103 protein-coding genes, 1 tRNA gene, 8 pseudogenes and 2 riboswitches (1 of these 114 running past the window's edge) are annotated in these 113,053 nt (G+C 71.3%); of the genes and pseudogenes, 73 read left to right on the top strand and 39 right to left on the bottom strand.

What is annotated here, in order from left to right:
- Together aceB and ACF1DX_RS09425 are read right to left on the bottom strand one after the other, a co-directional pair.
- Positions 1-954 carry the 5' portion of a malate synthase A gene (aceB, locus tag ACF1DX_RS09430; protein ID WP_391790598.1) on the bottom strand. Its footprint begins 672 nt before the window's first position, so 954 of the gene's 1,626 nt are visible here — the first part of the coding sequence; the start codon lies at positions 952-954; the stop codon falls past the left edge of the window.
- Positions 955-1,166: 212 nt separating this feature from the next.
- Complete coding sequence (locus tag ACF1DX_RS09425; protein WP_391790597.1) at positions 1,167-1,784, bottom strand: NTP transferase domain-containing protein; 618 nt, start codon at positions 1,782-1,784, stop codon at positions 1,167-1,169.
- 200 nt (positions 1,785-1,984) lie between these two features.
- Here ACF1DX_RS09425 and ACF1DX_RS09420 point away from each other — a divergent pair, with 200 nt between their 5' ends.
- The gene (locus tag ACF1DX_RS09420) at positions 1,985-2,299 is read left to right on the top strand and encodes a DUF5955 family protein (protein WP_391790596.1); all 315 of its coding nucleotides are present in this window, start codon (positions 1,985-1,987) and stop codon (positions 2,297-2,299) included.
- A 117-nt stretch (positions 2,300-2,416) separates the two neighbouring features.
- On the opposite strand, the gene ACF1DX_RS09415 is transcribed toward ACF1DX_RS09420, so the two are convergent.
- A complete protein-coding gene (locus ACF1DX_RS09415) occupies positions 2,417-3,223 on the bottom strand; it encodes an IclR family transcriptional regulator (RefSeq protein WP_391790595.1) in 807 nt (268 codons plus the stop codon).
- Between the two features lie 241 nt (positions 3,224-3,464).
- Here ACF1DX_RS09415 and allB point away from each other — a divergent pair, with 241 nt between their 5' ends.
- Positions 3,465-4,805, top strand: a complete 1,341-nt coding sequence (gene allB, locus ACF1DX_RS09410) for an allantoinase AllB (RefSeq protein WP_391790594.1) — start codon at positions 3,465-3,467, stop codon at positions 4,803-4,805.
- Positions 4,806-4,831: 26 nt separating this feature from the next.
- Positions 4,832-5,911, top strand: a complete 1,080-nt coding sequence (gene alc, locus ACF1DX_RS09405) for an allantoicase (protein ID WP_391790593.1) — start codon at positions 4,832-4,834, stop codon at positions 5,909-5,911.
- A gap of 135 nt (positions 5,912-6,046) precedes the next feature.
- On the opposite strand, the gene ACF1DX_RS09400 is transcribed toward alc, so the two are convergent.
- Positions 6,047-6,799 carry an SDR family oxidoreductase gene (locus tag ACF1DX_RS09400; protein ID WP_391790592.1) on the bottom strand — a complete coding sequence of 251 codons (753 nt, stop codon included), beginning with the start codon at positions 6,797-6,799 and terminating at the stop codon, positions 6,047-6,049.
- Positions 6,800-6,933: 134 nt separating this feature from the next.
- On the opposite strand from ACF1DX_RS09400, the gene ACF1DX_RS09395 reads away from it, so the two are divergent.
- On the top strand, positions 6,934-7,560 hold the full coding sequence (locus tag ACF1DX_RS09395; RefSeq protein WP_391790591.1) for a dihydrofolate reductase family protein: 627 nt from the start codon (positions 6,934-6,936) through the stop codon (positions 7,558-7,560).
- A 41-nt stretch (positions 7,561-7,601) separates the two neighbouring features.
- Here ACF1DX_RS09395 and ACF1DX_RS09390 read toward each other — a convergent pair whose 3' ends face one another.
- Positions 7,602-7,802, bottom strand: a complete 201-nt coding sequence (locus ACF1DX_RS09390; RefSeq protein WP_391790590.1) for a hypothetical protein — start codon at positions 7,800-7,802, stop codon at positions 7,602-7,604.
- A gap of 179 nt (positions 7,803-7,981) precedes the next feature.
- On the opposite strand from ACF1DX_RS09390, the gene ACF1DX_RS09385 reads away from it, so the two are divergent.
- Entirely contained in the window at positions 7,982-9,232 is a 1,251-nt protein-coding gene (locus tag ACF1DX_RS09385) for a sensor histidine kinase (protein ID WP_391790589.1), read from the top strand.
- A 58-nt stretch (positions 9,233-9,290) separates the two neighbouring features.
- Positions 9,291-9,965, top strand: a complete 675-nt coding sequence (locus tag ACF1DX_RS09380) for a response regulator (RefSeq protein WP_391790588.1) — start codon at positions 9,291-9,293, stop codon at positions 9,963-9,965.
- A 2-nt stretch (positions 9,966-9,967) separates the two neighbouring features.
- Here ACF1DX_RS09380 and ACF1DX_RS09375 read toward each other — a convergent pair whose 3' ends face one another.
- A complete protein-coding gene (locus ACF1DX_RS09375) occupies positions 9,968-10,990 on the bottom strand; it encodes a Gfo/Idh/MocA family oxidoreductase (protein WP_391790587.1) in 1,023 nt (340 codons plus the stop codon).
- 116 nt (positions 10,991-11,106) lie between these two features.
- On the opposite strand from ACF1DX_RS09375, the gene ACF1DX_RS09370 reads away from it, so the two are divergent.
- The 8 genes from ACF1DX_RS09370 to ACF1DX_RS09335 all read left to right on the top strand — a co-directional run bounded on the left by ACF1DX_RS09370 (position 11,107) and on the right by ACF1DX_RS09335 (position 21,766).
- On the top strand, positions 11,107-11,856 hold the full coding sequence (locus ACF1DX_RS09370) for a GntR family transcriptional regulator (RefSeq protein WP_030869682.1): 750 nt from the start codon (positions 11,107-11,109) through the stop codon (positions 11,854-11,856).
- A gap of 171 nt (positions 11,857-12,027) precedes the next feature.
- Positions 12,028-13,032, top strand: coding sequence for a sugar ABC transporter substrate-binding protein (locus ACF1DX_RS09365; RefSeq protein ID WP_391790586.1), 1,005 nt, complete (start codon positions 12,028-12,030; stop codon positions 13,030-13,032).
- Positions 13,029-14,096 (top strand): ABC transporter permease, encoded by a 1,068-nt coding sequence (locus tag ACF1DX_RS09360; RefSeq protein ID WP_391790585.1) that lies wholly within the window; start codon positions 13,029-13,031, stop codon positions 14,094-14,096. Before ACF1DX_RS09365 ends, ACF1DX_RS09360 begins: the two co-directional genes overlap by 4 nt.
- The gene (locus ACF1DX_RS09355; RefSeq protein WP_391790584.1) at positions 14,093-14,908 is read left to right on the top strand and encodes an ATP-binding cassette domain-containing protein; all 816 of its coding nucleotides are present in this window, start codon (positions 14,093-14,095) and stop codon (positions 14,906-14,908) included. Before ACF1DX_RS09360 ends, ACF1DX_RS09355 begins: the two co-directional genes overlap by 4 nt.
- Before the next feature lie 90 nt (positions 14,909-14,998).
- On the top strand, positions 14,999-16,147 hold the full coding sequence (locus ACF1DX_RS09350; protein ID WP_030869668.1) for an ROK family glucokinase: 1,149 nt from the start codon (positions 14,999-15,001) through the stop codon (positions 16,145-16,147).
- Positions 16,144-16,722 (top strand): sugar kinase, encoded by a 579-nt coding sequence (locus ACF1DX_RS09345; RefSeq protein ID WP_391790583.1) that lies wholly within the window; start codon positions 16,144-16,146, stop codon positions 16,720-16,722. Before ACF1DX_RS09350 ends, ACF1DX_RS09345 begins: the two co-directional genes overlap by 4 nt.
- A gap of 98 nt (positions 16,723-16,820) precedes the next feature.
- Positions 16,821-19,709, top strand: coding sequence for a DEAD/DEAH box helicase (locus ACF1DX_RS09340; RefSeq protein ID WP_391790582.1), 2,889 nt, complete (start codon positions 16,821-16,823; stop codon positions 19,707-19,709).
- Positions 19,706-21,766, top strand: a complete 2,061-nt coding sequence (locus ACF1DX_RS09335; protein WP_391790581.1) for an SWIM zinc finger family protein — start codon at positions 19,706-19,708, stop codon at positions 21,764-21,766. Before ACF1DX_RS09340 ends, ACF1DX_RS09335 begins: the two co-directional genes overlap by 4 nt.
- A gap of 14 nt (positions 21,767-21,780) precedes the next feature.
- Here ACF1DX_RS09335 and ACF1DX_RS09330 read toward each other — a convergent pair whose 3' ends face one another.
- Positions 21,781-22,146 (bottom strand): ArsR/SmtB family transcription factor, encoded by a 366-nt coding sequence (locus tag ACF1DX_RS09330; RefSeq protein ID WP_391790580.1) that lies wholly within the window; start codon positions 22,144-22,146, stop codon positions 21,781-21,783.
- A gap of 204 nt (positions 22,147-22,350) precedes the next feature.
- Positions 22,351-22,725 carry a hypothetical protein gene (locus ACF1DX_RS09325; RefSeq protein WP_391790579.1) on the bottom strand — a complete coding sequence of 125 codons (375 nt, stop codon included), beginning with the start codon at positions 22,723-22,725 and terminating at the stop codon, positions 22,351-22,353.
- A gap of 580 nt (positions 22,726-23,305) precedes the next feature.
- Here ACF1DX_RS09325 and ACF1DX_RS09320 point away from each other — a divergent pair.
- Positions 23,306-23,911, top strand: a complete 606-nt coding sequence (locus ACF1DX_RS09320; protein ID WP_391790578.1) for a hypothetical protein — start codon at positions 23,306-23,308, stop codon at positions 23,909-23,911.
- 198 nt (positions 23,912-24,109) lie between these two features.
- On the opposite strand, the gene ACF1DX_RS09315 is transcribed toward ACF1DX_RS09320, so the two are convergent.
- Positions 24,110-25,936 (bottom strand): glycoside hydrolase family 3 protein, encoded by a 1,827-nt coding sequence (locus ACF1DX_RS09315; RefSeq protein ID WP_391790577.1) that lies wholly within the window; start codon positions 25,934-25,936, stop codon positions 24,110-24,112.
- A 327-nt stretch (positions 25,937-26,263) separates the two neighbouring features.
- Here ACF1DX_RS09315 and ACF1DX_RS09310 point away from each other — a divergent pair, with 327 nt between their 5' ends.
- The 3 genes from ACF1DX_RS09310 (at position 26,264) to ACF1DX_RS09300 (ending at position 28,475) form a co-directional block, all read left to right on the top strand.
- Complete coding sequence (locus tag ACF1DX_RS09310) at positions 26,264-26,623, top strand: hypothetical protein (RefSeq protein ID WP_391790576.1); 360 nt, start codon at positions 26,264-26,266, stop codon at positions 26,621-26,623.
- Positions 26,624-26,732: 109 nt separating this feature from the next.
- Positions 26,733-27,833 carry a glutamate--cysteine ligase gene (locus ACF1DX_RS09305; RefSeq protein WP_391790575.1) on the top strand — a complete coding sequence of 367 codons (1,101 nt, stop codon included), beginning with the start codon at positions 26,733-26,735 and terminating at the stop codon, positions 27,831-27,833.
- Between the two features lie 153 nt (positions 27,834-27,986).
- Complete coding sequence (locus tag ACF1DX_RS09300) at positions 27,987-28,475, top strand: GNAT family N-acetyltransferase (RefSeq protein WP_391790574.1); 489 nt, start codon at positions 27,987-27,989, stop codon at positions 28,473-28,475.
- A gap of 605 nt (positions 28,476-29,080) precedes the next feature.
- On the opposite strand, the gene ACF1DX_RS09295 is transcribed toward ACF1DX_RS09300, so the two are convergent.
- Complete coding sequence (locus ACF1DX_RS09295; protein ID WP_391790573.1) at positions 29,081-30,046, bottom strand: glycoside hydrolase family 6 protein; 966 nt, start codon at positions 30,044-30,046, stop codon at positions 29,081-29,083.
- A 207-nt stretch (positions 30,047-30,253) separates the two neighbouring features.
- On the opposite strand from ACF1DX_RS09295, the gene ACF1DX_RS09290 reads away from it, so the two are divergent.
- Positions 30,254-31,267: a LacI family DNA-binding transcriptional regulator gene (locus ACF1DX_RS09290; RefSeq protein ID WP_391790572.1), complete on the top strand. Its 1,014-nt coding sequence runs from the start codon at positions 30,254-30,256 to the stop codon at positions 31,265-31,267.
- A gap of 253 nt (positions 31,268-31,520) precedes the next feature.
- Here ACF1DX_RS09290 and ACF1DX_RS09285 read toward each other — a convergent pair.
- Positions 31,521-31,786: pseudogene (locus tag ACF1DX_RS09285) on the bottom strand (xylosidase); the annotation flags it as partial.
- Positions 31,787-32,129: 343 nt separating this feature from the next.
- Here ACF1DX_RS09285 and ACF1DX_RS09280 point away from each other — a divergent pair.
- The 3 genes from ACF1DX_RS09280 to ACF1DX_RS09270 all read left to right on the top strand — a co-directional run bounded on the left by ACF1DX_RS09280 (position 32,130) and on the right by ACF1DX_RS09270 (position 35,877).
- A complete protein-coding gene (locus ACF1DX_RS09280) occupies positions 32,130-33,776 on the top strand; it encodes a glycoside hydrolase family 27 protein (protein WP_391790571.1) in 1,647 nt (548 codons plus the stop codon).
- Positions 33,777-33,939: 163 nt separating this feature from the next.
- A riboswitch (cobalamin riboswitch) is annotated at positions 33,940-34,061 on the bottom strand.
- A gap of 186 nt (positions 34,062-34,247) precedes the next feature.
- On the top strand, positions 34,248-35,228 hold the full coding sequence (locus ACF1DX_RS09275; protein ID WP_391790570.1) for a ferric reductase-like transmembrane domain-containing protein: 981 nt from the start codon (positions 34,248-34,250) through the stop codon (positions 35,226-35,228).
- A gap of 54 nt (positions 35,229-35,282) precedes the next feature.
- Positions 35,283-35,410, top strand: a riboswitch (cobalamin riboswitch).
- Positions 35,411-35,472: 62 nt separating this feature from the next.
- Complete coding sequence (locus ACF1DX_RS09270; protein ID WP_391790569.1) at positions 35,473-35,877, top strand: (2Fe-2S) ferredoxin domain-containing protein; 405 nt, start codon at positions 35,473-35,475, stop codon at positions 35,875-35,877.
- A 418-nt stretch (positions 35,878-36,295) separates the two neighbouring features.
- Here the strand turns inward: ACF1DX_RS09270 and ACF1DX_RS09265 are convergent, their stop codons facing one another.
- The gene (locus ACF1DX_RS09265; RefSeq protein WP_391791200.1) at positions 36,296-36,769 is read right to left on the bottom strand and encodes a hypothetical protein; all 474 of its coding nucleotides are present in this window, start codon (positions 36,767-36,769) and stop codon (positions 36,296-36,298) included.
- Between ACF1DX_RS09265 and ACF1DX_RS09260 the strand changes: the two genes are divergently transcribed.
- Positions 36,704-37,111, top strand: coding sequence for a DUF4158 domain-containing protein (locus ACF1DX_RS09260; protein WP_391791174.1), 408 nt, complete (start codon positions 36,704-36,706; stop codon positions 37,109-37,111). The genes ACF1DX_RS09265 and ACF1DX_RS09260 overlap by 66 nt on opposite strands.
- On the opposite strand, the gene ACF1DX_RS09255 is transcribed toward ACF1DX_RS09260, so the two are convergent.
- Positions 37,012-37,455, bottom strand: coding sequence for an Rrf2 family transcriptional regulator (locus ACF1DX_RS09255; protein WP_391790568.1), 444 nt, complete (start codon positions 37,453-37,455; stop codon positions 37,012-37,014). The genes ACF1DX_RS09260 and ACF1DX_RS09255 overlap by 100 nt on opposite strands.
- A 161-nt stretch (positions 37,456-37,616) precedes the next feature.
- Between ACF1DX_RS09255 and ACF1DX_RS09250 the strand changes: the two genes are divergently transcribed.
- The 6 genes from ACF1DX_RS09250 (at position 37,617) to ACF1DX_RS09225 (ending at position 42,846) form a co-directional block, all read left to right on the top strand.
- Positions 37,617-38,087 (top strand): nuclear transport factor 2 family protein, encoded by a 471-nt coding sequence (locus ACF1DX_RS09250; protein WP_391790567.1) that lies wholly within the window; start codon positions 37,617-37,619, stop codon positions 38,085-38,087.
- A gap of 359 nt (positions 38,088-38,446) precedes the next feature.
- On the top strand, positions 38,447-39,103 hold the full coding sequence (locus ACF1DX_RS09245) for a recombinase family protein (RefSeq protein WP_391790566.1): 657 nt from the start codon (positions 38,447-38,449) through the stop codon (positions 39,101-39,103).
- A gap of 160 nt (positions 39,104-39,263) precedes the next feature.
- Positions 39,264-40,721: an aldehyde dehydrogenase family protein gene (locus ACF1DX_RS09240; RefSeq protein ID WP_391790565.1), complete on the top strand. Its 1,458-nt coding sequence runs from the start codon at positions 39,264-39,266 to the stop codon at positions 40,719-40,721.
- Positions 40,722-40,789: 68 nt separating this feature from the next.
- On the top strand, positions 40,790-41,104 hold the full coding sequence (locus ACF1DX_RS09235; protein WP_391790564.1) for an SDR family NAD(P)-dependent oxidoreductase: 315 nt from the start codon (positions 40,790-40,792) through the stop codon (positions 41,102-41,104).
- 210 nt (positions 41,105-41,314) lie between these two features.
- The gene (locus ACF1DX_RS09230; protein ID WP_391790563.1) at positions 41,315-41,608 is read left to right on the top strand and encodes a hypothetical protein; all 294 of its coding nucleotides are present in this window, start codon (positions 41,315-41,317) and stop codon (positions 41,606-41,608) included.
- The gene (locus ACF1DX_RS09225) at positions 41,605-42,846 is read left to right on the top strand and encodes a low temperature requirement protein A (protein ID WP_391790562.1); all 1,242 of its coding nucleotides are present in this window, start codon (positions 41,605-41,607) and stop codon (positions 42,844-42,846) included. Before ACF1DX_RS09230 ends, ACF1DX_RS09225 begins: the two co-directional genes overlap by 4 nt.
- 397 nt (positions 42,847-43,243) lie before the next feature.
- On the opposite strand, the pseudogene ACF1DX_RS09220 reads toward ACF1DX_RS09225, so the two are convergent.
- Positions 43,244-43,637, bottom strand: a pseudogene (locus ACF1DX_RS09220) (helicase); the annotation flags it as partial.
- A 104-nt stretch (positions 43,638-43,741) separates the two neighbouring features.
- On the opposite strand from ACF1DX_RS09220, the gene ACF1DX_RS09215 reads away from it, so the two are divergent.
- The 4 genes and pseudogenes from ACF1DX_RS09215 (at position 43,742) to ACF1DX_RS09200 (ending at position 48,700) form a co-directional block, all read left to right on the top strand.
- Complete coding sequence (locus ACF1DX_RS09215; RefSeq protein WP_391790561.1) at positions 43,742-46,501, top strand: AAA family ATPase; 2,760 nt, start codon at positions 43,742-43,744, stop codon at positions 46,499-46,501.
- 160 nt (positions 46,502-46,661) lie between these two features.
- Positions 46,662-47,486 (top strand): alpha/beta fold hydrolase, encoded by an 825-nt coding sequence (locus ACF1DX_RS09210; RefSeq protein ID WP_391790560.1) that lies wholly within the window; start codon positions 46,662-46,664, stop codon positions 47,484-47,486.
- A gap of 67 nt (positions 47,487-47,553) precedes the next feature.
- Positions 47,554-47,877 carry a putative quinol monooxygenase gene (locus ACF1DX_RS09205; RefSeq protein WP_266404983.1) on the top strand — a complete coding sequence of 108 codons (324 nt, stop codon included), beginning with the start codon at positions 47,554-47,556 and terminating at the stop codon, positions 47,875-47,877.
- A 130-nt stretch (positions 47,878-48,007) separates the two neighbouring features.
- A pseudogene (locus tag ACF1DX_RS09200) lies at positions 48,008-48,700 on the top strand (SDR family NAD(P)-dependent oxidoreductase).
- A 288-nt stretch (positions 48,701-48,988) separates the two neighbouring features.
- On the opposite strand, the gene ACF1DX_RS09195 reads toward ACF1DX_RS09200, so the two are convergent.
- Positions 48,989-49,171 carry a hypothetical protein gene (locus tag ACF1DX_RS09195; protein WP_391791199.1) on the bottom strand — a complete coding sequence of 61 codons (183 nt, stop codon included), beginning with the start codon at positions 49,169-49,171 and terminating at the stop codon, positions 48,989-48,991.
- On the opposite strand from ACF1DX_RS09195, the gene ACF1DX_RS09190 reads away from it, so the two are divergent.
- Both ACF1DX_RS09190 and ACF1DX_RS09185 read left to right on the top strand, forming a co-directional pair.
- Complete coding sequence (locus ACF1DX_RS09190; protein ID WP_391790559.1) at positions 49,170-49,493, top strand: transposase; 324 nt, start codon at positions 49,170-49,172, stop codon at positions 49,491-49,493. The two genes, ACF1DX_RS09195 and ACF1DX_RS09190, sit on opposite strands and share 2 nt — an antisense overlap.
- 710 nt (positions 49,494-50,203) lie before the next feature.
- Positions 50,204-50,512: a hypothetical protein gene (locus ACF1DX_RS09185; protein WP_391790558.1), complete on the top strand. Its 309-nt coding sequence runs from the start codon at positions 50,204-50,206 to the stop codon at positions 50,510-50,512.
- A gap of 172 nt (positions 50,513-50,684) precedes the next feature.
- Here the strand turns inward: ACF1DX_RS09185 and ACF1DX_RS09180 are convergent, their stop codons facing one another.
- Entirely contained in the window at positions 50,685-51,131 is a 447-nt protein-coding gene (locus ACF1DX_RS09180; RefSeq protein ID WP_391790557.1) for an ATP-binding protein, read from the bottom strand.
- Between the two features lie 208 nt (positions 51,132-51,339).
- Between ACF1DX_RS09180 and ACF1DX_RS09175 the strand changes: the two genes are divergently transcribed.
- The gene (locus ACF1DX_RS09175) at positions 51,340-51,705 is read left to right on the top strand and encodes an STAS domain-containing protein (protein ID WP_391790556.1); all 366 of its coding nucleotides are present in this window, start codon (positions 51,340-51,342) and stop codon (positions 51,703-51,705) included.
- Here the strand turns inward: ACF1DX_RS09175 and ACF1DX_RS09170 are convergent.
- Positions 51,628-51,963, bottom strand: coding sequence for an ANTAR domain-containing protein (locus tag ACF1DX_RS09170; RefSeq protein WP_391790555.1), 336 nt, complete (start codon positions 51,961-51,963; stop codon positions 51,628-51,630). The genes ACF1DX_RS09175 and ACF1DX_RS09170 overlap by 78 nt on opposite strands.
- 708 nt (positions 51,964-52,671) lie before the next feature.
- Between ACF1DX_RS09170 and ACF1DX_RS09165 the strand changes: the two genes are divergently transcribed.
- The 4 genes from ACF1DX_RS09165 (at position 52,672) to ACF1DX_RS09150 (ending at position 55,524) form a co-directional block, all read left to right on the top strand.
- The gene (locus tag ACF1DX_RS09165) at positions 52,672-52,875 is read left to right on the top strand and encodes a cold-shock protein (protein WP_023586116.1); all 204 of its coding nucleotides are present in this window, start codon (positions 52,672-52,674) and stop codon (positions 52,873-52,875) included.
- 343 nt (positions 52,876-53,218) lie between these two features.
- Positions 53,219-54,712, top strand: a complete 1,494-nt coding sequence (locus ACF1DX_RS09160; RefSeq protein WP_391790554.1) for a DEAD/DEAH box helicase — start codon at positions 53,219-53,221, stop codon at positions 54,710-54,712.
- A gap of 46 nt (positions 54,713-54,758) precedes the next feature.
- Positions 54,759-55,163, top strand: coding sequence for a CBS domain-containing protein (locus ACF1DX_RS09155; protein ID WP_391790553.1), 405 nt, complete (start codon positions 54,759-54,761; stop codon positions 55,161-55,163).
- Between the two features lie 52 nt (positions 55,164-55,215).
- On the top strand, positions 55,216-55,524 hold the full coding sequence (locus ACF1DX_RS09150) for an SCO5918 family protein (RefSeq protein ID WP_234545261.1): 309 nt from the start codon (positions 55,216-55,218) through the stop codon (positions 55,522-55,524).
- Positions 55,525-55,625: 101 nt separating this feature from the next.
- Here ACF1DX_RS09150 and ACF1DX_RS09145 read toward each other — a convergent pair.
- A pseudogene (locus tag ACF1DX_RS09145) lies at positions 55,626-55,983 on the bottom strand (hypothetical protein).
- 46 nt (positions 55,984-56,029) lie between these two features.
- Positions 56,030-56,420: pseudogene (locus tag ACF1DX_RS09140) on the bottom strand (ATP-binding protein).
- A gap of 776 nt (positions 56,421-57,196) precedes the next feature.
- Here ACF1DX_RS09140 and ACF1DX_RS09135 point away from each other — a divergent pair.
- A complete protein-coding gene (locus ACF1DX_RS09135) occupies positions 57,197-57,535 on the top strand; it encodes a MerR family transcriptional regulator (RefSeq protein ID WP_391790552.1) in 339 nt (112 codons plus the stop codon).
- Positions 57,536-57,775: 240 nt separating this feature from the next.
- The gene (locus tag ACF1DX_RS09130; protein WP_006143223.1) at positions 57,776-57,979 is read left to right on the top strand and encodes a cold-shock protein; all 204 of its coding nucleotides are present in this window, start codon (positions 57,776-57,778) and stop codon (positions 57,977-57,979) included.
- Between the two features lie 258 nt (positions 57,980-58,237).
- On the opposite strand, the gene ACF1DX_RS09125 is transcribed toward ACF1DX_RS09130, so the two are convergent.
- Positions 58,238-58,798 (bottom strand): hypothetical protein, encoded by a 561-nt coding sequence (locus tag ACF1DX_RS09125; RefSeq protein ID WP_391790551.1) that lies wholly within the window; start codon positions 58,796-58,798, stop codon positions 58,238-58,240.
- A gap of 395 nt (positions 58,799-59,193) precedes the next feature.
- Here ACF1DX_RS09125 and ACF1DX_RS09120 point away from each other — a divergent pair, with 395 nt between their 5' ends.
- The 5 genes from ACF1DX_RS09120 (at position 59,194) to ACF1DX_RS09100 (ending at position 63,846) form a co-directional block, all read left to right on the top strand.
- A complete protein-coding gene (locus tag ACF1DX_RS09120) occupies positions 59,194-59,847 on the top strand; it encodes a hemolysin III family protein (RefSeq protein WP_391790550.1) in 654 nt (217 codons plus the stop codon).
- Positions 59,848-60,741: 894 nt separating this feature from the next.
- Positions 60,742-60,815 (top strand) — tRNA-Met (locus ACF1DX_RS09115).
- 70 nt (positions 60,816-60,885) lie between these two features.
- Positions 60,886-62,163 carry an IS30 family transposase gene (locus ACF1DX_RS09110; RefSeq protein ID WP_391790549.1) on the top strand — a complete coding sequence of 426 codons (1,278 nt, stop codon included), beginning with the start codon at positions 60,886-60,888 and terminating at the stop codon, positions 62,161-62,163.
- A gap of 838 nt (positions 62,164-63,001) precedes the next feature.
- Positions 63,002-63,406, top strand: a complete 405-nt coding sequence (locus tag ACF1DX_RS09105; protein WP_391790548.1) for an ATP-binding protein — start codon at positions 63,002-63,004, stop codon at positions 63,404-63,406.
- Between the two features lie 5 nt (positions 63,407-63,411).
- Positions 63,412-63,846: an ATP-binding protein gene (locus tag ACF1DX_RS09100; protein ID WP_391790547.1), complete on the top strand. Its 435-nt coding sequence runs from the start codon at positions 63,412-63,414 to the stop codon at positions 63,844-63,846.
- Here ACF1DX_RS09100 and ACF1DX_RS09095 read toward each other — a convergent pair.
- Positions 63,833-65,518 carry a ribonuclease J gene (locus ACF1DX_RS09095; RefSeq protein WP_391790546.1) on the bottom strand — a complete coding sequence of 562 codons (1,686 nt, stop codon included), beginning with the start codon at positions 65,516-65,518 and terminating at the stop codon, positions 63,833-63,835. The two genes, ACF1DX_RS09100 and ACF1DX_RS09095, sit on opposite strands and share 14 nt — an antisense overlap.
- Positions 65,519-65,936: 418 nt before the next feature.
- Between ACF1DX_RS09095 and ACF1DX_RS09090 the strand changes: the two genes are divergently transcribed.
- The 6 genes from ACF1DX_RS09090 to ACF1DX_RS09065 all read left to right on the top strand — a co-directional run bounded on the left by ACF1DX_RS09090 (position 65,937) and on the right by ACF1DX_RS09065 (position 70,417).
- A complete protein-coding gene (locus ACF1DX_RS09090; RefSeq protein WP_391790545.1) occupies positions 65,937-66,632 on the top strand; it encodes a transposase in 696 nt (231 codons plus the stop codon).
- A gap of 20 nt (positions 66,633-66,652) precedes the next feature.
- Complete coding sequence (gene pcaC / locus ACF1DX_RS09085) at positions 66,653-67,951, top strand: 4-carboxymuconolactone decarboxylase (protein ID WP_391790544.1); 1,299 nt, start codon at positions 66,653-66,655, stop codon at positions 67,949-67,951.
- 52 nt (positions 67,952-68,003) lie between these two features.
- Positions 68,004-68,639: an MBL fold metallo-hydrolase gene (locus ACF1DX_RS09080; protein ID WP_391790543.1), complete on the top strand. Its 636-nt coding sequence runs from the start codon at positions 68,004-68,006 to the stop codon at positions 68,637-68,639.
- A 51-nt stretch (positions 68,640-68,690) separates the two neighbouring features.
- Positions 68,691-69,470, top strand: coding sequence for an exodeoxyribonuclease III (locus ACF1DX_RS09075; RefSeq protein ID WP_391790542.1), 780 nt, complete (start codon positions 68,691-68,693; stop codon positions 69,468-69,470).
- 71 nt (positions 69,471-69,541) lie between these two features.
- Positions 69,542-69,949 (top strand): DUF6278 family protein, encoded by a 408-nt coding sequence (locus ACF1DX_RS09070; RefSeq protein WP_391790541.1) that lies wholly within the window; start codon positions 69,542-69,544, stop codon positions 69,947-69,949.
- Between the two features lie 147 nt (positions 69,950-70,096).
- A complete protein-coding gene (locus ACF1DX_RS09065) occupies positions 70,097-70,417 on the top strand; it encodes a hypothetical protein (RefSeq protein ID WP_391790540.1) in 321 nt (106 codons plus the stop codon).
- Between the two features lie 270 nt (positions 70,418-70,687).
- On the opposite strand, the gene ACF1DX_RS09060 is transcribed toward ACF1DX_RS09065, so the two are convergent.
- On the bottom strand, positions 70,688-71,443 hold the full coding sequence (locus ACF1DX_RS09060; protein ID WP_391790539.1) for a hypothetical protein: 756 nt from the start codon (positions 71,441-71,443) through the stop codon (positions 70,688-70,690).
- Between the two features lie 152 nt (positions 71,444-71,595).
- Between ACF1DX_RS09060 and ggt the strand changes: the two genes are divergently transcribed.
- Positions 71,596-73,407, top strand: a complete 1,812-nt coding sequence (ggt, locus tag ACF1DX_RS09055) for a gamma-glutamyltransferase (RefSeq protein ID WP_391790538.1) — start codon at positions 71,596-71,598, stop codon at positions 73,405-73,407.
- A gap of 25 nt (positions 73,408-73,432) precedes the next feature.
- Here ggt and ACF1DX_RS09050 read toward each other — a convergent pair whose 3' ends face one another.
- From ACF1DX_RS09050 to map, 7 genes are all read right to left on the bottom strand, one after another.
- A complete protein-coding gene (locus ACF1DX_RS09050; RefSeq protein ID WP_391791173.1) occupies positions 73,433-75,961 on the bottom strand; it encodes an ATP-dependent Clp protease ATP-binding subunit in 2,529 nt (842 codons plus the stop codon).
- Positions 75,962-76,060: 99 nt separating this feature from the next.
- Positions 76,061-78,055, bottom strand: coding sequence for an ABC transporter transmembrane domain-containing protein (locus ACF1DX_RS09045; protein ID WP_391790537.1), 1,995 nt, complete (start codon positions 78,053-78,055; stop codon positions 76,061-76,063).
- A complete protein-coding gene (locus tag ACF1DX_RS09040; RefSeq protein ID WP_391790536.1) occupies positions 78,052-78,489 on the bottom strand; it encodes a lasso peptide biosynthesis B2 protein in 438 nt (145 codons plus the stop codon). The genes ACF1DX_RS09045 and ACF1DX_RS09040 overlap by 4 nt, the downstream gene beginning before the upstream one ends.
- Entirely contained in the window at positions 78,486-78,740 is a 255-nt protein-coding gene (locus ACF1DX_RS09035; RefSeq protein ID WP_391790535.1) for a lasso peptide biosynthesis PqqD family chaperone, read from the bottom strand. Before ACF1DX_RS09035 ends, ACF1DX_RS09040 begins: the two co-directional genes overlap by 4 nt.
- Before the next feature lie 46 nt (positions 78,741-78,786).
- Positions 78,787-80,640, bottom strand: a complete 1,854-nt coding sequence (locus ACF1DX_RS09030) for a lasso peptide isopeptide bond-forming cyclase (protein ID WP_391790534.1) — start codon at positions 80,638-80,640, stop codon at positions 78,787-78,789.
- A gap of 25 nt (positions 80,641-80,665) precedes the next feature.
- Positions 80,666-80,776, bottom strand: coding sequence for a keywimysin-related RiPP (locus ACF1DX_RS09025; RefSeq protein ID WP_106409850.1), 111 nt, complete (start codon positions 80,774-80,776; stop codon positions 80,666-80,668).
- A 394-nt stretch (positions 80,777-81,170) separates the two neighbouring features.
- Positions 81,171-81,947 (bottom strand): type I methionyl aminopeptidase, encoded by a 777-nt coding sequence (gene map, locus ACF1DX_RS09020; RefSeq protein WP_391790533.1) that lies wholly within the window; start codon positions 81,945-81,947, stop codon positions 81,171-81,173.
- A 33-nt stretch (positions 81,948-81,980) separates the two neighbouring features.
- Here map and ACF1DX_RS09015 point away from each other — a divergent pair, with 33 nt between their 5' ends.
- The 5 genes from ACF1DX_RS09015 to ACF1DX_RS08995 all read left to right on the top strand — a co-directional run bounded on the left by ACF1DX_RS09015 (position 81,981) and on the right by ACF1DX_RS08995 (position 87,010).
- Positions 81,981-82,250 carry a helix-turn-helix domain-containing protein gene (locus ACF1DX_RS09015; RefSeq protein WP_391790532.1) on the top strand — a complete coding sequence of 90 codons (270 nt, stop codon included), beginning with the start codon at positions 81,981-81,983 and terminating at the stop codon, positions 82,248-82,250.
- A 156-nt stretch (positions 82,251-82,406) separates the two neighbouring features.
- Positions 82,407-83,249, top strand: a complete 843-nt coding sequence (locus tag ACF1DX_RS09010; protein ID WP_391790531.1) for a nitrilase-related carbon-nitrogen hydrolase — start codon at positions 82,407-82,409, stop codon at positions 83,247-83,249.
- Positions 83,246-84,532, top strand: a complete 1,287-nt coding sequence (locus tag ACF1DX_RS09005) for an aspartate aminotransferase family protein (RefSeq protein WP_391790530.1) — start codon at positions 83,246-83,248, stop codon at positions 84,530-84,532. Before ACF1DX_RS09010 ends, ACF1DX_RS09005 begins: the two co-directional genes overlap by 4 nt.
- Before the next feature lie 61 nt (positions 84,533-84,593).
- Positions 84,594-85,997 (top strand): dihydropyrimidinase, encoded by a 1,404-nt coding sequence (hydA, locus tag ACF1DX_RS09000; RefSeq protein ID WP_391790529.1) that lies wholly within the window; start codon positions 84,594-84,596, stop codon positions 85,995-85,997.
- A gap of 11 nt (positions 85,998-86,008) precedes the next feature.
- A complete protein-coding gene (locus ACF1DX_RS08995; protein ID WP_391790528.1) occupies positions 86,009-87,010 on the top strand; it encodes a TIGR03842 family LLM class F420-dependent oxidoreductase in 1,002 nt (333 codons plus the stop codon).
- 34 nt (positions 87,011-87,044) lie between these two features.
- Here the strand turns inward: ACF1DX_RS08995 and ACF1DX_RS08990 are convergent.
- The 3 genes and pseudogenes from ACF1DX_RS08990 to ACF1DX_RS08980 all read right to left on the bottom strand — a co-directional run.
- Positions 87,045-87,167: pseudogene (locus tag ACF1DX_RS08990) on the bottom strand (VOC family protein); the annotation flags it as partial.
- A 174-nt stretch (positions 87,168-87,341) separates the two neighbouring features.
- Positions 87,342-87,860 (bottom strand): hypothetical protein, encoded by a 519-nt coding sequence (locus ACF1DX_RS08985; RefSeq protein WP_391790527.1) that lies wholly within the window; start codon positions 87,858-87,860, stop codon positions 87,342-87,344.
- Positions 87,857-89,743: pseudogene (locus ACF1DX_RS08980) on the bottom strand (putative bifunctional diguanylate cyclase/phosphodiesterase); the annotation flags it as partial. The pseudogene ACF1DX_RS08980 and the gene ACF1DX_RS08985, both read right to left, overlap by 4 nt.
- 498 nt (positions 89,744-90,241) lie before the next feature.
- Between ACF1DX_RS08980 and ACF1DX_RS08975 the strand changes: the two are divergent.
- Positions 90,242-91,009 carry a hypothetical protein gene (locus ACF1DX_RS08975; RefSeq protein WP_391790526.1) on the top strand — a complete coding sequence of 256 codons (768 nt, stop codon included), beginning with the start codon at positions 90,242-90,244 and terminating at the stop codon, positions 91,007-91,009.
- A gap of 43 nt (positions 91,010-91,052) precedes the next feature.
- Positions 91,053-92,142 (top strand): annotated as a pseudogene (locus tag ACF1DX_RS08970) (IS630 family transposase).
- Here ACF1DX_RS08970 and ACF1DX_RS08965 read toward each other — a convergent pair.
- From ACF1DX_RS08965 to ACF1DX_RS08935, 7 genes are all read right to left on the bottom strand, one after another.
- Complete coding sequence (locus ACF1DX_RS08965; protein ID WP_391790525.1) at positions 92,139-93,038, bottom strand: CAP domain-containing protein; 900 nt, start codon at positions 93,036-93,038, stop codon at positions 92,139-92,141. The pseudogene ACF1DX_RS08970 and the gene ACF1DX_RS08965 overlap by 4 nt on opposite strands.
- 346 nt (positions 93,039-93,384) lie before the next feature.
- Positions 93,385-94,047, bottom strand: a complete 663-nt coding sequence (locus tag ACF1DX_RS08960; protein ID WP_391790524.1) for a hypothetical protein — start codon at positions 94,045-94,047, stop codon at positions 93,385-93,387.
- Positions 94,048-94,230: 183 nt separating this feature from the next.
- Positions 94,231-95,295, bottom strand: coding sequence for a biotin/lipoate A/B protein ligase family protein (locus tag ACF1DX_RS08955; RefSeq protein WP_391790523.1), 1,065 nt, complete (start codon positions 95,293-95,295; stop codon positions 94,231-94,233).
- 77 nt (positions 95,296-95,372) lie between these two features.
- On the bottom strand, positions 95,373-96,440 hold the full coding sequence (locus tag ACF1DX_RS08950) for an oligopeptide/dipeptide ABC transporter ATP-binding protein (protein WP_391791172.1): 1,068 nt from the start codon (positions 96,438-96,440) through the stop codon (positions 95,373-95,375).
- A 20-nt stretch (positions 96,441-96,460) separates the two neighbouring features.
- Positions 96,461-98,440 (bottom strand): dipeptide/oligopeptide/nickel ABC transporter permease/ATP-binding protein, encoded by a 1,980-nt coding sequence (locus ACF1DX_RS08945; RefSeq protein WP_391790522.1) that lies wholly within the window; start codon positions 98,438-98,440, stop codon positions 96,461-96,463.
- Positions 98,440-99,390 carry an ABC transporter permease gene (locus tag ACF1DX_RS08940; protein ID WP_391790521.1) on the bottom strand — a complete coding sequence of 317 codons (951 nt, stop codon included), beginning with the start codon at positions 99,388-99,390 and terminating at the stop codon, positions 98,440-98,442. The genes ACF1DX_RS08945 and ACF1DX_RS08940 overlap by 1 nt, the downstream gene beginning before the upstream one ends.
- A gap of 78 nt (positions 99,391-99,468) precedes the next feature.
- Complete coding sequence (locus ACF1DX_RS08935; RefSeq protein ID WP_391791171.1) at positions 99,469-101,022, bottom strand: ABC transporter substrate-binding protein; 1,554 nt, start codon at positions 101,020-101,022, stop codon at positions 99,469-99,471.
- 203 nt (positions 101,023-101,225) lie between these two features.
- Between ACF1DX_RS08935 and ACF1DX_RS08930 the strand changes: the two genes are divergently transcribed.
- From ACF1DX_RS08930 to ACF1DX_RS08875, 12 genes are all read left to right on the top strand, one after another.
- The gene (locus ACF1DX_RS08930; protein WP_391790520.1) at positions 101,226-101,978 is read left to right on the top strand and encodes a FadR/GntR family transcriptional regulator; all 753 of its coding nucleotides are present in this window, start codon (positions 101,226-101,228) and stop codon (positions 101,976-101,978) included.
- A gap of 214 nt (positions 101,979-102,192) precedes the next feature.
- Complete coding sequence (locus ACF1DX_RS08925) at positions 102,193-103,260, top strand: acetylxylan esterase (RefSeq protein WP_391790519.1); 1,068 nt, start codon at positions 102,193-102,195, stop codon at positions 103,258-103,260.
- Positions 103,250-104,734, top strand: a complete 1,485-nt coding sequence (locus ACF1DX_RS08920; RefSeq protein ID WP_391790518.1) for an exo-alpha-sialidase — start codon at positions 103,250-103,252, stop codon at positions 104,732-104,734. The genes ACF1DX_RS08925 and ACF1DX_RS08920 overlap by 11 nt, the downstream gene beginning before the upstream one ends.
- Positions 104,735-104,823: 89 nt before the next feature.
- On the top strand, positions 104,824-105,783 hold the full coding sequence (locus ACF1DX_RS08915; RefSeq protein WP_391790517.1) for a dihydrodipicolinate synthase family protein: 960 nt from the start codon (positions 104,824-104,826) through the stop codon (positions 105,781-105,783).
- Positions 105,780-106,736, top strand: a complete 957-nt coding sequence (locus ACF1DX_RS08910; RefSeq protein WP_391790516.1) for an ROK family protein — start codon at positions 105,780-105,782, stop codon at positions 106,734-106,736. Before ACF1DX_RS08915 ends, ACF1DX_RS08910 begins: the two co-directional genes overlap by 4 nt.
- Positions 106,733-107,407 carry an N-acetylmannosamine-6-phosphate 2-epimerase gene (locus tag ACF1DX_RS08905; protein ID WP_391790515.1) on the top strand — a complete coding sequence of 225 codons (675 nt, stop codon included), beginning with the start codon at positions 106,733-106,735 and terminating at the stop codon, positions 107,405-107,407. Before ACF1DX_RS08910 ends, ACF1DX_RS08905 begins: the two co-directional genes overlap by 4 nt.
- Positions 107,408-107,449: 42 nt before the next feature.
- The gene (locus ACF1DX_RS08900) at positions 107,450-108,220 is read left to right on the top strand and encodes an AraC family transcriptional regulator (RefSeq protein ID WP_391790514.1); all 771 of its coding nucleotides are present in this window, start codon (positions 107,450-107,452) and stop codon (positions 108,218-108,220) included.
- A 218-nt stretch (positions 108,221-108,438) separates the two neighbouring features.
- On the top strand, positions 108,439-109,500 hold the full coding sequence (locus tag ACF1DX_RS08895; protein ID WP_391790513.1) for an iron-siderophore ABC transporter substrate-binding protein: 1,062 nt from the start codon (positions 108,439-108,441) through the stop codon (positions 109,498-109,500).
- On the top strand, positions 109,497-110,540 hold the full coding sequence (locus ACF1DX_RS08890) for a FecCD family ABC transporter permease (protein ID WP_391790512.1): 1,044 nt from the start codon (positions 109,497-109,499) through the stop codon (positions 110,538-110,540). Before ACF1DX_RS08895 ends, ACF1DX_RS08890 begins: the two co-directional genes overlap by 4 nt.
- Positions 110,537-111,589 carry a FecCD family ABC transporter permease gene (locus ACF1DX_RS08885; RefSeq protein ID WP_391790511.1) on the top strand — a complete coding sequence of 351 codons (1,053 nt, stop codon included), beginning with the start codon at positions 110,537-110,539 and terminating at the stop codon, positions 111,587-111,589. The genes ACF1DX_RS08890 and ACF1DX_RS08885 overlap by 4 nt, the downstream gene beginning before the upstream one ends.
- Complete coding sequence (locus tag ACF1DX_RS08880; RefSeq protein WP_391790510.1) at positions 111,586-112,440, top strand: ABC transporter ATP-binding protein; 855 nt, start codon at positions 111,586-111,588, stop codon at positions 112,438-112,440. Before ACF1DX_RS08885 ends, ACF1DX_RS08880 begins: the two co-directional genes overlap by 4 nt.
- 3 nt (positions 112,441-112,443) lie before the next feature.
- The coding region (locus tag ACF1DX_RS08875; protein ID WP_391790509.1) for an MFS transporter at positions 112,444-113,053 on the top strand (610 nt) is incomplete at its 3' end.

Below are 113,053 nucleotides of genomic sequence, written 5' to 3'. Positions count from 1 at the left end.
TTCGGTGTACGCGCGCATGAACGGGGCGGTCATCGTCACCGCGTTGCGGTCCGGGAGGACGAACCTCGCCCCGCCGTCACGGAAGTTCTTGACGATGGAGAACAGGTAGTCCCAGCGCCCGGCGTTCAGCCCGGAGGCGTGGTCGCGCAGTTCGTAGAGGATCTCCTCCATCTCGTACGCGGCCGTGATCGTCTCGATCAGGACGGTGGCACGGATCGTCCCCTGCGCCACGCCCAGGTACTCCTGCGCGAAGACGAACACCTCGTTCCATAGCCGGGCCTCCAGGTGGGACTCCGTCTTGGGGAGGTAGAAGTAGGGGCCCTTGCCGAGCTCGGTCAGCCGCTCGGCGTTGTGGAAGAAGTACAGGCCGAAGTCGACCAGCGCGCCGGGCACCGGGGTGCCGTCCGGGCCGGTGAGGTGACGCTCGTCCAGGTGCCACCCGCGCGGGCGCATGACGACCGTCGCCAGCTCCGCGTCCGGGCGCAGGGCGTACGACTTGCCGGACACCGGGTCGGTGAAGTCGATGTTCCGGGTATAGGCGTCGATCAGGCTGAGCTGGCCGAGGACCACGTTCTCCCAGGTGGGCGCGGAGGCGTCCTCGAAGTCCGCGAGCCAGACCTTCGCACCGGAGTTGAGGGCGTTGATGGTCATCTTGCGGTCGGTGGGGCCGGTGATCTCGACCCGGCGGTCGTTCAGGGACTCGGGGGCCGGGGCCACCCGCCAGGAGTCGTCCGCGCGGATCGCGGCCGTCTCCGGCAGGAAGTCGAGCATGGACGTACGGGCGATCTCGGCGCGGCGCTCCGCGCGGCGGACGAGCAGCTCGTCACGCCGGGGCGTGAACCGCCGGTGCAGCTCGGCCACGAAGGCGAGCGCCGCCTCGGTGAGGACCTCCTCCTGCCGGGGCAGGGGCTCGGCGTCGACGATGGCCAGCGGGGACGGCGCTGGTGCGGACATCAGCTGTCACTTCCTTCGGCGTGCGTGGCGTGGCACCGGGAGCCGGTCGGCCCGGGGACGGCGGGGGCGCCCGTACGGAGGCCGGGCATCTTCGGCGCAGTGGATAGTAGTTTCCTCATGGTGGAAGTTCAATGTTCTGTTGATGTCGGGATCCTCCGGGCCGGGGGAAGACGGCGCTCGCTGCCACCCTGTTCACCCACCGCCGTCCCGGCTCAATCAAGGTGCGCCAGATCCGCCTCGGTGTCGATGTCGTACGCCTCGGCCACGTCACCGCACTCGACGAGCACGAGCCGTTCCGCGTGCTGCTCCAGATAGGCGCGTGCCCCTCGGTCGCCGGTCGCGGTCGCGGCGATCCCGGCCCAGTGCGCGGCGCCGAACAGCACCGGATGGCCGCGCACGCCGTCGTAGGCGGCCGAGACGAGCGACTCGGGGGAGTGGTGGGCGGCGAGCACCCGGGCGACCGCCTCCGGGCCGATCCCGGGCTGGTCGACCAGCGAGACCAGCGCCGCCCGCGCGCCCGTCCCGGCCAGGGAGTCGAGGCCGGCCCGCAGGGAGGTGCCCATGCCCCGCTCCCACGCGGGGTTGTCCACGAGGGCGCAGTCCGGCAGACAGGCGCGGGCGCGCACCTCGTCCGCCCGCGCGCCGAGCACCACGTGCACCCGGGTGCAGCCGCCCGCGCGGAGGACCCCCACCGCGTGCTCCACCAGCGGCCGGCCCCGGTGTGTGAGCAGCGCCTTGGGCCGCCCGCCGAGCCGCCGCCCGCCGCCCGCGGCGAGCAGCAGCCCCACGACCTCCGCGGTGGTGTCCCCGCCCCTGTGATGTGTCGTCATACGTCCTGCATACCGCACCCGCCGCGCGGCGGCGGGACGGCGCGGGCGGGTGCCCGGGGCCACTTCGTCACGCTGTGGAACAACTCGATGACGCAGCGGACTGGCGCGAGGGGGCCGGGGTGGCGTTTACTGGCGCGACCGGCCGGCGGGGCGCCGCGGCCGGTCGGGGAGGCGCACGACGACGTGTCAGGGGGAGGACTGTGTTGCGCAGCGTGGAGCAAAGGCGTGTGCCCGGCAGTCAGGTGGACCCACGGGTGGCGGAGCTGCGCTCCGCCGTGTCCCGGTTACGCCGTCAGCTCGCCGCCCATCCCGGGGACTTCCGGGACCGGAGCATCGCGGAGGAGGAACTCGCCGCGCTGGCCGGGATGGCCGCCGCCGGCGATCCCGAGATCCCCCGGCTGCGCCGTTCCCTGCTGCTGATCGCGGGCGCGATCGGCTCGGTGAGCGCGCTGGGGCAGGGCGTGCGGGAACTGTGCGAGGCGGTGGACCTGTTCGGCCCCTCACCGCGCGGCTGACGCACGGCCCGTCGCCACGTGGCTGACGCACGGCTCGTCACCGCGCGGGTGACGCACGGCCCGTCACCGCGTGGCTGACGCACGGCTCGTCACCGCGCGGGTGAACGCGCGCCCCGATCAGCTCGTGGGGCCGGTGCCCGGCGTGGTGAGCGCCTCGGAGAGTTCCGCCGCGACCTGCTGGAGCACCGGCACGATCCTCTCCGTCGCCGACTCCGTGACCCGCCCCGCCGGGCCCGAGATGGAGATCGCCGCCGCCGTGGGGGAGTCCGGCACCGGTACGGCGAGGCAGCGGACGCCGATCTCCTGCTCGTTGTCGTCCATCGCGTAGCCCAGGCGGCGCACGTCCTCCAGCGCGGCGAGGAAGCCGTCCGGTGTGGTGATGGTCCTGTCCGTCGCGGCGGGCATGCCGGTGCGGCCGAGCAGGGCCCGCACCTCCTCCGGCGGGAAACCGGCCAGCAGGGCCTTGCCCACGCCCGTGGAGTGCGGCAGGACGCGCCGGCCCACCTCGGTGAACATCCGCATGGAGTGCTTCGACGGCACCTGCGCCACGTACACGACCTCGTCCCCGTCGAGCAGTGCCATGTTCGCCGTCTCGCCGGTCTCCTCCACCAGGCGGGCCAGATACGGCCGCGCCCAGGTGCCGAGCAGCCGGGAGGCGGACTCGCCGAGCCGGATCAGCCGCGGGCCCAGCGCGTAACGGCGGTTGGGCTGCTGGCGTACGTAGCCGCAGGCGACGAGCGTGCGCATCAGGCGGTGGATGGTCGGCAGGGGTAGCCCGCTGCTCGCGGACAGCTCGCTCAGGCCGACCTCGCCGCCCGCGTCCGCCATCCGTTCCAGCAGATCGAAGGCGCGCTCGAGGGACTGCACGCCGCCACTGGCGGCGGACCGGGCGGAGTCGTTGGTGCTGGCGCTGGACGTCGGCACGGCGCGTTCCTTTCGGGGCCTGGCAGGAAGGGCAGAAGCCTACCCGGCAGCCGGTCGGCGGCCCGCTTGTGCGGAGCTATGTTCTGCTGAACGGAAGTGTAATTCCGCTCTGTGGAATGGTCCAGAGGCGGTCGCCGAGCCGTGTCGCGGGGCGGTCGTCCCTTGACGGCCCGGAACCGGCGGGGAAGACTCCTTCAACAGAACGTTGAATTCCATCCGGCAGAAGGTCAGGAGGACCCGGGTGTCCGACGCCGAACAGGTGCTGCGTTCCACGCGCGTCATCACCCCCGAGGGGACGCGCGCCGCGTCCGTCACGGTCGCCGGCGGCACGATCACGGCCGTCCTGCCGTACGACGCACCCGTCCCCGGCGGCGCCCGCCTGGAGGACCTCGGCGACGACGTCCTGCTGCCCGGCCTGGTCGACACCCACGTGCACGTCAACGACCCCGGCCGTACCGAGTGGGAGGGCTTCCGGACCGCCACCCGCGCCGCGGCGGCCGGCGGCATCACCACGCTGATCGACATGCCGCTCAACTCCCTCCCGCCCACCACCACCGTCGGCCACCTGCGCACCAAACGGCGGGTCGCCGCCGACAAGGCCCACATCGACGTCGGCTTCTGGGGCGGCGCCCTGCCGGACAACGTCAAGGACCTGCGCCCGCTGCACGAGGCCGGCGTCTTCGGCTTCAAGGCCTTCCTGTCACCGTCGGGCGTCGACGAGTTCCCGCCCCTCGACCAGGAGCGACTGGCCCGGTCCCTGGCGGAGATCGCCGCCTTCGACGGCCTGCTGACCGTGCACGCCGAGGACCCGCACCACCTCGCCGCCGCCCCGCGGCACGGCGGCCCGAAGTACGCCGACTTCCTCGCCTCTCGCCCGCGCGACGCCGAGAACGCTGCCGTCGCACACCTCGTCGACCAGGCGAAACGCCGGGGCGCGCGGGTGCACGTACTCCACCTCTCCTCCGGCGACGCGCTCCCCGTGATCGCCGCGGCCAAGGCGGACGGCGTACGCGTCACCGTCGAGACCTGCCCCCACTACCTCACCCTCACCGCGGAGGAAGTCCCGGACGGAGCCAGCGAGTTCAAGTGCTGCCCGCCCATCCGCGAGGCCGCCAACCAGGACCTGCTCTGGCAGGCCCTGGCGGACGGCACCATCGACTGCGTCGTCACCGACCACTCCCCGTCCACCGCCGACCTCAAGACGGACGACTTCGCCACCGCCTGGGGCGGCATCTCCGGCCTCCAGCTCAGCCTGCCGGCCGTCTGGACCGAGGCCCGCCGACGCGGCCACGGCCTGGAGGACGTGGTGCGCTGGATGTCGGCGCGCACGGCGGCGCTCGTCGGACTCGACGCGCGCAAGGGCGCCATCGCACCCGGTCACGACGCCGACTTCTCCGTCCTCGCCCCCGACGAGACCTTCACCGTCGACCCGGCGGCGCTCCAGCACCGCAACCGTGTGACGGCGTACGCGGGCAGGACCCTGTACGGCGTCGTGAAGTCCACCTGGCTGCGCGGCGAACGCATCCTCGCCGACGGCGAGTTCACCGAACCGAAGGGCCGGCTGCTCACCCGCTCCCACTGACCCCCGAAAGGCAGGACCGGATCACCGTGACGGCGATCGAGAGCTTCACCGGCGACGCGCACCCCTACACCGGCGGCGACCCCTACGCGGACTACCGCACCGCCGACTTCCCCTTCACCCACCACGCCGACCTCGCCGACCGCCGGCTCGGCGCCGGGGTCATCGCCGCCAACGACGAGTTCTTCGCCCAGCGCGAGAACCTCCTGCTGCCCGGACGCGCCGAGTTCGACCCCGAGCGCTTCGGACACAAGGGCAAGATCATGGACGGCTGGGAGACCCGGCGCCGGCGCGGCACCTCCGCCGCACACCCCTGGCCGGCGGACGAGGACCACGACTGGGCGTTGATCCGGCTCGGCGCCCCCGGAGTCGTCCGCGGGATCGTCGTGGACACCGCCCACTTCCGCGGCAACCACCCGCAGGCCGTGTCCGTCGAGGGCACGTCGGTGGCGGGCTCCCCGTCCCCGGAGGAACTGCTCTCGGACGACGTGACGTGGACGACGCTCGTCCCGCGCACCCCGGTCGGCGGCCACGCGGCCAACGGCTTCGCCGTCACGGACGAACAGCGCTTCACCCACCTGCGCCTCAAGCAGCACCCCGACGGCGGCATCGCCCGGCTGCGCGTGTACGGCGAGGTCGTGCCCGATCCGGCGTGGCTGGCGGCACTCGGCACCTTCGACGTCGTCGCGCTGGAGAACGGCGGCCGGGTCGAGGACGCCTCGGACCGCTTCTACTCACCGGCCGTCAACACCATCCGTCCCGGCCGCTCCCGGAGGATGGACGACGGCTGGGAGACCCGCCGCCGCCGCGACCGGGGCCACGACTGGATCCGCTACCGCCTGACCGGCCGGTCGCGGATCCGCGCCCTGGAGATCGGCACCGCGTACCTGAAGGGCAACAGCGCCGGCTGGGCGTCGGTCTCGGTGAAGGACGGCGACGACGGCGACTGGCGGGAGATCCTCCCCCGCACCCGCCTCCAGCCCGACACCGACCACCGCTTCGTCCTCCCCACCCCGGCGACAGCCACCCACGCCCGCGTGGACATCCACCCCGACGGCGGCATCTCCCGGCTGCGCCTCTTCGGCTCCCTGACGGAACAGGACAGCTGACCCCACCACAGCCGCAGCCGCGGGCAGTCGTGCCGCTGGGGCGGCACGGGTGGGCGCAGCGGCACCCGGCAACCGCCGACAGGGCAACCCCCGGGCGTGGCGACTGTCATCCCAGCCGCCACGCCCGGGCGGACATCACGCCGCGTGCCCCCCGTCCACCGAGAACTCCGCCCCGGTGACATACGCCGCCCCCGCCAGATGAGCGATCGTCTCCGCGACCTCCTCCGCCCTCCCGAACCGCCCCACCGCGGTCATCGCCGCCTGCCCGTCCGCGTGAGGCCCGCCCGCCGGGTTCATGTCCGTGTCGATCGGCCCCGGATGAACGATGTTCGCCGTGATCCCCCGCCCGCCCAGCTCGCGGGCCAGCGCCTTCGTCAGCCCCACCAGCGCCGACTTGCTCATCGTGTACAGCGTCCCGCCCGGCCCGGGCACCCGCTGGGTCATGCACGTGCCGACGGTGATGATCCGCCCCCCGCGCGGCATGAAGGCGACCGCCGCGCGGGAGGCGAGGAAGACCCCGCGCACGTTCACCGCGAGCACCCGGTCGACATCGGCGAGGGACAGCGTCTCCACCGGACCGAGCACACCGACCCCCGCGTTGTTCACCAGCACGTCCAGCCGCCCCAGCTCCCGCGCGGCGGCGGTCACCGCCCCGGCCGCCTCCTCCGGGTCACCGGCGTCCGCCCGCAGGGCCACCGCGCGGCGCCCCAGCGCCTCCACGGCCCGTACGACCTCCTCGGCTGCCTCCTTGCCGTTCACGTACGTCACCGCGACGTCCGCGCCCTCCCGCGCCAGCCGCAGCGCCGTCGCCGCGCCGATCCCACGGCTGCCGCCGGTCACCAACGCCACCTTGTTGAGCAGGTTCTTCACAGAAGTGTCTGTCGTCATGCACCCATCCCAGCGCCCCCGCTTCCCGGTCGCTGGCGGCGAACGGACGTCGACCTGCCGCACCACCGATGAGTTGCGGTTCCCACCGGGGTCTGAACGGATGACAGCACATCCCCGGAAGGCAGGAACCCGTCATGGGCAAGCTCGTAGTCACCACCTTCGTCACCCTCGACGGCGTCTACCAGGCCCCCGGCGGCCCCCAGGAGGACACCAGGGACGGCTTCGAACAGGGAGGCTGGAGCGTCCCCTACGGGGACGAGGACTTCGGCCGGTTCGTCAACGGGGTCTTCTCCCGTGTGGGCGCCTTCCTCCTCGGCCGTCGTACGTACGACATCTTCGCCTCGTACTGGCCGAAGATGACTGACCCCGCCGACCCGGTCGCCGGCAAACTGAACGCGCTGCCGAAGTACGTCGCCTCCGCCGGCCTCACCGACCCCGGATGGGCCGGCACCACCGTGATCCGCGGCGACCTCGCCAAGGAGGTCACCGCCCTCAAGGAGCGCACCGACGGCGAGCTCCAGCTCCACGGCAGCGGCGCCCTCGCCCGGTCCCTGTTCGCGCTCGACCTCGTGGACACCCTGCACCTGCTGACCTTCCCGGTCGTCCTCGGCGCCGGGCGCCGCCTGTTCCCGGAGGGCTCGATGCCGAGCGCCTTCCGGCACACCGGCGGAGAGATCACCGCCGCGGGCGTGTCCATCCAGACCTACGACTTCTCCGGCCGTCCCGCGTACGGCTCGTACGAGCTCCCGGGGAACGCCTGACCCCGGCCGCACCGGTGGACGCCGCCGCCCGGACGGCGGTGTCAGCCGGGCTTCCGGCTCTCCGCGGCGGCGAACAGGGCGCCGCTCAGCACCAGCAGGGCGACGCTCGCGAAGAGTTCGTAACCGTCGAGGAACGAGAACCGGTGGACGAGCCCCCAGTCCCAGCCGGCGAGCTCGCTCACCAGACCCGCCACCCCCTGCACCAGGGCGAGGAAACCCAGAACCTCCAGCAATTGCTTCATGCCACCGACTCTCGCCCCGCGGATCCCCCACCCGCATCGGCCGCGGGGCGATCCCTTCCCGACCGAAGACGGCACTCCGCGCCGGCCGACGCGCCGAAAGTCTGCGGTGCCGCGACTTCGGTAGCCGATCCCGTCGGCGAGGCTGTGCCGGGACCGCCCCCTGCGTAGATTTGCCGACCGTGACTGGTGACAAGGCGGCGCGGACCGCCCCGGTGTTCACGGGGCGCCGATGGTTCTTCCCGTCCGCCCTCATCCACGAACTCGACCCCGACGCGGCCCGCTCCGGGCGACGGCCCCGGCGCACCGTGCGCGACTGGGTCGTCGACTTCGCCTGCTTCCTGCTGGCCGTGCTCGTGGGCCTGGCGGGCGCCGAGACGCTCCGCGACAACCACGACATCCCGCACGCGCTGGCCGTCGTCGACCAAGGGCTCGGCGCGCTGTCGTGCGCCGCGGTCTGGCTGCGTCGGCGGTGGCCGCTCGCGCTGGCCGTCGTGATGGTCCCGGTCAGCTTCTTCTCGGAGACCGCCGGCGGTGTGGCGATCATCTCCCTGTTCACGCTCGCCGTGCACCGGCCCTTCCGGTACGTGGCCTGGGTGGGCGGTATCCAGACAGCGCTCGTGCCGCTGTACTTCTGGTGGCGCCCCGACCCCGACCTGCCGTACCTAGCCGCGCTCGTCCTCGTCGTCGCACTGACGGCCGCGACCGTCGGCTGGGGCATGTTCGTACGGTCCAAACGGCAGCTCATGCTGAGCCTGCGGGACCGGGCGCGGCGGGCCGAAACCGAGGCGCGGCTGCGGGCCGAGCAGGCGCAGCGACTCGCGCGGGAGGCCATCGCGCGGGAGATGCACGACGTGCTCGCGCACCGGCTGACGCTGCTGAGCGTGCACGCGGGCGCCCTGGAGTTCCGGCCCGACGCCCCGCGCGAGGAGGTCGCGCGGGCGGCCGGCGTCATCCGGGAGAGCGCGCACGAGGCGCTGCAGGACCTGCGGGAGATCATCGGTGTGCTGCGGGCCGGCGACTCCGACGACGCGGGCCGGCCGCAGCCGACGCTCGCGGCGCTCGACACCCTGGTCGCCGAGTCCCGGCGGGCCGGCATGAAGGTCACCCTGGAGCAGCGGGTCGCCGACCCGGCCGGCGTCCCCGCCTCCGTGGGCCGCACCGCCTACCGGATCGCCCAGGAGGGCCTGACTAACGCCCGCAAGCACGCCCCCGGCACGGAGGTCACCGTGTCGGTCATCGGCGGCCCGGGGCAGGGCCTCACCGTGACCGTGCGCAACCCCGCGCCGGAGGGGGACGTACCGCATGTGCCCGGCGCCGGGCAGGGCCTGATCGGTCTCACCGAGCGGGCGACCCTGGCGGGCGGCGCCCTGGAGCACGGGCCCGCCTCCGACGGCGGGTTCGAGGTACGGGCCCGGCTGCCGTGGGGCTGAACCGGGACCGGCCGGTGCGTGTGTCCCCGCCCCGCCCGGCCGTGATTGTCTACGGGCCATGACTGCGATCAGAGTGCTCCTCGTCGACGACGACCCGCTGGTGCGGGCCGGGCTGTCCTTCATGATGGGCGGCGCGGACGACATCGAGATCGTCGGTGAGGCCGCCGACGGCGGCGAGGTCGAGGCGCTCGTCGACCGCACCCGGCCGCACGTCGTCCTCATGGACATCCGGATGCCGACGGTGGACGGTCTCACCGCCACCGAGTCGCTGCGCCGGCGCGAGGACGCCCCGCAGGTCGTGGTGCTCACCACCTTCCACGCCGACGAGCAGGTGCTGCGCGCGCTCCGCGCGGGTGCCGCCGGGTTCGTCCTCAAGGACACCCCGCCCGCCGAGATCGTCGCCGCGGTGCGCCGGGTCGCGGCCGGCGACCCGGTGCTGTCGCCGACCGTCACCCGGCAGTTGATGGCACACGCGGCCGGCACCGCCGCCGACACACGGCGTACGCGCGCGCGTGCGCGCGTCGCGGACCTCAACGACCGCGAACGCGAGGTCGCCGTCGGGGTGGGCCGGGGCCTGGCCAACGCCGACATCGCCGCCGAGCTCTACATGAGCGTGGCCACCGTCAAGACCCACGTCTCCCGGATCCTGGCCAAGCTCGGCCTCAACAACCGCGTCCAGATCGCCCTGCTCGCCCACGACGCCGGCCTCCTGGAGGAGCCCGGGGAGCACTGATCTCAGGTGTACGCCGCCGTCGCCCCGCTCACCAGCTCCGTCGGCCGGACCGGTCTGCGCTCCCGCCGGGACAGCTCGCACGCCTCCGCGATCAGCAGCGCCTGGAGGGCCTCCCGCCCGTCGCACGGGTTGGCCCGCTCGCCCCGCACCACCTCGACGAACGCGACCAGCTCGGCCTCGTACGCGGGCCCGAACCGCTCCAGGAACCCCGTCCACGGCTTGTCCGCGGCCGGTGGCCCGGTCGGCTCGGTGGACGCGATCGGCGTACGGTCGTCCAGGCCGACGGCGATCTGGTCCCGCTCCCCGGCGAGCTCCATGCGCACTTCGTAGCCGGCTCCGTTCAGCCGGGTCGCGGTGACCGTGGCGAGGGTGCCGTCGTCGAGGGTGAGGAGCGCCGCGCCGGTGTCCACGTCGCCCGCCTCGCGGAACATGGCGGGACCGGCGTCGGACCCGGCCGCGTAGACCTCCGTGACCTCCCGGCCGGTCACCCAGCGCAGCATGTCGAAGTCGTGGATCAGGGTGTCCCGGTACAGCCCGCCGGACTGCGGCAGGTACCCGGCCGACGGCGGCTCGGCGTCGCCGGCCATCGCCCGTACGGTGTGCAGCCGCCCGAGCCTGCCCGAGCGCACCGCCTCCCGCGCGCCCGTGTACCCGGCGTCGAAGCGGCGCTGGAACCCCATCTGCAGGACGGTCCCGGCCGTCTCGACCTCCGTGATCGCCTGTAACGTGCCCGCCAGGTCCAGGGCGATGGGCTTCTCGCAGAACACCGGCAGCCCCGCGCGGGCCGCCCGGCCGATCAGATCGGCGTGGGCGGACGTGGAGGCCGTGATCACCACGGCGTCCACGCCCCAGGTGTAGATCTCGTCCACCCCGGGCGCCGCCGTCTCGCCGAGCCGATGGGCGAGGGCCTGGGCCCGCGCCGGATCGACGTCCGTGAGGATCAGGGAGCCGACATCGCGGTGCCTGCTGAGTGTGTGAGCGTGAATGGTGCCGAGACGGCCCGTACCGATGACCCCGATGCGCATGGAAACAAAGTGGGGCCCGCGCCGCCCCCTGTCAATGCGTATGTCCGGACAACCGAACTACACAACTTCCCGTCAACAGCGCACGGGGCTACGCTCGGCCCGTGCCGAAACCAGAAGTGGACCCGACCGTACAGCTGGAGCTGAGCGTGGACCGGGGCTCCCCCGTGCCGTTGTACTTCCAGCTGTCCCAGCAGCTGGAGTCCGCCATCGAGCACGGCGTGCTGACCCCCGGCACCCTGCTGGGCAACGAGATCGAGCTCGCCGCGCGGCTCGGTCTGTCCCGGCCGACGGTCCGCCAGGCCATCCAGTCCCTCGTCGACAAGGGCCTGCTGGTGCGCCGCCGCGGAGTCGGCACCCAGGTGGTGCACAGCCAGGTCAAACGTCCGCTGGAGCTCAGCAGTCTCTACGACGACCTGGAGGCGGCCGGGCAGCGCCCCGCCACCACGGTGCTGGTCAACACCGTCGTCCCGGCGTCCGCCGAGGTCGCGGCCGCGCTCGGGGTGGCCGAGGACAGTGAGGTGCACCGGATCGAACGGCTGCGGCTCACCCACGGGGAGCCGATGGCGTACCTGTGCAACTACCTGCCGCCCGGCCTGCTCGACCTGGACACCGGCCAGCTGGAGGCCACCGGCCTGTACCGGCTGATGCGGGCCGCCGGGATCACCCTGCACAGCGCCCGCCAGACCATCGGCGCCCGCGCCGCCACCGCCGACGAGGCCGAGCGCCTCGACGAGCGGACCGGCGCCCCGCTGCTCACCATGCAGCGCGTGACCTTCGACGACACCGGCCGCGCGGTGGAGTTCGGCACCCACACCTACCGGCCCTCCCGCTACTCGTTCGAGTTCCAGCTGCTTGTACGGTCCTGACAATCCGGCGCGATACGCACCCGGTGCCGTCCTGATGTCAGGACAATGTGACCGGCTTTTGGTCCCCGCGCGGGGACGCCCGATGCCCGTGTTCGAGAATGGGGCGTTTGGGGCCGGTGCGGTCATCAGCCCCTTGCACACGCAAGAGCACAGCAAGAAGGGCAAGTCCTCGTGTCACGGTTTTCGACCTGGGTGGGCATCGCGCTGGCGGGGGCGCTGACTCTCTCGCTCGCCGGATGCAGCAGTACCGGCGGCAAACGGGCGGAGGACGCCCGCGCGGCCGCGGCGGCCCAGGGGCGGGCGGCGGTGAACACCCCCCGCTGGACCTTCGCGATGGTCACCCACGCGGGGGACGGCGACACCTTCTGGGACATCGTCCGCGGCGGCGCCGAGCAGGCCGCGGTGAAGGACAACATCCGCTTCCTCTACTCGCACGACGACGAGGCCCAGCAGCAGGCACAGCTCGTGGACGCGGCCGTCGACAAGAAGGTGGACGGCATCATCGTCACCCTCGCCAAGCCGGACGCGATGAAGGCGTCCCTCGCCCGCGCCCGTGAGGCCGGTATCCCGGTCGTCACCGTGAACAGCGGCTCGGCCGAGTCGAAGGAGTTCGGCGCGCTCACCCACATCGGCCAGGACGAGACGGTCGCCGGCGAGGCGGTCGGCGAGGAGCTGAACGAGCGGGGCCGCAAGAAGGCCCTCTGCGTCCTGCACGAGCAGGGCAACGTCGGTCACGAGCAGCGCTGCGACGGTGTGGGGAAGACCTTCGACGGCACGCTGGTCCGCCTCCACGTCAACGGCACGAGCATGCCCGACGTGCAGTCGGCGATCGAGGCCCGGCTCCAGTCCGACGCCGCCGTGGACGCCGTCGTCACCCTCGGCGCCCCCTACGCCGACACCGCCGTGAAGGCCCGCGAGGGCGCGGGCAGCGACGCCGAGGTCGACACCTTCGACCTCAACGCCAAGGTCGCCGCCGGCCTGAAGGACGGCAGCCTCGGCTTCGCCGTCGACCAGCAGCCCTACCTCCAGGGCTACGAGGCGGTCGACCTGCTGTGGCTGTACCGGTACAACGCCGACGTCCTCGGCGGCGGCCGGCCCGTGCTCACCGGACCGCAGATCATCACCGAGGATGACGCCGCCGCGCTCGAGGACTACACGCAGCGGGGCACCCGATGAGCGCGACGACTCCCGGCGTATCCCCCGATGTCTCCTCCGACACCCCTGATGAAAGGTTTCTGCACAGCTCTTCGCCGCTCCAGCGGCTGCTGACCAGACCCGAGCTCGGCTCCCTCGTCGGCGCGATCGCCGTCTTCTGCTGCTTCGCCCTCGCCGCCGACGGCTTCCTGCGCGCCTCCAGCCTCGGCACCGTGCTCTACGCCTCCTCCACCATCGGCATCATGGCCGTCCCGGTGGCGCTGCTGATGATCGGCGGCGAGTTCGACCTGTCGGCCGGGGTCCTGGTCACGTCGTCGGCACTGGTGTCGTCGATGTTCAGCTATCAGATGACCGCCAACGTCTGGGTCGGCGTCGGCGTGTCCCTGCTGGTCACGCTCGCCGTCGGTGCCTTCAACGGCATCATGCTGGCCCGCACGAAACTGCCGAGCTTCATCGTCACGCTCGGCACCTTCCTGATGCTGACCGGCATGAACCTCGGCTTCACCAAGCTGATCAGCGGCACCGTCTCCACCAGGACCATCGCCGACATGGAGGGCTTCACCACCGCGCGGGCCCTGTTCGCGTCGACCCTCACCGTCGGCGGCACGCACATCAAGGTCACCGTCCTGTGGTGGCTCGCCCTGGTCGCCCTCGGCAGCTGGATCCTGCTGCGCACCCGCGCCGGCAACTGGATCTTCGCGGTCGGCGGCAACGAGAACGCCGCCCGCGCGGTGGGCGTCCCCGTGGCCCGGACCAAGACCGCCCTCTACATGGGCGTCGCCCTCGGCGCCTGGATCTGCGGCCAGCACCTGCTCTTCTCCTACGACGTCGTCCAGTCCGGCGAGGGCGTCGGCAACGAGCTGATCTACATCATCGCGGCCGTCATCGGCGGCTGCCTGATCACCGGCGGCCACGGCAGCGCCGTCGGCTCGGCGGTCGGCGCGCTGCTCTTCGGCATGACCAGCAAGGGCATCGTCTTCGCCGAGTGGAACCCCGACTGGTTCAAGTTCTTCCTCGGAGCGATGCTGCTCCTCGCCACCCTGCTCAACACCTGGGTACGCCGCCGCGCGGAGGCCTCGAAATGACACGGACCGCCCCCCGACCGGCCCTCGTGGAGCTGTCCGGCGTCAGCAAGCACTACGGCAACGTCCGCGCCCTCGAAGGCGTCTCGCTGGAGGTGCGCGCGGGTGAAATCACCTGTGTGCTGGGTGACAACGGCGCCGGCAAGTCCACCCTGATCAAGATCATCGCGGGACTGCACCGGCACGACGGCGGCACCCTCGCCCTCGACGGGGAGGAGACCCGCCTGGCCTCCCCGCGCGAGGCCCTGGACCGGGGCATCGCCACCGTCCACCAGGATCTGGCCGTCGTCCCGCTGATGCCGGTCTGGCGGAACTTCTTCCTCGGCTCCGAGTCGCGCAAGGGCACCGGCCCCTTCAAGCGCATGGACGTCGACCACATGCGCCGCACCACCCGCGCGGAACTCCTCCGCATGGGCATCGACCTCCGCGACGTGGACCAGCCCATCGGCACCCTCTCCGGCGGCGAACGCCAGTGCGTGGCCATCGCCCGCGCGGTGCACTTCGGGGCGAAGGTCCTCGTCCTGGACGAACCGACGGCGGCCCTGGGCGTGAAGCAGTCGGGCGTGGTCCTGAAATATGTGTCGGCGGCACGCGACGAGGGCCTGGGCGTCGTCTTCATCACCCACAACCCGCACCACGCGTACCTGGTGGGCGACAGATTCGTCCTGCTGAAACGCGGCACGATGGCCGGCAACCACACACGGGACGAGATCACCCTGGACGAGCTGACCCAGCAGATGGCAGGCGGAAACGAGCTGGACGATCTACGCCACGAACTGCAGTTGGCCCAGGGGCGCGGGGAACTGCGCGAGTAACCACGACGCACCCGCACCCGGCCATGATCCGCACCACCCCCACCTGCCCCGCACCACAATCACCGCACCGGTGCGGCACAATCGCACACGATGAGCACCTACCGCGACTTCACCGCCCCCATCGGCTCCCGCCGCGCCCCGGTCCTGAGAACCGTCGGCACCCGTGAGCGCCGCTCCCACCTGACGGCGCCCCGCGTCCCGACGGTCGGCATCGACATCGGCGGCACCAAGGTGATGGCGGGCGTCGTCGACGCCGACGGCAACATCCTGGAACGGCTGCGCACGGAGACCCCGGACAAGTCCAAGAGCCCCAAGGTCGTCGAGGACACCATCGTCGAACTGGTGCTGGACCTGTCCGACCGGCACGACGTGCACGCGGTCGGCATCGGCGCGGCCGGCTGGGTCGACGCCGACCGCAACCGCGTGCTGTTCGCCCCCCACCTGTCCTGGCGCAACGAACCGCTGCGCGACCGGATCGCCGAACGTCTCGCCGTCCCCGTCCTGGTGGACAACGACGCCAACACCGCCGCCTGGGCCGAGTGGCGCTTCGGCGCCGGCCGCGGCGAGGACCACCTCGTCATGATCACGCTCGGCACCGGCATCGGCGGCGCGATCCTGGAGGACGGGCAGGTCAAGCGCGGCAAGTACGGGGTGGCCGGCGAGTTCGGCCACATGCAGGTCGTCCCCGGCGGCCACCGCTGCCCCTGCGGCAACCGCGGCTGCTGGGAGCAGTACAGCTCCGGCAACGCGCTGGTCCGCGAGGCCCGCGAGCTGGCCGCCGCCGACTCACCGGTCGCCTACGGGATCATCGAGCACGTCAAGGGCAACATCGCCGACATCAGCGGCCCGATGATCACCGAGCTGGCCCGCGAGGGCGACGCCATGTGCATCGAGCTGCTCCAGGACATCGGTCAGTGGCTCGGCGTCGGCATCGCCAACCTCGCCGCCGCCCTCGACCCCTCCTGCTTCGTCATCGGCGGTGGCGTCTCCGCCGCCGACGACCTGCTGATCGGCCCCGCACGGGACGCCTTCAAGCGGCACCTCACCGGCCGCGGCTACCGCCCCGAGGCCCACATCGTCCGCGCCCAGCTCGGCCCCGAGGCCGGCATGGTCGGCGCCGCCGACCTCGCCCGGCTGGTCGCCCGCCGCTTCCGCCGCGCCAAGCGCCGCCGGGTCGAGCGCTACGAACGCTACGAGCGGTACGCGGAGGCCCGCCGCACCACCCAGGAGTCGCTGTGAGCGACGAGTCCCCCCGGCGGGCGGTCCCCCCGGACGCGCCCCGCCCGGCCGAGGACCGGCGGCACATGATCCGCCGCAGGGCACTCACCCTGCTGATCATCGTGCTGCTCATCGGCGTCCCGGCCGGATATCTGGTGATCTCCGCGAACCAGAGCCGGGCCAGCGGCAAGGACAAGGAGGCGAAGTACTCCGCGACCGGCCTCACCGAGGGCTGGCCGTCGAAGGTGCAGCGCCGCCTCTACCAGGTGCCCGTCCCGCACCCCGCCTGGTGGGTGGCCTCCTACGAGACCAACAACTGGAAGACCAGCCGCCTCTACGTCGAGTTCGAGACCACCGACGCGGGCCTGAGCGCCTTCCTCACCAGCATGGGCGTGCGGGAGAGCGCCCTGAAGCAGGACGACATCACCATCAGCGAGCGCGACCGGGACGTCACCGGCTGGACGTTCGACGGACCCGGCACCTGGTCCGGCCTCGTCCACGAGCAGAAGGAGCCGGCGCCCACCCACGACGTCGTCGTCAACCACGACAAGCCGGGTTATCCGAGGGTGTACGTCGTCTCCCGCACCGTGCCCTGACCCCGCCCGTCCCACCGGCCGCCGGGGCCGATTGTCAGACCCCGCCCGTAGAGTCGGGGACGACTGATCCGACAGGCGGGCGGGAGGTGGCAGGACGTATGAGCGAGCGGACCGTGACGGCCGGGCGGGACACCGGCGGCGCGGGCGGGACGGACGTCCCCGTCCGGCTCGCGGCCGTCTTCCTCCCGGCACCCCTCCCGCGCGAGGGACGCGTCGCCTTCTACGACCCCGAGGGCGGCCCCGACGGCGAAGGCCCGCCCGGACCACCCGACGCCTCCGCGTCGCACACCGACCTCACCGTCGTCCGCCCGCACGGCACGGGGGTGCGGCGGCGGACCACCCCGGCGCTCTCCCTCCCCGTCGACGAGGCCCTGCCGCTGCTGGTCCGCGCCCGGCACGACCCCGCGGCCCACCCCGCCACCGCCTGCTGGGGCGCCGCCGCCCTGCACGCCCTGCGGCTCACCGCCCGCGGCCGGCTGCTGCCCGGTCTGACCGCCGCCGGCCACGACGCCTGGCGCGCCGGCCCGCTCGACCCCGACGACGTGGCGCACCTGCGCGCGGTGGCCGCCGCCCTGCCCCACGAGGGCCACGCCGTCCCGCTGCCCGGCCCCGGCCCCCTCCGGCTGCCCCGGCCGGAGGCGCTGGTGCGCGCCTTCCTGGACGCGGTCGCCGACACCCTGCCCCGCACCCCGGCCGCGCCGTACGCCTCGGGGCCGCCGTTCGCCGCGCGCAAGGCGCAGCGGCTGCCCGACGCCCACGACTGGGCCGCCGAGGTCGCCGCCGGCATGGACGCCGGCGTACGGATCTCGCTCCGCCTCGACCTGTCCGCCTACGACCTCTTCGACACCGGTGAGGGTGCCGGCGGGGACGGAAGCGGCGCCCGCGGCGCGGGCGCCGCGATCGTGCAGGTGCACAGCCTCGCCGACCCGACCCTGGTGGCCGACGCGGCGGCCCTGTGGGCGGGCGCGGCGGACAGCGCCTTCGGCCCCCGCGCGCGGGTGGACGCCGCCCTCGCGGTGCGCCGCGCGGCCCGGGTCTGGCCACCGCTGGACCGGCTCTCCGGCCAGGACGTGCCCGATGTGCTGGCCCTGTCCGAGGAGGAGCTGAACGACCTGCTGGGCGTGGCGGCCACCCGGCTCGCCGCCGCCGGCGTCGCCGTGCACTGGCCCCGGGACCTCGCCCAGGACCTGACCGTCACGGCGGTGGTCCGCCCGGCTCCGGGCTCGGCGAAGGACGGCACCGGCTTCTTCGAGAGCGAGGACCTGCTGCGGTTCGGCTGGCAGCTCGCCCTCGGCGGCGACCCGCTCACCGAGGCCGAGATGGACGCCCTGGCCGAGGCCCACCGTCCCGTCGTACGGCTGCGCGACCGGTGGGTGCTGGTCGACCCCGCCCTCGTCCGCAAGGCCCGCCAACGGGACCTGGGGCTGCTCGACCCGGTCGACGCGCTGGCCGTCGCCCTCACCGGCCGCGCGGAGGTCGACGGGGAGACGGTCGAGGCGGTCCCGGCCGGCGCCCTCGCCGCCCTCCGCGACCGCCTGACCGCAGGGGTGCGGCCCGCCGAGCCGCCGCCCGGCCTCGACGCCACCCTGCGCGACTACCAGCTGCGGGGCCTGGCCTGGCTGGACCTCATGACCTCCCTCGGCCTCGGCGGCTGCCTCGCCGACGACATGGGCCTGGGCAAGACCATCACCCTCATCGCGCTGCATCTGAAGCGGGCCCGCACCGAGCCGACCCTGGTGGTCTGCCCGGCCTCGCTGCTCGGCAACTGGCAGCGGGAGATCACCCGGTTCGCGCCCGGCGTCCCCGTGCGCCGCTTCCACGGCCCCGACCGCACCCTGGACGGCCTCGACGGCGGCTTCGTCCTCACCACCTACGGCACCATGCGCTCCGCCGCACCGGAGCTGGCCGGGCGGACGTGGGGCATGGTCGTCGCCGACGAGGCACAGCACGTCAAGAACCCCCACTCCGCGACCGCGAAGGCACTGCGGACGATCCCGGCCCCCGCGCGGGTGGCGCTCACCGGCACCCCCGTGGAGAACAACCTCTCCGAACTGTGGGCCCTCCTCGACTGGACGACCCCCGGACTCCTCGGCCCGCTGAAGTCCTTCCGTGCCCGGCACGCGCGCGCGGTGGAGACCGGCGAGGACGAGGAGGCCGTCGAGCGCCTCGCCCGCCTGGTCCGCCCCTTCCTGCTGCGGCGCAAGAAGTCCGACCCCGGCATCGTCCCCGAACTGCCGCCCAAGACCGAGACGGACCACCCGGTACCGCTCACCCGCGAACAGGCCGCGCTGTACGAGGCGGTGGTGCGCGAGTCGATGCACGCCATCGAGACCGCACAGGGCATGGGCCGGCGCGGACTGGTGCTGAAGCTGCTGACCTCGCTCAAGCAGATCTGCGACCACCCGGCGCTCTACCTGAAGGAGGAGCACGAGCGCGCCGGAGGCGACCGGCTCGTGGCCCGCTCCGGCAAACTGGCCCTGCTGGACGAGCTGCTGGACACCCTGCTCGCCGAGGACGGCTCCGCCCTGGTCTTCACGCAGTACGTCGGGATGGCCCGACTGATCACCGCGCACCTCGCCGGGCGCGCGGTCCCCGTCGAGCTCCTCCACGGCGGTACGCCGGTGGCGGAGCGGGAGCACATGGTGGACCGCTTCCAGAGCGGCGCCACCCCGGTCCTGGTGCTCTCCCTCAAGGCCGCCGGCACCGGCCTCAACCTCACCCGCGCGGGCCATGTCGTCCACTTCGACCGCTGGTGGAACCCCGCGGTGGAGGAGCAGGCCACCGACCGCGCGTACCGCATCGGCCAGACCCAGCCCGTCCAGGTCCACCGCCTCGTCACCGAGGGCACGGTCGAGGACCGCATCGCCGAGATGCTGGAGTCCAAGCGCGCCCTCGCCGACGCGATCCTCGGCTCCGGCGAGGCGGCCCTCACGGAGCTGTCCGATCGTGATCTGTCCGACCTGGTGTCCCTGCGGAGGCCGGTATGACCCCCCGCCCCTCCGACGAGGCCCGCGAGGCCCTGCGCGCGGCCCGCGCGCGGGCGACCCGCGAGCCGGCGGCCACGGCCGCACCGGAGCACCGGCCCGCTCCCGATCAGCCGGCCGCCCCGGTCCCGACCACCGGACAGCCCGACCGTGCTCATCGGCCCGCCCGGCCCGAAACCCGGGAACACCGCCCGGGCGACGTGGCCCGCGAGGCGCTGCGGCAGGCGGTGCGGGCCCGGCGCGGTACGGCGGGGCCCGCCGACGCGGCGGACCCGGACCATGAGGGCACCGGCGCACCGGCGGCGCACCCTCCCGCGGAGGACCGGGCACCCCGTGAGGAGCGGCCCCACGGTGACGGGCCGCCCACCGCCGGGACGCCGTCCGGGGACCCGGCGGCCGTGGCCGGCGGTGGCACCGGACACCGCGCGGTCCCGCGCCCCGGGGACATCGCACGGGAGGCCCTGCGTTCCGCGCGCGGGGAAGCGCCGCGGACGCGTCCGGCACCGGACGGCCGTACGACGGGCGCCGAGCCCCGTGCACGGCGCGCCCCGTCACCCCGCGTCCCGCGCACGACCCGCGGCGACCGTGCCGCCGACGCCCGGGCCCGCGAGGTGCGGGAGTCGCTCGCGGACGCCTTCCGCATGCCCGGAGCGGATGCGGAGACCGGCGACGCCCCCGGTCCGGGCGGCACCCCGGCGTCACCCGGCAACTCGCGCCCCAGCGGCGGAACTTCGGCTCCCCTCGGCCCTCCGGGGAACACCGCGCCGCCCGCACCCGCCACCCCCCGCTCCATGGCCGCCCCCGCCCGCGACGGCGACCTGCGCCGCACCTTCCCGGCGCTCCCGCCCCGCGCCCCGGACAGCGAGGGCTTCGCCGAGACCTGGTGGGGTGACGCGTGGGTCACGGCGCTGGAGGAGGGCGCACTGGACGCCGCCCGGCTCGCCCGCGGACGTGGATACGCCGAACAGGGCCGTGTGGACGCCATCACCGTCACGCCGGGACTGGTCCTCGCGTACGTGCAGGGCAGCCGTCCGCGGCCGTACCGCGTGCAGGTGCGGCTGCGGACGTTCACGGACGCCGACTGGGAGCGGTTCCTGGACGCCGCCGCAGACCGCCCCGGCCACATCGCGGCGCTGCTGGACAAGGAGATGCCCCAGTCCCTCGCCGACTGCGGGGCGGCGCTGCTGCCCGGTCCCGGCGACCTCGTCCCGCAGTGCGGCTGCCCCGATTCCGGCCACCCCTGCAAGCACGCCGCGGCCCTCTGCTACCAGACGGCCCGGCTGCTCGACGCCGACCCGTTCGTGCTGCTCCTGCTGCGCGGACGCGGTGAACGCCAGGTGATCGACGCGCTGTCCCGGCTCAGCGCCACCCGCGCGGCCCGCGCCGCCCGGGAGAGGGAACCGGAACCCCTGCCCGGCGTACGGGCGGCCGACGTCCTCGCCCGACGCGACCGCGCCCTCCCTCCGCTCCCGGCCCCGTTGCCCCCACCACCGCACCCCGGGCAGCCGCCCGTGTACCCCGCGTCCCCGGGCGGTCCCGACCCGTTCGCGCTGGACCAGCTGGCCACCGATGCCGCCGCCCGCGCGCACGCCCTGCTCACCACCGGCCGTGACCCGGTCGGCCGGCTCACCCTCTGGCAGGACGCGGTGCGGCTCGCCGCCGCCCGCCCCGGCTCCGGCCTGACCGCGGCGACGCGCACGCTGTACTCCTCCCTCGCCAGAGCCGCCGGCCGCACCCCCGCCGAACTGGCGCGCGCGGTCGCCGCGTGGCGCCAGGGCGGTCCGACGGGCCTCGCCGTCCTCGAGGAGCCCTGGGACCCGCCGGCCGGCCGCTTCGACCGTGCCCGCCCGCTCCTCCTCGCCGCCGACCTCCCCGCCTTCCGCCCCTGGCGCAACCACCTCACCCACCCACGGGGCCACGTCCAGCTCCGCCTCGGCCGCGACCACCTGTGGTACGCCTACGAGTCCGAGCCGGGCCACGACGACTGGTGGCCCCGCGGCACCCCCGACCCGGACCCCGTGGGCGCCCTGACCGGTCTGGACGCACCGGCCGGCCTGTGAGGCCCCAGGGTTCCTCAGCCCCGTCTGCTCGCGGGGACCGGCGCCACGGGTGCGTCGGTCTGCCGGAGTTCGGCCAGGAGCTCGCTCTGGCCGGCCAGCAGTACGGTGAGGATCCGGCGGGCCGCGCGGAGGAGCTCGGCGACGTCGCCGCCGGCGAGGGCGTACCGGACGGTGGAGCCCTCCCGCACCGAGACGACGATGCCGGACCTCCTGAGCACGGCGAGCTGCTGCGAGAGGCTGGACGGCTCGATGTCGATGTCGGCGAGCAGGTCCCGCACCGGCACGGGCCCGTGCTGCAGCAGTTCCAGGACCCTGATGCGCACAGGGTGTCCCAGCATGCGGAAGAACTCCGCCTTGGCCTGGTAGAGGGGGACTTGCATGGGCGCGCACTCCCTGCCGCGTCGGGGATGTTCTCCACGGTGCGGCGGCGCCCTCACGGACGCGCCGCCGCACGGTGTGCTGTCCTTCGGAGCCGATCCTTCTCGCTCGGCCCGGCGCGCATCCACGGATTGGGGCCATGTTGATGTGATGACTTGAAGAAGTCTTCACATCATGGGCGCGCGTCGGCCCGGTTCCCGGGTCGTTCACACCTCCAGCTGTTCTTCGACCCGCTTGAGTTGGTGGCGGGCCATCGCCAGGTTCGACCGGGACTTGTCGAGTACGAGGTACAGGAACAGCCCGCTGCCGTTCCGCCCGCTGACCGGCCGGATGATGTGGTACTGGCTTTCGAGCGTGATGAGGATGTCCTCGATCTGGCCGGTCAGGCCCAGTAGTTCCATGGTGCGCACCTTGGCCCGGATGACATCCGTGTTGCCGGCGGCCGCGACGGTGAGATCCAGGTCCTTGCCCCCGCCCAGCGTCCCCAGGGCCATGCCGCTGGAGTAGTCGACGACGGCCGCTCCGAGCGACCCCTCGACGCCGGTCATGATGTCCTTCAGTGACACTTCGACAGTCGCCATGGACGTCTCCCTCATCTGTTGTTCCACGGGTTGCGTCGGCCTCGACGGGGCGGTGGTCCCCGCCCCGGCCGCGGTGGCACCGTAGGCAGGTGGCACCGGCCAGGGGGAACGGGTCTTCGGGGGTGACCCCTAATGACCGAATGCTCGCGCCAGGGAACCGGCGTCTGACCGGGATCGGTTCGAGAAGTTACCTCGGTGCCGCGCGAGACCGTGCGGTGCGCAACGCGGTGCACAACAGGGAACCTCACGTCGTACTCCGGCGGCACGACTGCGCCCCCGACCGTCGAGGGCCGGCACCGGACGGCGTCCACCGCCACCGTGAGGGTGGGTGGGCAGGACGTCGACCACCGCCTCCCTGTGAACAGCTCCGACTCCCCTGATCGCCGTGCCGGCCCTGAGCCGGCTCTCCTCTTCCGCGCCCTGCCCGAACCCGCCGTACCGGGACGTGAACGGCTTCAACCGAGCAGCCGGGAAGGAGGATCGTCCGCCGGAACCCGCATGCCTCCGAGACGATGTGCAGGCCCCGAACACGCACGGGCATGTCACGGGAAGCTCCGGTCCGGCGGAAAGGATGATGCGTATGGGACTTGCCTACAGCTACCAGATCTTCGTGCCTGCCCAGAACATCACCAGGACACTGCTCGAGCTCACCAAGCTGGCGCCGCCGACAAGTCGAGTGGCGCCGCTCACGGTCACCATGCCCGGCGGCGACCGGGTCGTCGTGCCGTTCACCTCTCATTTCAAGAGCGAACCGGTGGACTGTTCCACGGGCGGCAACCTCGAACTCGACACCTCGATCATGTTCGACGTCGACGAAGTGGTGCGTGATTTTTACGACAGTGACGCCGAACCCGACGAGTTCGGGAGAGTTCAGATCGGGTACATCCACCTCACGGTGAAGTTCGCGCCTGCGCGCCACCCGCACTTCGCGTCGCTGGACTTCATGGCCGCCACGTCGGGGATGAGTCGGCTGTTCGAGCGATCCGCAAGCGTCAGAACCGTGTTCACCGACCTCACCGCGGCCGGCGGCGGAGTGTGCTGTCTACTCGACACCGAGAGCGACACCTTCCGAACATGCTGGCTGAACGGTCAGCCGGTCCAGGACACGGTTCCCGGCCCTCGTTTCACCGACTACCGTTCACTCGTGGAAAGTTGGCCCGAACGCCGAAGTCTTTCCGCGACGTGACCGAACAGGAGCCCTCGCTGCCGGAGCCAGGGACCGCCGCCGCGCTGGACAGAGTCCCGCTCCAGCCTGCGTGATCGTGACCTTCCGCAACATCCTTCAGGGCTGAACCCGAGGCCGGCCTTTGGGGTCTGTCGCAGTCGTGCCGGCCCCGGAGCCGGGGCAGGCACCGGGGCGGAAAGCCGCGTGGGGACGCGGGCGTCAGTCGTCGTACGACAGGCCGTGACCGGTGGGGAAGAGGACCTGGGCCGGATCGTCGGCCCGCTGGACGGGCACGGGCAGCTTGCCGCGTGGCTCGACCCGGCCGGCGATCACCCGGGCGGCGGCGCGCAGTTCGACCTCGGTCCAGCAGTAGGAGACCAGCGAGGCCGGGACGTCGCCGAGGTGGGCGATGTCGTAGGGGTTGCGCACCGCGAGGTGGACGACGGGGACGCCCGTCGCGAGCAGCCGGGACACCAGGGTGCGCTGGGGGCTGGTGGCGCCGACGTTGTCGGTGGTGACCACCACCGCGTCCCGCCCCCGTGCGGCGGCCACGGCCTCGTCGATCTTCGCCGCGTCGGGCGCCCGGCCGGTGGCGAGATGGGTGGTGCGGTAGCCCAGTTCGTCGAACGCCCTGGCCAGCTCGGGCACCGTGGTGCGGGTGTCGTCGGTCGGGAAGGCCGGGCCGGCGCCGACCACGAGCAGCTTTCGCTGCCCGCGGCGCAGCGGGAGCGCCCCGTCCTCGTTGACCAGCAGGGTGGTGGTGCGCTCGGCGATCCGGGCGGCGGCGCGCCGGTGCCCGCGGGCGCCGACGACCCGGTCGACCTCCTTCGGGGAGACGTAGGGGCTGCCGTCGAGCAGGCCGGCCTTGTCCTTGACCCGCAGGATGCGCAGGACCGACTCGTCGAGCCGGTCCTCGGTGATCTCCCCGCTGCGCACGGCGGCCAGGACGCCGTGGTAGGCGACGTCGATGTCCGGCGGGAACAGCAGCTGGTCGGCACCGGCCCTCAGGGCGAGGACGGGCACGCGGTCGTCGCCGTACTTGGTACGCACGCCCTGCATGTTGAGGGCGTCGGTGACGATCACGCCGTCGAAACCGAGTTCGCCGCGCAGCACGCCCTGGAGGATCGTGGGCGACAGGGTGGCCGGGTCGTTGCTGGGGTCGAGCGCGGGGACCTGGAGGTGCGCGGTCATGATCGAGTCGACGCCGGCGGCGATCGCGGCCCTGAAGGGCGGGGCGTCGACGCGCTCCCACTCCTCACGGGTGTGGGTGATCACGGGCAGTCCGGTGTGGCTGTCCTCCCCGGTGTCCCCGTGGCCCGGGAAGTGCTTGGCGCAGGCCACGACGCCGGCCTGCTGATAACCCGTCACCTGGGCCGCCACCATGCGACCGACCGCGCGGGCGTCGGCGCCGAAGGAGCGGATGTTGATGACGGGGTTGGCCGGATTGACGTTGACGTCGGCGACCGGGGCGAAGTTCTGATGGATGCCCAGGGCGGCGAGTTCGGTGCCCGAGATGCGTCCGGCGGTGCGCGCGTCGGAGGGCGAGCGGCCCGCGCCGAGCGCCATCGCGCCCGGCAGTTGCGTGGCGCCGCTGCCGATCCGGACGTTGACCCCGTGTTCCTGGTCGATGGAGATCAGGGACGGGACGGGGGTGGGCAGGGCGAGCGAGGCCCGCTGCACACCGTTGCTCAAGTCCGCGATCTGGCGGGGGTCCTGGATGTTGTTCGTCCAGCCGTGGAAGTAGATGACACCGCCGATGTGGTACTTGGCGATGAGTTCGGCCACGGTGCGCACGCCGAGTTCCCTGAGGTTGCGGTCCTGGTCGAACCGGCTGGGAGAGGTCGCCGACGCACCGTGGAAGTACGGCACGAAAAGCTGGCCGACCTTCGCCTCGACGCTCATCCTGGAGATGATCCTCTTGAGGCGGTCGTCGCGCCTGTGCGCGACCGCGGGGGTGGCCGCCCCGCCCACGACGCCCGTCGCGCTCGCGGCGACCACGGTCGCGGAGGCGAGGGCGGCTCGTCTGGACAGACTTCGGTCCTGCATGCGGACATGCTCCTTCCAGCCTTGCCCAGCAAGGGAGTCGAAGGAAACGTGAAGTGCTCCGAACAGCGGGAAACGTAGCCCGCGGACCACGGGCGGGCAAGAGGTCTAGACAAAACAGGTCGAGACGAGGTGAGGGCTCTCCTGCCGTATGCGGGGGTGCCCTGAGCTGGGCCGACACGGAGAACACGCCGCTTCCCGCGGTCCTCGGGACGCCTGGTGCTCCAGCCGGACTTTCGCGTTTCTCCTGGTCGGCGGCTCGTCGGTGGGGGAGTGCGGCGGGGGCTCGGCACGGGTGGGGCGGTCCTGGGCTGGGCATCCCGTCCACGTGTGCCCACGGTCGTATGCGATGACGTCGCGGTGATCTACGGTGTCCCGACGAACGACCGGGACCTGGAACTCGAAGAAATCTTCCCGCGCACCGGAGCCCGTTTCACTCGGGTGGAGGGCCGCCGGCCCGCCCGCCTCGGCCCGCGTGCGGCCGCCGCCGACGAGCCCCGGCGCCGCCCCTTCGCCTCACTGGGCCCGGAGGGCGTACCCACCGCTCCGGGCACCCGTACGGTGTCCTACGACCCCCACGCCCACAGTCCTGCCGGTCTCCGTCCCACCGGACGACCGCGCCGGCTCCGCGACACGGCGCACGTCGGATCCCGCCACGGACGGACCGGCGGCGGGCACGACGGGCGATAGGCGGATTTTCCGGTGGTGAAGGTGGCCCACTTCCCTGGATATTGGTCTGGTAGGACCGTGGCACTCCGCAATCATCATCCCTGCGTGGCGTGACGGTGACGAAAGGCCGATGATGACCACGACCGTCGGTGTGGAAGAGGAGTACATGCTGGTGGAGCCGGGCACCGGCCGGCTGGTGCCACGCGCGGAGAAGGTGCGGGCGGCGGTGGGGCTGGAACCGTTCGTCACCGCGGGCGAGATCCAGCCGGAACTGCTGCAGGCACAGATCGAGGTGGCCACCCCGGTGTGCCACACGCTGGACGAGGTCGGCGGACACCTGTTGCGTCTGCGGCACGCCGTGGCCGGGGCCGCGGAGGCGCACGGGTGCCGGATCGTGGCGAGCGGCACACCACCGCTGCGGGCGGCACTGCCGGTGCCTGTCACCGACCAGGCCCGCTACCGGGCCCTCCAGCGGCAGGCACCGCAGCTGGTGGCCGAGCAGCTGGTCAATGGCATGCACGTCCACGTCGCCGTCCCCAGCCGGTACGCCGGCGTCCAGGTACTGAACCGGATCCGCGTCTGGCTGCCGCTGCTGACCGCCATGTCGGCCAACTCTCCCGTCTGGGAAGGCCACGACACCGGCTTCGCCAGCTGGCGCACCGTGGTCTTCGGGCGCTGGCCGGTCAGTGGTGTCCCGCCGCGTTTCGCCGACGACTCGGACTACGACGCACGGGTACGCCGTCTGCTGACGGCCGGGGCGATCGGCGACACCGGCCAGCTGTACTGGCAGGCGCGTCTGTCCGAGAACTACCCCACGGTCGAGATCCGCTGCCTCGACGTCCAGCTGCGCACGGACGAAGCGGTGATGTTCGCCGGGCTGCTGCGGGCCCTCGTCGACACCGCCCTGCGTGAGACGGCCGACGGGATCGAGGACCCCGACCCGGATCCGGAGCTGGTGGACGCGGCGATGTGGCAGGCCGCGCGGTACGGACTGAGCGGCGACCTGATCGATCCGGGAGGCGGGCGCCGGCGGGCGGAGGACGTCGTGCACAGGCTGCTGACGCATGTCGGCCCTGCCCTGGAGGAGTCCGGCGACGGCCGGGAGGTGACCTCACTGGTCCATCGTCTGCTGCGGACGGGTACGGGCGCGGACCTCCAGCGTCACACGCTGGCCGAGCACGGCCTTGACGCGCTCATGACCATGATCGTCGAAGCCGGCGGCGTGCCCTGACCGCCCGGATCGGCGGCGGAGGCAACCGGTGGCACGGCAGCCGCGGGAGGGGACGGATTTCCGTCCGGCTTCAGAAGTGCGCGGCGCGGGGACGCCTGCCCGAGCGGCCGACCCGCCGCGCGAAGACACCCTCCGGTGCGAAATACTCTGCTGATGAGCTCCCGCACGTCACCGATCAGCCAGCCGATCACGATACGGAGGGCCGTCGCGCGGGACGCCAAGCGGCTCACGCGGCTCGTGCGTGGATCAGGCGCCTACGAGGGGAAATACGCGGCGGCGGTCGCGGGCTACCGGGTCGGTCCTGATTACATCGAGGCCCACCGCGCCTTCGTGGCCGTGGGGGCCGACGAGCAGGGAGGCCGGATCCTCGGGTTCTACTCGCTCGTCCTCGCTCCACCGGAGCTCGACCTGTTGTTCGTCGCGGACGAAGCGCAGGGACGGGGGATCGGACGGCTGCTCGTCGCGCACATGCGGTCCGAGGCCCGTGCCGCCGGGCTGGACCGTGTCAAGGTCGTGTCGCATCGTCCCGCCGAGGGCTTCTACCACCGCGTCGGCGCGGTGCGGACCGGGACAGCGCTCGCCCGCCCGCCCGCCGTGCCGTGGGACCGTCCCGAATTCGAGTTCCGCATTCCTTCGGAATGACACGGTGCCGGTTCGCGGGGCACCGGCTTCGCCCGCGGGGTGGCCGGCCTGCGCATGCGGGAGCCGAGGGACGCCGCGCGCTGTCCTGTGCCGTCGTCTCCGCCCTGGCGGGGCTCGCTGCGGTGCCGTACGCGGACATGGCGATCGAATTCCCTGTCCGCTCCCTGCGACTCGGCACCCCGTACGTACCTCGAAGGGACATCCCGTGCACCCGGTTCGGTCCGGGGGCGTCGGGGGCTGCAGAGTATGCCGCCCCCGACGCCCCCGCCTGCCGACCGTGACCGACCTGGCGCATCCGCTTCCTCGGAGCGGCACGATCGGTCACCCGAGTTCGATGTCAGGTCCAGCCGCAACGCGGTACCGGGCCATGGCCTGTCAGCACTTCTGACAGCAACACCGGTTTCGGTCGTCACACCATCGACGCTGCACCCTCCACCCGAGTCGAAGGCCAAGGTGTGGTCGACGCACCGGAGAGGCTCGCCCCACCACCGCGAGTGCTCCCGCCCGCACGCATCACCCGAACCGGCGATCGGGCAACGCCTGCTGCGGTCGCCGGCGTCTGGGGCGGGCCGCCGGTCGCCTGTGCGGGCGGCGGGAATCCCGGATCAGTAGCCGTAGATCATCTTGTAGGCGACCTCGGGGAGGAACTGGCCGGCCGTGGAGCCGGTTCCGACACCGCAGTTGCCGTCGGACTCGCCCGGCGTCTTGATCCACAGGAGCATCTCGGCGCCTCCGCCCGTCCGGGTGGGCGTGCCGATGCGGCGGCCGGAGGGGTTGCACCACTGGCCGTTGGAGCCGTTGCCGTTGCGGCTGGTGTCCACGACGAACGGCTTGGTGTAGCCGTAGCGGGCGGCCAGTTCGTTGTTGACGGCGTTGCCGTAGGCGGTGTTCTCGGCGGTGGTGATGTAGTTGGAGACGTTGAGCGAGAAGCCGTGAGCCTGTCGAAGGCCGGCTTCGTGGAGGCGCCGGGCCATGGTCGCCGCGTCGGCCCAGCGCGGGTTGCCGGCGTCCATGTAGACCCAGGTGTTGGGGGCCTGGCGGTTGAACTCGGCGAGGGCACCGGTGAGCATGGCCTCGCGTTCGTCGATCTGGGCCTGGGTCATGCAGCCGTAGTCTCCGAGGGAGTCCGGTTCGAGGATGACGACGGCCGGGCGGGCCGCGATGCCTCCGGCGAACTGAGCGATCCAGTTGGCGTAGGCGGACGGCGAGGCGGCTCCGCCGGCGGAGTGCCCGCCGCAGTAGTCACGGTGGTAGATGTTGTAGGCGACGAGGATGGGCAGCTTGCCCCGGTAGTCCGCCGCTCCGGCGTAGGCACCTGTCGCGGTGCCGATGGTGCCGCTCCAGGAGCCGAACCAGCGGGCCATCGGTGTGTTGGCGATGGAGGCGTTGATCGCGGCGGCCCGGCCGTCGCCGGGGTTGGCGGCCGCCCACCGCCTCGCGCTCGAGTCGGGGTCCACGTAGAACCCGTTGGTCATGGTGGTGGGGTCGGCCGCGTGGGCGGAGGGTGCGGCGGCGAAGGCCAGCGGCAGAGCACAGAGCGCTGCCATCAGTGTGCGGAGTCTGCGGCTCAAGACAGTACCTCGGTTTCGGAGGAGGTGTGCTTGGGAGCGCTCCCACTGGAAGCGGTCCCAATCGTGTGGGTGGGTGGTTGGGGTGTCAACAGTCTGCGCAGCATTCGGCTTTCACAGGGAGGCGTAGGTCCTGTGGGCCGCCCTACTGGAAGCGGTCCCATATCCTGCGTCCCTGAGCGCTCCCCGCCTGTGAAAGACTCACGAGCCATGGCAGAAGCAGCGCCGCGTCGGCGTCCGACGCTCGACGAGGTGGCCGAACGCGCCGGCGTTTCCCGCTCCGTGGCCTCCCGCGCCCTCAACAACGCCCCGCACGTCAGCCGCGCCAAGCGCGAGGCTGTCGAACGGGCCGTGCGGCAACTCGGTTACGTACCCAATCCGACCGCCCGCGCGCTGGCCACCCGTCAGACGGGAGCGGCCGCCCTGGTCGTCTCGGGAGAGGATCCGTCGATCTTCGCCGATCCGTTCTTCGCCCGGGTGATCGTGGGGGCGTCGGCCGCCCTGGACGAGGCGGATCTGCATCTGATGCTGTGCCTGGCCGCTTCCGACCGGGGCCGCAAGCGGGTCGAGGAGCTCCTGCGGTCCAGGGGCGCGGACGGTGTGATGCTGATGGCGCTGCGCGAGGGCGATCCGCTGACCCGGATGGCCGACGAGGCGCAGATGCCCGTCGTGTTCGGCGGGCGCCCGGTCGGTCCGGCTCCCCGGTGGTACGTGGACGTGGACAACGTCGGCGGAGCGCGCGAGGCGACCGAGCATCTGGTCTCACTCGGCCGGAGGCGCGTGGCCGTGATCTGCGGGCGTCTGGACACCGAGGCCGGGCGCGCCCGGTACCGCGGCTACCGGGACGCCATGCTGGGCGCCGGTCTCGATCCGTTCCCGCCGCTGGAGGGGGACTTCACCGAGCGCAGCGGAGCCGCCGCCATGGCCGCGCTGCTGGCGGAACACCCCGGCGTGGACGGAGTGTTCGCCGCCAACGACAACATGGCGGCGGGAGCGCTGCGCACCGTGCGGGAGGCCGGCCGACGGGTCCCCGCCGACGTCGCCGTGGTCGGCTTCGACGACCTGACGGCCGCCCAGATCGCCGATCCGCCGCTCACCACCGTCCATCAGCCCATAGAGGCTCTCGGACGGGAGATGGCGCGCATGCTCGTCGCGCTCGTCAACGGGCAGGACCCCACCCCGTTGGTCCTCCCCACCCGCTTGGCCGTCCGGGCCAGCGCCTGACTCCTCACTGTCCGGGAGGGGCGGGCCCCGGTCCGAACGGGTTGCTCCCGGACGCGGCGCGGGGCGTCCAAGGAGCCGGCCGGGGTGGTCGGGGTCCAGCGGCGGAAGCAGCGACTGCCGTCCGGTCCGATGGCTCGGGTGCTGGTTGCGGCCTGCCCCTTCTTCCGCCGATGCCGGTCGCGGTGCCGGGTTCATCGGGACGGTCGTGGCCGGCACGCTCAGGACGGATGCCCGGCGAAGACCGAGCTGTTTCAGCGGGCTCCCCGTTCACCAGGTCGTACGACCGCAGAACGGGCGCGCCCGGCGAGTAGTGCATGGTCGAGGCCGAGGCGTAGGAGGTGTCGCCGACGCGAATGATGTCGATGCCCGCGAAATCCTGCCAGATCACCGGGTTCGTGTACTGCGCCGCGGTCGCGAGGGCGGGCCCAGGAGGGAGGAGGGCGCCGACGGCCAGGCCGCGGTGGCGGCCGCGAGCGTGCGGCGACGGGTGAAAAATTGATGGGGCCATGACAGATTTATGGAGGTACTCACCTCGGGTTCATCGATCGGAGCGACTCCGCCGCATTCGGAATATCGAACATGGTGCGACGTGTCGAGCATTCTGGATGACAGGAGGTCGACGTACCCGTCAACCCTTCTCGCGCGAGTCGTGCGCCGCTTCGAAATGTTCGAAGCGGCTGATGTGGAGTCGGTATGCCTCGTCCCTGCTCCCTTGCTGATCACGCGACACATCCTGCTCCTCGAGGAGGTGTTGACACGGCCGGTCGCCTCTCTAGTATCCGTGGAACACCTGACGTTTCCGAACGGCAATCGAAATTTCGAACCTTCTCCTCTCCCCCTCTTCCCTGCCGAAGGAGTCCCGGTGCCCAGACGATCAGGCGGACGACTGTTCCGCTTCCTCGCGGCCGCCGCGCTGACGGTGACCGCGTCCGTGACGGCCTCGGCGCAGTCCACCGCCACGGCCGCGCCGGGCAGTCCGGCGCTCACCCCACCACTGGGGTGGAACAGCTGGAACAGCTTCGGGTGCGGGATCACCGAGGCCCAGGTCCGCCAGGCCGCCGACGCGATGGTGTCCTCGGGCATGCGGGACGCCGGCTACCGGTACGTGGTGGTCGACGACTGCTGGTTCGACCCGCAGCGTGACGCGCAGGGCAACCTGCGGGCCAACCCGGCGAAGTTCCCGAGCGGGATGAAGGCCCTCGGGGACTACATCCACGGCAAGGGCCTGAAGTTCGGCATCTACCAGGTGCCGGGCGAGCGCACCTGCGCGCAGACCGTGGGCACTTACCCGGGCGCCACGGGCAGCAGGGGCCACGAGGTCCAGGACGCCGCCACGTTCGCCACGTGGGGGGTCGACTACCTCAAGTACGACTGGTGTTCCTCGAGCGGCACGCGTGACGAGCAGGTCGCGCGGTTCACGCTGATGCGTGATGCCCTGCGCGCCACCGGTAGGCCGATCGTCTACAGCATCAACCCCAACAGCTTCCACGCCATCACGGGGTCCACGTACGACTGGGGCGAGGTCGCCGACCTGTGGCGGACGACCGAGGACCTGCTCGACATCTGGCAGAACGGCAACACCAACAGCTACCCGATGGGCGTCGGCAACGTCCTGGACGTCAACGCGCCGCTGGCCGCACAGTCCGGCCCGGGACACTGGAACGACCCCGACATGCTGGTCGTCGGCCGCCCCGGCCTGTCGCTGACCGAGTCCCGCTCCCACTTCGCCCTGTGGGCGCTGATGAGTGCCCCGCTGATGGCCGGCAACGACATCCGCACGATGTCCGCCGACGTCAGCGCGATCCTGCGCAACCCGCGCCTGCTGGCGGTGAACCAGGACTCCCGGGGCGCGGGCGGACGCAGGGTGCGCGACGACGGTGACATCGAGGTGTTCGCCAAGCCCCTGGCGGACGGTTCGGTCGCGGTGGGGCTGTTCAACCGGGGCCAGAGCGCGGCGACGGTCACCACGACGGCCGCCCAGATCGGCCTGGGCGGAGGACCGTTCACCCTCACCGACCTGTGGAACGGCGGCACGTCGAGCACGTCCGGGCAGATCTCGGCGAGCGTCCCCGCGCACGGCGTCGTCGCGTACCGGGTGAGCGGCGGCAGCCCGACGGCCGCCACCACCTCACGCCTGCGGGGCAACGCCTCCGGCCGCTGCGTGGACGTGGACAACGCCTCCACGACCGCCGGCGCCGCGACTCTGCTGTGGGACTGCCACACCGCCGCCAACCAGCTGTGGACCACATGGGCGGGCGGCGAGATCCGCGTCTACGGCGACAAGTGCCTGGACGCCTACAACCAGGGCACCACCAACGGCACCCGTGTCATCACCTGGCCCTGCAACGGCCAGGACAACCAGAAGTGGACCGTCGGCTCCGACGGCTCGATCCGCAACGTCCGCTCCGGACTGTGCCTCGACGCCAACGGGGCCGGCACCGCCAACGGGACCCCGCTGGTGCTGTGGACCTGCAACGGCCAGGCCAACCAGAAGTGGACCCGCGCGTGAGTGACACGGCACCGGGGCATGGCCGGAGCGACAACACCCCGGCCGCGGCCTTCCGCACGGCTGCCGCATCCGCCGGCCCGGCCGCCCCCGGCTCTGGGGGAAACAGCTGGGACGCGTGAAGCCTCCTGGAGTCCGCGCTCCGTGGGACGGGCCCACGACGGACCAGTGTCCTGACTCCCGGATCGACGTTCCCCACGCCTTCCCGCGCACAGCGCAGTGGTATGTCGGAGAGGCGCTCCCCGGTCACAGTGGCGGGACCGTGCCGGATGCGCACCGGCTTCCTGTCTCCCGAGCCGACGGCAGAAGGTCGTGCGGACCCGGCCGCACGCAACGCGTTGGAGGCACGCTCGACGGCGTGCACGGCCAGTCTGGCCGGATACCGCCTCGGGCATCACCACCCCCTCGGCCAGACTTGTTGTCTCACGCCACATGCGCACCGCTGCCGCGGTGCCCGTGCCCGGGAGGCCCCTGATGACGTCGGACGTGAGGCCGGACGAAGACGGGGCAGCGGCCCCGCCCGGACGGCGACGGCCTTCCGGTGACCGCGTCGCGCTGCGCGGCGACCTGCGGTCCGCCCTGCCCGACGCCGGCGCGGCGGTGGTGGTCACGGTGCTCGTGTTCGCGTTCCTGTGGGCGCGCATGGAGTCGGGTGCTTCGGACACCGTCGCGGTCATGCCGTTCATGGACGATCCCGGCACCTACTGGATGTACCTGCTCAGCCAGGCGTTCGGCTGGTCGGGGCTGCTGTGGGCGTGGGGCACGGTCATGCTCGGTCTGCTGCTGTCGGGACCGCGCCCCGCCCGGTTGCCGGTCTCCCGGCAGGTACTGGAGCGCTGGCACCGCACCACGAGCCTGACGACCATGGCGCTGATGTTCGCCCACGCGCTGATGTTCGCGGCGGAACTCGTGCGCTACGAGACGAAGGTGGACTGGGCCGAGCGGCTGTGGGTGGCCTTCGCGGACACCTTCGTGCCGGGCTGGTACGACTCCGGCACCGGCCAGGTCGCCATCCCGATCGGCCAGGGCGCCCTGTACCTGGCGATTCCGCTGGGGCTGCTGTTCTACGTCCGGCACCGCATCGGGACGAACACCTGGCGGCGGCTGCACCGTTTCGTGATCGTCGTGTACGTGCTGAGCGTGTGGCACACGCTGCTGTACGGAACCAGCGTCTGGTACGGGGAGTGGCCGCGCACCGTCCTGTGGCTGCTGCAACTCCCGGTCGCCGTACTGCTGTTGCTCCGTCTGCTGAGACCTGCCCGGCGGGCCGAACGGCTGGGCTCCCCCGGCGGGGGCGCGGCCCGGCCGGGGTGGTGGGTGCGGGTGGCGGGACGGGGCGCCGTCGCGGCCGTCGTCGTCGGGCTGGTCGTCGTGGTGGTGTCCGGCCGCGACGGCGGACGGGACCGCCCGACCCATCCGCCCGCGACGGCCCCCCACGCCCAGGAGACGGACTGACGGCCGGCACGGCGTCCCGGGATGGGATGATGGCCGGCGACAGGGCGACGGCGGAACGAGGAAGACGGTGCGAATCCGGCGCGGTCCCGCCACTGTGATCGGCGAGCGAGTCCCGTACGAGCCACTGCCCGGCAGCGGGTGGGAAGGCCGGGACGAGCATCGCCCCGAGAGCCAGGAGACTCACGCGGTCGCCTCCTCGACGGACCACCGGGGCGGATCTCCCCGGAGAGAGGAACGGCACCGCATGCCCGCAACGCCGACCGGACGGACGACGGACGACGCGAGGACCGAGGCGGCGGCCGGCCCCGTACCGTGCCGCGTCGTCGTGTGCCGCGACTGCTGCTGCGGCAGCCCCAAAGTGACCGGAGTCGACCACGCGGCCCAGACGGCACGTCTGCGCGCTCAGGTGCCGGTGCGGGTGTCCGCCTGCCTCGACGTCTGCGAACACGCCAACGTCATCGTCGTCCAGCCCTCCGCGCAGGGCAGGGCCGCAGGTGCCCGGCCCGTCTGGCTCGGACTGGTCAACGACCCGGACGCGACCGAGGACATCGCCGCCTGGGCACGCGCCGGCGGGCCGGGCGTCGCACCCCGGCCGGACATCCTCGACCTGTACACCATCACGCCGCCACGACGGCGCCCGGCCTCCTGACCGCACGGACGGAGAGGCCGAAGCCGCTGCCTCTGCCGCCGCCCGCCGAACGGCTCGAAGCGCGGTGACCGCGGGCCGGCCGGTGACGTACGCCGCCGATCCCGGCGATCGTCGACGACAGCCCGAACGACGAGGCCAGCGAGGGGCCGTTCCGCATACGCGTTCGACTCGTCATGCGGTTTGTCTTCCAGCGCTGCCCTCGGGGACGCTGCATTTGCGATCGCAGCCATGACGGACGACATTCCGAGCGGCTGGACACCGAGGCGTCCTTTGCGGCCCTTTGTGGAGTTGGCCCATCGAATACTCCTTCGGCTGAAGTAGTACGCGCCGGCTCAACCGCGGCGGCGACTGCGGGCCAACGCCGCCCTGCACCGCATCGTCTTCACCGGGCGCGCCCCGACCCGCGCACCCAGGCGTACTACGAACGCCGCGCCCAGGAGGGCAAGAAGCGGGCATCTTCGGGGATGCGTTCGTCGACGTCTTCAAGTCGCCCTTCGTCCGCGCCGAGGACCCGCACGACGCGTTCACCGGCGAGAACGGCGGCGCCAGCGCCTTCGTCCACAAGTACCTCCCCGTCCGCCCCGCCTACCGCCTCCACCGCGCCGGATCCATGCTGCGCCGGCAGGGCTGCGACGCCCTCGCCGACCTGTACGCCGAAGCCGCCGAAGAACTGACCCAGCGGATCGCCCTCGTCGGAATCGGCGGCCTGACGGGATGGCGCGGAGCCGCGGTCGAGCCGGGCGGGGGACGTTACTACGGGGAACCGAGTTCGACGCACTTCGGACTCCCCGTCGTTCGGGTCGTCGGGGGCAGTCCGCTGGGGGGTGTGACCTCGATCGAGCGGACCGCGTATCCGCGGTTCAAGCGGCTGATCACCGCGCATGAGCTGCATCTGTTCTTCTCGCCGACTCCTGACGAGCTGGAGTGGGCGGCCGGGGCGACGGACGGGGATGAGTATCTGCTGGCCTTGTTGCTGATGCTGAAGTCGTATCAGCGCATGGGGTGTTTTTCGGCGCTGGAGGACGTGCCGGAGCAGGTGGTGGAGTTCGTGCGGCGGCACACGCTCACGTCACTCCGCCCCGGTGGGCAGAACCCACGCCGAACCCCACGGTTCGCACGGGGTCGCCCAGCTGATCAGAGAGGCTGGCGAGGTGCCGCGAGTACGTCCCGGAGTACGGTCTCGAGCGTGACGCGGGCCAGTTCGTGTCTCAGGGTCTCCTCGATGTCCTGGTAGATGCCCCGCATTGCCGGCTGGATGCCGTGACCCACCACGCATCCCTGGTCCGGGGTGGTGCGGTGCATCGCGAACAGCGGGCCGGGTTCCACTGCCTCGTACACGTCGAGCAGGGTGATCGACTCCAGCTCGCGTGCCAGCGACCAGCCCGCGCCCGCGCCCCGCCGGGACTCCACGAGGCCGGCCCCGCGCAGTTCGCCGAGCAGTCGTCTGATCACCACGGGGTTGGTGTTCGCGCTGGTCGCGATCTGCTCGGAGGTGGCGACCTCGTGGCCCTGGCGCTGGTAGAGACCGATCCAGGCCAGCGCGTGGGCGGCGATGGTCAGCCTGCTGTTGGCGCTCATGATCCCTCCTCCGGTCGCAACGCTCCATGTTACGACAGTGCAGTCGCAACAGTGAAGGTTGCGACAATCCGCCGTAACAACTATTGTTACGACAGCCGGGAAGGGTCGATCAAAGACAAGCGCGGACCGTGAGCGTGTTGCGAACTCAAAGGAGAACAGGAATGGAAAGTAACGAAAAGACCATTCGCGAGGCTTACCGGCTCGCGGAAGGGGACGTTCTCGACGGTGACGGTTTCTTGGCCTTGTTCACCGAGGACGGGTCGTTCAACGACATGTCGACCTCGCAGAGTTTCCGCGGAGAGCAGATTCCTCAGGTGATCGCGGGCCTCGCCCGCTCCTTCCCCGATGTACACCGTGAGCTGCTCGAGGTACATGCGTTCGGTGATGTCGTCGCCGTCGAGTTGCGAATCCAGGGCACGCATCTCGGAGGGTTTCCGACTCCGGTCGGCGAGATCCCACCGACCGGGAACCGGATCGACGTGCCGGCGGCGGACCTCTGGTACCTCCGTGACGGAAAGATCGAAAGGTTCAATTGCTACAACTTGATGAGCGTGTGGCTTGATCAAATGGGGGTCCACCCTGACTTCAAGTCCGCAGTCGAAGCCACCGAGACAGCAGCCACGACGGCGTAACTCTGCCGGTCAGCGCCGAGTATGCGACAAGACACTCCCTTCTTCGGGCCGCATACCCGGCGCTGCTTCTTGAACAAAATTGTTGTTCGCACCCAACCGCCGGCACGACCCGGCAGGCCGACTCATCGAGTATCAGCAGTCCTGGCCGGCAGGCAGGGCAACGACCCATATCGAGTGACGTTCTCCGGGCCCGCCTCCACGAGACACACGGTTGCGACGAGACCCCACCTCAAAGATCATCGAGGTACGCGGGGCCGGACTGCTCTTCCCCATGCCGCCAAGCCCCGCGCATCCGACGCTGACCGTGGACGAGTTCCACGCGTGCGCGGACCGCGGAGGGCTCGCCCTGCCATGAGTCCGTGACGATCACGAGAACCGGCGCGGAGGCCGGCGTAAGAGACGGCACCACCCGCGCCCCTTGCTCCGCCCTTGGGCAGGACGACGCCCAGCTCGACGCCTTGCGGGCCACGGCATCCCGAGGGACAAGATCTTCAGCGAGAAGATCAGCACCCGCGTCCGCGGAGGGCCCAGTTCGAGGAGGCGCTCGTACGGCGCGGGAGGTCAAGGTCCACGCCCCGCACTGCCGCGTCATCTTTACCGTGTACGAGATGAAGCGGCTCGGCCGCGACGCCGCCGAACTCACCGCGCTCGCCGACCACCTCACCGCCCACGGCCCGGTCCTGGAGATGCTCGCCGGGCCCCTGCCCGGCATCCACGGCCCCACCGGCCCCGGCAAGCTGCTGTTCGCGTTCTTCGCGGCGATGGCGGAGACCGAACGGGAGAACATCCCGGAGTCGACGCTGGAGGGGCTCGACACCGCGGCCCGCAAGGGCAAGCACGGCGGCCGACCCCCGGTCAAGAGTTCCGAGCCCGTGAACTGCACGAACGCCTCGGCATGCCCACCGGCGAGGCATCCGTCGACATCACCCGCAGCCGCCTCGGACACCTCACCCGCCAAGGCTTCCTCACTCAACCCGGACGAGGCCGCCACCGGAAGCGGACTCAACGTCCACTGAGAGCCACCGGTCGGGTCTCAGCACTGCCCCGGTACTGACGTGAGCGAGCCGTCGGCCGGATGTCCGTCAGCTGACGGAGGCTGTCGGCACGGTGGCCGAGCCATTCTCGTGGAGACATCGAATCCGCCCGGTACCCGGGCGAGACCACGAGGAGCGGACCATGAACACCATCGCGCAGCACTGGATCAACGGACAGTGGACCGGCTCCGGCTCGGTTCTGGAATCGGTCAGCCCGGCCGACGGCACCGTCGTCGGCTCGTTCTACGACGGTGGCGAGGCAGAGGCCTCGGCCGCCGTGGACGCCGCCGCCACCGCGTTCGCGACCACCGAATGGGCGCGCACTCCCTCGCTCCGGGCGACCGCGCTCAGCCGGCTGGCCGACGCCCTCGAGGCCCGGGTACCCGAGGTCGCGGCCATGCTGTCCCGGGAGAACGGCAAGCTGCTGGGTGAGACCACGTGGGAGGTCAGCGGTGCGGTCGGGTGGCTGCGGTACGCGGCGGCCTCTGTGCGCACCCAGACCGCCGGGCGCGCCGCCGAGACGGCACCCGGCCAGTACACCCACTCGGTGCCCGAGCCGCTCGGTGTCGCCGGGATCATTTCTCCCTGGAATTCCCCCATCATGCTGACCGTGCGGGCACTGGGCCCGGCGCTGGCCGCCGGCTGCACCGTCGTGGTCAAGCTTCCGGCTCAGACGGCGCTGACCAATGAGCTTTTCGCGCAGGTCCTGGCCTCGGTCCCGGAGATCCCGGCGGGCGTGGTCAGCGTGTTCACCGAGTCCGGCAACACCGGGGCCCCGTTCCTGGTCTCCTCGGACAAGGTCGACGTGATCAACTACACCGGCAGTACGCCGGTCGGGCGCCGTATCGCGGCCGCGGCCTCCACCACGCTCAAGCGGCTCGGTCTGGAACTGGGCGGCAAGGCGCCGATGGTGATCTTTCCCGACGCCGATCTGGACATGGTGATCCCGACTGTTGTGCAGTCGCTGGTGCTGATGAACGGGCAGTTCTGCTGCACCGGCTCCCGTGTACTGGTTCACCGGGACATCGCCGACCAGGTGCGCACTCGGCTCACCGCCGCGCTCGCACAGGTGCGGCTCGGCTCGGGCGACGACGAGAAGGCCCAGCTCGGCCCGGTGATCGACCGGGCGTCCGCCCAGCGGGTGGACGCGATCGTCGAGGAAGCCGCCTCGTACGGCACGGTGCTGCTGCGCGGCGGTGTGGTCACCGACGGCCCGCTGGCCGCCGGCGCGTTCTACCGGCCGAGCCTGATCGAGGTGGACCGCACCGACGTCCGGATCGTGCAGGAAGAGGTCTTCGGTCCGGTCCAGACGTTCGAGATCTTCGACGACGAGGACGACGCCGTGACCAAGGCGAACGCCACCATCTACGGCCTGGCCGCCTCGGTGTTCAGCTCGGACTCGATGAAGGCCCGCCGGATCGCCCGGCGCATCCGCACCGGCACGGTATGGATCAACACCTGGGGAGCCATCAGCGAGGACTTCGAGGAGGGCGGCGTCAAGGGAAGCGGTTACGGCTACCTGTGCGGCCCGCGAGCGATCGAGGAGTTCCAGGCCCTCAAGGTGTACGTGGAGCAGGACCACACCCAGTCCGCTCACTGATCAGATCATGACCTGGCCCAGCGCCCACCTGGGCGCCGGGCAGCCCTCCTGCACAGGAAGGGTGCACCATGGCCTCGATTCTGATCACCGGAGCGACGAACGCTCCTGGTCTCGCTCTGGCTGAGGAGCTTGCGGAAGCCAGGCACCAGTTGCTTCTGCACGGTCGTAACCCGCAGCGACCGGTGCCGGTCGCGCAACGTTTCGGGGCCGGGCAATACATCGCCGACCTGTCCGCTCCGGCCGAGACTCAGCGACCCGCGGCCGAAGTGGCGGCACGGCACGGTCGCCTCGACGTGCTGGTCAACAACGCGGGTGTGGCTTCACCTGGAACGGCACCATCCGGAGCATGCCGGCAGACGGATACCAGCAGCGGCCGGCGGTGAGCCATCCGAGCCCTGTGCCGCCCACCCGGCGACTGCTGCCGCTGTTGTGCTCGGGCAGCCCATCACGCAGCGGCAACATCGCCTCGGTCGCCCAGGAGCCGATGGAACCAAAACGATACGCAGCATTTCGATGTGGAGTGGTCCATGAACGAGAGAACTGTTTCTGACGCCTACGGTGCCGACGATCCTGGACTGCCAAGCCCACCGGCAGTGACAGGCATCCGGCCCACGCTCCGGGAGCAGAGCCGGAACGCCTTCGCGAACGCCGAACCCCGGCCCGGCCCCACCGTTCCGGCCGCCGTCCGGCGTTGGAAGCTGTGGCTCCTCACCGTGTGCGGTATCTACCCCACCATCGTCCTGCTGGGCCTGGCCACGAACCCTGTTCTGGAGGATCTGTACCTGCCGGTGCGACTCGCTGTCCTCGTCCCGGCGGCGGCAGCAGCGATGGTCTGGCAGATCAATCCCCGACTGCAGCGGCATTTCGGAGCTTGGCTCACCAGATGACAAGCAGCCCGGCTCCGCCGCCGGTGTGCTCCGCGGCGCCCGCACACCACAGACCACTGCGCAGGCTCACGGCGCGAGGCCGCGACGAGACCCGCCGCGGCGTCTCCTCACTGGAGCTCTTCTTCGACCTGTGCTTCATCGTGGCCATAGCCCAGGCAGGCGCCCAGTTGGTGCACGCCGTAGTCGAGGGACACACGGGCGAGGGGATCCTCAACTACTTGATGATCTTCTTCGCCATCTGGTGGGCGTGGATGAACTTCACGTGGTTCTCCTCGGCTTACGACAACGACGACGTGCTGTACCGGATCGTCACGCTGATCCAGATAGCCGGCGTGCTCGTCCTGACGGCAGGCGTCTCCCAGGTGTTCGAGGAACACGCGTACCTGGTCGTCATCCTCGGCTATGTGATCATGCGGCTCGCCATGACGGCGCAGTGGCTGCGCGTGGCGCGGTCGAGCCAGGGCCCCGAGCGGACGATGGCGCTACGGTACGCCATCGGGCTGTGCCAGATCGGCTGGCTGGGGCTACTGGCCCTGCCGGAGGCCGGCCGCCCGTGGGTCTTCCTGGTGATGGCGCTGCTGGAGATGGCCGTACCGCTGTATGCGGAGCGGGCCCACCCCACGTCCTGGCACCCCCACCACATCGCCGAACGGTACGGGCTGCTCACGCTCATCGTGCTCGGCGAGACCATCGCGGCGGCCACCGTCGCCGTGAAGTCGGGGATCGACGAGCACGAGGCCCTGGGTGAGTTGCTGCCCATCGCCGCCGGCGGACTGCTGATCATCTTCGCCGCCTGGTGGGTCTACTTCGCGGTCCCCATCCACGGGCACCTCCGGTCCAACCGGCAGTCCTTCCTCTGGGGCTACGGCCATTACCTGATCTTCGTCTCGGGTGCCGCGATCGGGGCCGGCCTGGAGGTGGCGGTGGAGCAGGCGGTGGGCAGGACGCACCTTTCGGCGCTGTCGGCGTCGGCAGCGGTGACGCTGCCGACAGCGCTGTTCCTCCTCACGGTGTGGGCACTGCACTCGCGCTTCTACAAGGTGGGGATCGCCCAGCAGTCGGTGCTGCCGGCCACGGCGCTGCTGGTGGTCGTCTGTACGTTCCTGGGTCACTGGGCGGTGCTCGCGGCGGGGCTGGTGGCGGCGCTGGCGGTGGCAGCCGGGGTGACGCTGACGGCGCTCGGGGCGAGCCCGGAGCGCGGGATGGGCGAGGAAGGCGTCGCGGTGCCAGTTCTGTGAGGGAACCCCCGCCGCCGCGGGAACCTGGTCCGCACGGCGTACGACGGCGCCCGTGCCGTGCGCCCGGTGCACCTGCTCGATGACGGCGACACGTTGTTCACGCCGACGACGGGGACGCACCCGCTCGGCACCGCGAACCCGCCGGCCCTGGACAACGTCCTCACGGCGGGGCGCGGACGCGGTGACCCACGCGACCGTACGCGCCGTGGGCACCGCCGAGTCGGTGCCCACGCCTGCTCGGCGAACCGGGCACCAGCCTGCACGGCGAGGCCCGGGGCGACTTTCTCCGGTACGCCTACGGCCAGCACAACGTCAGGGACACCGCACTCGCCGAAGACGCCTCGAAGATCCACGCCGGGAACGCCCCCGAGTGATGGCCACCTTCCGCAACCTCGCGAGCGGACTCGGCAGCGGCGTCGGTGTCGGCGTCGTAGTGTTCCTGGTCTTCGCCGTCGTCCTTGCCGCCGGTGCCGGCGCCGATGATCCGTCCGTCTTCGTCGCGTCGGACGTGGATCGTGCGCTGTCCGCTGGTGTGGGCGCGGGAGGCGAGCTGCTCGACGATTCTCATCATGACTGCGCAGGCCTCCGGAGGACGGCGACGAGGGGGCGGTAGCCGGCGGAGGCGACCGTGTCGGCCGGTCTTTGCCGGGCGGGAGGAAGACCGGCACGATGATCCGCGCGCCCTTGGTGCTGTCGTTGCGGTGGGGCCGCAGCGCCCGACGGGTGTTCTGCGTGATCTTCGTTCGGGAGCTGCGGGTGTCGGCGAAGCGGATGGCTTCAGGCCCCGTTTGCCGGTGGGTGCAATACTTCCTGGTCAGGTGCGTGGCTAGTGTGTCGACTGCTTCGCGAGGCAGGACGAGGGACGCGGCGGATGTGGGCGAAGTCAGGGACAGGCGTGGGCGTCGGCCCGACCGGGCTGGTCGGCCGGGAGGGCGAGCTCGCCGAGCTTGCGGCGTTCCTGGACATGGCCGGGATGGACGGAGCTGTTCTGCTGCTCACCGGTGATCCGGGCGTGGGGAAGACGGCACTCCTGGACGCGACCGCCGAGCTGGCGGTGGCGAAGGGAGCGCGGGTCGTCCGCGGCAGCGGTGTCGAGTACGAGACGGACATCAGCTTCGCGGGGCTCCATCAGCTCGTCGGCTCGCTGCCGGACGAGCTCGGTCGTCTGCCGCGTTCCATGCGGGAGGCCCTCGAGGTCGCCCTCGGTCTCGGCGTCGGTCCCGCGCCGAGCCGGATCGCCGTCCTGAACGCGGCACTGTCCCTGTTCGACGAGGCCGCGAAGGAGCGGCCGTTGCTCCTCGTGGTCGATGACCTTCATGTCGTCGACCAGGCGAGCCGAGCCGCGGTGGGTTTCGTCGCCAGAAGACTGGGGGGCCGCCGCATCGGGCTGCTCGGAGCGCAGCGGGCGGAGTCCGGCGAATCCTTCCGGTCCACCGGTCTGCCGGAGCTCGAGGTCGTGCCGCTGGGTGACGCGGACGCCCTGAGGCTGCTGTCCCGACGCTTTGCGCACCTTCCCCGCCGGGTTCTTTCGACCGTGGCCCACGAGGCGCAGGGAAATCCCCTGGCGCTGCTCGAGTTCGCCGGGTCCACCGGGGTGTCCGGCGACCGACACGGCCAAGGGACGGGGTGGGCGAGCGGCCCGGGGCGGGATGTCCGCGCTCTGTACGGCGCCCGCGTCGGACGACTGCCGCGGGGAACGCGCGAGGTACTGCTGCTCGCGGCTCTTGAGGGCTCCGGCGACATCGGCGTCCTCGAGGCGGCCGGCGGGCCGGGCAGCCTTGAGGAACTCGCTCCCGCGGAGCGTGACCACCTGGTCATGGTCACGGAGAACGGCCGCGCGGTGCGCTTCAGGCATCCGCTGGTCAGGTCCGCGGTGGTCGACGGTTCCACCGGTGAACAGCGGCGCGGCGCCCACCGCCGGCTGGCCGACGCGCTGGCCGGCCAGCCCGAGCGGCGCGGTGATCACCTCGCGAGAGCCACGACGGCGCCCGACGAGGCGGTCGCCGCCGTGGTGGAGTCGGCGGCCCGGAGCAGCCTGCGGCGCGGTGACGCCGACGGCGCGATCGCGAGACTGCGGCGCGCGGCCGAGCTGAGCACCGACCGAGCGGACCGCAGGCGCCGCCTGTCGCAGGCCGCCTATGCCGCCGCCTGGGTCACAGGCCATCTGGAGGTCAGCCACGAGATCATGCGTGAGGTCGAGGGCAATCCGGCGGCCCGGTCGCTCTCGGCGGCCGCGACGGCCGGCTTCCTGGTGCTCGTCACGGAAGGCGACGCCGATACGGCCCATGCGCTCCTGATGGAGGCGGTCGAGCAGGCCCCGGTGATGCCCGGACCGCCGCATGAGGAGCTGGAGACCGCGCTGTTCACCCTCACCCTCGTCAGCCAGTACTCGGGCCGGCCCGAGCACTGGCAGCCTCTGGTCGACGTGCTCGCCCGGTTCCCCGAGGCGGCGCCCGCCGCCGCGGCGTCGCTGGGGCGCGTCCACCACGACCTCGGCTCCGTCACCGACGGCATGCTGCGCCGCCTGGACGAGGAGATCGCGCGGCTGAGGGACCAGAGTGACGCCGACGTGGTCATCCGCACCGCCCTGACCGCCTCGTACCTCGACCGGCTTCCGGGCTGTCGCGAGGCCGTGTCCCGGGTCATACGCGACGGCGGCGCGGTGGGATCGAGCATGCCGGCCCTGATGTTCGTCGCCCTGGACGACCTGTACGCCGGCCGGTGGCAGGCGTCGGCCGGCGCCGCGGACGAGCTCATCGCACTGTCCGAGGAGACGGGGTACCACCTGTTCGCCCAGGTGGGGCATTACGTCGCTGCGATGGCCGCGGCCCAGCGCGGCGCCCTCGACGCGTGCCGGGAGCACTGCGAGGACATCTGGGGGTGGTCGGGTCCCAGGGGCCTGCGGCGGCTGGAGAACTGCGCCCACCAGGCGGCGGCCCGGGCGGCCCTCGGCGCCGCCGACTTCGAGACGGCGTTCCGGCACGCCACGGCGATCTGCGCCCCGGGTGTGCTGCCGGCGTTCAACCCCGAGGCCGTGTGGTCCGCGCCGGACCTCGTCGAGGCCGCCGTGCGCTCCGGGCGGCACGCGGAGGCGCGACGGCACGCGGACGCGCTGCGCGACGCCGGTGTCGGTCACCTCTCGTCGCGGTTCGCGCTGAGCGCGGCCACGGTCACGGCGATGACATCGGCTGCCGAGGACATGGTCCGGTGCTTCGAGGAGGCACTCGGGCTGCCGGGCGTCGAGCAGTGGCCCTTCGAGGTCGGCCGTGCTCAGCTGGCGTACGGCGAGAGGTTGCGCCGTCAGGGGCTCAACCGCGAGGCCCGGGTGCAGCTGGCCGCCGCCTGCGGCCGCTTCGAGGAGCTCGGGGCCCGTTCGTGGGAGGCCCGGGCCGAGGCGGAGCTCCGCGCCACCGGGATGACGCGGACCGGCCGGGGCAAGGCCGGCGATGCCCTCACCCCGCAGGAGCTGGAGGTCGCCAGGCTGGCGGCGACGGGGCTGTCGAACCCGCAGATCGCGTCGCGTCTGTTCCTTTCGCCGCGGACCGTGTCGTCGCATCTCTACCGTGTGTTCCCGAAGCTGGGGATCACGTCGCGGGCCGGGCTCCGCGACGCTCTGGAGGCGCTGCCTCCCGAGCCTCCGGCCACCCGGCTGTGAGAGCCACCGGTCGGGTCTCAGCACTGCCCCGGTACTGACGTGAGCGAGCCGTCGGCCGGATGTCCGTCAGCTGACGGAGGCTGTCGGCACGGCGGCCGAGCCATTCTCGTGGAGACATCGAATCCGCCCGGTACCCGGGCGAGACCACGAGGAGCGGACCATGCCGTTCGTCACCACCGGCGACGGAGTCGAGATCTTCTACAAGGACTGGGGTTCGGGCCGACCGGTCATGTTCCACCACGGCTGGCCGCTGAGCTCGGACGACTGGGACGCCCAGTTGCTGTTCCTCGTCCGGCGGGGCTACCGCGTCGTCGCCCACGACCGCCGCGGGCACGGGCGCTCCGCCCAGGTCGGCCACGGGCACGACATGGACCGCTACGCGGCGGACGCCGCCGCCGTGGTGGCCCACCTCGGCCTGCGCGACGTCGTCCACGTCGGCCACTGCGCCGGTGGCGGAGAGGTCGCCCGGTACGTCGCCAGGCACGGTGCCGGCCGGGTTGCCAAGACCGTCCTCATCGCAGCGGTCCCGCCGCTCATGGTCCGAACGAAATCCAACCCCGCAGGGCTGCCGGTGGAGGTCTTCGACGGCTTCCGCGAGGGCGTGGCCACCGACCGCTCCCAGTTCTACCTCGACATCGCCTCCGGGCCGTTCTACGGGTTCAACCGTCCGGGCGCGGACGTCTCCCAGGGCATCATCCAGAACTGGTGGCGCCAGGGGATGGCCGGCAGCGCGCAGGCGCACCACGAGGGGATCAGAGCGTTCTCGGAGACGGACTTCACCGACGACCTCCGGGCGATCGACGTGCCCACGCTCCTCCTGCACGGCGACGACGACCAGATCGTCCCGATCACCAACTCCGCCCGGTCGGCGGTCACATTGGTCGAGCACGCGGACCTGAAGGTCTACCCGGGCCTGTCGCACGGCATGTGCACCGTCAACGCCGACACCGTCAACGCGGACCTCCTCGACTTCATCAAGAGCTGACACCGGCCCGGTACCGGCACACAGCCCGTCAGCACGGAACACGACACGGAACAGAGAAGGAATCACCATGACCGCAACACCCACCGGCTACGTGACCGTCGTCTGGGACGCGAAGGCGAAGGCGGGCAGGGAGGACGACCTCAAGGCGTTCATCACCGCCGCCGTCACCCCCTCGCGCAACGACCCCGGCAACATCGACTACGAGTCTTACGAAGTCGAGGGCCGACCCGGCGAGTTCGTCATCTACGAACGCTGGGAGACACGCGCCCACCTCGACGCACACCTCGCCGCGCCCCGGATGCGGGAACTCGTCCCGCAGATGCTCGAACTGATCGACGGATCCATCGAGGACGGCATTCGCCTGCTGCGTCCGTTCCGCCCCGCCCACTAGAGCAGGGCGCCCGCCGACGTCGGGGTCGACGCCGACGGAGCACACCGCCGCGGAACCGATCCCTCGGGTGCTCCCGGTGACCGCTTTCCGGGAGCACCCGCTTTGACGACACGCACAGGAGAGACACGACGTGACCACCACATTGATCACCGGCGGCAACAGGGGCCTCGGCCACGAGCTCGCGCGCCGACTCGTCCAGGCGGGCCAGACGGTCTGGATCGGAGCCCGGGACGCCGGGAACTGACGCAAGGCCGCCGACCGGCTAGGCGCCGGCTTCGTCCAGCTGGACGTGACCGACGACGCGTCGGTCGGCGCGGCGGTCGAGACGCTGCGCGCTCGGGTGGGCCACCTGGACATTCTCGTCAACAACGCCGGGATCCTCGGCGAAGTGACCGCACCCGAGGACATGACGGCCGACCAGATCCGCCACGTCCACGAAACCAACGTCTTCGGCCTGGTGCGCGTCACGCACGCGTTCCTGCCCCTGCTGCGTAAGGCAACTGCCCCGTCCGTCGTCAACGTCACCAGCGGTCTGGGGTCGTTCACGCTGACCCACGACCCGGAGCGGGTCGAGTCGCAGTATCCGCTCGCCGCCTACGGCTCGTCGAAGAGCGCGGTCACCATGCTGACCATGCAGTACGCCAGGACGATCCCCGACGTCCGCTTCAACGCGGTGGACCCCGGCCAGACCGCGACCGAGTTCACCGGCCACATCGGGCAGAGCGTCGAGGAGGGCGCGGAGGCGGCGGTGCGTATCGCCACCCTGGGGCCCGGCACGCCCACCGGCACGGTGACCGACCGCGCCGGCGCACTCCCCTGGTGACGGCGGCAGGCCCGGCCCCGCGACAGTCCTGGCAACCACACCCACCCGGCGCACCGGTAAGGGCCGACGGGCCCTTACCGGGGGAATCAGGACTCAGTCGCCAAGCCCCTGAGTGGACGTCAAGTCCGCTTCTTTCAGACAGGACCGGCCCGCTGATGCCGGGATCGTCATGCACCATGGGAATCAGCGCAACCCGCTGGCCTTCAGGCCGCGCACCTGAGGCGGACCGTGTCGCCCGTTGCTCCGGCATCCGGTCACGACGCCCTGCCCGCCTCGCGCCCCGGGCGCCTACGCGTCGTCGGTGGGGGAGCGCCGGGCGGCGCGGCGGCGCAGGCGCAGCGGCAGCACGTACCAGCAGAGGCCGAACCACAGCATGACCCCGCCGACGAGCACTTCGGCGAGGACACCGGGGACCACGGAACGCAGGACGAGCAGCAGCGTGGACAGCGCCGTCACTCTCCTGATCACCATGGGGGACAACCCCGAGCGCCTGAACACCGAGGCGTCCTTTGCCGCCCTTTGCGGAGTCAGCCCCATCGAGTACTCCTCCGGCCGGTGGCGCACGCGCCGGCTCAACCACGGCGGCGACCGTCGGGCCAACGCCGCCCTGCACCGCATCGTGTTCACCCGGCTGCGCCACGACCCACGCACCCAGGCGTACTACGAACGCCGCACGCAGGAGGGCAAGACCCGACGTGAAATCATCCGATGCCCCGAGCGGTATGCCGCCCGCGAGGTCTTCAACCTGGTCAGACCGGTTGCCCGCACCCCCGCGTTACAGGGGCGTCCGTGAGACGTGAGAGGGTCTGGGGCGTGAGCGAGACACCACCCAACACCCTGCAATACCGCTTTGACGGGCCGGGAGACGCTCCGGTTCTGATCCTGGGTCCCTCACTGGGTACCACATGGCACAGGTTGTAGAGACCGTCCGTGGGCGTCCAGGCCAGTCCAAGATGAGCGCGTAATGCCAGGTCAGGGCATTCCGGTCCGGTGGAGTCGACCCAGTCGGTGATAGGCGTGTGAGAGCGGAGGGCGACGAGAAGCCCCGCAGGCGCGGCCCGGCGGGGCTTCCGCGTAGGTGCGTTTCAGTGTCCGCCGTAAGCACCGTTGCACTCGGCTCTCCTCTCTCGAGCACCCGAAGCAAGGACGCGGTGACGACACGCGTCTTACGGCCGACGCGCAGAATCCGACCCGGGAACTCTTCGCGCCCAATCAGGTTGCAGCCTTCACCTCTGCAAAGCTCAATGCCTTTGGGGGCGCCTGCGGCACTGCCTGTTCCCTCCAAACACACCCGGACGGCTCCCCTCCCTGTTCGTAGGACGGGAGCCGTGAGCATGTAACGGCCGGGCCACCCGGTGGCTCACCCGACGGTTGCCGTCGTCCGGGGGCCGCCGCGTCCTGCCCGCCGTCCGAACAGGCGCCTGTGCAGTTCGGTGGCATGATCGCCCTTCTCGTGGGCAGGCGGTCGGCGTGTCGTGCGCCCCGGCTGAACTCGTGTCCCGGGTGAGCTCTTGCCTGGTCCAGGCCGGCTTTCAGGTGCTGGGTGACGCGGACAGCGGGGTTCCGGGGCTGTGGGTGACTGAGGTGTCCGCCGACGCTCTGGTCAGCTGGACGGCCTCGGACGGGTTCACCGCGCTCGCCCGTGACCAGGCAGGCCGGGCAGCAACCAACGACAGCATGAGAGTAATCGTGCAGACCGCAGTAGCAGGGCTGCTGATCCAGCTCGGACACACCGTCACCGAAACGCCTGATGGCTGTGGCCTGGTGGTATTCACCGAAGCGGTTCTGCCACGGGGCGGCAAGGGCAGCTAGGGACCGGCCCGCCCGACGCACTGGGCGCCGGCAGTGTGCGGATGCGGGGCGAAGTCGGCGTCGCTCGCGACGGTGCCAGTCGGCGGCGCTCACCCCGGACGCCGGCATGTAGCGCCCCGCTTCACGGCAGATCGTCGGGGAAGGCGGTGAGGTCGACCGTGAGCGCAGGCTGTTACTGGGGGCGGCGTCCGGTGGTGTCACCGCCGGGGTCGTCAGGTAGGGCGATGCGGGCAGTGATGCGTTTGCCGACCGGCTTCCGCTGGGCCTCGAAGCCCTGGGCGACGGCCATGACGATTTTCAGTCCGTGCTGTCCGACTCTGCCCGCATCGGAGGCCCGCGCCACTGGCAGAACGGGATCGCTGTCCCACACGACCACTTCCACGACGGCGCCGATGATGCGCTGTTCCATCAGCACGGGGCCAGGGGCGTACTTGCGGGCGTTGGTGACCAGCTCGCTTACCACCAGCTGGGTCAGGTCCATCGCGCGAGCGGACACCGGCAGGCCGTGCTCCGCCTGGACACGGGTGAGGAAGTCCACTGCCCGGTGGCGTGCCTCAGCGATCACGTGCCCGTCACCGTCCAGCGCGACGGTGTCCTGTATCTGAGGGACGTCCGGCATTACGCTGCCCTCCCCGTCGGGGACTGATTCAGCCGGGTCCACCCTTGTTCCCCCTTCACACGTCCTGCGCGTACCCGGCACTATGCCTCACATGCCCCGTGAGAACCGCATAACGGGTCGCACACGTGTTCGCCGTAGCATCGAGGCAGGTTACCGGCGTTCGCGCCGGGGTCTTGAGGTTCCATCAGCGAGAACAGTCGAGGAAACGGTGACAGACACCCACGGAGCAGCCCGGCCCGGCCACCTGTCGATCGGCCACACCGCCATCGACGGCATCCGGGTGGTCACCGTGCATGGCGAGATCGACCACGCCGTCAAGGACACGCTCAGCGAGGCCCTCATGTCCTACGACGGCGCGGCGCCCCTGCGGACCGTGGTGGACCTCAGCGGCGTGACCTTCATGGACTCCAGCGGCATCAACGTCTTCGTCGCCGCACACCAGGCCGCGAGTGACGATCAGGGATGGCTGCGTATCGCAGGCGCCCAGGAATCGGTGCTACGGCTTCTTGAAATCGTCGGCCTGGACGAGGTCATCGGCTGCCATCCCACCGTCGATCAGGCCCTGACCGCCTGACCCGCGCCGTGCCCGGCCACCGCGTCCCACCCGGCTTCCGCGCCTGGGGCATCCCGCCGGCGTGAGCACCGCTGCACGGCCGCGTACAGCTCCTGCCCGCCGTTCCGGCAGCGGCTGCCCCAGCGTCCAGGCGATCACCGTCTCGGCCACCGTCTGCAGCTTGGTATGGGTGTGCTGGGACACCTCACGCAGCACCTCGAACCCGACGGCCGGTGCGAGTTGGTGGTTCGCGGTGAGGACACCGATGGCCTGGTCCACCGTCGCGTGGGATCGACGGCGTGCCGCAACTGCACGTTCTCCTGATCCAGGAGGGCGATCACGGCGCCGTCAGGTATGCCGTCAAGCGAGGACCGCGGCACGCGAGAGGTCGTCATCACTGGTCTCCATACAGAGGCAAGGCTTCCTGTACACCTCCCCCTGCCGCGACAGCCAGGCACCCTCAGTACGACAGCGAAAATCACACATGTGGGATGGGCCTCTTCACCAGCCGAGGCTGCCGAAGAGCCCGAGAGGCTGACCAGCCGTGGTCGGCAGTGGGCGCGGAAAGCCTCGGCTCATGGTCGGGCCAGCTTGCCACCACCGGCCACGGCTCGCGGCTGTGTTTCCTGGGCGGCAGCGGCTTTTCCCGGCCGTCGCGCAGCGTGCCGGTCGGCAACCCTGCTGAGACGTTGAACTCCGAGTGAATCAATATCTGTTCCCGAGGGGTCAGATTTTGGGGGGCCGGGCAGCGGGAGTTTTTGCCGCGAAGAGCAGAGTGGAATTATCCACCGCACGCGGGCCGCTCCGGCGTGCTACTGTCTATCTCGGTTGCAGTTGTGGTTCCCGAAACTTCAAGTGCCCCCACCAGCTTTCTGCCGGGCGGGAGCGCTTTTGTATTTCCGGTCATTTCCGGGCGGGGTGATCATCGCGGCGACACGGCGTCCGCGCGGTGCGGACGCCGAGGCACTGCCCCAAAGGAGATATGACATGGCTGCTGGTACCGTGAAGTGGTTCAATGCGGAAAAGGGCTTCGGCTTCATCGAGCAGGACGGCGGCGGCGCCGACGTGTTCGCCCACTACTCGAACATTGCCGCGCAGGGCTTCCGTGAGCTGCTCGAGGGTCAGAAGGTAACCTTCGACATCGCGCAGGGCCAGAAGGGCCCGACGGCCGAGAACATCGTTCCGGCCTGACGCTCACGCGCAATCCGTAGCTGGGGCCCGCATCCTTCGGGGTGCGGGCCCCAGCTGCACGCGTATCCCGCAGCGGCTTTCACCGCGGGACGCCCCGGAGGAATCCGCAGTACCATCCAAGCGGTTCCTCCCTCAGGAAGCGGACGCATCCTGAAGCGCTGCACCGCAGCCGACGTCCGGATCGCAAAGTCCCCATTGCGTCATCCATTTCAGCACCTGTGCCCACGGATATTTCCGTCGGCCAGATCTGCTTTCTTTTGTCGCCGGTCCATACTGGTAATTCTCCGCGCCATTCATCGCAGCGGGAATTCCTTGATATGTGCCACATCGAGGAAGGTTCCGCATGAACCGCACGTACACGAACGACCGCCCCGCCCGCACCCGTGACCGCCGTGCCGACGCCGGAAAGGGCGGCAGCCGCACGAGCTCGCAGGCACCGCGCCGTACCGGCGGGCCCGTCCGCTCCGGCGGCTACGGCCGTCGGCCCGCCGCAGTGCAAGGTGAGTTCGCGCTGCCCAGGACGATCACCCCCGCACTGCCCGCCGTTGAGGGCTTCGCCGATCTCGACATGCCCGAGCAGCTGCTGGCCGAACTCGGCAGGCAGGGGGTGACCGCACCGTTCCCGATCCAGGGAGCGACGCTGCCGAACTCCCTGGCGGGCCGTGACGTGCTGGGCCGTGGGCGCACCGGTTCCGGCAAGACCCTCGCCTTCGGTCTCGCCCTGCTCGCCCGCACCGCCGGACAGCGTGCCGAGCCCCGCCAGCCGCTGGGGCTGATCCTCGTACCGACGCGTGAGCTGGCGCAGCAGGTGACGGACGCGCTGACCCCGTACGCCCGCTCCGTGCGGCTGCGGCTGGCCACGGTGGTGGGCGGCATGTCGATCGGCAGGCAGGCCAGTGCGCTGCGCGGCGGGGCCGAGGTCGTCGTCGCGACCCCGGGCCGGCTCAAGGACCTCATCGACCGCGGCGAATGCCGGCTGAACCACGTGGGCGTCACCGTGCTGGACGAGGCCGACCAGATGGCCGACATGGGCTTCATGCCCCAGGTCACCGCGCTGCTCGATCAGGTACGCTCGGAGGGGCAGCGGATGCTGTTCTCCGCCACCCTGGACCGCAACGTCGACCTTCTGGTACGCCGCTATCTGACGGACCCAGTGGTTCACTCGGTCGACCCGTCGGCCGGTGCGGTCACGACGATGGAGCACCACGTCCTGCACGTCCACGGTGCCGACAAGCACGCCGCCACGACCGAGATCGCGGCCCGTGACGGCCGCGTGATCATGTTCCTGGACACCAAGCACGCCGTGGACCGGCTGACCCAGGACCTGCTCAACAGCGGGGTGCGGGCCGCCGCGCTGCACGGCGGCAAGTCGCAGCCGCAGCGCACCCGCACGCTGGCGCAGTTCAAGACGGGTCACGTCACCGTGCTGGTGGCGACCAACGTCGCGGCGCGCGGCATCCACGTCGACAACCTCGACCTGGTCGTCAACGTCGATCCGCCGACCGACCACAAGGACTACCTCCACCGCGGCGGCCGTACCGCCCGCGCCGGCGAGTCCGGCAGCGTCGTCACCCTGGTCACACCGAACCAGCGCCGAGGCATGGTCCGTCTGATGTCGGACGCCGGAATCCGGCCGCAGACCACCCAGATCCGCTCGGGCGACGAGGCCCTGAGCCGGATCACCGGAGCTCAGGCCCCGTCCGGCATCCCGGTCGTCATCACCGCACCGGTGGTCGAACGCCCCAAGCGCGGCGCCACCTCCCGAGGCCGCCGCCGCCCCGCCTCGGCGACCAGGCGCACCCCCGTACGCCAGTCCGGCTTCGGCACGGTGGCCTAGAACTTTCGTGATCAGGAAGCCGGCCCATCTCTGCAGGAGGCACCCTTTGACGCTGGTTCAGACGCAGCCCCGCCCGGCGGACACCGACCCCGCGCACAGGACGGCGGTCGAGGTCATGGACGCGGCCGGACCGCAGGTCTGTGACGACATGAGCGTGGAGGTGGCGCTGGCCGTCATGGCCGCCGCACGCACAGGCCGACTGGTCGTCTGCGACCAGGACGGCCAGTGCACCGGCCTGGTCACCAGTACCGAACTCGCCGCGGTCCGTGACAGCTCCGACTACACGGACCGGGTCCGCCTGCGCGACATCCTCGGCGACCACGGTTCGTTCGCCTCACCCGTGACCACGATGGCCGAAGCCGAGCACGCGATGCGCACCCGTCGGCTCGGTGTCCTGCCGGTGGTCGACGAGCAAGGCAGCGCCCTGGGCATCCTTGCCCTCTCCCGCTGAAACACCTCGCCCCTGGTCGGACCGTTCTCCCCTCTTCTCTCTGTGAGGCCACATGCGCTGCGTCATCGCCCGCTTCCCCTTCGAGCTCACCAAGGGCGGAGTGCTGGAATCGATGAAGGGCATCAAGCCCGAACCGGTCACCGGAGAATCGGTGATCATCGGCCGCCGCCACTACCCCGTCAAGCAGGTCGGCCAGGTCATCACCCGCCAGGACCGTCGTGATTTCAGCGCCGCCGAAGTCCTGCGGGCCATGGCTCAGCTCGGCTTCACCTGCCGCGCCGTTCCCAAGGCAGCGCCCCTGGGCATTCTCAGCCCGATGCAGCACGCCTCCGCGATGCTCGGCACCCCCGTGACGGTCTGACCGGGTAGACAGGCACGAGCCGACATCTGAGCAGCAGTGTGGGCCCGACCGGTACGCCGGTCGGGCCCACACTGCGTGCAGCGGGTTCCCGTCGCCGTCGCTCAGTGGCCGGAACGGCTGAAGTCGCCCACGGTCCAGGCGCTGACGTCCTCGATCGCAACCCGGTACCTCCACCCGTCTCCGGACCTCCAGGGTGCCCTGCAGGATCCGGGCGACATGGAAGTGCAGACGCGTGGGCGGCCCGTCCTTCTTCGCTGGGGTGTCGAAGAAGGCGGCGACTCGTCCAAGCGGGCGGAATCCGTCAGCACATCCGACACCCTCTGCCTTCACGTGGCTGGGAGAGAGTCAATCGACCGGTGATGACAGCGCTACTGGTGACCACGGTCAGGGACTCTGATTGCTCTGGTCGGACTCCACCGGGGCGCCGACGTCAGCGAGCAGCTCGTCAGGCTGCGACATGAGGCGGACCATATTCGCCGGCCATCCGGCTGCCTGAGCGGTGACGCTACCGGGCAAGGAAGGCGCTCACGGTCTTGCCGCCGGAGGCCCGGCGGGTTTCCGCCGTGGCGCGCGCGAGGCGGGTGACTATGGGCCGGCCGTAGCCCCCGGTGCCGCCGTTCAGGTCAGGCGTGCGCATGCGCGGCACATGCCGGCTGGGATCGTGAACGCGACCTCGATGGTGTCGGGGTGCGCAGTCAGTTCCAGTGTGCAGCGGCCCCGCCGTGGCGCAGGGCATGGGTGACGAGCTCGGACACGACCAAGACCACAGTGTCCGCCGCGTCAGGGGCCACGGCCGGCTGCTGCAAACCTTCGAGGAAGGCCCGTGCGGTATCGCGTGCGTCGGCAACGGCTGTGGTGGAACGGACGGCTGCGGCGCTGGCCATCACCGTGATCATCAGGGTCACCACGGTCTCTGAATAGTCCATGCCCCTGCCCGTGCCTCATCGTCGGGTGCACAGAAATCTATGCCAGCCGAAGTAGACATTCGTCGGCGGTGTGGTTATGGTTTCTCTCGTAGCCGAGATCAAGAGAGGCCCGGCAGAGATGAACTGCCGGGCAGCAGTACGCAGTTGCAGTTCGCAGGACGGTGCGGTGGTGGAGTTCCGAAGCCAGAGCGGTTGCAGGACGGTGACGGGGCTGACGACCGGACCGGGTGGCCCGCAGTGATCAGGGGCCGCCATGAGCAGTACCGCAGTGGCAGTACCAGCAAGTGAAGGTTCGCAGTACCCAGCAGTGAAGTCAGTGAGCAGTACCTCGGTGAAGGCGTCGGCTGCGGGCGCGCGCACCGGGAGGTTCGGCAGTGGGGTTCCAAGCCAGAGCAGACGCAGGACGGGCGGCGGGGCTGGCTGCCGAAGAGTGGCGCTGTTCGAGGCCACCAGCAGTTCACAGTTTCCGAAAGTGAGTAGTTGATCAAGAGGGAAGAACGGAGGAGCCGAGCGCCATCAGGATCGCCCGGGCGGAATTTTTGGCCCCGGGTACCGCAGGACATCGATAGTGAGGTGGTCTCCGGTCAGGCAACCGCGATCCCCGCGCCCCCGACAGCGTCTCGGTCGGGTTTGCGGAAACAGAAGGCCGGTGCAGTATCAGGGCCGGCAGATGGTGTAGTAGTTCCTTCGGGGCCCTGGTGCCGTACGGCACCAGGGCCCCTCCACGCGTTCCACAGAGAGGTGCAATGACAGCAGACGACACGTTCGGCCGTCTCGATGACGACGACTACCCCGCGTACACCATGGGCCGGGCCGCCGAAATGCTCGGCACCACACAGGGCTTCCTCCGGGCCATCGGCGAACACCGCCTCATCACCCCGCTGCGCTCCGCGGGCGGACACCGCCGCTACTCCCGCTACCAGCTGCGCGTTGCCGCCCGCGCCCGGGAACTCGTCGACCACGGCACCCCCGTCGAGGCCGCCTGCCGGATCGTCATCCTTGAAGACCAGCTCGAGGAAGCCCAGCACCTCAACGCCGAATACCGCCGCGCCGCCGAATCGGCGAACCCGACGGCAGCAGCATGAGATGAGCGTGCCCGTCAGCGTCGGCGGGCACCGCACGCACGGTCTCGTGTGTGGCGTGATCGTTTCCTGTGGTGACGCGGTGTGCGGGCGTGTAGCGTCTGCGTCAGCTGTCGTGGTTCGGAATTCCCTGCCCGCGCCTTTGGTGTGGGCGTTTTGCTGTGCTGTGCCGCAGGGACCAGGATGATCACCTCCGTCCGCCACATGGAGTGGGAGGCGTTCATCGACCGGAAGGCATGAGGCATGGCAACGGGAACTGTGAAGTGGTTCAACGCGGAGAAGGGCTTCGGCTTCATCGCCCAGGACGGCGGCGGCCCGGATGTCTTCGCGCACTACTCCGCGATCAACTCCTCGGGCTTCCGTGAGCTCCAGGAGGGCCAGGCCGTGACGTTCGATGTCACCCAGGGCCAGAAAGGTCCGCAGGCCGAGAACATCAACCTGGTCTGACCTCGCAGCCCTGCCCGAGGGATCGCGCACGCCGCGTCAGGTGGCCGCCGCCCGTGCAGGCCCTGCCTGCTGTCGCGCCGGGCCGGTGCAGGATCAGGGGGCCGCGCAGCAATGGCTGCGAGGTCCCCTGATCTGTGGAGGCCCGGGGCCGCTGCCACTTCGGCTTGAACCTTCCTGACCTCAGTCGCTGCAAGCGTCGTCGGGCACGGGAGCCGCGTGTCTGGCGCGGCTACCGTGCAGCTCGGAGGAGCAGACTGCTCAGACGCTCGTCCAGGCGTCGAGGAAGGCTTTCCGTCCAGCCGGATCGTCCGACCTACGGTCTGCGTGCAGGACGCGCCAGGCGGTGAGCTCGAGATCTCGGAGCCACAGTTCTCCGATGACCTGTGTCTTGAGGTCGGGCAGATGGTCGGACTCGACAAGGGCCTGACCGATCACCTCCCCGGCCGCGGAACGCTGGGGCGGAGTCATCTCATCGACGGCCGAGAGGATCTGCCGGGCCAGGGCAGTTCCCTCTCCTGCCAGCGAACGCAGCACCGGATCCTTGATGTTGACGGGCAGCAGGTACGCGGTGCCCGAAGACCTCCACAGGTCCGACCAGAAGTGCTCTCCTGTCGCGGTGGGGGCAGGCAGCGCGGCCAGCAGCCCGAGGAGATGGCCGGTGGCCGCATAGCCATCGGAGTGGGCGGCTGCGACCACTGCGACGCCGGCGACGCCCTCCACATCGAGCTGGCCCGCCTCGAGATGCGGAGCCAGGTCCAGTTGGTGTTCCAACTGGTCTGCGAGCGCGGTGGATACGTAAGGGCGGACCTCAGGAAGCATCGGCGATCCTTGCGCGTAGGCGAGCGGAGATGCCCGTTCGTAAGCCCTGATCATTCCCAGGACCAGCCGTTCTACTCGGCTTCGGCAGGCCCAATTGGCGGTAGGTCAACGGGGGCAGGAGTTCCCACGGTGGCGAACCGGCTCAGGCCCGGCGACGTGGCTCTGTTCTGGACCGACCTCCCGCCATGTGTCCAGGTGAAGTTTTCTAGCATGACCGCATGGTTGCCAGTGACGCCCAGGAGCCCGGGGGAGGACGAGAAGCTGTGTCCCGCGACGCCGCCGAAGTCGAATGTGGTCACGTCGTGTCAGCGCGTGCGGAGCGCCGTGCAGACGGGCTACCCGACGAATCACCAGGCGACCAGGCGGGGAAGGGGGCTCACTCGGTTATTGCTCTGGTGGAGCGGGTGGCCGACCTGGCCGAACCGGTCAAGCCGAAATTGCGTGGCTGGCTCCATGCCGGAATGGTCCCCGCCGCACTGATCGCGGGCGTCGTACTCATCTGCCTGGCCGGTACTCCCCAGGCGGTCCTGGCCTGCGCCGTGTACTCGGTCACCGCCTGGCTGCTGTTCGCGACGAGCGCCATCTACCACCGTGGCACCTGGGGACCGCTCGGCGAGGCTCTTCTGCGACGCCTCGACCACGCCAACATCTTCCTGATCATCGCCGGCACCTGCACCCCCCTGGCCGTGCTCCTCCTCCCGCCCGAGCAGCGGTCCGTGCTGCTGTGGATCGTCTGGACGGGAGCGTTGGCCGGCATCGTGTTCCGGGTCCTGTGGGTCGGAGCTCCGCGCTGGCTGTACACCCCGTGCTACCTGGCCCTGGGCTGGGCGCCGGTGGCCTACCTTCCCGACTTCCTGCACACCGGCGGAGCAGCAGTAGTCGTCCTGGTCGTTGTCGGCGGTCTCCTGTACAGCGCGGGCGCGGTCGTCTACGCCCTGCAGCGGCCCGACCCCTCACCCCGCTGGTTCGGCTATCACGAGGTCTTCCATGCCCTGACCGTGGCAGCGTTCACCGCGCACTACGCCGCCATCTCCCTCGCCACCTACTGACCGCGCCGGGTTCGGGCTCGCGCCGCTTGTCACACACGTTGCCGCGTGTTGCTCCGGGACGGGCGGGGCGGTCCCTGGGCGTCCCCCTGCTTGAAATCCGCCGCAGTCCTGTCTGCAAGCCGGCTGTTTTCCGGGATGCGGCGCTTGGTGGGGCAGGGTAGGGACAGAGGAGCGAGAGAAGGCGAGACAGCGGTCTTCAGTTGACCTGCGATGGTAGGCGCCCCGTGTGCGAGGCGGAAGACATGAGGGAATGGCGGGGCCACGACGTGCTCGACCATCAGCGGCAACACACACGTTCAGGGAATCCGAGCACGCCGTGATCGATACCGGAGGGGACCCTGACAGCTGCCCCGAGAAGCTCTCAGTCCTCGTTCCCCTGCATGCTGCTCCGCCCCGTATGCCAACCTTCGGCGCCGTCGACTTCAGCCAGGCCGCATGCTTACTCGGGTACCGCGTCACCGTCTGCGACGCCCGACCCGTCTTCGCGACCGTCGCCCCCTTCCCGTACGCCGACGAAGTTGTCGTGGCGGGTTCCGCAGCACCCTCTTCCTGCGCGGTGAAGGTAACCGGCGACGAGATCACCACCCTGGACATCAATCCTGCCGAGCAAGACGTCGGCGATGCGGCGGCCTTCCTCCGGACACCACCGAGTCCCCCTGGGCGAACCGACGCTCGGACGCCGCAGTGGGCATGGCGTCCTCCTCCGGCGCTGCATGGACAGGCGGCCATGTGCATGACTGTGGGTGTGCGGTCTCGACGGGGAGCTTCCGGGGGTGCTAGCTCGTCCGACGAGTCTGCTTGTTTGTTCACAGGCGGATGACGACCAGCGCGACGAGCGCATGCGAAAGTCGATTGGGTCGATTCCGATCGGTGCCGTACAGTTCACCGTACCGACGCGGGGTGGAGCAGCTCGGTAGCTCGCTGGGCTCATAACCCAGAGGTCGCAGGTTCAAATCCTGTCCCCGCTACTCAAATGTGAAGGCCCGGCCGATCCTTGAGTTCTAGTGGTCGTCGCAACACCCCAGCTCAGGGGATGCGATGGACTTCGAGGTCCGGGCGGATCGACGGCCACAAGGGCCGAAGAAGTTGAGCCGCGAGCGGGAGACATACCTTCTGCTCGTGGATCAAGGAACCTCTCATCTGGACGCCTGCCGGATCGTTGGCATCAACGACCGGACGGGCAGGCGATGGCGTAACGGCCGGCAGGCGTCCGGGAAGAACAAGGCGGCACCGCCCCTCGTGGAAACGGGGCCGTGGCGCTACACCGAGGACCTGGACCCGACGGCCGCCCAGGAGCCCGACGACGCTCCTTCGCGCTACCTGCGCGAGGCGGACCGGATCCACATAGCCGACCGCCTCCGGGAGAAGGCATCCGTCCGTACGATCGCTGCCGAGCTGGGACGCAGTCCGTCCACGATCAGCCGGGAGATCCGCCGCAACCGCACGGTCCTGCCCAGCGGCCAGTGGTACTACCGACCGCATGCGGCCCATCGGCGAGCGGTCCGGCGTCGGCCTCGGCCGAAGATCGGCAAGATCGGCCAGAACCCGGAGCTCCGGGACTTCGTCCAGCTTCACCTGACCCTGCGCTGGAGTCCCGAGCAGATCTGCCACGCTCTGCGCAGGCGCTTCCCCGACCGGCCGGAGATGCACGTGGTTCACGAGACGATCTACCAGGCGCTCTACGTCCAGGGCCGCGGTGAACTGAAGCGGGAACTGACCCGCGCCCTGCGCACGGGACGCGCCGTGCGCCGGCCTCATCGCCACTCGGCACGCCGCAGGAAGCGGTTCCCCCACCCGATGGTCATGATCAGCGAGCGGCCCGCTGAGGCCGCTGACCGAGCCGTCCCGGGCCACTGGGAGGGCGACCTCATCATCGGCAGCAGCTCCCGTTCCGCCATCGCCACCCTGGTCGAACGCAGCACTCGCTACCTGATGCTGGTGCACCTTCCCAACGGCCACGGAGCTGCCGCCGTCCGCCAGGCCCTGGTCGACACGGTCCAGACTCTTCCGCCTCACCTGAAACGGTCCCTGACCTGGGACCAGGGTGCCGAGATGGCCGCCCATCACGCCTTCAGTATCGCCACGGACATGCCGGTCTACTTCTGCGACCCCGGCAGCCCCTGGCAGCGAGGCTCGAACGAGAACACGAACGGCCTTTTGCGGCAGTACTTCCCCAAGGGCAGCAGCTTGTCCGGGCACACTCGCGACCACCTCGACACCGTCGCGGCCGAACTCAACAGCCGCCCACGCAAGACGCTCGGCTGGGAAACCCCAGCCGAGCGTCTGTCTAAACTGCTCGCCACTACACGTCAGTGATCACGTGTTGCAACGACCCCTGGAATTCGCCTCCACCGGGCCTTCACTGCGTGTGTGCCGGTTCGGACCTGGCTCTCGGCGAACAGGGCACCGCGGTCGCAGAAGGCGTCAACGCACTGGGCTGCACCGAGGCCGTACGCCGCCTCAGCCACCGTGCTCACGGAATCGTGGGTCTGACACAAGGCGGCAATCCGTTTACACGGCGCAGCCTGCCGTCCCGCCGGCAGGCTGCGCCGACGGATCAGACCCCGCCGACCATGGACAGACAGCAGGGCCATGGGCATCGCTGGTTTCCTGGCTGGTTTTCGGTCGTCCCGATCAGTGGTGCGATCCCAGTAGCTGGCCGCCTCGCGCCGATGCGGTGCCCGCGCTCAGTAGCGGAGTGTCGGCGACGGCTGAAACATTTCAAGCGTCCCCGACAGCGGAGGACGACAAGGGTGCCGTCAATAGTTGGTGAGGCGGAAGGAACAGCCGACGGCCTTGATGGCGGTGCCAGACGGTCACGAGCACGGTGATGCCCAGAGGGAGTGCGCCTGGTGTCGGCGGGCATCTCGCTCACAGCTGTGCTTCGCCGTCGGGGCGGGGTGCCGGAACGGCCAGAACGGCGGTGTCGTCGTCCATCCCGGTACCGAAGGCGTCGAGGGGGCTTCAGCGCACTCACCCAGCATGCGCCGGCACCGTCGAACTGCCGGCGGATGACTTTCGCGGGATCTGCCGGTCACCCGGCAGACACAGATGGTTCACCGGGCAGGCATGGGTAACCCGGCAGATGGCTCCCACCGGCTGCGCAGAGCACCGGTTGGCGGCGGCCCAGAGCCACCCGCGCTGGAGGAACCTCGTGAACGGCGAATCGACCACCCCATCCTGCGAGACGCGCTTCCCCGCAGTCACGGCGAGCATCACGGCCGCCCGGCACTGGGTCCGCGACTGCGTGGACGGTTTCGGCGGCCCGCTGCGCCAGCACCGGATGATCCAGACCGCCGAACTGCTCGTCTCGGAACTGATCACCAACGCCATCCGCCACGGCTCCGGCCCGCCCCTGATCCAGCTCATCTGGAACGGGCGGTGGCTGCACATAGCCGTCAGCGATTCCAGCGACCGCTGGCCCCGCAAACGCGTCACCGCGAACACCGAGCCCGGCGGCTTTGGCATCCAACTCCTCGACCGACTCGCCCGACGCTGGGGCGTCACCCCCGGTCACCCCGGCAAAACGGTCTGGGCCGAACTCAGCCTCGACTCCTGAGCACGGTGGCGGAGCTGACCACCAACAGCGTCGTCCACGGCGCCGGCTCGGACACGCTGCGGATCGGGGCCGAGAGCGACCGGATCGTCTGCGAGGTCCACGACAGCGGACAACTGAACGATCCCCTGGCCGGTCGCCGCCCGTCCCATCCCACGCAGCCCGGCGGCCGGGGACTCCTACTCGTCCACCCACTTGCGGACCTCGTCCGTGTCCACACCGGCCCCGACGGCACTGACATCCGCCGCTACCTTCCCGGAGGACCACGACAATGCGGCGGGCCACGCCCACTCACTCATGTGTTTTCGATGACTCCTCATGTGGAGTGCGGTGCCACCCCGACCTGCTGGGGCGGCTGCCGACCCTGTGCCCGACCTCGATGCCGGCGGGGCCACGACCGGAACGGGGACCGTGCTGCCGGGCTGTGGCTCAGGCGTCGATGATGACGGGGATGATGAGGGGCTTGCGGCGGTGGGTGCGGAAGGCCCAGTTCGCCACGGCGCGGGCGAGGAGTTGTTCGAGTTGGCGCGGGTCTCCGACGCCTTCCTGGGCCGCGGTGGCCAGGGTCTTTTCGATGACGGGGATGACCGGTTCGAAGGTGGTGTCGTCGTGGACGAAGCCGCGGGCCAGGAAGTCGGGGGCCTCGGCGAGGGCGCCGGTGTCCGCGTCGACGATCGCCACCACCGTGACGACGCCTTCCTCCGCGAGGGTGAGGCGGTCCTTGAGGGATGCTTCGGTGGCGCCGCCGACTTCCATGCCGTCCACGTAGACATTGCCGGCGGGGACCTTTCCGGTGATGGACGCGCGGCCGTCGACGAGGTCGACGACGACGCCGTCCTCGGCGATGACGACCCGGTCGGGGTCGACGCCGGTTCGGATGGCGAGGTCGCCGTTGGCCCGCAGGTGGCGCCATTCGCCGTGCACGGGCATGACGTTGCGGGGTTGGACGATGTTGTAGCAGTAGACGAGTTCGCCGGCGCTGGCGTGCCCGGAGACGTGCACCTTGGCGTTGCCCTTGTGCACCACGTGGGCGCCCCACCGGGTGAGTCCGTTGATCACCCGGTAGATGGCGTTCTCGTTGCCGGGGATGAGGGAGCTGGCGAGCAGGACGGTGTCGCCCTTGCCGATGCGGATCATGTGGTCGCGGTTGGCCATCCGGGACAGCGCGGCCATCGGTTCGCCCTGGGAGCCGGTGCACACCAGGGTGACCTTGTGGTCCGGGAGCTTCTCCAGTTCCTTCGTGCTCACGATCAGACCGGAGGGGACCTTCAGATAGCCCAGGTCACGGGCGATGCCCATGTTGCGGACCATCGACCGGCCGACGAAGGCGACCTTGCGGCCGTGCTGGTGTGCGGCGTCCAGGACCTGCTGGATGCGGTGCACATGGCTGGCGAAGCTGGAGACGATGACCCGGCGCGGCGCGGTGCGCATCACCTGCTCGATCGCCGGGTTCAGTTCACGCTCGGAGGTGGTGAAGCCGGGTACTTCGGCGTTGGTGGAGTCGGTGAGGAACAGGTCCACGCCCTCCTCGCCGAGGCGGGCGAAGGCGCGCAGATCGGTGATGCGGTCGTCGAGAGGGAACTGGTCCATCTTGAAGTCGCCGGTGTGCAGCACCATCCCGGCCCGGGTGCGGATCGCGACCGCGAGGCTGTCCGGGATGGAGTGGTTGACCGCCACGAACTCGCAGTCGAAGGGCCCGAAGCCGCGCCGGTCGCCCTCGCGCACGCGCACCGTGCGCGGCCGGATGCCGTGTTCCTTGAGCTTGGCCTCCAGGAACGCCAGCGTCAGCTTGGAGCCGACGACGGGAATGTCGCGCCGCTCGCGCAGCAGGTACGGCACGCCGCCGATGTGGTCCTCGTGGCCGTGGGTGAGCACCACGGCCACGACGTCGTCCAGCCGGTCCCGGATCGAGGTGAAGTCCGGCAGGATCACGTCCACGCCGGGCTGGGTCTCCTCGGGGAACAGCACGCCGCAGTCGACGATGAGCAGTTTGCCGGCGTGCTCGAAGACGGTCATGTTGCGGCCGATCTCACCTAGGCCGCCCAGGGCGACGACCCGCAGCCCTCCTTCGGGAAGAGGCGGGGCGGCTTTCAGCTCGGGGTGCGGATGACTCATACCCTGACGGTACCCGGAGAGCGGGACAGGATGATCCATTGCCTGCGGGACCTGAGCGCTCGATACGAACCGCCGCCGACGACGTACTGCCGCTCGCCGACCGCTGGCCGGTGATGGTCCGCTGCTGATGCCGAGGGGTCTGTCTCGACAGGGGCGTGCCCGACCAGGCGCCGTCACTGTTCTGACCGTCCGTGCGGTTGGTGCCAACTACGCGATGAGCCATCGGATCGGAAGCCAGCTCCATCGGGGCGGCCCTGGCCCGCTGCATGCTGGCCCAGGATGTGGAACGACGTGAACCGGCCCTGCCCGACCGAACCGTCGCCGGCGCGGCAAGTCGGATCCGCGCGATGCCCAGAACGCGGCCCGGGCGGTGCTGAGAGGGCGGGCGCGTGCCCGGGCCAAGTCGTGCGATGCGCCGTTGCAGTTCGCCCGCTTGTACAAGCTCACCAAGGGTTGGGCGGTCAAGGCCCGCACCCAGGCGATCAACCAGCTTAAGGCCGTTCTGGTCATCGCCGACCCCGCCCCGCGGGAGCGGCTGTCGAGCCTGGGCAACCGCGCGCTGTTCCGCAACTGCGCGCGCCTTGGCCTCCACGACGGCGGGGGCGACGAGGACGCGGTGGCCCAAACCACCCATATGACCCTGCGCATGCTCGCCGAACGCATCGAGCAGCTCACCGGGCAGATCAATGAGCTGAACCAACGTCTGACCCGGCTCGTCGAACGCCACGCGCCGCAGCTGCTCGTACCGGTGGGCATCGGTCCGGACAGCGCCGTCACCCTGCTGATCACCATGGGGGACAACCCTGAACGGCTCAACACCGAGGCGTCCTTTGCCGCCCTTTGCGGAGTCAGCCCCATCGAGTACTCCTCCGGCCGGTGGCGCACGCGCCGGCTCAACCACGGCGGCGACCGTCGGGCCAACGCCGCCCTGCACCGCATCGTGTTCACCCGGCTGCGCCACGACCCGCGCACCCAGGCGTACTACGAACGCCGCACCCAGGAGGGCAAGACCCGACGTGAGATCATCCGATGCCCCGAGCGGTATGCCGCCCGCGAGGTCTTCAACCTGGTCAGACCGGTTGCCCGCACCCCCGCGTTACAGGGGCGTCCGTGAGACGTGAGAGGGTCTGGGGCGTGAGTGAGACACCACCCAACACCCTGCAATACCGCTTTGACGGGCCGGGAGACGCTCCGGTTCTGATCCTGGGTCCCTCACTGGGTACCACATGGCACATGTGGGACCGGCAGGTTCCCGAGCTGACGAAGCAGTGGCGTGTGTTCCGGTTCGATCTGCCGGGACACGGAGGCGCCCCCGCCCACCCCGCGGGCTCGGTCGCCGAACTCACCGCGCGGCTGCTCGCCACCCTCGAGAGCCTCGGCGTGCAGCGCTTCGGCTACGCCGGCTGCGCGCTCGGCGGTGCCGTCGGGATCGAGCTGGCCCTGCGCCACCCCGAGCGGCTCGCGTCCCTCGCGCTGATCGCCGCCTCGCCCCGCTTCGGTACGGCGGACGAGTTCCGCCGGCGCGGGGTCGTCGTACGGACGAACGGGCTCGACCCCATCGCCCGTTCCTCACCGGAGCGCTGGTTCACCGGCGGGTTCGCCGCCGCCCAGCCCGCGATCACCGAGTGGGCCGTGCAGATGGTGCGCACCACCGACCCCGGCTGCTACATCGCCGCCTGCGAGGCGCTCGCCTCGTTCGACGTGCGGGCCGGACTCGGCAGCGTCGGCGTGCCCACCCTGGTGCTGGTCGGCTCCGAGGACCAGGTCACCGGCCCCGCCGAGGCCCGTACGCTGGTCGCCGGGATCCCGGACGCCCGGCTCGCCGTCGTGCCCGGCGCCTCCCACCTGGTGCCGGTGGAGCAGCCGGCCGCCGTCACCGACCTGCTGGTGCGGCACTTCTCCACCGCCTGGCAGCCCGCCTTCGAGTCCGTCACCGGGCAGACCGTCCTGCCCGCGGCGGCGGTGAACCCGGTGCCGGCCGCCGCCCCGCCGCAGCTCGCGCCCGTCGCCGAGATCGCCCCGCCCGCCGCACCGCAGCAGCCGCAGGGCGGACCCGACGCGTACGACACCGGCATCAAGGTCCGCCGGGAGGTGCTGGGCGACGCGCACGTCGACCGGATCCTGGCCGAGGCCGACGCGTTCTCGGGCGACTTCCAGGAGCTCGTCACCCGCTACGCCTGGGGCGAGGTCTGGGACCGGCCCGGACTCGACCGGCGCACCCGTAGCTGCGTCACCCTCACCGCCCTCGTCGCCGGCGGCCACCTGGAGGACCTCGCCTTCCACACCCGGGCCGCCCTGCGCAACGGGCTTACCCCGGACGAGATCAAGGAGGTGCTGCTCCAGACGGCCGTCTACTGCGGCATCCCGGCGGCGAACAGCGCCTTCCGGGTGGCCCAGCAGGTCGTCCGCGAGGAGACCACGCCCCAGGAGTGAGCCCCTGGGGCGCTCCGCGCGGCCGTGCACGGGACGGGAGCAGAATGGGATCATGAAGCTCACGAAGAAGTCCCACTCCTGCGTCCGCCTGGAGAAGGACGGACGCGTCCTCGTCCTCGACCCCGGGATGTTCAGCGAGGAGGACGCCGCCCTCGGCGCGGACGCCGTCCTGGTCACGCACGAGCACCCCGACCACTTCGACGAGGGCCGGCTGCGGGCGGCCCTGGAGGCGAATCCGGCCGCCGGGATCTGGACCCTGCGGTCGGTCGCCGAACAGCTATCGGCGGCCTTCCCGGGCCGCGTGCACACCGTCGGCCACGGCGACACCTTCACCGCCGCCGGCTTCGACGTCCAGGTCCACGGTGAACTCCACGCGGTGATCCACCCCGACATCCCGCGCGTCACCAACGTCGGCTACCTCGTCGACGACGGGAAGCTCTTCCACCCGGGTGACGCGCTCACCGTCCCCGACCGGCCGGTCGAGACGCTGATGCTGCCGGTCATGGCGCCCTGGAACAAGATCTCCGAGGTCATCGACTACGTCCGCGAGGTGAGGCCGCGGCGCGCCTACGACATCCACGACGCCCTCCTCACCGACCTCGCCCGGCCGATCTACGACCGCCAGATCGGCGCGCTCGGTGGCTCGGAGCACCTGCGGCTCGCGCCGGGAGGCTCCGCCGAACTGTGACCCGCGGGCGGCGGACTCGCGCTGTCACAGGTGCCGGGTAGGTTGTGGACCATGCGCATCGCGACCTGGAACGTGAACTCGATCACCGCCCGCCTGCCGAGGCTCCTGGCCTGGCTGGAGAGCAGCGGCACGGACGTGCTGTGCCTCCAGGAGGCCAAGGTCGCCGAGGAGAGGTTCCCGGTGGAGGAGCTGCGCGAGCTGGGCTACGAGTCCGCGGTGAACGCCACCGGCCGGTGGAACGGCGTGGCGGTGCTCTCCCGCGTCGGCCTGACGGACGTCGTCAAGGGCCTGCCGGGCGACCCCGGCTACGACGGCTCCGTCGAGCCCCGCGCCGTCTCCGCGACCTGCGGCCCGGTCCGCGTCTGGTCGGTGTACGTGCCCAACGGGCGCGAGGTGGACCACCCCCACTACGCGTACAAGCTCCAGTGGTTCGAGGCGCTCAAGGCCGCCGTGGCCGGCGACGCGGCGGGCGGCCGCCCGTTCGCGGTCCTGGGCGACTACAACGTGGCACCGACCGACGACGACGTCTTCGACCGGGCCGTCTTCGAGGGCTCCACCCACGTCACCGCCGCCGAGCGCGCCGCCCTCGCCTCCCTGCGCGAGACCGGCCTCTCCGACGTCGTCCCGCGCCCCCTCAAGTACGACCACCCCTTCACGTACTGGGACTACCGCCAGCTCGCCTTCCCCAAGAACCGCGGCATGCGCATCGACCTGGTGTACGGCAACGAGCCCTTCACCAAGGCGGTCACGGACTCCTACGTGGACCGCGACGAGCGCAAGGGCAAGGGCGCCTCGGACCACGCGCCGGTCGTGGTGGACCTCGACGTGTAGGGAGGCGCCGGCCGTCGTCCGGGTCCGCGCGCCTGTGGTGCGCGGCACGGTACGAATGACAGGCTGGAGGTATGAACATCCCTTTCCTGGGCAACCGGCGCCAGAAGGTGGGGTTTCCCGATCCCGAGGGCATCGCGGAACTCCTCGCCGAGTGCGAACTGTTGCGCTCCCAGGCCGGCCGGGCGGGTGTCCGACTCGACGACTCCCCGGCCTCGTTGGAGGCGCTGGACCAACTGGTGCCGCGCTGGCGGGACGACGAGGAGGCCTCGGCCTGGCTGGGCAACGACGCGGGGCTGTACCTCGGCACCGTCATCGTGCGCACCGTGCCGGGGGCCGCCTGGGAGATCCGCGCCGACGGGCAGCCGGTCGTACGGATCGCCTCCGGGCGGGAGTTCGACGTCGTGGACGCCGGACACGAGTGGGCGGCCAGCGGCGTGCCCGAGCTGTCCCAGTTGTACGCGGAGGTCGCGGAGGCGTGAGGGCCCCGGCCCGCGGGTCGGTGCACATCGGTGTGAACGGGTGTAAATACGGCCAATGCCCGAAAGGTGCGTGTCGCACCTTTCCAATGATCTTGTCCGGATACGGTGCGGCGACCACCGCACGGCTGAGGACGAGGAGGGACGGGTGTGGCCGTCGATCCGCCGACCGAGCCGCGTGACGTCGACAAGTACTTCGGGGACCTCCACGTCCCGCGGGACGCCGGGCTCACCGCGGACAGGGGAGAGGCGGCCGTCGTCGAGGCCCTGGAGGTCATGCGGCGACCGGCCGGCGAGGGCATGACCGTGATCGTGGTCACGCGCGAGACGGGCTTCGCCCGCCCGGCCGCCCACCGCGTGGTCCTCATGGCCGACGGCCGGATCGTGGGGAACCATACGCCCGACGGGTTCCTCGGCGCTCCGCGCGGCGACCGCGCCGAGGACTTCCCCTCCAAGATCATCGAGCACTGAACGGGGTGACGCCCGTAGACTCCCCCGCCCGGACCTCGATTAGAATGGTCCCTTCATCCCGGTGGGGGAGGGGACTCCGCGCCAGGAGCGGGGACACCGCCACCGGGAGGGGCCCACCGCCCCGCGTCCAACGGGGCGGCGGATCACATCGGCCAGACCCGTCCGGCGGCAGCCGGAGATCACTGCTCGCGTGGCGGACGCGACCCCGACGGGTCGTCCGCCGGCGAGGAGAAGGTCAGCTGCGCGCCGGACGGGTGGTGCTGAACGGGGTCAGTCCGCCCGGTGACCGGTGCGTGGCGTGGCGGCCGGCAGCGCGGTCTGCGCGACCCTGGTCACATCCGCGACCAGTTCGACCACATCGGGGCCGTACGCCTGCGAGTTGATCACCTTCAGCAGCAGGACGAACGAGTTCGAGCCGTGCTTGCGGGCCAGCCGCTCGTGGTTGCGGGCGAGATAGCGGGTCGCGGCCTGGTTGGTGATCGCGCGCTGGCCGCAGAACAGGAACACCGGCCGCGTCTCGCGCCGTTCACCCGCGGTCAGCCGCGCCAGCAGCACGTACTCGGTGACGCCCGGGTCCATGCGGTAGCGCTCGGAGCCGATCTGGAAGGCGCCCCGGTCCGGGCCCGGCTCCGGATCGACGTTGACCCGCACCCCCGGCAGCATGGCCGCCATGTGGGCCACCATCCGCCGGTTCGACCCCGGCCCGCCCACACAGAACTCGGTCCGCTCGCCGAAGCCCTGGTGGGCCGCGTCCTGGGTGACCACCTGGACGTGCGCCCCGCAGTCCTTGACCAGCGCGGAGAGTTCAAGGAGCGCGAACACGTCGAAGCGGTGCACCGCGGGTTCCGCCGTCGCCGGATCGCGGTTGACGACGAGCAGGCACTCGGCGTTCTCCGGCAGACCGAGGAACGCCTGCTTGCGCCGGAGCTTCCGCCTCCACAGGTGGGTACGGGCCATCCAGCCCAGCGCGGCGCTGATGCCGGCGGCCACCACGCCCAGAACGATGTTGCGCACGTCGTCATTCATGGGCGCGCATGCTAGCGGTCCCACGCAAACCCGTGTTCGAGACGCAGGGCACAAGGTCCACCGGACGACGGGACGGCATACCCTTTCGGCATCCCTGATGGGAGCCCGATGACGAACTAGGCTGCGCGGACAGCCATTTACCGGAGGTGCGGATGCGTCGTCCTGTCGTACGGAATCTTGCGGTCCTGGCGGTCGGTGCCGCCGTGCTGTCGGTGGGGGCGGCCCCGCCGTCCGACCGGCACGAGGCACCCTCCCGGCACATCCCCGACAAGGTCCCGGTGGCCGTCGGCCACGGCGGCGCGGTCTCCAGCGTCGACGCCGACGCCTCCGCCGCCGGGATCGAGATCCTGAGGAAAGGCGGCAACGCCGTCGACGCGGCCGTCGCCACGGCCGCCGCGCTCGGCGTCACCGAGCCCTACTCGGCCGGTGTCGGCGGAGGCGGCTACTTCGTCTACTACGACGCCCGCTCGCGCACCGTGCACACCCTCGACGGCCGCGAGACGGCCCCGCTGACCGCCGACTCCGGACTGTTCCTGGAGAACGGCGAGCCGATCCCGTTCGCCGAAGCGGTCAGCAGCGGACTCGCGGTCGGCACCCCCGGCACGCCCGCCACCTGGCAGCGGGCGCTCGACACGTGGGGCGAGCGCGACCTGGGCACGGTCCTGAAGCCCGCCGAACGCCTCGCCCGCGGCGGCTTCACGGTCGACGAGACCTTCCGCGCGCAGACCGCCGCCAACGAGACCCGCTTCCGCCACTTCCCCGACACGGCCGAGCTGTTCCTCCCGGGCGGCGAACTCCCGGTCGTCGGCTCCACCTTCAAGAACCCCGACCTGGCCCGCACCTACAAGGAGCTGCGCCACGAGGGCGTCGACGCCCTGTACCGGGGCGACATCGGCCGGGACATCGTGAAGACGGTCAACAAGCCGCCCGTGGACCCCGGTTCCGGCTGGAACGCCCGGCCCGGCGAGCTGTCCGAACGCGATCTCGCCGCCTACCGCGCCAAGTCCCAGCCGCCCACGAAGACCTCGTACCGCGGCCTGGACGTCTACTCCATCGCGCCCTCCTCCTCCGGCGGCACCACCGTCGGCGAGGCGCTCAACATCCTGGAGCGCACCGACCTCTCCGACGCGAGCGACGTGCAGTACCTGCACCGCTTCATCGAGGCGAGCCGCATCGCGTTCGCCGACCGGGGGCGCTGGGTCGGCGACCCCGCCTTCGAGGACGTACCGACCAGGGAACTGCTCTCCCAGCGGTTCGCCGACTCCCGCGCGTGCCTCATCAGGGACGACGCCGTCCTCACCAGCCCCCTCGCCCCCGGCGACCCCCGCGACCCGCAGCCCTGCGCGAGCGGCGGCGAGGCCGCCCCGACGACGTACGAAGGTGAGAACACCACGCACCTCACCACCGCCGACCGGTGGGGCAACGTCGTCGCCTACACCCTCACCATCGAGCAGACCGGCGGCAGCGGCATCACCGTGCCCGGCCGCGGATTCCTGCTCAACAACGAGCTGACGGACTTCTCCTTCGCCCCGGCGAACCCGGCCGTGCACGACCCGAACCTGCCGGGCCCCGGCAAGCGGCCCCGGTCGTCCATCGCGCCGACGATCGTGCTCGACCGGCACGACCGGCCGGTGGTGGCGCTCGGCTCGCCCGGCGGTTCCACCATCATCACCACCGTGCTGCAGACCCTCACCGGCTTCCTCGACCGCGGACTGCCCCTGGTCGACGCGATCGCCGCGCCGCGCGCCAGCCAGCGCAACACGGCGCTGACGGACCTCGAACCCGGCCTGTACGGCAGCGGGGTCAGGCAGCGCCTGGAGGCCATCGGGCACTCCTTCCGGGAGAACCCGGAGATCGGCGCGGCCACGGCCGTCCAGCGGCTGCCGGACGGCCGGTGGCTCGCGGCGGCGGAGAAGGTCCGCAGGGGCGGCGGCTCGGCGATGGTGGTCCGTCCCGCGCGCTAGGAACACGCGGGGGACGCCGGTGCTCTCACAACTCGGGAGCCGGCGTCTCCCGCGTCCGGAACGCCAGGCGCCCGTCCTCCGTGTCCACCGTCACCCGGCCGCCCTCCCGGACCCGGCCGTCCAGCAGCAGCCGGGAGAGCTGGTTGTCGACCTCCCGCTGGATGGTGCGGCGCAGCGGCCGGGCGCCGTACTCGGGCTGGTAGCCGCGCTCGGCCAGCCAGTCCACGGCCGCGTCGGTGAAGTCGACCGAGATGTTCTGCCCCTTGAGCCCGCGCCGGGTGCTCTCAAGGAGCAGGTCGGTGATCCGCCGCAGCTCCTCGGCGGTCAGCTGGCGGAACACCACGATCTCGTCGATCCGGTTGAGGAACTCGGGCCGGAAGTGCTCCCGCAGCGGCCGCAGGATCTGCTCCCGCCGCGCCTCCTCGTCGGCGTCCGCGCCGCCGGACGCGAAACCCAGGGTCGCGCCGCGCCGCGTGATCACCTCGGAGCCGAGATTGCTGGTCATCACGATCACGGTGTTGGTGAAGTCCACCGTCCGGCCCTGCGAGTCGGTCAGCCGGCCGTCGTCGAGGACCTGGAGCAGGATGTTGAAGACGTCCGGATGGGCCTTCTCCACCTCGTCGAGCAGCAGCAGCGAGTACGGGTGCCGGCGCACCACCTCGGTGAGCTGACCGGCCTCCTCGTGCCCCACGTAGCCGGGCGGGGCGCCCACCAGCCGGCTCACCGTGTGCCGCTCCTGGTACTCGCTCATGTCGAGGCGCACCATCCGGTCCTCGCTGCCGAACAGCGCCTCGGCGAGCGCCCGCGCCAGCTCCGTCTTGCCGACGCCCGTCGGGCCGAGGAACAGGAAGCTGCCGATCGGCCGGTCGGGGCTGGCGAGCCCCGCGCGGGAGCGCAGTACCGCGTCCGACACGACGCGCACCGCCTCCTCCTGGCCGACGACCCGCTGGTGCAGGTGCTGTTCCAGGCCCAGCAGCCGGTCCTTCTCCTCCTCGGTGAGGCGGCTGACCGGGATGCCCGTCTGCCGGGCCACCACCTCGGCGATCGACTCGGCGTCCACCCACAGGCTCTGCCCCTCGTCGACCTCGCCGTCGCCGCCGGCGTCCGTGATCCGCTGCTTCAGCTCCACGATGCGGTCCCGCAACTGCGTGGCCTGCTCGTACTGCTCGTCGGCGACCGCCTGGTCCTTGTCGCAGGTCAGCTGCTCGACCTCGCGCTCCATGGCCCGTACGTCCGTGCCCTTGGTCCGGGCCCGCAACCGCACCCGCGCGCCGGCCTGGTCGATCAGGTCGATGGCCTTGTCCGGGAGGCGGCGGTCGCTCAGATAGCGGTCGGACAGCTCGACGGCCGCGAGCAGGGCCTCGTCGGTGTAGCGGACCTGGTGGTGGGCCTCGTACCGGTCCCGCAGACCGCGCAGGATCTCGATCGCGTCGGCGGGCGTCGGCTCGGGCACCATGATCGGCTGGAAGCGGCGGGCCAGCGCCGCGTCCTTCTCGATCCGGCGGTACTCCTCCAGGGTGGTCGCGCCCACGATGTGCAGCTCGCCGCGGGCGAGGGCCGGCTTGAGGATGTTTCCGGCATCCATCGAGCCGCCCTCGCCTCCGCCCCCGGCGCCGACGACGGTGTGCAGTTCGTCGATGAAGATGATCAGTCGGTCGGAGTGGGACCGGATCTCCTCGACGATGTTGTTCATCCGCTCCTCGAAGTCGCCCCGGTAGCGGGTCCCGGCGACGACGCCCGTCAGGTCCAGGGCGACCACGCGCCGTCCGAGGAGCACGTCGGGCACGTCCCCCTCGGCGATCCGCTGGGCCAGTCCCTCCACGACGGCGGTCTTGCCGACGCCCGCGTCACCGATCAGCACCGGGTTGTTCTTGCCGCGCCGGGAGAGCACCTCGACGGTCTGCTCGATCTCGTCGTCGCGTCCGATCACCGGGTCGACACGGCCCTCGCGGGCCAGCTCGGTGAGGTCACGGCCGTACTTGTCGAGGGTCGGCGTGCCGGTCGCGGGGCGGGGGCGCTCGGCGCGGGCGGGCGGGGCCTCCGGTGCCTCCGGGGGACCGGAGGGGGAGAACCGGGCCGCGTTGAGGATGTGGCCCGCGGCCGAGTCGGGGTTGGCGGCGAGGGCGGTGAGCACGTGCTCCGGGCCGATGTAGCCGGCACCGGACGCCCTGGCCATCTCGTGCGCGTCCAGCAGGGCCCGCTTGACGGCGGGGGTGAGCGACAGGGAGGTCGGCGGCGGGGCCTCGCCGGGGCCGTGCTGTACGGGGCCGGAGCGGTCGTCGATCTGGGACGCCAGGGAGTCGGGGTCCGCGCCGGACCGGCTGAGCAGGCTCCGGGTCGGCTCGGCGGAGAGGGCGGCGCGCAGGAGGTGCTGGGTGTCCAGATCACGGCTGCCGTGTTCGGCGGCGTACTGGGCGGCGCCGCGGACCAGCTCCCGGGCGGGTTGGCTGAGGAGTCGGCCGATGTCGATCTGGCGGGGGCGTGGCCCGCCGAAGAAGCGGGCGAGGAATTCCGCGAAGGGGTCGCCCTCCGGGCCGACGAAACCACTCGTCATCGTCATCCGTTCCTTCGCTGGGTCGACGTGCCGGAGCCGGGTAACCCGGTCGGGGCTCGCTCATGCCCACGATGACACGATCCGTATCCGCGGGCATGTTCAGTGGGACGACGGGGCGCGGCGCGCGGCCCGGTCGCCGCCCGGCCGCAGCATCTGGCTCGCGGCCAGCTCCCGGTAGAGGGGACTCGTGGCCAGCAACTCCTCGTGCCGCCCCTGGCCGACCGTGCGGCCCCGGTCCAGGACGACGATGTGATCGGCGTGCCGCACGGTGGACAGGCGGTGGGCGACGACCAGCAGGGCACACTCCCGGGCCACGTCCCTCATCACCGTGGTCAGCGCCGCTTCGTTGATCGCGTCCAGGTGGGAGGTCGGCTCGTCGAGCAGCAGCAGCGAGGGACGGGCGAGCAGGGCCCGGGCCAGCGCCACGCGCTGGCGTTCGCCGCCCGAGAGGGTGCCCCCGCGCTCGCCGACCACGGCGTCCAGGCCGCCGGGCAGCCGGTCGACGACCTCCTCGAGCCGGGCCAGCTCCACCACCCGCCTCAGCTCCGCCTCCGGGGCGTCGGGCACGGCGTAGGCGATGTTCTCCCGCAGGGTGCCGTGCACGACGTGGGTGTTCTGGTCCACGACGGCGATACGGCGTCGGCACGCGTCGCGGCCGAGTTCGCCGGCCGGCCGGCCGGCGAAGAGCACGGTGCCCGCGTCCGGTTCGTAGAAGCCCGCGACCAGCGCGAAGACCGTGCTCTTCCCGGCGCCCGAAGGGCCCACCAGGGCGACCTGGCGGCGTGGGGGGACGGCGAAGGAGACATCGCGCAGCACCGGCCGGTGCGGGTCGTAGCCGAAGCGGACGCCGTCCAGGGCGAGCGCGGGCCGCTCGTCGCCGCCCGGTGCCGCGGGGCGGGGCCGGACGCGGGCGGGGGCGGCCGGGACCGACGGTCCGGTGTGCTCGACGGGAAGGCGCAGCACCTCCTCGACGCGCCGGTGGGCGCCCATGCCGCGCTGGACGAGGCCCACCGCCTGGAAGACGGAGGACAGCGGCAGCACGAGGTAGGAGGCGTACAGCAGGAAGGCGACCAGGTCGCCGAGGGAGCCGTCCCGGCCGCCCACGCGCAGGCCGCCGACGACGAGGACCACGAGGAAGGAGCCCTGGACGGCGAGTTCGACGGCGGGGCTCATGACGGAGGCGAGCTTCGCGGTACGCACCCCCGCGTCGTGGGCCTCCTGCACGCGCGCTCCCACCCGGGCCGTCTCGCGCTCCTCGGCGCGGTGCACCCGGACCATGGGCAGGGCGCCGAGGGCCCGTTCCAGGTCGGCGGCGACGGCGCCGACCGCGCGCTGCGTGCGCTCGGAGGCGGACCGGATCCCCTTGAGCAGGGAGGTGACGACAGCGGCCGCGGCGGCCACGGTGAGCGCGACCAGGAGCAGCAGCAGCGGGTCGAGCCACGCCATCAGGACGACGGCCCCGACGGCGACGATGCTTCCGGTCACCAGGTCGACCAGGGCCTGCGAGACGACTTCGCGCAGCAGGGTGGTGTCGGCGGTGACCCGGGAGACGAGGTCGCCGCAGCGGTGGCGGTCGTACTCCCGCATCTCCAGCCGGAGCAGCCGGTCCACCAGACCGAACCGGAGCTGCCGTACGACGCCCTCGCCCATGCGCTCCAGGAGGAAGCGTCCCACCGATCCGGTCGCGGCCTCGGCGGCGAACAGCGCGCCGAGCAGGGCCAGCAGTGGCCAGACGACCTGCCCGCGGCCGCTCGCGTCCACGGCGTGCCGGGCCACGAGCGGCTGGGCCAGCCCGAGGGCGGAACCCACGAGGGTCAGCACGGCGGCCACGGCGACGGCCCGCCGGTGCCCGGCGGTGAGGCGGTAGAGCGTACCGAGCGCCGCCCGGGTGGACCGGTCGTCGTCCGACGACGCCGGGGGGTCGGGGGACCCGTTCCGCTGCCCGACGTCCCGGGCCGGCGCCCCGGTCTGCGCGGGACTGCCGGTGGGCCGGCCGGGATGCGCGGGGGCGTCGGTCGTCGGTCCTCCGGGGACCTGATCGTCCCGTGCCGGGCATGCCGGAGTCGGTCCGCCGGGGGTGGGCCGATCGGTCATCGGGACGGCGGGCGGGAGTGCGGCTCCACGGAGACCAGCCGGGCGAAATAGCCGTCGGGCACGCCTTCGCCGACCAGGTGGCCCTCCGCCTCGATCCAGGCGTGCGCGGTGAAGGGCGGTACGACCCGGACCCCGGCGCACCAGGTCGGCCACGTCCCCCGCAGCCGGCACAGCAGGGCGGCGCCCAGGGAACGGGGCAGGCAGCCCTTCGGACCGGTGCAGCGCAGGCTGACCGCGCACAGGGCGTCGCGCGCGGCCTGTGCCTGGACGGCGGTGGCGGGCGCCGCGCCGCGCCGCAGCACGCCCAGTACGGCGCGGATGCGGCGCGGCGGCAGCAGGGTGATCAGGACGGCGGGCACCAGGACCAGCCGGGCGGCCAGGCGCAGCCCGAGCGGCACCCCGGTGGGGCGTTCCAGCGCGCTGGGCGTGGTCATGAGACCAGCCCCGCCTCGCGCAGGTCGCCGACGAGTGCCTCGACGTCCCGCAGGGCCTGCGCCCGCTCGATGTCGAACTCGCGGACCAGTACGGCGGCCGCGTCGGCGACCTCGCCGCCGTCCAGCAGCGCCCGTACCACCAGCGTGGCGGTGGGATTCAACTCCCAGTAATTTCCGGCCCGTTCGTCCAGAAGCACGGTGCCGTAGTCGGTCTCGGTCGTGGAGACGTGCGCGTCGAAACGCAGGGGCATGGCATCGCCTTTCTGCACCGCGAGGGGGCCTCGCGGCCACGGAGGGCTACGAGATACGGGTACTGCTGTGGCTGCGGGAGCGACCGCGCAGCCACACCTCGGCGGCGATCGTCGAGTAGAGGACGGCGTCGGACAGACCGGGAGAGGCCGGCCGCAGGGCGAGACGGCGCAGCTCGGCGCCGTCCACCAGACCGAGCCGCTCCAGCCGGGAGTCCTCCCACAGCGTCAGCAGGTCGGCACGGTTCGCGCGCAGTCCGTTGGCGGCGTCCATGGAGGCCGCGGCCTTGTTCGTCCTGCGCAGGCACGGCTCGGGAACCACTCCGCTCATCGCGGCGGTCAGCACCGGTTTGTACCGGAAGGGCGTGACGCGCTCGGCCGGGCGCACGGCGAGGAACGCCTCGATGACCCGGTCGTCGAAGAAGGGAGAGGCCATGGGCAGGCCGGTGCGGGCCGCCATGTGGTCCCACTGACGGATGACACGTGTGGTGGAGCGGATCTGTTCCAGGTCCGCGTGCATCCCCCGGTCGTGATGCAGCGGGGTCGCCGTCGCGGCGGCGTCGAGCAGCGCCCGCCGCGCCAGCCGCTCGGCGTCGGCGGTCACCCAGTCGAACAGGCGCGGGGCCATGCCCCAGCCGAGCCCCGTGGCGACGGACGACGAGGCCGTCGGCTCACGCAGCCGGCCGGTGGTGCCGGCGAGCCACTTCCCGTACGGCCGGGTGTCGGCCAGCGCGCGGACCGTGGAGCCGAGCGGCCACTGCCACAGGGCCCGGAACCCGCGCAGCTGCCGCAGCGCGTGCAGCGGGCGGGTGCGCAGCAGCCGGTGGTAGTACGCCTCGGAGCACCAGGCCACGTGGTCGCCGCCGATGCCGGTCAGATGGACGCGGCTGCCGCGCGCGGCGAGTTCCGGCAGGTGGTGCAGGGCCCGGGAGCGGTCCATGACGCCGACGCTGGGTTCGTCGAGGGCGTCGTCGATGTCCAGCAGGTCGTCGTAGACCAGCGGCGAGGCGTCGGCGTCCCAGACCACGTGCTCGACGTCCGGGAGGTGCCTCGCGGCCTGCTCGGCCCAGTACAGGTCGGTGTCCGCCGGGTCGCGTCCCGGCCACGTGGAGGCCACCACGCGGGCGGGGGAGCGGTCGGCGAGGAAGCAGACGGAGGTGGAGTCCAGCCCGCCGGACAGGTCGCAGCTGACCGTGCCGCCCTGCCGGGTCCGTGCCTCGACGGCCTCCTGGAGCGCCGCACGGACCGGGTCGACCGCCTCGGCCAACGGCACGACCGGCTCCGGCGGCGTCCACCAGCGGGTGTGCCGGGCGGTGCGCCCGTCCGCCGCGACGACCACCGCGTCCTGCGGGGGTACGGCGGTGACCGCGGGCCACAGGGACGTCTCGTACAGCGGATACGGGGCGGGCCACAGCAGCCGGACGGCCAGTTCCGCGGGATCGGGGTCGAGGCCCAGGGCGTCGGCGAGCACGTCGGCCCGGGTGGCGACGACCCGGGTGCCGGCGATCTCCGCGTGGAAGACCAGCCGGAGGCCGGAGGCGGTGCCCTGGACCCGGATCCTCCCGTCGAGGGCGGCCACCAGGTGGAAGCTGCCCGGCAGGGAGCGGGCCAGCGCGTCGAGCTCGGCGAGGTCGCGCAACCGTGCCGCTCGGTGCCGCAGTTCGTCCGCTCCCACGGGGCAGCAGCCGATGACCGCCAGGGCGGTGTCACCGGCTCGTACGGTGACGGCCTCGTCGTCGCGCCAGTGGCCGACCAGCCAGGGCCGGCCCGAGGGATGGCTCATGGTCCGGCAGTCGGGCCGGGCGAAGGAGCGGGCCGCGGCGGCCGCCTCCCCGCGGTCGGTGAAGACCGCGAAGTGCGCCTCGCCGGGGCCCGTCCCCGCACTCGCGTGCAGTGGTGTCATGACGTCGGGTCGGTACCGTCGTCCGTCAGTTCTTGCTCAGGATCAGCCGGTCGTTGCCGTGCTTGCCCAGAAGCCCGGTCTCCTTGCGGAACGTACCGAGACGGACGAGGGTGGGCGCTTCGTATGCCTTCTTCATGACTCTCCTCGCGTGCTGGTTGCCCGGTCCGCTCCCCTCGTCGACGTGCCCTTGGCTCATCGGGATCCCAGGGCGGGGAGCGGTTGGTATCCAGCTAGCGGCAGACCTGCCGTGCAGGGCAAGAAGACCCAGAAAAGTATGACTGTATGCAAATGCCCGGCGATTTCACCTGTGAACCGGCCCGGTGTCGTCCGGCCCGGTGGGGTGCGCGGGGGCGACTCGCTCGGACGCCTGTACGGAGAAACGTTCCCACCTCGGCGTCGGTGGCGGATCGCCCGCCCGGCACCCCGGCCCTGATGTGAGGGCGGAGGGGGAGCCGCCGGGGCGCGTTCACGGCTCTCCGGCGCGTACCATGTCCCTCCGTTTTATGGGGGCGGAGGGGTGACGGGCCTCCTCACGCGGCTTGGCGGGCCGTCAGGACGCGCGGTCCGTTCTCGGTGATCGCCACCGTGTGTTCCACGTGTGCCGCGCGGGAGCCGTCGTTGGTGCGGAGGGTCCAGCCGTCCGGGGCGGTGTGGTACGTGTCGGTGCCGCCCGCGATCAGCATGGGTTCGATCGCGAACACCATGCCGTGGCGCAGGGGCATGCCCCTCCCCGGCCGGCCCTCGTTCGGCACGCCCGGGTCCTCGTGCATGCGGCGGCCGATGCCGTGGCCGCCGAAGTCCTCCATGATGCCGTACCCCCCGGCGCGGCACACCGTGCCGATCGCGTGCGCGATGTCGCCGATGCGGTTGCCGACGACGGCCGCCCCGATGCCCGCCGCGAGCGCCCGCTCGGCGGTCTCGATCAGCGTCACGTCGGCCGGGCGCGGGGTGCCCACGGTGAAACTGATCGCCGAGTCCCCGGCCCAGCCGCCCAGTTGGGCGCCGCAGTCGATCGAGACGAGGTCCCCGTCGCGCAGCCGGTAGCCGTCCGGGATGCCGTGCACGATCGCGTCGTTCACGGACGCGCAGATCACGGCCGGGAACGGGGTCGGTGCGAAGGAGGGCCGGTAGCCCAGGAAGGGCGAGGTCGCACCCGCCGCGCGCAGCACCTCCCGCGCCACCTGGTCCAGCTCCAGCAGGGAAACGCCCACGTCGGCGGTGTTCCGTACGGCCGTCAGCGCGTTCGCGACGACCTGGCCCGCCTCGTACATGGCATCGATCGATGTGTCGGTCTTCAGCTCCACCATGCCAATTACTATACCGGTATTAGAATGGGTGCCATGGTGCGCACCCCCTTGACCCCCGAAGAGCGCGAACGCGGCGAGCGGCTCGGCCGGCTGCTGCGCGAGGCGCGTGGCGGCCGCAGCATGGCCGAGATCGCGGCGAACGCCGGCATCTCCGCGGAGACCCTCCGCAAGATCGAGACGGGGCGCGCCCCGACCCCGGCCTTCTTCACGGTGGCCGCGCTGGCCGGCGCGCTCGGTCTGTCGATGGACGACCTGGTGGGGCGCTGCGCGCCCACGGCGCCGGAGGCTCCGGTCGCCGCCTGAGTCCGGCGGGCTCACCCACAGGAGTGCTGAAACACGATCGACCCAGCGGGTTCACGACGATGGTCTTGGCAAGGCCGCCCGAGAGGCTTACGTTCGTCCCTCTACGGCCGTTTCTACAGGCGTAGAGGCTCTGACGTCGCGTCGAAGGAGCAGCTCATGGCCAACGTCGTACGTGCCGCTCTGGTCCAGGCCACCTGGACCGGTGACACCGAGTCCATGCTGGTGAAACACGAGGAGCACGCCCGCGAGGCGGCCCGGCGGGGTGCGAAGGTCATCGGGTTCCAGGAGGTGTTCAACGCCCCCTACTTCTGCCAGGTCCAGGACCCCGGGCACTACCGCTGGGCCGAGCCCGTGCCCGACGGGCCGACCGTCCGCCGGATGCGGGAACTGGCCCGCGAGACCGGCATGGTGATTGTCGTGCCGGTGTTCGAGATCGAGCAGTCGGGCTACTACTACAACACCGCCGCCGTGATCGACGCCGACGGCACCGTCCTCGGCAAGTACCGCAAGCACCACATCCCGCAGGTCAAGGGGTTCTGGGAGAAGTTCTACTTCCGGCCCGGCAACCTCGGCTGGCCGGTCTTCGACACCGCCGTCGGCAAGGTCGGCGTCTACATCTGCTACGACCGCCACTTCCCCGAGGGCTGGCGGCAACTCGGCATCAACGGTGCCCAGTTGGTCTACAACCCGTCCGCCACGCACCGCGGCCTCTCGTCCCACCTGTGGCGGCTGGAGCAGCCGGCGGCGGCCGTCGCCAACGAGTACTTCATCGCCGCGATCAACCGCGTGGGCGTGGAGGAGTACGGTGACAACGACTTCTACGGCACCTCGTACTTCGTCGACCCGCGCGGGCAGTTCGTCGGCGACGTCGCCAGCGACAGCAAGGAGGAACTCGTGGTCCGCGACCTGGACTTCGACCTCATCGAGGAGGTGCGGCAGCAGTGGGCCTTCTACCGCGACCGCCGCCCCGACGCCTACGAGGGGCTGGTGCGGCCGTGACCGACGACCTGCTGGGCCGCCACCGGTCCGTGCTCCCCGACTGGCTCGCCCTCTACTACGAGGAGCCCATCGAGATCACCCACGGCGAGGGCCGCCACGTCTGGGACTCCGACGGCAACCGCTACCTCGACTTCTTCGGCGGCATCCTCACCACCATGACCGCCCACGCCCTGCCCGAGGTCACCAAGGCGGTGAGCGACCAGGCCGGGCGGATCGTCCACTCCTCCACCCTCTACCTCAACCGGCCGATGGTGGAACTCGCCGAACGCATCGCGAAGTTGAGCGGCATCCCGGACGCCCGGGTGTTCTTCACCACCTCCGGCACCGAGGCCAACGACACCGCCCTGCTGCTCGCCACCGCCTACCGGAACAGCAACACGATCCTGGCCATGCGCAACAGCTACCACGGCCGCTCCTTCAGCTCGGTCGGCATCACCGGCAACCGGAGCTGGTCCCCGACCTCGCTCTCCCCGCTCCAGACGCTGTACGTCCACGGCGGCGTGCGCACCCGGGGTCCGTTCGCCGCGCTCGACGACTACGACTTCGTCGCGGCCTGCGTCGACGACCTGAAGGACCTCCTCGGCCACACCCGCCCGCCCGCCGCGCTGATCGCCGAGCCGATCCAGGGCGTCGGCGGCTTCACCTCGCCGCCCGACGGCCTGTACGCGGCCTTCCGCGAGGTGCTGCACGAGCGGGGCATCCTGTGGATCGCCGACGAGGTGCAGACCGGCTGGGGCCGCACCGGCGAGCACTTCTGGGGCTGGCAGGCGCACGGCCGCGGCGGCCCGCCCGACATGCTCACCTTCGCCAAGGGCATCGGCAACGGCATGTCCATCGGCGGGGTCGTCGCCCGCTCCGAGATCATGAACTGCCTGGACGCCAACAGCATCTCGACCTTCGGCGGCACCCAGATCACCATGGCGGCCGGCCTGGCCAACCTCACCTACCTGCTGGAGCACGACCTCCAGGGCAACGCCCGCCGGGTCGGCGGCCTGCTCATCGAGCGGCTGCGGGCCGCCGCCGCCCACGTTCCCGCCGTACGCGAGGTCCGTGGGCGCGGGCTGATGATCGGCATCGAGCTGGCGAAACCCGGCACCGACGAGGCCGATCCGGCGGCCGCGTCCGCCGTCCTGGAGGCGGCCCGCACGGGCGGCCTGCTCATCGGCAAGGGCGGCGGCCACGACACCAGCGCCCTGCGCGTCGCCCCGCCGCTGTCCCTCAACGTCGCGGAGGCCGAGGAGGGCGCCGACATCCTCGAAAGCGCCCTGCGGAGCACGCTGTAGCACCGGCTCGCAGAGCTTGCAGGGCTCGTAGCGCTCGTATCGCTCGTAGAGAGGGAGCACCATGAGCAGCCGCACCGTCATCCGTGGTGGCCTCGTCATCACCGCCTCCGACGAGATCCACGCCGACGTCCTGATCGAGGACGGCCGCATCGCCGCCCTCGCCGCCTCCGCCACCCCGGCCGCCGACGCCTTCAGCGCCGACCGGACCATCGACGCCACCGGCAAGTACGTCGTCCCGGGCGGGGTCGACGCCCACACCCACATGGAGCTGCCGTTCGGCGGCACCTTCGCCTCCGACACCTTCGAGACCGGCACCCGGGCCGCCGCCTGGGGCGGTACGACCACCATCGTCGACTTCGCCGTACAGAGCGTCGGCCAGTCCCTGCGCCAGGGCCTGGACGCCTGGCACGCCAAGGCCGAGGGCACCTGCGCCATCGACTACGGCTTCCACATGATCGTCTCGGACGTCAACGCCGAGACACTGAAGGAAATGGACCTTCTGGTAGAAGAAGGAATTACGTCGTTTAAGCAATTTATGGCGTATCCAGGAGTTTTCTACTCCGACGACGGCCAGATCCTGCGCGCCATGCAGCGCTCCGCCGACAACGGCGGGCTGATCATGATGCACGCCGAGAACGGCATCGCCATCGACGTGCTCGTCGAACAGGCCCTCGCCCGCGGCGAGACCGACCCCCGCCACCACGGCGAGGTCCGCAAGGCCCTGCTGGAAGCCGAGGCCACCCACCGCGCCATCCGGCTCGCCCAGGTCGCCGGCGCCCCGCTGTACGTCGTCCACGTCTCCGCGACCGAGGCGGTCACCGAGCTGGCCCGCGCCCGCGACGAGGGTCTGAACGTCTTCGGCGAGACCTGCCCGCAGTACCTGTTCCTCTCCACCGACAACCTCGCCGAGCCCGGCTTCGAGGGCGCCAAGTACGTGTGCAGCACCCCGCTCAGGCCCAAGGAGCACCAGGCGGCCCTCTGGCGGGGCCTGCGCACCAACGACCTCCAGGTGGTCTCCACCGACCACTGCCCCTTCTGCTTCACCGGCCAGAAGGAGCTCGGCCGGGGTGACTTCTCCAAGATCCCCAACGGTCTCCCCGGCGTGGAGAACCGCATGGACCTGCTCCACCAGGCCGTCCTCGACGGGCACATCTCCCGCCGTCGCTGGATCGAGATCGCCTGCGCCACCCCGGCCCGGATGTTCGGCCTGTACCCCAAGAAGGGCACCATCGCGCCCGGCGCGGACGCCGACGTCGTCATCTACGACCCGGCCGCCGAGCAGGTCATGTCCGCCGACACCCACCACATGAACGTCGACTACTCGGCCTACGAGGGCAAACGGGTCACCGGCCGGGTCGAGACCGTCCTCTCGCGCGGTGTCCCCGTCATCACCGACCGGGAGTACACCGGACGCGCCGGCCACGGCGTCTACACCCCGCGGTCCACCTGTCAGTACCTCACCTAGGAGAGCCGCGCATGGACTTCGGACTCGTCCTGCAGACCGACCCGCCGGCCGCACGGGTCGTCAGCCTGATGCAGCGCGCCGAGCGCAACGGCTTCACCCACGGCTGGACCTTCGACTCCGCCGTACTGTGGCAGGAACCCTTTGTGATCTACAGCCGGATCCTGGCCGGCACCACGAGACTGAAGGTCGGCCCGATGGTCACCAACCCGGGCACCCGCACCTGGGAGGTCACCGCCTCCACCTTCGCCACCCTCAACGACATGTACGGCAACCGCACCGTCTGCGGCATCGGCCGCGGTGACTCCGCGATGCGCGTCGCCGGACGCAGGCCGGGCACCCTGGCCCGCCTCGGCGAGGCGATCGACGTGATCCGCGACCTCGCCGAGGGACGCGAGGCCGAGGTCGACGGGCAGCCGCTGCGGATCCCGTGGGTGCGGGACGGCCGACTGCCCGTCTGGATGGCCGCGTACGGGCCGAAGGCGCTCGCCCTCGCCGGACGCAAGGCCGACGGCTTCATCCTCCAGCTCGCCGATCCGTATCTGACCGAGTGGATGGTGAAGGCCGTGCGCGCCGCCGCCGTGGAGGCGGGGCGCGACCCCGCGTCCGTCACCGTCTGCGTCGCCGCCCCCGCGTACGTCGGCGACGACCTGGCGCACGCCCGCGAGCAGTGCCGCTGGTTCGGCGGCATGGTCGGCAACCACGTCGCCGACCTCGTCGCCCGCTACGGCGAGCACTCCGGCCTGGTCCCCGAGGCGCTGACGTCGTACATCAAGGAGCGGCACGGCTACGACTACAGCCATCACGGACGGGCCGGCAACCCGTCCACGGATTTCGTCCCCGACGAGATCGTCGACCGGTTCTGCCTGCTCGGCCCGGCCGAGGCGCACATCGGGAAGCTGCGGGCACTGCGGGAGCTGGGCGTGGACCAGTTCGCCGTGTACGACATGCACGACGCGCAGGAGGTGACGATCGACGCGTACGGCGCGGAGATCATCCCGGCACTCCGTTCGTAACCTTCACCGAAGGGGCACGCCCATGACCGCAGCCTCAGGAAGTCATGGCGGCCCGGCCGGACTCGCTGCGCAGAACGCAGAACTCGTTGCCTTCGGGATCGGCGAGGACCGCCCAGCCGGAGCCGTCGGGACTCCGGTGATCGGTGACAAGGGTGAGTCGTCGAACATCAGGGCCTCCTGACCTCCCAGAACGGGGAGAACGTGCCGAATGCCGCTACCACAGCGTTGCCCGCACCCGGCCGGAGCAGGAGCCCCGTCCTCCATCGCAACAGGAATGAGCACTGCTCTCGGTGATCCGGGACACCGCCTTCCCGTTGTCCATCGTTTCCTGTCATGGAATGGGCGGAGGCTGCGCCTGGCCAGCGGCGTTCGTGGCGCTTCGGGCGCCCTGGGACACCGCTTGCATGTCTTTGGCATCACTGCGGCGCAGCACGTACAGCTTGCCCATGGCTATCAAGCTGGGGCCGCACAGCATGATCGCAAGCCACCACACGTCCTTGGCGACGAAGATTCCAGCACCGAGCATGGCCACGCTGATCACGGCGCCCACATACAAGCCGGTCATCCAGAGCGCATGCTGACGCTTCTCTCGCGCCAGTCGTACCTCGCGTTCCGCGGCTGCCTCGGCTTTCTCGTCCGCGCGTGCAGCCGCCTCCCGCTGCATGTCCAGCTGCCTGAGCCGAATTTGGTGTTCCCGCTTCAGTTGCGGTTCCAGGGCTTCGAAGGCAACCTTGAGTTGCTCCGGTCCGCCGAGGGCGGCACCCCACTTCATGGCGATCTCCAGCCCCGCCGAGACGACAGGATCATCTGGCGGGAGGGGCAGAGCACTGCTGCTTTCTTCCACACTCACTGCCGGGAGCCTCCGTCACCGCTTCCTGCTGGGGTGTACTCGAGTTCTGTCGGTTCGGGAGGCGGTCCGAGACGTACGAAGAGCCGAGCGAGGGTGTGCTCGATCTCACCCGCTGCTCTGACTACCGCGGCGGCCTCGTCTTGAAGAGGCGGCGCGTAGTCGCGCAGCAGCTCGCCCGCGACAAACCCCTGTTCAGCGAACGAGCTTCCCTTGGATGCGGCGCCCCGGACGTCGCCGCCCACGGAAGCGGGTTCGACCGGTGAGTGCAGTACCGGATAGTGGCCGGAACTGAGCGCCCGGCGTAGCCGGTACTCGTCCAACGGCCCGGAGAAGGCCATGCCCTGCCCGTGCGTGCACCCCATCGCGCGCAGCGCCGCGACCTGTTCCGGCAGGTCCACGCCGTCGGCCACGGACTGCAGTCCGAGGTCGGTGGCGATCCGCACCAGCCCGCTGGTGATCGCGTGCAGCCGGGCGGAGTCGACGACGCCCTCGACCAGACTGCGGTCGAGCTTGAGCACGTCGACGGGGAGTCTGCGCAGTGCGGTGATCGTCGCGTGTCCGCTGCCGTCCAGGGCGACCCGGACGCCGAGTCTGCGCAGGTCGCTCAGGCGGCGCTCCAAGTCGTCCAGCGCGACGCGGGGGTCGACGTCGGACAGCTCGATGATCAGCGACCCGGACGGCAGCCCGTGCCGGGTCAGCAGCGCCTCGATCGAGCCGAGCGGCATTGACTGGTCCAGCAGCCGGCGCGCGGTCATCTGTACGGCGACGGGTACGGCGAGCCTGGTCGCGGCGCGCTCGGCGGCCTGCTCGACAGCCTTCTCCAGTATCCAGCGGCCCAGCTCGGCGGTCTTGTCGCTGTCCTCGGACACCCGCAGGAACTCGGCGGGCGTGAACAGCACCCCTTGCGAGGACCGCCAACGCGCCTGGGCGGCAACCGATGTGATCCGGCCGTCCGCCAGAGACACCACCGGCTGGTGTAGCAGCGTGAACTCGCCGGCGTGCAGCGCGGCACGCAGGCGTGTGGCCAGCTCCGCCTTGCGTACGGCGTCCTGCTGCATCTGCGGCTTGTACAGCTCGACGCGGCCCTTGCCGCCCGCCTTGGCGCGGTACATGGCGAGGTCGGCATTGCGCAGCAGCTCGCCCGCGCCGAGGTCCGGCTCGGCGAAGGCGAGGCCGATGGAGGCGTTGACCCGGACATCGTTGCCGTCGATGAGGTACGGCTGCGACAGCATCCCCCTGAGGCGGTCGGCGAACTCCAGGATGTGCCGTTCGCGGGCGGCGCGGTCCCGGGTGTTGTCTCCGACGATCAGGGCCGCGAACTCGTTGCCGCCCAGCCGGGACACGGTATCCCCGTGCCGGACCGCTTCCTGGAGTCTGCGGGCGGCCTGGACGAGCAGTTGGTCCCCGGCTTGGTGCCCGATCGTGTCGTTGACGGCCTTGAAACCATCGAGGTCGATGAGGAGCACAGCGGAGCCACGGCGGCTACCGAGAGCCTGGCTGACGCGCTTGGTGAACAAGGTACGGTTGGGCAAGTCGGTGAGTTGGTCGTGCTCGGCGTTGTGCTGCAACTGGGCCTGCAGCCGCACCTGCTCGGTCACGTCCCGGCTGTTCAGGATGAGGCCACTGCGGTGGCGGTTGACCGTCGACTCTATGTTGAGCCACTCACCGGTGCCCGACCTGGAGCGGAACACGATACTGGTCGTGGGCTCCTCGGTGTCGCTGGCGGCAAGGAAGCGGCGGACTTTATGGATGACGCTGCCGATGTCATCGGGGTGGATGAGCATGCCCAGTTCGGTGCCGACTAACTCTTCTGTCTCGCGGCCGAAGGTTCTCGCCGCTGCCGGGCTGACGTGGAGGAGGATGCCGTTCGGTGCGAGGATCATGTCCTCGGTAGCTATATCTGGCGAGGATGATCCGTTCGTCGCCGCGGACTCGCTGGGGCCGGGTGTGTCATCGCTCGACTCGTCATCCGCCCGGAGGGCCGCGTCGGTGCGTGCATGAGAAGCCCCGAACAACGACAACAAGAACTTGCGCATCATGCCCATCCCCCCTTCGCGGTACTTGCACAGTATCGAGGTTCCGGCAGCACTGTCAGCGGTCGTGTCGACAGGTCGGGCACGGCTGCCTGGTCGGTGGGCGTGAGCGGGCCGACCGCATGGACCAGATCGCCGAGAGCCTGAAGCTGTTCGCGGCCATGAGCCGCCTGCCCAACAGCCAGCTCGATGTCATGGTGCTGCGCCGGCTGTGGAATCGCCCGCCCGAGACCGTCTCCGCCCTCCTGGGCGTGCCGCTGGCCGCCGTCCGCTCAGACGAACGTCACGCCACCCGATATTCCTGGAGAACGTCCTGTGCCCGCCGCCCCCGACCGAAGGGAACACCCCGTGGCCGGCATCGAAGAACTCCTCTCCAGAGCCATGCTCGTCCGCGAGCGCACCCTGCCGCGCGACATCATCCACTCAACCGCCCCATCGTCCGCACCCGATGCCGACCCCACCGCTCACAGCTCCCCGAGCGGCAGCCGCCATGTGGCGGCTGAGGACCTGCGTACTCTGTGCGAAACGCTCGTCTCGCACACTCCACCGGGCACCGTAGCCAAATTCGTCACCGACCAAGTCCCCGAACCACGTGCCGTCCTGGTCCTCGCGTGTGTCCTGCAGCTGACCGACACGGACGAAGGCGCCCGCTTCTGGTGGCAGTACGCCGCCGGCGCCGGGCAAGCAGCCGCCGCCTACTGCCTCTACCTCCACCACCTGGCATTGGGGGAGGAGGACACCGCCGCCTTCTGGCACCGGCAGACCGGCGACGTCCAGCCTCCACCCCAACCTCCCGCGTTCGACGACGGTGGCACCTTGCGCCCGGCAGAACACCGCATCACCAGCACAACCACCACCCACTTCATGCGCCTTCTTGGCCACCTCGCCAAGCAGACCGTCCGCTCCCGGCCCGCCGGAGTCAGCAAGCTCATGGCCTACATCCCCACAGCCGTCACGGCCGGCTACCTCCGTGAGCCCGACATCGAGCTCCCGCTGCCCGGCCACGAGTTCGCCCGCCGCATCAACAGCCTCCTTGCCGCAGACGACCATCCCCCTATCTGGGACAGCCGCCCCAGCCGCCCCGACCCCGGTCCGTACACATCCCCCGGGCCCTAGTCTTCTGAGTCAGGAATTCTGTTCAAATGTGTAGGGTTGTGGGGTGGCGCGTACTGGGCGGCCGAAGGCCGAGTTGATCCTGTCGGATGCGGCGGGCTGGGCTGGGCTGGAGGGATGGGTACGGCGCCGTTCCACTCCGCAGGCGTGGGCTTTGCGGTGCCGGATTATCCTGGCCTGCGCGAGTGGCGCGTCGAACAGGGACGTGGCCGCCCGGCTCGGTTCGACGCCGCATGCGGCGGGCCGCTGGCGGAAGCGGTTCGTCGAGCACCGGATCGCCGGCCTGGGTGACATGCCCCGCCCGGGTGGCCCGAGGACGGTGACCGACGAGCAGGTCGCCGCGGTGGTGAAGCGGACGCTGGAGTCGACGCCGAAGAATGCCACGCACTGGTCGACGCGGGCGATGGCGAAGGAGATGGGCCTGTCGCAGTCGACCGTGGCGCGGATCTGGTGGGCCTTCGGCCTGCAGCCGCACCGAGACGTCTCTGCTGTCGACGGATCCGTACTTCGTCGACAAGGTCCACGATGTGGTCGGTCTGTATCTGGATCCGCCCGAGCGGGCGCTGGTGTTCTGTGTGGACGAGAAGTCCCAGATCCAGGCCCTGGACCGTTCCCAGCCGGTGCTGCCGATGATGCCCGGCGTCCCGCAGCGGATCACCCATGACTACGTGCGCGCCGGCACCACCACCTTGTTCGCCGCCCTGGACGTCGCCACGGGGAAGGTGATCGGCTCTCCGCACCGCCGGCACCGGGCCGAGGAGTTCAAGAAGTTCCTGGTCGAACTCGACCAGGAGATACCGGCGGGCCTGGACGTCCACCTGGTGCTGGACGACCACGCCACCCACAAGACCCCGGCCATCAAGACCTGGCTGCCGGCCCACCCACGCTTCCACCTGCACTTCACGCCCACCGGATCATCCTGGCTCAACCTGGTCGAGCGGTGGTTCGCCGAGCTGACGAACAAGCAGATACGGCGAGGCGTCCACAAGAGTGTCCAGGCGCTGGAGAAGGACATCCGAGCCTGGATCGCCGCGTGGAACACCGATCCCAAGCCTTACGTCTGGACGAAGACCGCAGACGAGATCCTCGAACGCCTCGCCGCATATCTGAACAGAATTCCTGACTCAGAAGACTAGCGGGCGGTGCCGAAGTCCTGGGTCCAGTAGGAGCCCGGCTGGGCGAGACCGACACCGATCTCCTTGAACGCGCAGTTCAGGATGTTCTCCTTGTGGCCGGGGCTGTTCATCCAGCCGGTCATCACCTGCTCCGGGGTGGAGTAGCCGTAGGCGACGTTCTCGCCGTAGGTGCTCCAGCTGTAACCGGCGCGGGTGATGCGGTCGCCGGGGGAGGAGCCGTCCGACCCGGTGTGCGACATGCTGCCGCTCGCCGCCATGTCCTTGCTGTGGTCCTGCGCGGCCTTGGTGAGGGTGGCGTTCACCTTCACGGGGGAGCAACCGACCTTGCCGCGCTCGGCGTTGACGAGCTCCACGACCTTGGCGACGGCACCGGAGGCACCGGCGGGCTCGGGGGCCGGGGCGGCGGGCTTCGGAGCCGCGGTCGTGGGCTTCGGAGCGGCCGTGGTGGGCTTCGGGGAAGCCGTGCTGGGCTTCGGAGCGGCCGTGGTGGGCTTCGGAGCGGCGGTGGTGGGCTTCGGAGCCGCGGTCGTGGGCTGGGTGGTGGGCTTGGAAGCGGGCTTGGAGGCGGCCGCCCCGGGAGCCTTCGTCGTCGGCTTGTGCGACGGCTTCGCGTCGCTGTCCTTCGGTGTACCGGGCTTCGAGGCGCTCGCGGTGGCGGTCGGCGTGCCCGACGGCAGGGCCGTCGGCTCACCGTGCTGTTGGCTGCTCCACCGGCTGTACCAGCCGGGGTCGCCCCTGTCCTCGGCCTCGGCCGCCGCCGTGTCCTGGTCCTGCCGCTGTCCCTCGTCGGGCCAGTCCGTGCAGGCCATGGCGACCGAGGGTATGCCTATGACTCCTACGGCGACCGCCGCGACGACCGTCCGCCGGTACTGCCTCTGATGACGATGCTTTCCCATGCGTGACCTCACCCCTGCTGTCCGGAGGCTGGTCATTCTTGGGACGTCCCGGCGCCGGGCGCAAAGGGCTCTTCTCCTACCGCGCTTCGTAGACCGGTAGGGGTCTTGCGGCGGGCGGAAGAGCGTGCCGACCTGCCCGCCAGGGGTCCGGCGGAGCGCCTGTCGCCCCGTCAGAAACCCCCGCATGGCGAAGAAGGCATGGTGCTCGGCTTCCCACCGGATCACCACCCGCCGAAGTCCGTTCCACAATCACGGCAAGACGGACAAGTCACCTATGTCCCCAGAGGGAATCCTACTAAGCGACCCGAACAGATCGTCGACTCGTGTGACAGATGTCACGGAACCATCAATTCCGGTTCTTCTCCAGGGCCGCCACCGCCTCTTTCGCGGCCTTGATGGCACCCTTGTTGATCTCGTCCGTGCCCGGCGCCTTCTTCGACTCGAAGTCGCTGCCGTTGTACGTCACGATCACCAGCGCGTTGGAGGCGCGGGCCACCACCACGCCCTCGCGTGTCTGCTGCTTGTCCTCGGTGGTGAGGTTCACGACGGAGTACGCCGCGTCCCCGAGCCCGGGGACCGCGCCCCCGCCGCTCTTGTCCTCCAGCCGCCCCTGGTACGACCGCTCCGCCGCCTCGTCCGACTCCAGCACCTCGAAGGAGACGTCGAGCCAGCGGTACTCGTAACCCTTGAGCGCGTTCCAGGAACAGGTGCGGCGCAGCTTCGAGTCCGTGGACCGGATCTCCTTGCCGGCCGTCTTGGCGCCCGGTACAAGGGACTTGACGCTCTTCTCGGCGATGCTGCCGCACGGCGCCGGCGCGGCGGCGTACGTCTTCGCCACCTGCGTCTGCGAAGGGGCGGACGCGGACTGGGTCTTCGTCTTCCCGGTCGGCTTGTCCGCGGCTTCCGGCGCGGCCGGCGAACCGGAGGACAGCGCCCAGCCGGCCGCGGCGAGGACGATCACCGGGGACAGGCGCGCGGTCAGGGCGATCGGCAGAGGAAAGGAACGCACGGCGCACTCTTCGTGGGGGACGGTGCGGAAGGGGGTCCGCACAGCGGACGGGACGCCAGTGTCACACGCGTTCCTGTGGCGCGGGAAGGGTCAACTCGCTCCGTGCAGGGGCGGTGACAGGTACGTACCGCCGAAGGTGCCGTCTTGCCTCAATTCCCCCCGCGAAGAGGTGATTTGCGCGCCTCAGGGTACGCGGGCGGTCCAGTCCGGCGCGGTGAACTTCGTCCGTGCCAGTTCCTCCGCGAGGGCCAGCTCCTCGTCCGTCACCTTGTCGTCCGCCGACCCGTACCGGGCGCGGAACGAGTCGATCATCCGCTCGATGACGGCCTCGCGCGGCAGGCCGGTCTGCCGGCGCAGCGGGTCCACCCGCTTCTTCGCGCTCCTGGTGCCCTTGTCGGACAGCTTCTCCCGGCCGATGCGCAGCACGTCGAGCATCTTGTCGGCGTCGATGTCGTACGCCATCGTCACGTGGTGCAGCACCGCGCCGGGGCCGCCGTCCGGGCCCACGATCCGCTTCTGCGCGGCGCCCGCGATCTTGCCCTGGTCGGTGGCGATGTCGTTCAGCGGCTGGTACCAGGCCCGGATCCCCATCTCGCCGAGCGCGCCCAGCACCCAGTCGTCGAGGTAGGCGTAGCTGTCCTGGAACGACAGCCCCTGCACCAGTGCCTCCGGCACCGACAGCGAGTACGTGATGGTGTTGCCGGGTTCCACGAACATCGCGCCGCCGCCGGAGATCCGGCGCACCACCTCGATGCCGTGCCGCCGGGCGCCCTCGGGGTCGACCTCGTTGCGCAGCGACTGGAAGCTGCCGATGATCACCGCCGGGGCGCCCCACTCCCACACCCGCAGCGTCGGCGGGCGCCGGCCCGCGGCGACCTCCGTGGTCAGCACCTCGTCCAGCGCCATGTGCAGCGCGGGCGGCTGCGGGCCCTCGTGGATCACCTGCCAGTCGTAGTCGGTCCAGTCGGTGGCGTGCGCGAGCGCGCGGCGCACCGCGATGCCGACGCCCTCCGAGGTGAGCCCGTACATCACGGTGTCCTCGGGGAGGGCCGCGTCGATCCGCGCGGCCAGGCCGGCGGCGTCGGTGTCGGCGGGGGTGCCGTCCAGGGCGCGGTTCACGGCGTCCAGCGCCTCGTCGGGTTCGAGGAAGAAGTCGCCCGCCACCCGTGCGCGGCGCAGCACGCCGTCCTCCACGTCCACGTCCACGACGACCAGCTTGCCGCCGGGAACCTTGTACTCACCGTGCACGGCTCCGCCTTTCCCTGTTGCCGTGGGCGCCAACACCGGCCGGGGCGGGGATGTTCCCCGCCCCGGCCGGTGGGAGGTCAGGCGGCCCCGGTGGCGGCGGACACCACGGCGGCCTCGTCTCCCGGCTGCGGGTGCACACAGTGCCAGCGGTGTCCGTCCGCGCCGTCGGAGGCGGCCGGGAACACGGTGGCGCACGCGTCGTCCGCCTTCCAGCAGCGGGTGCGGAACGGGCAGCCGGAGGGCGGGTTGGTCGCCGAGGGCACCGGGCCGTGCAGCACGATCCGCTCGGGACGCTCCAGCAGGCTGGGCGTGGCCGACAGCAGGGCCTCGGTGTACGGGTGGCGGGAGTCGCCCGAGACCTGGGCGGCCCGGCCCTCCTCCACCACCCGGCCCAGGTACAGCACCGCGATGCGGTCGGCCAGGTAGCGCACGGTCTGCACGTCGTGCGAGATGAAGACCATGCCGAGGCCGAGCCGGGAGCGCAGGTCCACCAGGAGGTTGAGGATCTGGGCGCGCACCGACACGTCCAGGGCGCTGGTGGGCTCGTCGGCGACGATCAGCTCGGGCTCCAGGGCCAGCGCGCGGGCGATCGCCACGCGCTGGCGCTGCCCGCCGGAGAGCTGGCCGGGCAGCGCGCCCAGGGTGTGTCCGGGCAGGCCGACCAGGTCCAGGAGTTCCTCGACGCGCCGCTCGCGCTCGGCCCGGGTGCCGCGGTCGTGCACGTCCAGCGGGTCGCGCAGGATGCGGCGTACGGGCAGGCGTGGGTTCAGGGCGGTGGACGGGTCCTGGAAGACCACGCCGACGCTTGCCCCGAAGCGGGTACGGCGTTCCGAGGCGGGCATCTTCCACAGGTCCCGGCCCTTGAAGTACACCTGGCCCTCGGTCGGGCGCTGGAGCCCGGTGACCACCCGGGCCAGGGTGGACTTGCCGCAGCCCGACTCGCCGACCAGGCCGAGGATCTCGCCGCGCCGGACCTCCAGGGAGGCGTCGGTCAGGGCGTGCACGGCGTCCCGGCGCAGGATGCCGCCGCTGCGCGCCTTGTGCCGGACGTGGATGCGGTCGAGCCGGACGAGCGGTTCCGTCGTGGTGGCCGGCGGGTCCGTCGTGGGATCCAGCGGTTCCGTCGTGGTGTCCAGCGGGTCCATCGTGGTGTCCTTCGGGGCGGTCATCGGGCACCCTCCAGCGACTTGGCCGACGGGCGCACGGGCGCCGGGTGGTGGCAGGCGAACAGGTGGTCCGGCGCACCGTCGCGGTCGGCGGCGGGCGGCGGGGTGGTGGCGCACAGCCCGGTGGCGGCGGCGCAGCGGGAGGCGAACCGGCAGCCGGCGCCGAACGCCTTGGGCGCGGGCACCACACCGCGGATCTGGTGCAGCCGCTCCGCGCCCGCCTCCAGCGAGACCACGGAGCCGAGCAGGCCCCGGCTGTAGTGGTGGGCCGGGTCGGTCAGCAGGGAGCGGGTGTCGCCGGCCTCGGCGACCTGACCGGCGTACATCACCGCGACCCGGTGGGCGAGGTCGCCGACCAGGGCCAGGTCGTGCGAGACGAGGACCATGGCGAAGCCGAGCTCGTCACGCAGCTTCACCAGCAGCTCCACGACCTGCGCCTGCACGGTCACGTCGAGCGCGGTCGTCGGCTCGTCGGCGATCAGCAGTCGTGGACTGCGGGAGAGCGCCATGGCGATGAGCACGCGCTGGCGCTGGCCGCCGGAGAGTTCGTGCGGGTAGCTGCGCAGGGTGCGCTCGGGGGAGAGGCCGACCAGTTCCAGCAGTTCGGCGGGGGTACGGGTGCCGCCGCGCGAGGTGAGCCGCCCCAGCTGGGTGCCGATCAGCACCGACGGGTTGAGGGACGACATGGCGTCCTGGTAGACCATCGCGATCTCCGGGCCCATGAGCGCCCGGCGTTCCTTCGGCGACAGCTTCAGCAGGTCGCGGCCCCGGTAGAGGATCTCGCCCTCGGCCTCGGCGTTGCGGGCCAGCAGGCCCATGATCGCGAGGCTGGTGATGGACTTGCCGCAGCCCGACTCGCCGACCAGCCCGAGGGTCTCGCCCTCGCGGACGGCGAAGGAGATGCCGTCGACGACGCGGATGTCGCCGTAGCGGTCGGGGAAGCGGATCGACAGATCGCGTACGACGAGCAGGTCGGGGGCGTCCTCGGCCAGCGGCGGGACCGCGGGCTCCATGGCTTCCAGGCGGGTGGCGAGACGGGCGAGCGCGGTGTCCACCTCGGCCTGGTCGACGGCGGGCGCGGCCTCGGTGGTGGCGGCCTTCTCGCCGGAGTCGTCGCCGTCGGCACGGGCCTTGTCCGGGGAGGCGGCGGCGTCCGTCATGCCCTCGGACAGGACGTTCAGCGCGAGCACCGTGACCAGCAGGCACAGACCGGGGAAGAGGGTGGCCCACCAGCCGCCCGAGAGCAGGATCTGCCGGCCGTACGCCAGCACACTGCCCCAGCTCGGGTCGGGGTCCTGCACACCGGCGCCGATGAAGGACAGGCTCGCCTCGAAGATGATCGAGTCGGCCACCATGACGGTCGCGAACACCAGGACCGGCGCCGCGCAGTTGAGGGCGACGTGCCGGGCCACGATGTAGTGGCGGCGGGCGCCGATGACCTGTTCGGCGGCGACGTAGTCCTCGCCGTACTGCTCCAGCACGTTGGCCCGTACGACGCGGGCGAGCGAGGGCGAGTAGACGAAGGCGATGGTGAAGATGATGACCGGGACGCTGGGGCCGAACACGGCGACGAGGACGGCGGCCAGGGCGATCGGCGGGAACGACATGACGACGTCGAGCGTGCGCATCACCGACTCGTCGGCGAGCTTGCGCGAGGTGGCCGCCAGGGCGCCGAGGAACGAGCCGATGACCAGCGCGAGCAGCGTCGCGCCGAGGCCGATCACGAGGGAGTAGCGCGCACCGTGCACGACCCGCGCGAACACGTCGCGGCCGGCCCGGTCGGTGCCGAACCAGTGGTCGGCGTCCGGCGGCAGGGCGGGGGTGCCGGTGGCGAGCGGGTCCTGGGTGAGCAGCGGCGCGAAGACCGCGCCCAGCACGACGACGAGGAGGATCCCGAGGGCGATGCGGGAGGGCACGGGCAGGCGGCGCAGGCGGGTGCCGGGCCGGAGCCGCTCTGCGAGGGAGCGTGGGGCGAACATCACACCGTCCTGATGCGCGGGTTGACGAGCAGGTAGAGCAGGTCGACGACGACGTTGACCACGAGGAAGGCGATGGCGATGGTGAGCACGGTGCCCTGGACCAGCCCGACGTCGCCTCCGTTGACGCCTTCGAGGATCAGCTTGCCCATGCCGGGCAGGTCGAAGATCGCCTCGATGACGACGGCGCCGCTGAGCATGTAGCCGACCTTGACGCCGAGCACGGTCAGCGGGGTGACCAGGGCGTTGCGCAGCACCGACCGGACGATCAGGAACGGCGGCAGACCGCTGCCCCGGGCGGTGCGCACGTAGTCGCGGTCGAGTTCGGTGACCATCGCGGTGCGGATCAGCCGGGCCAGCGAGGAGGCGACCGGCAGGGCGAGGGCGACCGCGGGCAGGGTCATGCTCTCCAGCCAGCCGCCGAGGGAGTCGGCGGGATTGACGTAACCGCCCGTCGGGAACAGCGGCATGTTCAGCGCGAACTGCTGGATGAGCAGCACACCGAGCCAGAACGAGGGCAGCGCGATGCCGGCCATCGACAGCACCCGGAACACCTGGTCGGGCCAGCGGTCCCGGTACATGGCGCTGGTGACACCGAGGACCAGGGCCAGTACGACGGCCAGCGCGAGGCCGAGCAGCGTCAGTTGCAGGGTGAGCGGGAACGCGGTGGCGATCCGGTCGGCGACGGGCTGACTGGGCGGCACGGTGACACCGAGGTCGCCCTGCACCAGATCGGCCAGGAAGGCGAAGTAGCGCACCGGCAGCGGGTCGTCGAGACCGTGCGCCTCGGCGAACGCAGCACGTGCCTCGGGGCTCGCGCTGTCCCCGAGCGCGTTGTACGCGGGGTCGACCGGTGAGAACTGCAGCACCACGAAGACCAGCAGCGCGATGCCGAGCACCATCACCGGCATCATCGCGACGCGGCGCAGCGCGAGCCGGAGGAATGCAACCATCGTGAGGTTCCTAGGGGTTGGGGCCGGGCCGCCGCCCAGGTGGCGCGGCGGCGGCCCGACGGCCTGTGCGGACGGGGCTCAGGCGCGGCCGACGTCGACGAAGGACAGGCCGGTCGTGGGCAGCGGCTCGAAGCCCGGCAGCGCTCCGTCCTTCCAGGCGGTGGGCAGCTTGCGGTGCAGCACCGGGTACAGGGCCGCCTCCTCGGCGACCAGATCGGTGACCTGCGCCCACAGTTGCTTGCGCTTTTCCGCGTCGGCCTCCGAAGCGGCCTTGTCCAGCAGCGACTTGACCTGCTTGTAGGCGGGGCTGCCGGTCCAGCCGTAGCGGTTCTCCGGCCAGAAGCCGTAGTAGAACCAGCGCAGCAGCAGGTCGGCGTCGTTGCCGAAGACGGAGGGGTCGCCCGGCGCGGCCAGCGCCTCGAAGTCACCCTTGTCGACCTTGGCGTACTGGGCGGGGGACTGGGCGATGTCCAGCTTGGCGTCGATGCCGGCCGCGGCCCAGCTCTCCTTGATCAGCGGCGCGATGTCCTTGACCCAGCCGGTGTCCGTGAGCAGCAGCGTGAAGGAGAGCTTCTCCGCGCCCGCCTCCTTGAGCAGCTTCTTGGCCTTGGCCAGGTCGTGCGTGTAGACGGTGGCGGCCTTCTGGTGGTCGGGGTGCGTGGCGGGCACGTATCCGGTGGCCGGCTCGGCATTGCCCAGCAGGGCGGTGGAGATGATCTTCTCGGTGTCGAGCGCGTAGTGCAGGGCCTGGCGCACCCGCTTGTCGGCGAAGCGCTCGTCCTTGCAGTTGAACATCAGGAAGAGCAGGCCGAAGGACTGGACGGACTCCACCTTGTCCTTGCCCGTGAAGCCCTCGATGTCGATGTAGGGCACGTCCTCGATGGCCTGCACCCGGCCGGACTTGAGGGCGCTGACCCGGGCCGACGGGTCGGACATCAGGTGCCAGACCATCTTCTTGGCCTTGGCCGGGTGGGGGCCGTTGTACGTGTCGTAGGCCTCCATGACGATCTTGTCCTCGCGGGTCGCCGACACGAAGCGGTACGGACCCGAGCCGACCGGCTTGGCGTCGAAGGCCTTGGCGTCGGCACCGGCGATCTTCTTCGGCACGATCCGCACCACGGATATGCGCGAGGGGAAGAGCGCGAAGGCGTGCTTCAGCTTGAACTCGACCGTCGAGGCGTCGACCGCCTTCACCTGGTCGATGAAGGGCACGAACTGCGCCATCAGCGAGGCGTTCTTCGGGTCGAGGACCCGCTCGAAGCTGAACACCACGTCGTCCGCCGTGACCGCCGAACCGTCGTGGAAGGTGGCCCCCTCGCGCAGGGTGGCCCGGTAGGTGGTCGCGTTGATCTTCTTCGGCATCTCGGTGGCCAGCGTCGGCCGGGCGACGAGCGTGGCCGGGTCGAGGTCCACCAGGCCCTCGAAGATGTGCATGTTGGCGGCGTACGGGGTGGCGCCGGAGGTGATCATGGGGTCGAAGCCCGTGGAGAGGGGGTAGGAGAGCCCGGCTTCGATGGTGTCGGTGCTGCCGCCGGAGCCGCCCGAGTCGTCACCGGTGCTGCCCGGACCGCCGCAGGCGGACAGGCCCGCGGTGATCGCGGTCGCCACACCGAGGGTGCTGGTGTATCTCATGAAGGTGCGGCGGTCGACGCCGGCTGCGCTGCGCGGGGACAAGGAATCCTCCTGGCGGGGAGTCAAGACGGGCGAGGAAGCGGAATGGCTGATTCTGTACGACGGGCTGGCGCGAACGTATCCCGTCGAGGACGCATCAGACGTCTGATGTCTGATGCTTGATAGCGTGGGAACGTAGTCGGGCAAGGGAGAGGGGTCAAGAGGTGGCGGTGGGACAAAGGGCGATTCGGGGTGCGGTACCGGAGCCCAAGACGGCACGACAACCGTTGCGACAGGAGGTCGTGGACGGCATCAAGTCGTACATTCTGCGCAACCAGCTACGCCCCGGGGATCCGCTGCCGACCGAGCCCGCCCTGTGCGAGGCGCTCGGCGCCAGCCGCTCCAGCGTGCGGGAGGCCATCCGGATCCTCACCGCGCTCGACATAGTCGAGGTGCGGCACGGGCACGGCACGTATGTCGGCCGGCTGAGCCTGTCCGCCCTGGTGGAGAGCCTGGCCTTCCGCGGTCTGCTCAGCCCCGACGACGACTTCCAGGTGATGAGCGACCTCATCGAGGTGCGCGAGCTGTTCGAGCGCGGCATGGCGGAACGGCTCGTACGGTCCCTCAGCGACGAGCAGATCGACCGCCTCGAGGCGCTCGTCGACGAGATGCGCAAGGCGGGCGCCGGGGAGGGGAACGGCTTCGTCGAGGCGGACCGCGCCTTCCACACGCTGCTCGTCGCCCCGCTCGGCAACGACCTCATCGGGCAGCTCTCCACGGCGTTCTGGGACGTCTACGTCATCGTCGCGCCACACCTCGACGTCTTCACGCACGAGCACGAGGCGGCCACCATCGCCAACCACCAGCGCATCGTGGACGCCGTGCGGGACCGCGATCCCGCCGAGTTCGCGACCGCGCTGACGGAGCACTACGCCCCGGTGCGGAAGCGGATCGCGGAGGCTCGCGCCCGCCGCTGACCCGGTTCCGCACACGGCGGAGGCGGTCCCGGAGCGGGGCCGCCTCCGCCGTGTCGTGCGGGGGCGTCCGGTCGTCGTGGGAGCCGTGCGGAGTACTTGACGGCCGTCTTCCGGATCTCTAGGGTCCCAGGACAACAGACATCAGACGTCTGCTCTCACGTCTCATTTCACCGCGCTGCGCCGCGCGCACGCCTCACCCACCGGGGCCCTCTCCATGCCACTGACGGACCTCACCCTCGCCGAGTGCCTCGCCCTCAGGCCCGACCTCGACGAACCCGCCGACCTCGACGCGTTCTGGGACCGGACCCTGCGAACGGCCCGAACGGCCCGAACGGCCGGCACGGCCCCCCGCTTCACGCCCGTGGACACGGGCCTGACCCAGGTCACGACCTACGACGTGACCGTGCCCGGCTTCGCGGGCGAGCCCGTGCGGGGCTGGCTGCACCTGCCCGCCGGGGCCGACGGCCCGCTCGGCTGCGTCGTGGAGTTCCTCGGCTACGGACGCGGACGAGGCCTGCCGCACGAGCAGGTGCTCTGGGCGAACGCCGGCTACGCGCACTTCATCATGGACACCCGCGGCCAGGGCTGGTCCACCGCCGGGGGCGACACCCCCGACACGGTCTCCCTGAACGGCGACGTCCCCGGCTTCCTCACGCGGGGCGTGGACAGCCCGGACCACCACTACTACCGGCGCGTGTACACCGACGCCGTGCGCTTCGTCGAGGCCGCCCGCGAACACCCGGCCGTCGACCCCGACCGGGTCGTCGTGACCGGACACAGCCAGGGCGGCGGCATCTCGCTCGCCGTCGCGGGGCTCGTCCCGGGCCTGGCCGGCGTCATGCCCGACACCCCGTTCCTGTGCGACATCCGCCGCGGGGCACTGATCGCCGGCGCGCCGCCCTACACCGAGATCGCGGAGTACCTGAGCCTGTACCGCGACCGCGCCGAGACCGTCTTCACCACCCTCTCCTACGTCGACGCGGCCCTGCTGGCCTCCCGCGCCACGGCCCCGTCGCTGTTCTCCATCGCCATGATGGACGAGATCTGCCCGCCCTCCACCTGCTTCGCCGCCTACCACCGCTACGGCGGCGCCAAGGACCTGCGGGTCTACGAGTTCAACGGCCACGAGGGCGGCGCCGGCCACCACCGGCGCGAGCAACTCGCCTGGGTACGGGAGCTGTTCGCCACCCCCCGTCCCCTGGACGACCCCAGTACCTCCACCCTGCACGCCCCCGACTCGCCTGATTCCTCACCTGAGAAGAGGCCCGTTCATGCAGCGTAGAGTCACCCTCGCCACCGTCACCGCGGTCGCCACCCTGGCCCTCCTGGCCGCCGGCACCCCCGCCGCGCACACCGCCGACCAGCAGACCGCCTCCGCGGCAGCCACCCTCACCTCGCAGGACATCGCCACCGCCGGCACCGGCTCCCCGTACTACCGCATCCCCGCGCTGACCAGGACGACCAAGGGCACGCTGCTCGCGGCCTACGACGCCCGCCCCACCCTCGCCGACCTGCCCGGCAACCTGGGCGTGGTGCTGCGCCGCAGCACCGACGGCGGTGCCACCTGGCAGGCCCAGCAGGTCGTGCGCAAGGAGGCCGCGCCCAAGGGCTTCGGCGACCCCAGCCTCCTCGTCGACCGGGAGACCGGCCGCGTCTTCGTCTTCTACGCGGCCTCCGTGAACCAGGGCTTCTTCGGCTCGGCCACCGGCAACGACGAGAGCGACCCGAACGTCCTCCAGGCCGACTACAGCTACTCCGACGACGACGGCCTGACCTGGAAGCACGAGCGGATCACCGCCGAGATCAAGAACCCGGCCTGGGCCGGCATGTTCGCGGCCTCCGGCGAGGGCATCCAGCTGCGGCACGGCACCTACAAGGGCCGCCTGATCCAGCAGTACGCCATCCGCGACAACGGTGCCAACTACGCGGTCAGCGCCTACAGTGACGACCACGGCGCCACCTGGAGGATGGGCACCCCGGTCGGCCCCGGCGGGGACGAGAACAAGACCGTCGAACTCTCCGACGGCCGCGTCATGCTCAACAACCGCTCCAAGCCGTACCGCACGGTCGCGTACTCCACCGACGGCGGCGTCACCTACACCTCCTTCCAGCAGGACACCGAACTGCCCGACCCCGCCAACAACGGCTCCATCGCGCGCTTCGCCCCGGACGTGGCCGCCTCGCATCCGCGGGCGCAGTGGCTGATGTTCAGCAACACGGCGACCACCGGCAGCCGCAGCAACCTCACCGTCCGGCTCTCCTGCGACAACGGGCGGAACTGGCCGGTGCGCAAGACCGTCGAGTCCGGCTCGGCCGCCTACTCGACGCTCACCCCGCTCAGCGACGGCACCGCCTCCAACCCCCGGGTGGGCCTGCTCTGGGAGCGCGCCGACTACCAGCACATCACCTACTCCTCCTTCGACCTGCAATGGCTCGGCGGAATCTGCGCGCCGGTCACCGTCACCCCGCCCTCCTCCCTGCCCGCCGGGCAGACCACCACCGTCACCGTCCGCGTCGTCAGCCAGAACGACGTCACCCTCCCCGGCGGAACGGTCTCCCTCGCCCTGCCGGCCGGCTGGAGCGCCCCGGAGGTGGCCGTGCCCGCGCTCAACCCCGGTCAGGGCGCCAACATGAAGATCCCCGTCACCGTCCCCGCGGGCACGGCCGCGGGCAGCGTGAAGGCCACCGCGGAGTACGAAGTCCGCGGCCGGCAGCACTCCTACGGCGACACGACGTTCACCGTCACCGCGCCGTAGCCGGCCACCGGCCGCCCGGCGCCGGCACCCCGGAGCCGGGCGGCCCGTCCCACCCCGTACCACCACTCGCAAGACCAGGAGAAACACCCATGTCCCCGTCCCAGCCCCTGCGCGGCGTCGTCCCGCCCGTCTGCACCCCCCTGGACGCGTCCGGAGAGGTCGACACCGTCTCGCTCACCCGGCACGTGGAGCACCTCGTGAGCGGGGGAGTGCACGGGCTGTTCGCCCTGGGCTCCAGCAGCGAGGTCGCCTTCCTCACCGACCGGCAGCGGGAGGTGGCGCTGCGGACGGTCGTCGAGGCCGTCGCCGGCCGTGTCCCCGTACTCGCCGGGGTCATCGACATGACCACGCCCCGCGTCCTCGTCCACGCGGAGGCCGCCCGCGAGGCCGGGGCCGACGCCCTGGTCGCGACCGCGCCCTTCTACGCCCGGACCCACCCGCGCGAGATCGCCCGCCACTTCCGCACCGTCCGCTCCCGCGTCGACCTGCCGCTGTACGCCTACGACCTCCCGGTCTCCGTGCACAGCAAGCTCTCCGTCGCCCTGGTCCGCGAACTCGCCGAGGACGGCACGCTCACCGGTCTCAAGGACAGCAGCGGCGACGAGGGCGGCCTGCGCCGGCTCATCGTCGAACTCGGCGGACGCCACGGCCGCGCCGACGGCCCCGCCCCCGCCTTCAGCATCCTCACCGGCTCCGAACTCACCGTGGACGCCGCCCTGCTGGCCGGCGCCGACGGCGTCGTGCCCGGCCTCGGCAACGTGGACCCCGCCGGGTACGTACGCCTCTACGACGCCGTCCGCGGCGGCGACTTCGACGGCGCCGTCAAGGAACAGGAGCGGCTCGTCGAGCTGTTCGGCATGGTCGACGCGGGACCGGAGAGCGAGATGGGCCGCAACTCCTCCGCCATCGGCGCCTTCAAGCACGCGCTGCGCCTGCTCGGGGTGTTCGCCGAGGGCACCACCGCCGCCCCGCAGATCCAGCTCGGCGACGCGGCGGTCGCCCTCGTCGAGGAGCGGCTGCGCGGCGCCGGCCTGCTCCCGGTCCGATGACGGCACGGCATCCGGACGACGCCCCGGTGATCGGCCTCGACCTGGGCGGCACGAAGATCGCCGCCGCCCTCGTCGCGGGCGACGGCACCGTCCTGACCCGGCACTCCCTGCCCACCCCGGCGACCGAGGGGGCGGAGGCGGTGCTCGACGCGCTGGCCAAGGAGGTCCGCGCGGTGTGGGCACCGGGCGCCACGGCGATCGGCGTCGCCGCCGCGGGAGTCATCGACCCCGTCACCGGAACCGTCACCAGCGCGACCGACACGATCCGCGGCTGGGCCGGCACCGCTCTGGCCGCCGGCCTCGCCGGCCGCACCGGCCTCCCGGTCGCCTGCGACAACGACGTACGCGCGGCGGCGGCGACGGAACTGCCCGCACCTCACGGGCAAGGGGTCACGATGATCTACGCCGCCGTGGGAACCGGCGTGGGCGGCGCCGTCGCCGTGGACGGACGCATGCTGCACGGGGCGGCCGGGATCGCCGGGCACCTCGGGCACCTGCCGAGCCCCGAGGCCGAGGGGCTGCCCTGCACCTGCGGTGCCACCGGACACCTGGAGGCGATCGCGGCGGGCCCCGGCATCACCGCCCACTACACGCGGATGAGCGGACTCCCGGCCGCCCGCCTGGAGACGGTGGCCGCCCGCGCCGCCGAGGGCGAACCGCACGCCACCGCGGCCATCGTGCTCGGCGCCGAGGCCGCCGGCCGCGCCCTGGGCGGCCTCGCCAACACCCTGGGCGCCGACCGCGTGGTCGTCGGCGGCGGGGTGCCCCGCATCGGCGCCCTCTACCTGGACGCCCTGAACGCGGCGTTCACCGCCGAACTCATGGCCCCCCTGCGCGGGTTGCGTCCCGTACCGCCACGGGGTGGCCCCGACGCCGCGGTCCTGGGGGCCGCCGCGCTGACCCGCACCCTGCCCCTGCACCACCCCCGCACCACCACCGGAGCCTTGCGATGACCCCACCCCTGGCCGATGCCCTGAAGGGCCGACTGATCGTGTCCTGCCAGGCCCCGCCCGGCGACCCGATGCGGCACACCGACACCCTGGTCCGCATGACCCTCGCGGCGAGGGCCGGCGGCGCGGCGGCCGTCCGGGTCAACGACCCGGAGGTCGTCGCGGCCACCGTCGCGGCCGTCGACCTCCCGGTGATCGGCCTGTGGAAGGACGGCGACAGCGGCGTGTTCATCACCCCGACCGTGCGCCACGCCCTCGCCCTGGTGGACGCCGGGGCCGAGGTCGTCGCGGCCGACGCCACCTCACGCCCCCGCCCCGACGGCAGCACCTTCGGTGAGCTCGTCGAGGCCGTCCACGAGGCGGGCGCCCTGGTCATGGCCGACGTGTCGGCCTTCGACGAGGGCCGTGAAGCCGCCGCGCAGGGCGCCGACTTCGTGGGCACGACCCTCTCCGGATACGTGCCGGGATCCCCCCACCGGACCGCTCCCGACCTCGCCCTCGTCGCCGACCTCGCCGCCGCGATCCCCGTCCCGGTGATCGCCGAGGGCCGCATCGCGACCCCGGAGCAGGCCGCAGAGGCGTTGGCGGCGGGCGCGCACAGCGTCGTCGTGGGCACCGCCATCACCGCCCCGACCGCGCTGACCAGGGCCTTCGTGGCCGGCCTCACGTCCTGACCGGCGCTCGGCGCGGGACGGGTGCCGGTTAGCCTGAGCGGCATGCGTGTCATCAGGGACCTGCCGGCACTCGCCGCCGGCGAGGGGGACGTGCCCTTCGTGATCCAGGGGTACGAGGAGGTCGTCGCCGCCGACACGACGTGGAACGAACACTCGCACCCCTGGCACGAACTCCTCTGGAACGAGTACGGCACCTCCACCGCCGTGGTCGGGTCCCAGGTGTGGTGCATCACGCCGACACTGGGCCTGTGGATGCCGGCGGGGCAGCTGCACTCCGCCTCCGCGGTCGCCGGAACCTCCTACCGCGCCCACTTCTTCCGGCACGGCACACGGTCGGCGCTGCCCGACGAGCCGGTGGCCGTGGAGATCACCCCGCTGCTCCGGCTGCTCCTGGAACGGCTCGAAGAGCCCGGCCTGCCGCCGCACTCCAGGGCCGTGGCCGAGGCGATGGTGCTCGACGTGCTGTGCCCGTCGTCCCGGGCGCTGCTGGTGCAGTTGCCCACCTCCGCGTTGCTGCGGCCCATCGTGGACGCCGTCCGGGCCGACCCCTCCGACCAGCGCACCCTGACCGGCTGGGCCGCCGCCCTCGGGTGCAGCGCCCGTACGATCACCCGCGCGTTCCAGAGCGAGACGGGCACGAGCTTCGCCCGCTGGGTCGCCTCGGTGCGGGCCCAGCACGCCGTGCACCTGCTGTCCCTCGGCTTCGAGGTCGACGTGGTGGCCGACGCGGTCGGCTACCGCTCGGCGAGCGCCTTCGGGGCGGCCTTCCGGCGGACGACCGGCATGACCCCCGGCAGGTTCCGGGCGCGCTGAGGGGTCCGTCGCACCGGGAGCCCACACTGTTCCGTGTCCCGATCGCTACAAGGGATGTCGAAAAGGCTCGATTGATCGACGCGCCCCCACTCCATACGCTGTTCAGGCAAGCCTTACCTAACTTGCTGTAGCGAGTCTGGTGCCCCGCTCCACGACCCACGGTCCCCGGCCCGGACGTGCGAGCTCCGGCACCCCGGACCGAAAGTGGAACACGGTCGATGAGAACCCCACGCCTTCGTGCGCTCGCCCTCGCGGCGGCCCTCCTGTTCGGACTCACCGCCTGCGGCGGCGAGTCCGGCGACACCGACGACGACAGCGGCGCCGCCGGTGCCGACGCCAAGGGCTCCGGCCAGTTCCCGGTGACGATCGAGCACGCCCTCGGCACCACGGTCATCCCCGACAAGCCGAAGCGCGTCGCCACCGTGAACTGGGCCAACGACGAGGTACCGCTCGCCCTCGGCGTCGTCCCCGTGGGCATGGCCAAGGCCAACTTCGGTGACGACGACGGGGACGGCGTACTGCCCTGGACCGAGAAGCGGCTGAAGGAGCTCGACGCCAGGACACCCGTCCTGTTCGACGAGACCGACGGCATCGACTTCGAGGCCGTCGCCGACACCGAGCCGGACGTCATCCTCGCCTCGTACTCCGGACTGACCGAGCAGGACTACGAGACCCTCAGCCGGATCGCCCCCGTCGTGGCCTACCCCGAGGCCGCCTGGGCGACCCCGTGGCGCGACATCATCCGCTTCAACAGCAAGGCCATCGGACTGGCCGACGAGGGCGACGACCTGATCGCCGACCTCGAGGGGCAGATCGAGAAGACCGCCGCGAAGTACCCCCGGCTGAAGGGGAAGACGGCGATGTTCATGACGCACGTGTCGTCCAAGAACGTCAGCCAGGTCGGCTTCTACACCACCCACGACACCCGCACGCAGTTCTTCACCGACCTCGGCATGGAGATCCCCGCCAGCGTCTCCGGGCCGTCCGAGTCGACCAAGAAGTTCGTCCTCACCAAGAGCGCCGAGCACATCGACGACTTCAACGACGTCGACGTCATCACCGGCTACGGGGACGACAAGGGCGAACTGCTGAAGGCCCTCAAGAAGGACCCGCTCACCTCCAAGCTGGCCGCCGTGAAGCGGGACTCCCTCTACCTGCTGCCCGGCAGCACCCCGCTGGCCACCGCCGCCAACCCGACCCCGCTGGCCATCCCGTACGTCCTGGAGGACTACGTGAAGGCGCTCGCCGAGGCCGCGGACAAGGTGGACAAGGCCGCGTGACCGTCACCGAGACCCCGCCCGCGCCGGACACCGCCCCGCTGCGGCGTCCGGCGCGGGTGCGCTTCATCTGGCTCCTCGTCGTCGCCGCGGTCCTGTTCGCCGCCATGACCGCCTCCCTCGCCCTCGGCTCCCGCGACGTCGCCTGGGCCGACGTGTGGGCGGCGCTCGGCGGAGCGGAGGGCACCCTGGAGGAGGCCGCGGTCGCCAACCGCGTACCGCGCACCCTCCTCGCCGTCACGGTGGGCGCCGCCCTGGGCCTCTCCGGCGCGGTCATGCAGGGCGTCACCCGCAACCCGCTGGCCGACCCCGGCATCCTCGGCGTCAACATGGGCGCCTCGCTCGCCGTGGTCACCGGCATCGCCTACTTCGGCCTCGCGTCGGTGTCCGGGTACATCTGGGCGGCGATGACCGGGGCGGCCGTGACCGCCGGATTCGTGTACGCCGTCGGCTCGCTGGGCCGGGGCGGCGCCACCCCGCTGAAGCTGGCCCTCGCCGGTGCCGCCATCGCGGCCGCGCTCGCCTCCCTGGTCAGCGCCGTCGTCCTGCCGCGCAACGACATCTCCGACACCTTCCGGCTGTGGCAGATCGGCGGCGTCGGCGGCGCCACCCACGCGCAGCTCGGCAGCGTCCTGCCGTTCCTCGCGGCCGGCTTCGTCGTCTGCCTGGCCTCCGCCCGTGCCCTCAACTCCCTCGCCCTGGGCGACGAGCTGGCCGCCGGACTCGGCGAGCGGGTGGCCCTCGTGCGGGCGGGCGCCGCGCTCGGCGCGGTCGTGCTGTGCGGCGCGTCCACCGCCGTCGCCGGCCCGATCGCCTTCGTCGGACTCGTCGTACCGCACGCCTGCCGGCTGCTGGTGGGCGTGGACCACCGCTGGCTGCTGCCGTTCTCCGCGCTGGGCGGCGCCGTCCTGCTGACGGTCGCCGACGTGGTGGGGCGGGTCGTGGCCCGGCCGTCCGAGATCGAGGTGGGCATCGTGACCGCGTTCGTCGGCGCCCCCTTCTTCATCCACATCGTCCGCCGGCAGAAGGTCAGATCCCTGTGAGCGCCCCCGTCGTCACCGCCCCGCCCACACCGCGCACGGTCACCCGGGCCCGGGTCCGCCGCGCGTACCGGCGACGGCTGATCGTCTGCGCCCTGCTGGTCCTCGTCGTCGCCGCCTTCGGCACCACGCTCATGGCCGGGCACACCTTCTACCCGGCCTCCGACGTGCTGCGCGTCGTCATGGGCGAGCAGGTGCCGGGCGCCTCCTTCACCGTCGGCACGCTGCGGCTGCCGCGCGCGGTGCTCGCCCTGACCGCCGGGTTCAGCTTCGGCATGGCCGGCGTCACCTTCCAGACGATGCTCCGCAACCCGCTCGCCAGCCCCGACGTCATCGGCATCAGCGCGGGGGCGAGCGCGGCGGCGGCCATCGCCATCGTCACCTTCTCGCTGAGCGAGACCCAGGTGTCCGCGCTGGCCATCACCGCCGCGCTCGGGGTGGCGCTGCTGGTGTACGTCCTGGCGTTCCGCGACGGGGTCGCCGGCACCCGGCTCATCCTGATCGGCATCGGCATCGCCGCCCTCCTCGACAGCGTCACCTCCTACGTCCTGTCGCGGGCCGGTGAGTGGGACCTCCAGGCGGCGATGCGCTGGCTCACCGGCAGCCTCAACGGCACCACCTGGGAGGAGACCGTGCCCACCGTCCTGGCCGTGCTGGTACTCGGCCCGGTGCTGCTGTTCCAGGGCCGCAACCTGAGCGCGCTGAGCCTGGGCGACGACACGGCCTCCGCGCTCGGCGTCCGCGTCGAACGCACCCGCGTCACCGTGATCGTCGCCGCCGTCGGACTGATCGCGTTCGCCACGGCGGCGGCCGGACCGATCGCCTTCGTCGCGTTCCTCTCCGGTCCGATCGCCGCCCGGCTCACCGGAACCGGCGGCTCCCTGCTGGTCCCGGCCGGCCTGGTCGGCTCCCTGCTCGTCCTGGTCGCCGACTTCACCGGCCAGTACGCCTTCGACACCCGCTACCCGGTGGGCGTCGTCACCGGCGTCCTCGGCGCGCCCTACCTTGTCTACCTGATCGTCCGCACCAACCGGGCCGGAGGCTCACTGTGACCGCGTCCCACACCCTCGCCACCGAGGACCTCACGCTCGGCTACGGCGACCGCGCCGTCATCGAGGGCCTGGACCTGACCCTCGCGGCCGGGAGGATCACGGTGATCGTCGGCGCCAACGCCTGCGGCAAGTCGACGCTGCTGCGCTCGATGTCCCGGCTGCTGGTCCCGCGCACCGGCCGGGTCGTCCTGGACGGCAAGGAGGTCCACCGCACCCCCGCCAAGGAACTCGCCCGCACCCTCGGCCTGTTGCCGCAGTCACCGGTCACGCCCGAGGGCATCACGGTCCTCGACCTGGTCGGCCGGGGCCGCCACCCCCACCAGCGGGCCTTCTCCCGCTGGACGGCCCAGGACGACGCCGCGGTCGCCGCCGCGCTGGAGGCGACCCGGACGACGGAACTGGTGGAGCGGTCCGTCGACGAACTCTCCGGCGGCCAGCGCCAGCGCGTGTGGATCGCGATGGCGCTGGCCCAGCAGACCGACCTGCTGCTGCTCGACGAGCCCACCACGTTCCTCGACGTCAGCCACCAGATCGAGGTCCTCGACCTGCTGACCGACCTGAACCGGACCCGCGGCACCACGATCGTCATGGTCCTGCACGACCTCAATCTGGCCGCCCGCTACGCTGATCGGCTGATAGCCCTGGCGTCCGGGCGACTGCACGCCGCCGGAACACCCGAGGAAGTGATGACCGAGGACACCGTCCGGGCCGTGTACGGCATGGAGAGCCGCGTCATCGAGGACCCGGTCTCGGGCAAGCCCCTCGTCCTGCCGATCGGACGCCACCACTCGGCGGCCACGGACGCCGACGACACGGCCGTGTCGCCGCAACACGCGGTCGGGAGCCGCTGAACCATGCTCAAGAAGCTCACCGCGGTACTGCCCGACCTCGCGCCCTGGCGCTCCTCCCGCGACTTCCGCCTCCTGTGGGCGCAGGGCCTGGTCACCTACCTCGGCAGCGTGATGGCGCTGATCGCACTGCCGCTCCAGATCAAGGAACTGACCGGCTCACCGCTCGCGGTGGGCGCGATGGGCGCCGTCGAACTGGTGCCGCTGGTGGTCTTCGGCCTGTACGGCGGGGCACTCGCGGACGCGGTGGACCGGCGCAAGGTCATCGTGCTCACCGAGGCGGGACTGGGACTGCTGGCCGTCGTCCTGCTGCTGAACGCGCTGCTGCCGCACCCCATGCTGTGGCCGCTGTACGTGGTGGCGGCCGGGGTCGCGGCACTCGCGGGACTCCAGCGCCCCGCCCTGGACTCGCTGCTGGCCCGGATCGTCCCGCACGACCAGCTCGCCGCCGCGGCCGCGCTGAACGCCCTGCGCTGGCAGGCGGGCGCGATCGGCGGACCCGCGCTGGCCGGCCTCGTGGTGGGGGGCCCCGGGCAGGACCCCCCCGGCCCCCCCACCGCCGGGGTGGTGTGTTGGGGGGGGCGGGAGTTACGCCCGCGGAGTCCCCCCCCCCCCG

This window comes from Streptomyces sp. NPDC014676, from assembly GCF_043084105.1.
Lineage (GTDB): Bacteria > Actinomycetota > Actinomycetes > Streptomycetales > Streptomycetaceae > Streptomyces.
The sequence above is the reverse complement of the archived record's forward strand: the minus strand, read 5'-3'. Positions and strand labels throughout refer to the sequence as shown.

Excerpts from the sequence above, each read along its gene's own strand:
- ACF1DX_RS09425 (WP_391790597.1), bottom strand. The coding sequence starts at position 1,784 with ATGACGACACATCACAGGGGCGGGGACACCACCGCGGAGGTCGTGGGG.
- ACF1DX_RS09400 (WP_391790592.1), bottom strand. The coding sequence starts at position 6,799 with ATGACGACAGACACTTCTGTGAAGAACCTGCTCAACAAGGTGGCGTTG.
- ACF1DX_RS09395 (WP_391790591.1), top strand. The coding sequence starts at position 6,934 with ATGGGCAAGCTCGTAGTCACCACCTTCGTCACCCTCGACGGCGTCTAC.
- ACF1DX_RS09390 (WP_391790590.1), bottom strand. The coding sequence starts at position 7,802 with ATGAAGCAATTGCTGGAGGTTCTGGGTTTCCTCGCCCTGGTGCAGGGG.
- ACF1DX_RS09380 (WP_391790588.1), top strand. The coding sequence starts at position 9,291 with ATGACTGCGATCAGAGTGCTCCTCGTCGACGACGACCCGCTGGTGCGG.
- ACF1DX_RS09375 (WP_391790587.1), bottom strand. The coding sequence starts at position 10,990 with ATGCGCATCGGGGTCATCGGTACGGGCCGTCTCGGCACCATTCACGCT.
- ACF1DX_RS09360 (WP_391790585.1), top strand. The coding sequence starts at position 13,029 with ATGAGCGCGACGACTCCCGGCGTATCCCCCGATGTCTCCTCCGACACC.
- ACF1DX_RS09355 (WP_391790584.1), top strand. The coding sequence starts at position 14,093 with ATGACACGGACCGCCCCCCGACCGGCCCTCGTGGAGCTGTCCGGCGTC.
- ACF1DX_RS09350 (WP_030869668.1), top strand. The coding sequence starts at position 14,999 with ATGAGCACCTACCGCGACTTCACCGCCCCCATCGGCTCCCGCCGCGCC.
- ACF1DX_RS09340 (WP_391790582.1), top strand. The coding sequence starts at position 16,821 with ATGAGCGAGCGGACCGTGACGGCCGGGCGGGACACCGGCGGCGCGGGC.
- ACF1DX_RS09335 (WP_391790581.1), top strand. The coding sequence starts at position 19,706 with ATGACCCCCCGCCCCTCCGACGAGGCCCGCGAGGCCCTGCGCGCGGCC.
- ACF1DX_RS09330 (WP_391790580.1), bottom strand. The coding sequence starts at position 22,146 with ATGCAAGTCCCCCTCTACCAGGCCAAGGCGGAGTTCTTCCGCATGCTG.
- ACF1DX_RS09325 (WP_391790579.1), bottom strand. The coding sequence starts at position 22,725 with ATGGCGACTGTCGAAGTGTCACTGAAGGACATCATGACCGGCGTCGAG.
- ACF1DX_RS09320 (WP_391790578.1), top strand. The coding sequence starts at position 23,306 with ATGGGACTTGCCTACAGCTACCAGATCTTCGTGCCTGCCCAGAACATC.
- ACF1DX_RS09315 (WP_391790577.1), bottom strand. The coding sequence starts at position 25,936 with ATGCAGGACCGAAGTCTGTCCAGACGAGCCGCCCTCGCCTCCGCGACC.
- ACF1DX_RS09305 (WP_391790575.1), top strand. The coding sequence starts at position 26,733 with ATGATGACCACGACCGTCGGTGTGGAAGAGGAGTACATGCTGGTGGAG.
- ACF1DX_RS09300 (WP_391790574.1), top strand. The coding sequence starts at position 27,987 with ATGAGCTCCCGCACGTCACCGATCAGCCAGCCGATCACGATACGGAGG.
- ACF1DX_RS09290 (WP_391790572.1), top strand. The coding sequence starts at position 30,254 with ATGGCAGAAGCAGCGCCGCGTCGGCGTCCGACGCTCGACGAGGTGGCC.
- ACF1DX_RS09275 (WP_391790570.1), top strand. The coding sequence starts at position 34,248 with ATGACGTCGGACGTGAGGCCGGACGAAGACGGGGCAGCGGCCCCGCCC.
- ACF1DX_RS09270 (WP_391790569.1), top strand. The coding sequence starts at position 35,473 with ATGCCCGCAACGCCGACCGGACGGACGACGGACGACGCGAGGACCGAG.
- ACF1DX_RS09265 (WP_391791200.1), bottom strand. The coding sequence starts at position 36,769 with ATGCAGCTCATGCGCGGTGATCAGCCGCTTGAACCGCGGATACGCGGT.
- ACF1DX_RS09255 (WP_391790568.1), bottom strand. The coding sequence starts at position 37,455 with ATGAGCGCCAACAGCAGGCTGACCATCGCCGCCCACGCGCTGGCCTGG.
- ACF1DX_RS09250 (WP_391790567.1), top strand. The coding sequence starts at position 37,617 with ATGGAAAGTAACGAAAAGACCATTCGCGAGGCTTACCGGCTCGCGGAA.
- ACF1DX_RS09240 (WP_391790565.1), top strand. The coding sequence starts at position 39,264 with ATGAACACCATCGCGCAGCACTGGATCAACGGACAGTGGACCGGCTCC.
- ACF1DX_RS09235 (WP_391790564.1), top strand. The coding sequence starts at position 40,790 with ATGGCCTCGATTCTGATCACCGGAGCGACGAACGCTCCTGGTCTCGCT.
- ACF1DX_RS09225 (WP_391790562.1), top strand. The coding sequence starts at position 41,605 with ATGACAAGCAGCCCGGCTCCGCCGCCGGTGTGCTCCGCGGCGCCCGCA.
- ACF1DX_RS09210 (WP_391790560.1), top strand. The coding sequence starts at position 46,662 with ATGCCGTTCGTCACCACCGGCGACGGAGTCGAGATCTTCTACAAGGAC.
- ACF1DX_RS09205 (WP_266404983.1), top strand. The coding sequence starts at position 47,554 with ATGACCGCAACACCCACCGGCTACGTGACCGTCGTCTGGGACGCGAAG.
- ACF1DX_RS09190 (WP_391790559.1), top strand. The coding sequence starts at position 49,170 with ATGGGGGACAACCCCGAGCGCCTGAACACCGAGGCGTCCTTTGCCGCC.
- ACF1DX_RS09195 (WP_391791199.1), bottom strand. The coding sequence starts at position 49,171 with ATGGTGATCAGGAGAGTGACGGCGCTGTCCACGCTGCTGCTCGTCCTG.
- ACF1DX_RS09180 (WP_391790557.1), bottom strand. The coding sequence starts at position 51,131 with ATGCCGGACGTCCCTCAGATACAGGACACCGTCGCGCTGGACGGTGAC.
- ACF1DX_RS09165 (WP_023586116.1), top strand. The coding sequence starts at position 52,672 with ATGGCTGCTGGTACCGTGAAGTGGTTCAATGCGGAAAAGGGCTTCGGC.
- ACF1DX_RS09160 (WP_391790554.1), top strand. The coding sequence starts at position 53,219 with ATGAACCGCACGTACACGAACGACCGCCCCGCCCGCACCCGTGACCGC.
- ACF1DX_RS09150 (WP_234545261.1), top strand. The coding sequence starts at position 55,216 with ATGCGCTGCGTCATCGCCCGCTTCCCCTTCGAGCTCACCAAGGGCGGA.
- ACF1DX_RS09135 (WP_391790552.1), top strand. The coding sequence starts at position 57,197 with ATGACAGCAGACGACACGTTCGGCCGTCTCGATGACGACGACTACCCC.
- ACF1DX_RS09130 (WP_006143223.1), top strand. The coding sequence starts at position 57,776 with ATGGCAACGGGAACTGTGAAGTGGTTCAACGCGGAGAAGGGCTTCGGC.
- ACF1DX_RS09125 (WP_391790551.1), bottom strand. The coding sequence starts at position 58,798 with ATGCTTCCTGAGGTCCGCCCTTACGTATCCACCGCGCTCGCAGACCAG.
- ACF1DX_RS09110 (WP_391790549.1), top strand. The coding sequence starts at position 60,886 with ATGGACTTCGAGGTCCGGGCGGATCGACGGCCACAAGGGCCGAAGAAG.
- ACF1DX_RS09095 (WP_391790546.1), bottom strand. The coding sequence starts at position 65,518 with ATGAGTCATCCGCACCCCGAGCTGAAAGCCGCCCCGCCTCTTCCCGAA.
- ACF1DX_RS09080 (WP_391790543.1), top strand. The coding sequence starts at position 68,004 with ATGAAGCTCACGAAGAAGTCCCACTCCTGCGTCCGCCTGGAGAAGGAC.
- ACF1DX_RS09075 (WP_391790542.1), top strand. The coding sequence starts at position 68,691 with ATGCGCATCGCGACCTGGAACGTGAACTCGATCACCGCCCGCCTGCCG.
- ACF1DX_RS09070 (WP_391790541.1), top strand. The coding sequence starts at position 69,542 with ATGAACATCCCTTTCCTGGGCAACCGGCGCCAGAAGGTGGGGTTTCCC.
- ACF1DX_RS09060 (WP_391790539.1), bottom strand. The coding sequence starts at position 71,443 with ATGAATGACGACGTGCGCAACATCGTTCTGGGCGTGGTGGCCGCCGGC.
- ggt (WP_391790538.1), top strand. The coding sequence starts at position 71,596 with ATGCGTCGTCCTGTCGTACGGAATCTTGCGGTCCTGGCGGTCGGTGCC.
- ACF1DX_RS09050 (WP_391791173.1), bottom strand. The coding sequence starts at position 75,961 with ATGACGAGTGGTTTCGTCGGCCCGGAGGGCGACCCCTTCGCGGAATTC.
- ACF1DX_RS09045 (WP_391790537.1), bottom strand. The coding sequence starts at position 78,055 with ATGACCGATCGGCCCACCCCCGGCGGACCGACTCCGGCATGCCCGGCA.
- ACF1DX_RS09040 (WP_391790536.1), bottom strand. The coding sequence starts at position 78,489 with ATGACCACGCCCAGCGCGCTGGAACGCCCCACCGGGGTGCCGCTCGGG.
- ACF1DX_RS09035 (WP_391790535.1), bottom strand. The coding sequence starts at position 78,740 with ATGCCCCTGCGTTTCGACGCGCACGTCTCCACGACCGAGACCGACTAC.
- ACF1DX_RS09030 (WP_391790534.1), bottom strand. The coding sequence starts at position 80,640 with ATGACACCACTGCACGCGAGTGCGGGGACGGGCCCCGGCGAGGCGCAC.
- ACF1DX_RS09025 (WP_106409850.1), bottom strand. The coding sequence starts at position 80,776 with ATGAAGAAGGCATACGAAGCGCCCACCCTCGTCCGTCTCGGTACGTTC.
- map (WP_391790533.1), bottom strand. The coding sequence starts at position 81,947 with ATGGTGGAGCTGAAGACCGACACATCGATCGATGCCATGTACGAGGCG.
- ACF1DX_RS09015 (WP_391790532.1), top strand. The coding sequence starts at position 81,981 with ATGGTGCGCACCCCCTTGACCCCCGAAGAGCGCGAACGCGGCGAGCGG.
- ACF1DX_RS09010 (WP_391790531.1), top strand. The coding sequence starts at position 82,407 with ATGGCCAACGTCGTACGTGCCGCTCTGGTCCAGGCCACCTGGACCGGT.
- hydA (WP_391790529.1), top strand. The coding sequence starts at position 84,594 with ATGAGCAGCCGCACCGTCATCCGTGGTGGCCTCGTCATCACCGCCTCC.
- ACF1DX_RS08995 (WP_391790528.1), top strand. The coding sequence starts at position 86,009 with ATGGACTTCGGACTCGTCCTGCAGACCGACCCGCCGGCCGCACGGGTC.
- ACF1DX_RS08965 (WP_391790525.1), bottom strand. The coding sequence starts at position 93,038 with ATGGGAAAGCATCGTCATCAGAGGCAGTACCGGCGGACGGTCGTCGCG.
- ACF1DX_RS08950 (WP_391791172.1), bottom strand. The coding sequence starts at position 96,440 with ATGGACCCGCTGGACACCACGACGGAACCGCTGGATCCCACGACGGAC.
- ACF1DX_RS08945 (WP_391790522.1), bottom strand. The coding sequence starts at position 98,440 with ATGTTCGCCCCACGCTCCCTCGCAGAGCGGCTCCGGCCCGGCACCCGC.
- ACF1DX_RS08940 (WP_391790521.1), bottom strand. The coding sequence starts at position 99,390 with ATGGTTGCATTCCTCCGGCTCGCGCTGCGCCGCGTCGCGATGATGCCG.
- ACF1DX_RS08935 (WP_391791171.1), bottom strand. The coding sequence starts at position 101,022 with ATGAGATACACCAGCACCCTCGGTGTGGCGACCGCGATCACCGCGGGC.
- ACF1DX_RS08925 (WP_391790519.1), top strand. The coding sequence starts at position 102,193 with ATGCCACTGACGGACCTCACCCTCGCCGAGTGCCTCGCCCTCAGGCCC.
- ACF1DX_RS08920 (WP_391790518.1), top strand. The coding sequence starts at position 103,250 with ATGCAGCGTAGAGTCACCCTCGCCACCGTCACCGCGGTCGCCACCCTG.
- ACF1DX_RS08915 (WP_391790517.1), top strand. The coding sequence starts at position 104,824 with ATGTCCCCGTCCCAGCCCCTGCGCGGCGTCGTCCCGCCCGTCTGCACC.
- ACF1DX_RS08910 (WP_391790516.1), top strand. The coding sequence starts at position 105,780 with ATGACGGCACGGCATCCGGACGACGCCCCGGTGATCGGCCTCGACCTG.
- ACF1DX_RS08905 (WP_391790515.1), top strand. The coding sequence starts at position 106,733 with ATGACCCCACCCCTGGCCGATGCCCTGAAGGGCCGACTGATCGTGTCC.
- ACF1DX_RS08900 (WP_391790514.1), top strand. The coding sequence starts at position 107,450 with ATGCGTGTCATCAGGGACCTGCCGGCACTCGCCGCCGGCGAGGGGGAC.
- ACF1DX_RS08895 (WP_391790513.1), top strand. The coding sequence starts at position 108,439 with ATGAGAACCCCACGCCTTCGTGCGCTCGCCCTCGCGGCGGCCCTCCTG.